Below are 115343 nucleotides of genomic sequence, written 5' to 3'. Positions count from 1 at the left end.
GTTTTGTTTTCTTTTGATGCTTCATTGTAGGACTTTCCTGCAAGTAGTTTGGCGAATACCTCATTCAGTGGTTGCCCTTCCAGGAATTCAGTAACCAGATACGTACCCGTTTTATTCTCAAAATAGTCGACAACCTTTGGGACCGGACATAGCCCCTGTAGTCTTGTAAGCAATTGCCATTGCCATAGCAGCCGATGCCTGATATCCCTGCCGTATTCGTCATCGGCAGCGTAAGCTTTGCCCTGTTTGACAAGGCACCAGGTAAACGAAAGTTTCCGCACGTTTACGGCCTGAATTATATCGCCCTTTGGCCCGGTCTTGATGATCCGGGCTGGAACATAACCTTTTCCGATAAACCGTTTGGGTGCCGGGGGATAAACCACTTCCCCGGAAAACGGATGTTTTTGGGGCAGGGTTATGCGAAATGTACCTTTCTCTTTTTCACTTTGCTTGCTGTAGGCTGCATAAACTTTCCCGCCGAGATATATGGCGTCCGGTACGGCGATTCCTTCCGCGTCACGGGTTAAGGCTATGATGTCTGTGGCAATCATCGATGCTGTTTTCCCGTCAATTGGATATATAACTATTACACGACCTGTGTTTTCTTCTCCGAGCTCTCCGGTGTTGATCTGGTAATGGGAAAGGGTATTTATCGGGATGCGGAAGGCTACTTTCTTTTTGGCAAGCTGTGACAGTATGAGTGGGCCTCTGGAACGGAATTCCAATACCGTTAAACTGATGAAAAGCAGCCAACGATTGTCAAGCATTGCATTGCCATGGAACAGGTATGGGCCGGACTTAAGCGTGGCAATCCCACGGGAATCAAGAAATGTTTTGTATTCACCGCTCACTTCCTTAGCTTTTTTATTGACGCCTGCTGTTTCCATTTTATTTTAGTTATGCTTTTTTAAGCGAAAGCCGATCGTTAGCTATTATTATAAAACAAAGTTAGCCACATATCCAATCCGCAGGTATGACACAATATGTCCCATTTTTCGGTCAAAATTGGAAGGAGTCAGCGTTGATTTTTCCAAAAATGCGGGTCAAGGGATAGGAAGTTGACTGGTATGATCTGCGCGAAGGACATAAGCAACGTTACGACAAAGTCCTTAACGTATAAGTTTTAAGCGTGCTTAGCTATTGTTTTGTACTTGTTGTTTAATTAAATTTTTAAACTGATTACCAATCAATTATCATCTTTCTTTCTGCAACGCTATGATTTTAAGCTAAAATAATTAGTAATTTTGTGGCCCTTTGTTGTTTTGTTATGGCACGCTTTGAAGCAGAGAGAAACATTGTTCATTGTGACCTTGACACGTTTTTCGTGTCGGTGGAGCGGTTGCTCAACAGCGACCTTGTCGGCAAGCCCGTACTTATCGGTGGAAGCAGTGACAGGGGGGTAGTTGCCTCTTGCAGTTATGAGGCCCGCAGATTCGGGGTGCATAGTGCCATGCCGGTGAAGCTTGCGCTCAGGCTCTGTCCGGAAGCCATACTGGTACGCGGGGACCACGACCTGTACAGCAAATATTCAAACCTGGTCACGCAGATCATCGAGGGCAGTGCACCTATGGTGGAGAAAGCTTCCATTGATGAACACTATATTGATATAACCGGCATGGACCGTTTTTTTGGTTGCTGGAAATGGACACGCGAACTCCGGCAACGGATTATAAAGGAATCAGGCTTGCCCGTTTCCTTCGGACTTTCCACGAGCAAGACCGTGAGCAAAATCGCTACAGGTGAAGCCAAACCCTGCGGGGAGCAGAAGGTTGATTCGGGGCAGGAAAAACCCTTTCTGGCACCGCTGAAGGTAAGCAAAATCCCGATGGTTGGAGAAAAAACGGCTATACAGCTTGGCACACTCGGCATCAGCCATATCCATATGATCCAGCAAATGCAAGCGTTTACCATGCGCCGTGTGTTCGGCCAGACCGGGGTAATGATATGGATGAAGGCAAACGGAATGGACGACAGTCCGGTGGTGCCATTCCATGAGCAGAAAAGCATGTCGAAGGAAACGACTTTTCAGGCCGATACGATTGATATGGGTATCCTTAAAAAGACACTTATTAGCATGGTGGATGCATTGGCTTTCGATTTGAGAAAGGATGTCAAATTAACCGGCTGCATCACCCTCAAAATCCGGTACACGAACTTTGATACGCATACCATGCAGTCCCGGATACCTTACACCAATTCTGAACGCACCATCACGGCTAAAATTATGGAACTCTTTGCCAAGCTTTATAGCCGGAGGATGCTGGTAAGGCTTATTGGCGTCAAATTCAGCCACCTCATATCCGGTAGTCTACAGATTGATCTTTTTGATGACGCGATTGAGGAAATCAATTTGATGGCTGCAATGGATCGGATAAGAAACCGGTTCGGCACCGACGCCGTGCAGCGGGCGATATGTTTATAGAAATGATGACGGGGTATGTTACTGAATTTGCATAGTTATTACAGCCTTCGGTTTGGTACATTGGGTCTGGCAGATCTCGTGCAGGGAATGCTTTCTAACGGATACGACACGGCGGTATTAACCGATATCAATAACAGTTCCGGGGTGCTGGATTTTATTCGCATGGGATGGGATGCCGGATTGAATGTTCTGCCGGGCATGGAATACCGGAATGGTGACCGACTGCTATATATCGGGATAGCCAGGAACGGAAACGGATTCAGGGAACTTAACGAGCACATGAGTTCGGCCAACCTTCGGGGCCGGCCTCTACCGGAGGTTGCTCCGGAATTTTCGGATGCTTTCGTCGTCTACCCCTTCGGTGCCCGCCTCGTCACCGATCTGCGGGACAATGAATACATCGGTATTCGTCCTTCAGAAGCTACCCGGCTTGTCCGCGAGCCGAAAGTCAACCTTGAAAGGTATGTCATCCTTGCGCCGGTTACCCATGCCGGTGATGATTATAGATTGCATTGCCAGCTTAGGGCAATTGACAACAATATTCTGCTTTCGCAGTTGGAACAAGCACAAGCTGCCACAAGGGACGAGGGTTTTGTTCCGCGCGCCAAGCTGCTTGAAACCTTCAAGCCTTTTCCCCAGCTTATCAGAAACACGAACCGCCTGCTATCGGAATGCCGATTTGACTTTAACTTTATGGAAGTAAAAAACAAACGGACGTTTACCGGAAATAGGGATGATGACCGGCAGCTTCTTTTTCGCTATACCAAGGATGGGTTTACCAAGCGATATGGTACCGACCGCACGGCTTGGGAACGGGCAGAGCGTGAATTGTCCGTCATTGACAAACTCGACTTCGCAAGCTACTTTTTAATCACGGACGATATATGCAGGTATGCGAGATTAAAGGGATTCCATTATGTGGGCCGGGGAAGTGGGGCAAACTCATTGGTCGCCTATTGCCTTGGGATTACCGATGTATGCCCATTGCAGCTCAACCTTCCGTTTGAGCGCTTTCTGAACCCGAAGCGGAAGACACCCCCGGATTTTGACGTGGATTTCAGCTGGGCCGAACGGGACGAAATGTATGCATACATCTTCCCGCGCTACCGCAATGGTCATGTTGCACTGATGGGTGCAATGTCTACCTTCAAAGACCGAAGCACGATCCGTGAACTCGGCAAAGTTTATGGCTTGCCGAAAGCCGAAATCGACCGGTTAATAAACGAACCCGGTAACCCGCTAAACAGTAACCGCGTAACAAAACTTATTCTGTCTTCGTTCGCCCGCCTATCCGGTGCCGATTTTCCCAATCAGCGTACCATCCATTCCTCCGGTGTGCTCATCAGTGAGTCGCCACTGACTTCATTTTGTGCGCTGGACCTTCCGCCAAAGGGTTTGCCGACCACACAGATGGATATGTATACAGCCGAAGACATCGGCTTTGAAAAATTCGACATATTAAGTCAACGTGGGATCGGTCATATCAAGGACTGCCGTGAAGTTGTCCGCAACAATACAGGAGAGTTTATAGATACTTCGAATCCGAGGCGCTTTTTCTCCGACCCACAAATTGCCGAACGGTTAAAGAAAGGGGATACCATCGGCTGCTTTTACATCGAATCTCCGGCAATGCGCCAACTGCTGATTAAGCTTGTTTGTGATAATTACCTTACGCTCGTTGCAGCATCGTCCATCATCCGTCCGGGCGTCGCTTCATCAGGTATGATGGGAGAATATATCAAGCGTCACCGCGATCCTTCCACGGTTACTTATCCCCATCCGGTTTTCCGCGAACAGCTTGAGGAAACATATGGCGTTATGGTCTATCAGGAAGATGTGATGAAAATTGCAAATGCATACGGAGGGTTGGATATGGCCGATGCGGATGTGTTGCGGCGTATGATGTCAGGAAAATACCGAAGCAAAGAGCACCTTGTGGAAATAAAGGATAAGTATTTTGACAATTGCAGGAAACAGGGTTATCCCGTGGAAGTGTCACAGGAGATTTGGAGGCAGATGGAATCTTTTGCAGGGTATAGTTTCAATAAAGCACACAGTGCATCCTTCGCCGTGGAAAGCTATCAAAGCCTATTCCTGAAAACCTATTATCCGAAGGAATTCATGGTGGCCGTTTTGAACAATTACGGTGGTTTTTACCAACGCAAAGTATATGTGAATGAGGCCCGAAAGGCAGGTGCGGACGTTTGCCTGCCTTGTATAAACCGAAGCGTTTACAATACCACTATTTACGGCAGCGAAATCTTTCTTGGATTTGATTGCCTGCTCAATCTTGAAAAGAAACTGGCTGAGATCATCCCGCGCGAGCGACGGCAGAATGGCGATTATACTTCCTTGGAAAATTTTGCTATGCGCACGGGAACCAGATTGGAACAACTCATCATCCTGATACGGATCGGTGCCTTCCGCTGCATGGGCATAGGCAAAAAAGAATTGCTTTGGGAAGCGCATGTGCTTCTGTCAGGACAAAAATCGCAGCATGCGGATAGGCAACTGCTATTCCATACAGAAAGTGCAAAACCCGTTTTGCCCAAACTTACCGATAGCCTAGTCGAAGACCTGTATGATGAAATGGAATTGATTGGCTTTGGCGTGTCCGGTACGCTCTTCGATCTTGCGGAGTCCGAGTACCGTGCCCTGCCCTTGGCAAAGGATTTGCCGAATTTATCCGGCAAGACGGTCTGGATAGCGGGTGATCTCGTGGCCGAGAAGTTTGTGCGGACCAAAAATGGAGAAATGATGAAGTTTGGGACATTCCTTGATTCGCAGGGTGATTTCTTTGACACCGTGCATTTTCCCAAATTCCTCCAGGCGTACCCGCTTCGGGGAGCAGGCATTTATATTGTGGAAGGGACAGTCACCCTTGAATTCGGTGTGCCGTCAGTCGCCGTCACGAAGTGTCAAAGAATGACCCTAAAACCCGATCCCCGATCCCCGGAATAAATGTCTAAAGCGTCAGACATCGAAATCCAATAGCTGTTTTAGTTTGGCTATGATTGACGGAACCCACTCATCGGGAAAGTCGTTCCGGATAATGGCGAAATCTTCATCAATGATCATTTCGCCGCCGCCACTGGTTATGAAGCAGGCTTGCCCGTATTCAGTCTGTTCCTTATATTCGAAATTAAAGGAATACATATTTCCGTCAATGTTGATGGGTACGTTCGTGAAGTTCATGATTGGCTTCAGAATTTTCCTTTAAGTTATTAACGAATGGCGGCAGATTTTGTTCTGAATATTAGTATCGGCAGCAATCAGTGCTTTTTATTTCCATCGTTTTTGTTTCTTAGCAACGCAAATTGTCAGGTGGATTTTTGCTGATGGATAAGGCTGTGTTAAATTTTTGTCAACTAAGCGCTAAGTGTGGCCGTCCACGGATTGTGTGCTTCGGAAATCACCGTGAACTTCTATGCCCGCTGCACGGTGGCGGAATCGCAGAACCTATGGCCTTTTCCCGCTGTTCTTGATACGGACGAAATGGCGTAGGCTCATTCCGGTTGCGGAAGCTAACACACCATTGGGCACGCTTCCCACGAGATGGTCGTCACGGTCCAATACCTCAGCGACCCTCGATTCGCCACGGGGCAGGCGGCCCAGCGATGCCCAGAATGCCAGTTCGCCGATGAAGCGATCATAGGATTTGAGCAGCAACAATAGGCAGGTAGGCAATATTTCGGGCGACCTAATAATGGCTTCCTGAATATCAAACGTTTCAAGCTCCGCGCGTGTAACGGATTCCAGGAAAATATCCACCGGGAATCTTCCTGAATATTCAAGCGGCGGAAGCGCGATTCCTGGGCCTAGTATACCGAGGGTGTAATCTTCGAAGCTGTGCTGGAAATAGCCGCGGAGATAGCCGGTTGAAATAATGCTCAGGTTATTCCACCTGCCCCGCCGCGCGGATAATTCCAGTCCGCGAGGTAGCCGCTCGTGCCGAAAATACGGCAGGAGCAATGCCCGTTGACGTTCGTCGCAACCGAGGTTGGAAAGTAATTCATCCAGTGTTTTCAAAACTAATAATATCTGTAAAGTACAGTAAAGAAAAGTATTGCGGGTAAGGTTGTCAAGTGGCACATTTTGGAATCAAAAATGTCACCCAAGTGAATAAGGGGTGGAATTTACTCATGGAAGACGGTAAATAGGTGACAACGTTCGGGAAAATAAATTATACTTTTAGGTCAAAATTGCGTTATTTTGTAACAGATAGCAGCACACATATCGTAGTTGGCGTCGTCCGCCTGCGGTTATTTCACACCCAAGAAAGGAGCGTACCGATGTGAGGGGAGAGCTAACCAAACTGACTAAATTTCTTGAGATATATGGCAGATGTGATCCTGCTGATGGCAAAATACAGCCCAACGACGGACAATCCGTGAATGTTTTATTTGATAAGTTACTATCGAAACTAGAACAACGGATCGCTGATTCAGCCAGTAACGAAGCGCTTGCTATTTTCATTCGGCAGACTCAACTGGGATTCACTACCCGTGCCGATGCCTGCCATGCCGCATTGCTTGAATGCAGTAAGCGTGGAAATCAGATTGTAGAAATGTTATCGGAAATCCATCGTAAGATAACCTATGTGTTGCAATACCTGCATGACAACCATGCGGATCATTTTGACCATTCCCTGCCCGTACCAATCGGGTTACGGCAGGATCTGGCTACGGTCGATGGAGCCGCAGAATTACGCAATAGACTGAAAGAGGTTCGTGCAGACAACCGGCTGATTAAGCTGCTTACCGGTTTGTTGTTGGATGACAAAAATGGAGATCCTGAAGGGTCTACCTGGGCATATTTCGATTATCGGACTAAGCTGATCGGCCAGGTGAACTCCACGATCTCCTATCATCGGGAAGGAACGGATGCGACGGTTCCGATCATTGAGGCGTTGGTGAGCTGCAACGTAAATAACATTGGCTTCTATCGGTACATGCTTTCTTATATTGACCAAATTATCGATAGCAACGCTACCTATGAGGAAAAGGAGGAAGAACTGGAGACATTGCTCAGGAAGATGGAGCGGGTGCGTGTATCGCCCAAGATGGCCTACCATTCGAAAACCGGGCACATTCGCGATTCCATAAAGGGATGCATTATGTATGAACTCGACAGGATAAAACGTGCCAAGAAGTCAACCAGCCAACATTGGGGTAATGCTAAAAATAATGGCCGTGAACACTTTTACTTCAATATCGCAGCCACCATACAGGAACTGCTGCTGCTCGCCTGGCTGATGATTGAAGTAGGTTTCATCAAATCGAAGAACCATTCGCGTCTCTATGTGTTTATACGCAACCACATCCGTACGGAAAGAACGGATAACCCGTCCACCGGATACATGAGAAATAAATTCGGTCCGAATAACGTGGCTCCCAAGACCGTGCGCATCATGCGTGCATGGCTCATGCTGATGGTAAAGCGGCTTGATACCCTTGCAGCAGCCCAGAAGATTGAGTAATCCGTGGTTTAATCTTTCTCCAGCATGTCAAGCAACCCATGCCTATCTAGATAACGCACTAATTCATTGAACCATCCATAATCAAAGCCATCCATCCGCATAAGTTCACCCCACCCGCGATCGGTCATCTGGCGGATATTTTTAAACCCGAGGTTTTTACTAATGCGGATAAAATCAGAACTGATGCCGTGGAGTTCGGAGAGAGGAGAATCCAATACGGGGTGGTGATTGAGCGGCGTAGCCATTGAAAAGACATAACCAAATATGATGCCCAAAACGCTTTAAACGAATAAAGAAAAAATTGCAGACGGCAGTTGCCATCTTAAAACGCTGTTGGTATACCTAAAACTCGAGATTCCACGGTCGTTAAAAGAAAGTGCATGTCACCTATGCCACTTGCGCAGATGCTCTAAATTTCCTCACTTTGCCCGACCGGGCATCCGGTAATCATCTATCCGGCGATGTGTTGCACTTAGCCTATGGAAAGGAGGAAGCGATGGAATCAAAGGAATTTGCTAACAATCTATACCAGCAGATGGAAACAGAATTAGAGGCTGTTGAAAACGGAATGGACTCCCTATCGCGTAGCATGATGAAAGCGCTTTCGTGCGCCGGCAGGTATCTGGATATCATCAAAAAACATATCGTGGAAAATCCACCGGCTAACGAAAGTGAGGAAATTGCCTTTTTCAAAGACGTGAAGCCGAAATTTAACCAATGGGGCGTCTACTATTCGGAGCGTCTGGCAATCATAGCCAATGAACCACCTGTCGGCAAGCAATTGGCTAAGTATTATCGGAGTCTGATGGATTATTACTATCGATATTTCAGTCTCCAGGCCTTCCTATACCAATACTTCAAACGCGGTGGGAGTGAGATGGACAGCCTCTATTTCGTGAGGGGGGCGTCCGTGCGGACCGCACTTGTTCCGGAAATGCCCGAAGCGGACCCGCAGTTTTCAACCGTCGGCTCATATCTGTTCGCTAAATTCATGGCGTTCGAACGATTGCAGAAATACCTGGTAGCCGAATTGAAATCAATGAGGGTCATAGATGCTCCGTCGGCACCCGGCTACCAATTCACCTGGACGGCAACGAAAGCGCAATTTATCGAGCTGGCGTACGCGCTTCAGAGCGCCGGCGTGTTCAATAATGGTCAGGTTGACGTAAAACAGGTGTTTGAATACCTGTGTGGATGCTTCAATATCAAGGTATCCAACTATTACGGATATTTCCAGTCCATGCGGATACGGAAAAAAGACAGGACACCTTTTTTGAAGATGCTGATCGATTTTGTGACCCGACGGATGGACGATTCGGATGAGTTTCCTAGGTATAGTTGAGATAGCTGTGAATGTCGCGAACTGTTGGCATGACGGATCCGTTTTTTATCGGAACTTCAGTGACCCTATTTAAGGTTTGGTCAGCTATTCCAAGGGGAATATGGATTCGATACTTAAATCAATCCTTACTTTTCGACATTACGAGAAGCAAACCGATAGGAAGTGCTATCGAACGGCACGCGTCCGCGATATATTAGAACTTAGGATCAAAACGATGTAGCGTTTGGGAATTGTACTCTGTCTACTATAAAATATACTTAAATGCATCATGAAGGATTTAATTGGTACGCTTGCAAAAGGACTATTGTTAGTTATAGGGTTGGGAATATTAGTGGCTTCATGTTCTAAAGAAGAAAAACAACCCTGTCTTGCGGTGATCAACCCCGACACTTTGCGGTTTAATGTTTTAAACAAACAAACTAATTCAGATTTATTTTTCTCGGATTCGCCGCTGTACGATACAACTGAATTGAAGCTGTATCAGAAAGACAATGAAGGGAATTTAAAGGATTTCAATGGTTTGGGTGTTGCAAAGGATTCAGAAGTGGTACATTTCTTTTCATTGGTATATCCCAGCGATACGCTGTTCATAAAAATAGCGGACCAACCTTTGGACACAATCGCTTTTACGGGAAAAGCGGTGAGCAGTCCCTGTCCGCAAACAATTTTGGACGAAGTGGCTTTCAACAGCGAAACCCCGGAAAAACGCACATGGAAGAATAGTGCCTCTATATCGTAAAGAATAAAGCAATATTTATTTTTTTCACAAAAACTACCTATTTATGAAGTCAATTTCAGAATTGGCAAAGAAAGAGCAAAGTGCGTTTTTCTATGCAGACAACGAGCGCGCCCATTGTCCATGACAACCGTAAGGGAATTTAAGCAATTTTTTTTAAATTGCCTCTTTGACAAACATAATTCGAATAATTAAGGCCATGGATTAAATGGATGGCCCCTGCAAATTTAAAGATATGAAACGGTCTGTCTTATGTTTAACTGTCATCGTGTTTTTACTATCGGCATGTGAAAAATCCGGGGTTGAAAAGCCACAGCTATATGCAAAATATAGGGCTGTCGAAGTCAAATCCGACACCCCGATAGACTTGAATTTTGACGGCCAGGCGAATACCGATCTTACAAAGGAAATTGACGGATTGGAAAAAATCGCTTTATACTTTGACAGGACAAATGGATATACCGATATTATTTGGATGGAACCACAATTAAATGATGGCCTGCTTTATGATCCGCTTCCAATCGAATACAACGGAATAGACAATATCAAGTATCAACCCGTAAAAAACCTATTTACGTATGTACTGCAGAGCAACGGAACAGTTTTACTATCTAGGACCAATGTAATCGCGACAAGGCATTATACATTTTCTCACCCTCAAAGAATATCCATCGATCAAAGAACGGGCAATCTGTATTTCGAGGCTTCACAGCAATTTCTCACGGAAAAGGATGGCATTGTCACAGTGGGTATTCAAGCGGAATATCAGCCCGAAAAAGAATATATCCCGGAATACTGACATCGTCGCCTGAAATATGAAACTTATGAGTTAAGTTTCCGATTTGGTATATCCAAGCGATATAGTTTTGAAAATCTATTTTGCGGCCGTCATTCACAGCACAGGCCCTATTTATCGTCGACGAATATAAACCAAAACCATAGGAGGGAACCAACCGACAATCACCGACAAAAAAAGTCTGTTTTCTCAAACAGACTTCACAGGACCGGTAAAAGTGAAAGTATGTCTGCCAACCTAAACCTGAACAAATATATAAAGTTACTTACAACCTTTAAAATGGGCAGCACCTACAAGCTGCAGCAATCAAAATACACAGTTGGCATATGTGTTTTTGTCAACTTATTGCACGAACAGCTTAAAGCCCTAACTAATCCGCGGCCGTGACGATGGAGTTTTCCGAAATTTCCCTAATCCTTGAATCGGTTTCCAACCGCTTGGCCTCTTCCGGTGTAATTACCGAGAAAAAACCAAAAGCGGAACCGCCAAAGTGAAAGATTGAGAGTTCGCTCTCACCTGAAATTTCGTTTTCGATGAAGATATGCCGGGCCAGGGAATCCACCATCGCCTTGCCACGGTCTATGTTAATGGTATCAACCGGAACACTTGCAATGTATCCCTTATCAAACAGCCCAACGTATCCCTCAATCGGATTTTCCTCTAATGGATTTTCAGCCTTGCGGCATGAGTTGGCTAATAATACAATGCAAAAAGCAAAAAACAAAAGCCGTTTCATTGTATAAATATATTAAAATTTGGGTTAGGGTATACGTGCCTGTAATTTTTGCGTACGCGTAAATTCGGGTGCACTTCCATATCGCATGATATTGTATTTGCGTTCAAATATAAACTCAATTATTCCATAGGTGAGATATTATTAACATAAATTAACTTTTATGGTGTTTTTCAACCCTTATCAGTTACTATTCTATAATGGAGATAATAATTTTGATCAAATGATTTGTAACCTGCAGAAATGCTTGGCAATAGACCTTAATACACCCGATGGCCTAAAACGCATTGAGAATGCCGTTAGCTATGTCTTGGATTGCGCTTATTGAGTATAGGCAAAACCATGGGGTGTATAATGAAACATCCATGTCGTCGCGAACTTCGAATATCCCAACCTGACTTAGTTAATATCAGACCGATTCCTTATATAGTAAATTTTTAGTAGCTACTACCAAAGTATCAATTTCAGAATCTCTCTTAAGCCAATTTTGCCTCCGTTATCAGCGGGGAATGTGCCCCGCAAATAAACAGAAAAAATATGCTTGAGGGAATTTCATGGGGAACGTTCATCCATACGGTCGCGGTAATCTCGGCGATATATTACGTAATCGTACTGGCTTTGTATTACCGGGGAGACCTTAACTCCCTTGGCCAAAGGAAAGCCGCAGTGTCAGCCCGGGAACACGGGAAGAATGAAGAAAGCGGCGACCCATCCAATATACCCATCGACGGAGTGCAGACGGTACTCGACAACATAAGGGGCGTTCTGGAACAGGCGGGCAAACAGGCCGGGAAAGAGGGGTTGCTCAACCAGCTGCACCAAACGCTGGCAAGCTTTGACGGGTTGCGTCAGCCCGCCTATCGGAACGCCCTGAAGAATTACATCATCAAACATGCCGAAGAGCTATGCGGGGTTGGTCTGAGTGGAGAGGAACTGGAGTCGGATTGGGCAGACCTTCCCCGCTAACTTTTCGGAATACCATTAACACAGTGAAAGGGATTAGAAGTGGGGATGAAAAAAGTGTTGAAAGCGGCATTGGTGCCGCTGTGCATCGCATTGGCGATGGTGGCCTACGGACAGGGCAGCGGTGAAAGCGGGATAACGAGCGCGACCAACCAGGTGCGAGGTTATTTCTCGGTGGGAGTCAACCTTGTGTATGCGATTGGCGCTATCCTCGGATTGGTCGGCGCGGTCAAGGTGTACAACAAGTGGAGTAACGGTGAGCAGGATACGGCGAAAGTCGCAAGCTCCTGGTTTGGGGCATGTATCTTCCTTGTTGTGGTGGCCACGGTGCTTCGCGGTTTCTTTGGCGTATAAAAACAGAAAATGATATGGACAGGCAGCTAACGACCGTGGATATCCTCGGTACATTGTTCGAGGTGGATGCATACCGGGAGGTGTTAAAGCAGAAAGATGATCCATCCAACAGGATCCCGTTCCATGTTTTTGACCAAAAGGGGGACGGATATACTTTTCTTTATGACACGGAGCGGAAAAACGTGCCGGAAAACAAACAATCGGTGGTGGACAATCCCGACCGGTACCGATGGGTTTCGATAATCGCGCTCATGGAGCTTGACCCCGAGGGCATCGCGCTCCGTTATGAGATTCCCATAGAGATCCTCGTCCCGGAAAACAAAAGTATCATTCCAAAGACCGTAGTTGCCGAAATCAGGCCGCTACGGATCAAAGCCAAAACTGCGTAGCCCCGTGAAAAGAGAATTGCCGATATACGAAATCGATGATCTCCGATTCACGGTGGAAGTGGACAACGGCCTTTTGCGGAATATTGAAAATAGCCGCGAAGTGCTGGGGTTTAGCTTTATGGAAGACAAAGGTACACATTATCTGCTCTACAGGTATCCGGACACCGGTGTTCAAATGCCGCCTTCCTTTGCGTCAAACGTACAGGCGTACACCGAAACGGAAGTCCCGCAGATGGTGAAACTCGATCCGGAAGGTGTCGCGTCGAAATACGGGATTGAAATCGACAAACTGCCGGAGAGGGATCTGGATCTGGTGGGCAATGCGGAGCTCTTTGAACTGCGGGAGCAAGGGGTACTGCCTACCGTCGAGATTCATGGCCATATTTTTCACGTCTATCTCCGGACAGGCTATCTGCAGCCAAAGGATGATTACACGACATTAGGGATTCCGCTCAGCAAGCTCGGGTACGACCCTTCCGGCACGCGGTATATGTTTATCTACGATACCGAAAAGCATACGCTGTTTGAAACGGACTGGGATGAGCTTACCGCGATACCCAAAGAAGCGATCCCGATCGCTTTGCCGTTTGACAAGGTGCTTGATCCCTACTATGTGGCGGAAAAGAACGGGTGGATCAAGTATCCGGATATGAGCCGGAGCTGGTTCAATGAATTTCCGGTCCGCTATAACCTGGTGGCGCAGGTACTACCGTGGGATGAAACGTTCGTGCCTGATTTGATCAAAGAAAACGTGGAACGGAAGAAACAAGAGGGGAAAGCGGTGGGCGAACGAGCAGGGAAAGTGCCGAAAAAACAGGAGAGGACGAAGATACCGTTTTGATCATGGACAAATTACCGATATATGATATCCATGGTATCCCGTTCGAGGTGAACGCGGAATCAGGCGAGTTGATTTATCACCGGAGCGGCACATTGGCCCTTGAGTTCCGAGCGATGAAGGACATGGGAACACACTACCTGGCGTACTTCGACACGAAAAGGCACCAATTGGTCGGTTACAGGGGCATGAGGCCGGAATTCGTTGAGGTAAAAATACCGCAGATGGTCGAACTCGATCCCCGCGGGGTCGCAAAGATGTATACGATCGATGTGTCCCAACTGCCGGGACGAGACAGTGAATTGCGCTGCGAATCGGAGTTGTTCCGGCAGCGTAAATCAGGGAAACAGCCCATCATTGATATATACGGATACACCTATTTCGTGAAGCTTGCGTTCGATATGCTCGAACCCAAGGATTTCACCAAAGCGGGCATCAGCCTTTGGGACATGCTCAGGCCGCGATTTGGCAGCGGGTACCGTTTCATGTTCGATACGGTCGACCAGCGCCTGATACGCAAAAAGGAACGGCAAAACCCGGAGGCGCTGAGAGGCCGTGCAGTGTGGGTAAATATCCCGCATGTATCGGTATTGGATCCGTATATCTTCCAGGGATTCCACCGGCGTGAAGGAACGCCCGATATGCTCAGGTTTCCCATCCGGTACAACCTGAAAGCGAGGATATTCGACCTGGACGGGAAGGAAATTCCCAGTTACAAAATCGGGAAGCGGCGTAGTGCGCCCCCAAAAAAGAAAAAGGGATTGACGGGTTGAGGCAAATGCAGCATATGAGTACGGAAATGCATCTGGAAAGCGAAGTGAATATGACGCGGAAACGTAATGAAAATGACCTGCCGCGCATCGACATCATGGGAATTTATTTCAAGGTGGACTGGCCGCGGAGGGAACTAAGGCCGGAAGACGATAGAACGCCGCCGCTCGATATAAACAGGATGTATTTGGTCCATGAGGGAGGCAGGTATCTCCGGTTCATTTACCACCCCGGAACCCGTACCATTGCCGAATTCCCGCAAGGCCTGACGGAATTTCCAAAGGATCTCGTGCTGCTGGAAATCCCTTATGGCAAGAGGCTTGACCCTGTCGGGGTGGCCATGGAAAAAGCCAAGAACGTCCGAAAATACCTGAAAAACAATCCGAAGCCGGAGTTTCCGATCGCCAAGGTGATCCCATGGGAATCGACCCGCTTCATGCGGCAAATCGAAGAGAACCGCTGGGCAAAGAAACGGAAAGTACAGGCCGGAAAGAACAAAGCAAGGTTAAAACGTTGAAAAAGGAAACCACATATACCATCAACAAAGGCATCAACCGTCCGATCGAGTTCCGCGGATTGAAAGCCCAGTACATCTATATACTGGCAGTAGGCCTTGCGGTTTTGCTCGTCGGCTTTACGGTAATGTACATCGCGGGTGTACCCCTGTACGTATGCCTGCCCATGGTGCTGGCTTTCGGAGGGGGACTTTTCTCAGGGGTGTACCGACTGAGCCACCGGTTCGGTGAACATGGATTGATGAAAGCATTGGCACACCGGCGGTTGCCAACGGCTATCCTCGGCAGTTCGAGGGCGATATTTTTTGATCGATTGATTGACGGAAAGACAAAGGAGGGGAAGGATGATCATAATCATGGTCCTGTCGGGCCTGCTGCTCGCAGCGGTACTGCTGCAGAGTAGACAGATAACATCAGACACCAGGGAATTGGGCGATATGCTGCCCATCTGGAAGGTGGAAAAGGATTGCCTGCTTTCCAAGAAAGGGGACGTGACGGTCGCATTCCGGCTCACGCTCCCGGAGATATTCACGCTGAGCAACGACGAATACGATGCGCTGCACCAGGTATGGCTGAAAGCCATCAAGGTACTTCCAACGGGTACTATCCTCCACAAACAGGACTGGTTCACCAGGGCGGAATACAAGGCCGACTTTTCGGACGACAGGAATTTCCTTGCCCGCGGAAGCGAACTGCATTTCAACGAGCGCCCGTATCTATCCCACGAGTGCTTCCTGATGCTTACCCTGAAGGCCACGGACCGCAAGTCCTCCAGTTCGGCGCTGTCTTCGCTGCTGCGGAAGAATATCGTTCCGCCTGAAAGGATAGACCGACGCCACAATGAGCGGCTGCTCGGTACGATCGGTCAGTTCAGGCGAATCCTGGACGACTCCGGCTTTGTGGGAATGCAGCGGCTGTCGGCGGAAGAACTCGTTGGTACAAAAGAGGAACCCGGCTTATTGGAGCGTTACCTCTTCCTTCCCGGGGAGAACCGCGATGCCGTGCTGAAAGACATCGAATTCAAGCCGGAATGGAAAGTGGGTGAAAACCACTGCGAACTATACAGCATGGCCGACGTGGAGGACCTTCCGGCGATATGCGCACCGACCATGCATTACGATAAATACTCGACCGATAAGACGCAGTTCTCGGTCGGCTTTGCCACGCCCGCAGGGCTTTTGCTGCCCGTGAATCACATCTACAACCAATACATGGTCATAGCCGATACACCAAAAACGCTGAAACGGCTGGAGGCCAAAAGACGGCGCCTGCAGTCACTTTCGATGTACAGCAGGGAGAACGCCATCGGGCGGGATGCCACGCAGGAATTCCTGAACGAGGCGATCTCGGAGGCAAGAACACCCATAAAGGCACATTTCAATCTGCTGTGCTGGACGGATAGCCGTGAGGAACTGAAGGAACTGCGGAACCAGACCGCCTCGGCACTTGCCAAAATGGATGCTGTGCCGCACCAGGAAACCAATGGCGCACCGCAATTGTGGTGGGCCGGCCTGCCCGGAAACGCGGCCGACCTGCCCGAAAACGACTGTTTCGAGACTTTCGCCGAGCAGGCCAGCTGCTTCCTGAACATGGAGACCGCCTACCGCTCATCGAAAAGCCCGTTCGGCATCCGGCTTGGCGACAGGCTGACCGGTATGCCCGTGCACGTCGATCTCAGTGATGAGCCGCTCAAACGGGGGGTGACGACGAATCGGAATAAGCTGGTGGTTGGCGCATCCGGCAGCGGTAAGAGCCTATTCATGAACCATCTGCTCCATAGTTACGTCCAGCAGGGGGCACATTGCGTGGTGGTCGATGTGGGCCATTCCTATTCGGGACTGTGCGAGTTACTGAATGGATATTATTTCACCTACAGCGAAGAAAACCCGATAAAATTCAATCCGTTTTTCCTCTCCGCCGGGGAGGTACTGGACACCGAGAAGAAAGAGAGCATAAAAACGCTTCTGGTGGCGTTGTGGAAGCAGAACGATGAATCTTTCCGCAGAAGCGAGTACGTGGCCATATCGAATGCACTGCAATCCTATTACCAATACCTCTCGGGCCATCCGGACATATTTCCCTGCTTCAATTCTTTCTACGAATTCCTGCAGACGGATTTCATAAAGCAACTGGAGGCGGATCGTGTCAAGGACCGGGACTTTGACATGCACAATTTCCTGTACGTGCTGAGGCCATTTTACAAGGGCGGAGAATTTGATTACCTGCTGAACGCAAAGGAGAACCTGGATGTGCTGAACCAGCCATTTGTCGTCGTAGAACTGGACAATATCAAGGATCATCCCATCCTTTTCCCGATTGTTACGCTGATCACGACCTCCCTGTTCATTTCCAAGATGCGGAAACTTCAGGGAGTCCGCAAGCTGATCGTGATCGAGGAAGCGTGGAAAGCCATCGCCAAGGGCAGTATGGCCGAATTCATGAAATACCTCTACAAAACCGTCAGGAAGCATTTCGGGGAAGCCATAACGGTGACGCAGGAAATCGACGATCTCATCGGCAGCCCGATCGTGAAGGAGACCATCATCAACAATGCCGATTGCAAGATCATCCTGGACATGAAGAAATTCCAGAACAAGTTCGATGCCGTCCAGCAGGTGTTGGGAATGACCGACAAGGGCCGTGATCTGGTACTGTCCATTAACCGGGCGAACGACCCCAACTACCGCTACAGGGAGATTTACACCGAGCTTGGCAACCAACTGATGAAGGTATACCGGTTCGAACCGTCGCCATATGAATATTATGCGTACACCACCGAGCAGAGCGAAAAGGTCAGGGTGCAGGAGTACGCAAAAAAATACGGGAGTATCCAAAAAGGATTGGCCGCTATGGTGGCCGATATGAAGACCAATTAACCAAGCAGTGATGAAGCAGTATATCAGAACCCTATTGATGGCAATGCTTGTCACCCTGATGGTGGCAATTCCGGACAAACCGGCCAACGCGGGTATTTATGAGATCATAAAGGCGGCGGTCGTGAAAGTCATCAAGGCCGTGGATCTCCAGATACAGCGGCTGCAAAACAGGACCATCTGGCTGCAGAATGCACAGAAGCAGCTCGAAAATACGATGTCAAGGCTGAAACTGCGCGAGATATCGGACTGGACCGGAAAGCAGCGCGACCAATACGAGGGATATTTCAATGAATTGTGGCGCGTAAAGAACGCCATTGCCACATACCGGGCGGTGCGGGACATCGTTGAGCGGCAGCTGATGCTGGTCGAGGAATACAGACGGGCGTGGGGGCTTCTGCAGCATGACAGGAACTTCACGCCCCGGGAGCTGGAATATATGTACAATGTGTATTCCGGCATATTGGAGGAAAGCCTTAAAAACCTCGACCGATTGCAGTTAGTCGCAGGTTCGTTCAGGTTGCAGATGAGCGATGGGGAGCGGCTGGAGCTGATAGGCGAAGCGGGTACCCAGATGGAAAATGCGCTGGGCGACCTGAGGCGTTTCAACAACCGGAATTTCCGGATAAGCGTATCGCGGTCGGCAGGTGCCACGGAGGCCCAGCGGCTCAGAAAATTATACGGACTGGACTGAATCGGGATGGAAAACAGGGAAACCGAAGAAGCGGCAATCAGGAAACTGGTATCACTGATGCACGGTAAAGGATACCGCGGCAGGTTTTCAATAGATTTTTCGGGGCGCCGCGGGCAAAAATACCACGGAAACCTGCGGCAATGCCTGGCGCAGTTCTTCGCGGCAGGAAACGGTCAGGATGAATCCCCGGCGAAGATTGAACTGGAAACCACCGCGCCCTATAATCACCGCATCATCTGCAAAATGGGGATGGATTATTCGGAAGAGAGCGGATTCTCCATACGCGAAATGGAAATCCACCATGTCCGGACAAAGGAAAGAAAGCACTTCCGATTGCGGTCGGATCGCGATTTACCGGGGGCCATGACGCTGGAGTCGATGTTTCCCAAGCCGAAGCCCTGGGATTGGATGCTAAAGGGAAAATTCAGACCATAAAATAGAACGGGAAATGAAGATGATTGTAAAAACATGGCTGTGCTTAGTTACGCTGCTTTGCAGCGCCCAACCACTTGCGGCACAGACCTTCAAGGAATGGTTCCGGCAGAAAAAGACGCAGCGGGAGTACCTCATCCAGCAGGTTGCCGCACTGAGGGCATATGCGGGATATCTGCGGAGCGGATATGGCATCATCCGGGACGGCGCAGGTCTGATAGGCGATATAACCGGTGGCGAGTTCGGGCTGCACAGCGATTACTTCGGTAGTCTGGAAAAGGTCAGGCCGGAGCTCCTTGCGGATGGAAAAGTGGCGTCGATACTCACGCTGCACCGTGCCATGGAAAAGGAGCGTTTCACGGCATTGGCTGCGGTTGACCGCAGCGAATACGCTACCGCAGCCGAGAAAGACGGGATACGGAAATCCATGGCCGGGCTGGCCGGGGCCTGCGAGGCGGAATTGCAGGAACTTGAGCTGGTTACCACGGATGGAAAGCTGGAACTGGATGACAGTGACCGGCTGAAACGAATCGACCGGATATACGGTACGACGAGGACACTCTACGCACTGCACCGGAATGTCATTCCGCGAATCATTTCGCTGGTGGAGAACCGCGAACGGAACTCAAAAGACATTGAAATACTAAGGAAAATATTCGGGGTTGCGCAATAAACCGCAGCGCATTTGCAAACGTGGAAATTGGAAAGGGGGGAACGGATGAAGCAGATTATTTCACTGGGGCTGGGCGTGCAAAGCACGGCAATGTACCTGATGTCCAGTCTCAGGGAGTTGCCTGAGGCGGAGGTGGCCATATTCTCCGACACGGGGAAAGAGAGCACGGCAACTTACGATTACCTGGATTACCTGAAAAGATGGCAGAAGCAGAACGGCGGGATAAAGATCGCTGTGGTTAACGAGAAGAACCTATACAGGGATCTGCTGAACAAGTCGAATACGGGCCGCTTTGCTTCCATCCCGGCTTTCACCGCGGGCACGGACGGAAAAGCCGGGATGCTACGCAGGCAATGCACGGGTGAATACAAGATCAGGCCCGTCGACGACTATATCCGGGATTATGTGTATGGGCTTCCAAAGGGGGCGAGGCGTCCGCAGACCAGCGTCTGGATCGGTATCACCACGGATGAGGCCGAACGGATGAGCATCCCCAGGGAACGATGGAAAGTGAACAACTACCCGTTTCTCGGAATGACGGTGGACAGCCACGGCAATGTGGGGCGTGTTCCGTGGGCCGTGCCGCAGAACAGGAGCAACGTTATGTCCTGGTACCGAAGGAAAGGCATTCCCATTCCCCCGAAGTCAAGCTGCGTATTCTGCCCTTACCAATCCGACCATACCTGGGCGATGCGGAAGCGCCATGCACCCGAGGACTTCCAGGCGGCGGTACGCGTGGACCAAGCGATCCGGAACAGCACGAGCCAAGGCGTGAACAACCCGGTCTACCTGCACCGCTCGTGCAAGCCACTGGCCGAAGTTGAATTCGACCTGACACAAAATATCGAATGGGGCGAATGCTCCGGAACCTGCCATGTGTAGTAAGAAAGAGAGGGAAAAAATGAAACGGACGATAACAAGAATCCTCATCGGGCTGGGAATATGCTGCACGCTGCAGCTACACCTTGTTTCCGCCCAATCGGCGGAGATAACCCAGCTGTTGCTCAACGTGGAAAAGCTCTCGCAATTGCGGCAGATCCTTTCCGATATGAAGCGTGGGTATGACATTGTGTTCCGGGGATACAACACCATCAAGGATATCTCGCAGGGGAATTTTTCCCTGCATAAAGTGTTCCTCGACGGATTGATGGAAGTCAATCCCGAATTGACGCGGTACCGGCGTGTAGCCGATATCATCCGTAACCAGGGAGCCATACTTACCGAGTACAGATCGGCATACAGACGGTTCGTGCAAGGCGGTAGGTTCACCCAGCAGGAAATCCGGTATATGGCAGGCGTATACGGCAACCTGTTCGACAGCAGCCTGAGGAATCTTGATGAACTGGCCATGATACTCACCGCAAGCAGCCTCCGGATGAGCGATGCCGAACGCTTACGGGCGATAGACCGGCTGCACGAGAGCATGGAGGGGAAACTGGTTTCGCTGCGCGAATTCAACAGGCATGCATCAGGGCTGGACGCAGCCAGGGAAAGGGCATGGCAGGAAATGGAAACACTGAAAAATATGTATGGACACCGGTAAAAAGGAAACATGAAAGCAAAAAGAATCATAGCAATCGCGGCAATCTTTGCCGTCGGGATGGCCCTGCCATCCTCCGTACGGGCACAGGGGCTGGGTGACTTCATCTACGAATTCAACACGGTACTTGATGATCTGTTCAATAAAATGATACCGCTCAGCGCCCGGCTGATCGACGTGGGCAGGGCAATCGCGGGATTCGCGGCGCTCTGGTATATCGCCGTGCGTGTCTGGAAACACATCGCGAGGGCGGAGGAAATCGATTTTTTTCCATTGCTCAGGCCATTTGCGATCGGTCTGGCAATCACTTTCTTTATGCCGCTGCTCGCGCTGATGAACGGCGTATTGAAGCCGATTGAGATGGGAACCCGTGAGATGTCCCGTGACAGCCACAAAGCCATCCTGTACCATATCCAGCAAAAGGAACGGGAGCTGAAAGAAACACCGCCCGATGCCCCTTACCAGGCCGACGATACACAGGTTGAAAAATATGAGCAGCCAAGCGAGGGCGGCGTATTTTCGGGCCTCCGCAGCGCATTCAGCTGGTTCAATATCAAAAGCGCGGCAAAACAGTTCATGAGCGAAGTCCTGCATGTGCTTTACGCCGCGGCAAGCTTATGTATCAATGTCATCCGTACGTTCTACCTGATTGTGCTGGCCATAGTCGGTCCACTGGTGTTCGGTCTGAGCGTATTCGATGGATTCCAGAATACCCTCGCCAACTGGTTTGCAAGGTATATACACGTGTACCTTTGGCTTCCGGTCGCGAACATTTTTTCCGCTATTAACTCAAAAATACTGGAGAACCTGATGAATCTCGACCAGGGATTCATGAGTTCCACGGCATACCTGATTTTTATGGTTATTTCCATCGTTGGTTACACAACGATACCAAACGTGGCCGGATATATCGTGCAGGCGGGCGGGAACGATACCCTGCTCCACAAGATTAATCAGATGACGCAGCAGGCAGGGAAAGCGGCCGCTGCTCTGATTTGAAATTTTTGAAAAGTGCCAACCAGATGAATAGGAGGGAAGATAAGTGTACAGGCATTTCAATAACATCGAAACGGCATTCCAGCACGTCAGACTGTTCACGTTCGTGATAATCGCGGCGACGATGGTGATATGCTGCTTTACCGTATACCAAAGCTACCGCAAAGTCGGGGAAGTGGAGGACCGGATTTACATTCTCGCCAACGAACGGGCGTTCGAGGCATTTGCTGCAAACCGCAAGGATAATATACCGATAGAAGCCAGGAGCCATATCCGGCTTTTCCACCACTATTTCTTCTCGCTTGACCCTGACGACTGGGTGATCGAGGAAAACATCCGGCACGCACTGTACCTGGCGGATGGCACCGCAAGAAAGCAATATGAGGATCTGAAGGAAAGCAACTACTACGCGAGTATCATCTCGGGGAATATCAGCCAGAAAATAACGACCGACAGCATCTCGGTGAATTTCCAGGAATATCCGTACCGGTTCATGTATTTCGGTAAACAGGAAATCATAAGGCCTACGGCCACCGTCATCCGGAGCCTGGTCACCGAGGGGCAGCTCAGGGACGTAACCCGGTCCGACAACAATGCACACGGGTTCCTGATCGAACGGTGGCGTATTCTCGAAAACAGGGACCTCGAAACAAAAAGACGATAATGCCATGAAAAAGAATGAAAACGTAGAAGAACGGTCTGTCCGGGACGATGTGGCCCGGGCGATAGCCGACAAGATCATCAGCATGCAACTACTTGCCAGCAAGGCACTGAACCGTTGGGAGCGTAACCTGGGGTTGCACCGGAGAAAGCTGGTATTTACGCTTTTTTTCGGACTGGCAGGGGGGTACTGCGCTTACCTGCTGGGGAACGCTTTTCTCGGGGACGACCGTTCCGCGTCCTACCCGGCGATCAAGGGTGATATGCATCGGTCGCCGGAAATACCATTTCCGGTAGACACCGGGACAGCTAACGATACAACGGGAAATAGTTTCAAAGCGGATAATAAATAACAATATGGAAAAGCTATCAGCACAATTAAGGAAAAAAAGAAAGTTCCTGCTCGTACTGCCGATTCTGGTGCTGCCATTCGTCACATTGATTTTTTGGGCGATGGGTGGCGGAAGCATTGGCCGGGAAGAGGGAACCGACGCGCAGCAGGGATTGAATACCGACCTACCCGATGCCCAGCTTGAAGAAGGCACGCTCGATAAGATGAGCCTGTACCGGGACTCCCCACCGGATTCCGGGCGCAACGAACCGGAATGGGCTGGAGCGGATACATCAGCGGCCGATACGGACAGCTACGGTTACCGCTATCCGGCCGACCCTTACCCATACGAGAACTACGGACAGGGCGGTGGATACCCGCCGGGCGATCCCAACGAGGCGAGGATACGCCAGCGGCTGGACGAACTGGAGCGAATCATTGCGGCGCAGGAGATGGCTGCCGGGAACAATGGTTCCGTGTCGACAACAAGTTATAGTCTCGGTTACCGGGAATCCGGGGATTCACTGGAAAGGCTGGAGGAAATGATGGAGCGTATGTCCGGGCATGCAGAGCCGGATCCCGAATTGCAGGTCCTTGATGGTATGCTGGAAAAAATAATCGACATCCAGCACCCCGACAGGTTGCGCGAACGGTCGATTGAAAACCGGGGTTCGGCATTCCCCGTGACTACGGAAGTCAAAGACAACGTCGTGCCCGTCATACGCAGGCCCGGGGCCGCAGGTATTGCGATACATGACACCGTAACTGAAATGGATACACCGGTAACAGCAGTTGTTTCTGCAGGTAACGGATTCCATGGATTAGGCAGTCCGTCCGGGGAGGGTATACAGGATATTCCGGCTATTCCGGCGGTGGTGCATGGAACGCAGACCGTGGTTTCCGGCGCGGAGCTGGAACTGCGGATGCTCTCGGATATTTATGTGAACGGGATACGTGTTCCTGCCGGTCATCTGGTTACCGGCAGGTGCATGCTGGATGGGGAGCGGCTGCAGGTGTCGGTAGGCGGACTGCAATACCGTAATTACCAGTTGCCTGTTTCGCTCGCAGTGTATGACCTCGACGGAAACGAGGGTATCCGGATACCGGGCGCAATTGGCCGGGATGCGGCTAAAGATGGCACGGACAGGGCTGTACAGAGCATCCAGCTCATGAGTATGGATCCCACGCTCTGGGGTCAGGCGGCAGGCGCAGGCGTCGAGGCAGCAAAAGGACTGCTGTCCAAGTCCGCCAAGCTTGTCCGTGTCACGGTCAAGGCCGGGCATCCGGTGGTCCTTTATGATGAACAGGCCAACAGGCAATAAACAAAGAAAAATAGCAATATGAAAAATCTAATCATTCCATTACTTGCATTACTCGTGGCCCCGGCGGCCGTGGCCCAGGAGGTGGTACCGGTGAAGGCAAAGCAGATCGTTTCAGATTACCCACTGGAGATCACCTGGCATAAAACAACCCTGCTGTTGTTCCCGTCACCCATACAGGATGCGGACCGCGGCGACGCTTATGTCCTGGCAGAACGCATTGACGGCGTGGAGAATGTTCTGAAGGTAAAAGCCGGCGAACGGGATTTCCGGCCAAGTAATCTGCATGTGATCACCACGGACGGCAGGGTGTATGCATTCACGGTGACCTATGCCGACCAGCCTCCGGTTTTCACCATTGATATGGGAAAGCAACCACCGCATTCGCCGGTAACTTTCGACGGTATATCGCTGAATAGCAGGGATCTTGAATTTGCGGCGGCTGCCATCAAGGGAAGCCCCCCTTTCATCAGGGGAGTCGGCCAGAAAAGGCATGGGATGGGGATGAGGCTGGATGGTGTCTTTATCAAGGCAGATGTGCTGTTCTTCCGGTACAACCTGAAGAACAATACCCAGATCAGGCACGATGCGGCTGCACCACGCTTTTACATCAGGGATAAAAAGCGGGCAAAGCGTACTGCCGTACAGGATACGGAAATGGAGGCCGTATTTGTCCAGCACAGCGGGGTGCCGGAGAATGCAGAGGGGCAGACGATTATCATAGCATTCCCCAAGTTCACCATCGCCGAAAGTAAATACTTCGTAACCGAAATCACGGAGACGGGTGGTGACCGTAATGTGGAATGCCGGATCGACCAGAAAAAACTCCTCCGGGCGAGGAAGCTGGATTAGGCAATAACAAAAAATAGCAGGACGATGGAATACGGTTTGGAAAAAATGGAACAGGAACCGACGCTGTTCGCGGCACTCACAGAATGGAATCATACGGAGTCGCTCTTCAGGGAGCACTTCGGGGAAGAATCGCTGCGGGACAGGGATTTCCTGAAGATGAAGCTGAAAGAATATGACCGGATGTGGTATTCGTTCAATGGACGGCCGCTTACCCAGGATGAACGGACACTGATGAAGATGCTCCGTTTCCAGAGGCGGAAAATGCGGAAGACCCTGTATCCTGGCCTGCTTCGGAGGTTGTGGAACCGGGCATCGAATTTCCTGACTTTCCTGACAGAGTCCGAACGGATCCCCCGCAATAGCCGGGACGATTCTTACCGTTACGCGTATGGTTCCCCCGATGTAAGCGGATGGAAGCAAAACGAACAGAAGCCCGATGGGACAAGTCAGCGCGAACGCTACCGTCCCCAACACAGGCACGGGCCGGATTTCGGTCCAAGGAAGACCGAAACAAACGGGGAACGGAAATCCCAATCCCTCTAAAGAAATATCATATCAAATCATTAATAACAAATCTTAAAATCAATTAGTCATGAATGTCGAAAATTTTGAAACCCAGAAAAACGCACTCGAATGGCGGGGCTTCCCCGAAGAGGTCTTTGAAGAGCTCAAAAGGAAAATGGAAGCGGGCGAAGAAGAGTTCTCGTTGAAATGCACGAAGCACATGGGCGATGAGCTGCTCCACCTTGAGCCGCAGTTCCGTAAGCACAGTGAGCGCGACATCTATTATTTCAACCGCTACCTGGCCGTGCTTACAGATAAAAACGGCAAGGAACTCGTCAGGGCATCCATTAAGCGATCATGGCAGATACCCATCGACGAGGCCTACAATATGCTGAAGCACGGCAGCAAGGTTGCCGTATACAAGGAGGGTATTTATAATGACGAAGGCCAGCAATTCAACGCATGTATCGCGGTGAACGTGGATCAGGAGCTGAATGAAGACGGCAGCCTGAATATCAACATTTATCACGAAAGTTATTACAAAAAGTACCCTTTCGATCTGGATAATGCACTTTCGAGACTGCCTGTACAGATCAAGGAGTTGGTGCCGGAAAACATCGGCGATATCAAGGCGGCACTGATAAGCGCCACTCCGGTGGAAGTTACCGTTGTGAAAGATGGCGAGGAGGTTCCCGGTTATCTGACCATCAACGCAAAGGTCGGCCGCGTCGATGTGCGTGATGCGAAAATGAAACTTCTGGAAACGCCGAAAAAGCGTCAGGACGTAGACGTTAAGCAGAAGGCAGAGAATGCGGAAACACAGGGCCAGAATGCGTCCCCGGGAGCCGGCGAGACCGAAACCGCGGACGACGAAAAAAAAAAGCCCTGGCAGAACCGCCAGCAAAACGTGAAGTGGAACAGGGATAAACAGGGAAAGGGCATGTCCGTTTAACGGACATGTCCCCCAACCGAATTTTAAGCAAACCGGAAAATGACCGAAGCGCAAATACGCAGGTATGAAAAGGCTGCCGAGAAGGGTATTATCCGGGACGAAGAAAATCCGATTTTCCTTTTCAGCATAACGCCCACCAAACTACTGGTGAAGCTGCTCAGCGGGAAATTCGATCTTAAATCGATGGCGCGGATGGAGCTACGCAACAGGGGGCTTGATGACAAGGGAAAGTGGGTTGGTTTTGACCTCGCTGGCCACAAACCGGCGCGTAAGAAGGCGACTGGCAAGCGGATTCGCCATTAAATGAATATGAAAAGCAGTGAACAAAATCTCGATGGCTTCCTGGAAGTTGTCGGAATATTTGAACTGGATGATCCATTCATCGCACATTATCACGGACTGATGGTGAAGAACAACCTCAGCGAGTACCGATACCATTTAACAAAAACGTTCGGTCCGCAGAACAATCGGATCGATTATGCCGTCGACCTGGGACTCGACGGTGGCGGAAAGCCGTATCTGCATGGGTATCGGGCGACCCTGTTTGATACGCATCCCATAGAACACGGCGTGTTTGGCGGCATCGATACCCGCGAGTTGGAAGAGCGAATGAAGGATAAGGACTGGAACAATAGTTTACCCGAGCTTCCCGGGGTTTTCAGGGATATTGTACAATTGAGTCTTTGTGGCCGCGAAAAGGCAGTTGACATCGCCGAGCGTCTGGAGGCCCGCTACTGGCTCGGTACGCCCGTGGAAATACATCTCAATATCGGTAGGCTTAGGGAGAAATTCGCAAAGGAGCATTATTTCCAGGCTGCGTTTGCGCCGTCCAATATCACTGCGAAAAAGGCTTATAACTTATTGTCAGGACGGTTTATTGTCAGGTATGAAGATACCCGCCCCGGCTACTATAAGGCCACATGGGTGGGACTGAAGCAGGTCGATGGTGCTGCGTCCGCCAAGTCTTTCGAGGAGGCGGTGTATCCCGATTTTGAGTATGGTGTCCAGTTACGGCAGCTCGGAGTCCTGGAAATGGCAACGAGAGAAAAAGGCTATCCGCTGATCGGCTGCCTGATGGATGGGGACCTGGTGCCCGCAAATATAATCACCGGGGAACATGTGAGGCCGGTTTGGCTTTCGGTCGACCCGGGAAAGAGACGGGTTGTGGTCCATGGGGAAGATCTAAGGGAACTGGATATCTCTGCGGCTACTCCGGAGCAGGATAGCACCGAAATCAGGGAAGACAAATTGTCGGAAGCACTGGGCGCTAAGAAAGGCAAAAGGAAAGGTAAATCAATCAATTGATGACAGAAATCCTCGGGGTAAAATCGCCGAGCAGGTGACCTTTTGAGCAATAAATACAGAATTATGATTCAGGGTAAGGAATTGAAGGAGATACAGGGAACGCTGGATAGCATTGGCATCACCGAGCCCGGTGTTTGGAAAGACATCAAGAATATGGAGCATGGTGTTTTCATCATACGGACCATGCGCAGCGATACCGAATCCGTCCGCATCACGGCGGAGCTGGAGCGGAATAAAAATCTTGGAGTTTACAGCTTTGAGGGCTATGAAGCCAGTGTGTTGCCATTTCCATATATCGAACATGGCGTTTATGCAGGGATAGATACCAGAGAGCTTGAAAAAAACATGAATGGAATCAATTGGGGAACGATTATTCCCTCTATCCATTTTCATGAGTCCCCGGTTAGGGATGTGTTGCAAAAGTGTGCAAGGTTGCTGGGAAGCGGGCATCGGAATGGGGCGGAAGCCGGGGAACTACTGATGCTGAAGCATTTGTCCTATACACCGCTTGAGAGTTTTCTCACACCGATCCGGCTAATTGACGAACTGGAAAAAAAGGCATTCATCAACGTAAACAATGACAACCATGACCTTGATATCACCGATGCCGTTTCCGTGCTGTCGGGCCGTTCGGTTGCCAAGCCGCTTGACGCCGTCTCGCCCGGCGTTGATATCTGCTGGGTCGTACTGGAAGGGGAAGAGATCAAAAAAATCCCGGATTTCGACCTTGACGGAAAAGCGATGTATCTTCCGTTCAAAAGACAGCCCGATACGGCGGAACGCGCGGGGATTATTGCCGACCTCAGTAAGGGAAACCGGATAGAGGGACAATTCAATCTGCATGGCTATGATTTCACGGCACTTTACCAGGCGGATCCTGTTAACGAACGGATTGCGATGTTCGATATCCGGAATCGGGGGTTGGAACTCCGCGAGTTGCAGGATGACCCGGCGAAGGTAAAGGAACTGCCGGAAAGGAAATCACCGAAAATGGACCGGGGGATGAAATTGTGAGCGGCATACGTCGCGGATTTGACAGGGATAGAGAAATGTGAGTATGGAAAACAGCAAAAAATTGAGACCCCCTTTGACTTACTACGGTGGAAAGCAGACGCTCGCACCTTTTATTGTTTCGCTGATACCGGAACATATAACGTATGTCGAGCCGTTTTTCGGGGGAGGGGCGGTGTTTTTTATGAAGCCAGCCTCAAAGGTCGAAATCATCAATGATACCAACAATGAGTTAATGAATTTCTACCGTATCGCCAAAACGAGGTTCCACGAACTGCAACAGATGGTACAAACTTCGTTATGGAGCCGTGATCTGCATTATAAAGCGGTTCTCATATACCATAATCCCGATTTATTTGACGAGGTAAAGAGGGCATGGGCCGTATGGGTACTTTGTGCGATGGGTTTTTCTTCCAAGATGGATGGACCGTTCGGTTACGAAAAAAAAGACGGTAGCCTGGCAAAGCGGATCAATTTCAAAAAGGAAGAGTTCACCGAAAATCTAATGCAACGGTTAGAGCCGGTACAGCTGGAATGTACGGATGCACTTTATGTAATCCAGAGCCGCGACCACGGGGGAGCATTTTTTTATTGCGACCCTCCGTACATCGGCTCAGACCTTGGGCATTACAAAGGCTATACGGATAATGATTTCGAAGGATTGTTGAAAATGCTTTCGAAAATCAAAGGAAAATTCCTGCTGTCTTCCTATCCCTCGGAAATGCTGGAGCGGTTTATCGATAGCAATGGCTGGTTTTCCATGAGCAAAACCATGACGGTGACCGTAAATATCAAAGGAGGGAACCCGAAAAGAAAAATGGAGGTTCTGACGGCTAACTATCCGATCGCTGAGGGCTACGGATTCAAAGGAAGATGAGTTGCAATGGGGAAGGGGATCGCTGTGGGCGGAATTGAAACAGACAGGATTTATTCGGGAGACTGCCTCGAAGGTATGCGGGGTTTGCCCGCAGGATGTGTGCAGTGTTGCATCACCAGTCCTCCCTACTTTCGATTAAGGGATTATGGCATTGAAGGCCAGTTGGGTGTCGAAGACACACCGGAACAGTATGTGGAGCGGCTTGTAACCATCTGCTCGGAAATCAGAAGGACGCTGAAAGATGATGGGGTCTTTTGGCTGAACCTCGGCGATTGCTATTGGGGCTCGGGTAAGGCGACATCCAACAGGGAGTACTGGAAAAGGCATACCGAATTCGGAAAAGCAACCAAGCGGCATTTTTCAAGTTTCGGTAAGCCGACGTATGGAAATCATCCAGTAATCAAACCAAAAGATCTGATCGGGATTCCCTGGATGGTGGCGTTTGCACTTAGAAAAGAAGGATGGTACCTCCGGCAGGATATCATCTGGCACAAACCGAATGTCATGCCAGAAAGCTGTACCGACCGTTGCACCAAATCACACGAATATATCTTTCTGCTTTCAAAAAACAGAAGATACTACTTTGATAACGACGCAATAAAAACGGTGATGAAAGGTACCCCGCACGACCTTATTTCGCGCGTCTCCAATAAAGGGTTGGACAATCCCCTTGTCAATACCATGCGAAAACAGCGGGGCCCTTATTTAATGGCCAATCGCAGGTCAGTATGGCGGATAACGAATAAGCCCTTTAAAGGCGCACACTTTGCCACGTTCCCGTCAGAAATCCCGGAACTGTGTATAAAGGCGGGCAGCCGCGAAGGGGATGTCATCCTTGATCCGTTCATGGGATCCGGTACCACGGCGCTGGTAGCAAAGCGACTGAACCGCCACTACATCGGATTCGAACTGAACCCGGATTATGTACGTATGGCCGAGCAGCGGATAGCGCTCGTCAGGCTTGATGGCCGCGAATGATAAAAAGCAGCGATGATGGATAAAATTACGGGAAATGCATCCTGGATTGATTCACCCACTAAATGCGATAAACTATGAAAAGCGAATTACCGATCGTCAGTTTAGCGGGCGACGAGTTTTACCTGGAGAGCAAAGGATTACGGTACGCAGCAGCGCCGCAACGAGAAATACCATTCGACCAGATGGCGCGCTCGTGGCTCAAAGCAATGGATAGCCTCGTCAGGAGGTTTATGTACGATACCGTCGGAAAAAGTATCGCGGATATCAGCAGTTATACAACTCGGGTTCCGGAGACAGTAAAATACCTGGAGATTCCGGAAATATTCATTTTGGGATTGGCCGAAGAGGAACTTGCAGGCATCCTGAAATCCCCTGTCAGGGATGATTGGGCGCTCTACGTTCAGGACCACTGTCTGACTGCGAGAGAATTGCCCCGGGTTAAGCTGATGGGAACCGAATTCATTCTGGACACCTTAAATGGTGAGTTGATGGAGATGCTGAATATGAAAAACAGGATATCTTTTGAAAGTATCAACGTTTTCGAGCACAATAAGGAAATGTTTTTTGACTACAATGTCCAGACCAACAACATCGCACAGCCGGGTGATGATCCGGATGCTGTAACGATTGCGTTCCTAAAGCCGATGCATGAATCGGATCCAAAGGCGTGGGATCTTATAGTTAAGCCCGAAGATAGGGTTTCGGCAGCTCCACAGCACCATGAAGTCAAGCCTGCGTCTTCCAAACAGGTAAAACCGAAGAAGGGGAAAGGATTATGGTAGGCATATGTCATTTGCTCGGGGTTGGAGCAATGCAGGGCAATCAAAAAGCTATCTATCATGGAAACTGAAAACTATTTTTTGAAGAACGAGGAGTCGGAGAAGCTTAACATCTTTACCACTAAGCAATTTTACGATTCCCTGATTCCGGACCAAAAGCGGGTTTTCCGGAAATACTGCCTCTGGAGTCCCAAAATGGAATGTTGGGTTTCCAAGGGAAAAGCGGTGAACAGCGGTTACCTGAAAGGGCTTCTTAAAAACCTGGGATTCGAAGATAGGGGAGCTGTCGGCCAACGGCTCCCATTTGCGGAACAGGTCGCGCGGGAGCAGGAAAGAGCCGCTATGAGGGCAGAAAGAGCGGAAAAGCGCGCAGATAAGGCCGATAGGCAGTCCGATGCGCTGTATAACGCGGCGACCGAGATGTCAAGCGCAATACCGTTCGGTCAACCCATCCTGATCGGTCACCACAGCGAGCAGCGGGATAGGCGCTACCGGGAGCGTATGTTCAATACAATGGGTAAATCGGTGAAGGAACAGGAAAAAGCGGCTTATTACCGGGATAAAGCAGAGACCGCCAAAGCCACGGCCGAGGGGGCCAAACTGAAGAATCCGAAATACCTGAGCAACAGGATCAAGGAGGCTAAAGCAGCCATACGGCTATACAATCGCCGGCTTGAGGGAAAATTGTATCGCGGGTCTCCCGGCAGGGAGATCAGCGACAACGAACGTAAGGTGTATTCACGTGGCCTGGAAGAATATCAGGAGAAACTCGATTTCTATGAGGCGTGTCTTGCATCGCTGGAGCGTGAAGCTCCGGAACATAAGCAATCGGACCTCGCAAAAAAGAGTGGGAAAAAGCATGGTATATAATAGAAAATTCAATTGAATCATGGCGGATTTAAAGAGAAGGGTTTTGTCATTCAGCAATGGCAAACAGGTAAAGTTATATGGGAACAGCGTTGCGATCGGCAAAAGCCTGGAAATAGGTGAGGGATATGCTCCAAATATATTTTCGTTCTTACCTGTACAGGGAGGCGAGAAAGCTTCCCCGGTTGTAGCCAATCCGCATGGGCTGACCAAAGATGAGCTACTTGAATTAGCTGATTTCAATATCCGGCTTTGGATGGATTTTAAAGACAGCGTCCGTAAACACGGTATTACTAATATCAAGGTGTTTAACAGGGAATCCATCTTATTATAATGTTTGAGAATCCGAAAGAATACCGAGGATGGCCGGTCCTGGTGGATCCCGACCGGGTTTTAAGGGATAGATATGCAGGAAGTGTAGGTAGAATACTTCACAGAAATGCAGAGAAAGGTAGTGTCGTCATCGTGTATTTTCAGGATTACAATAAGTACGAGGCCTACTGCTCCGACGAGCTGCTGGTGTTGCTCCCTGGTCGTACGATACTCGACAATCTAATTGCGAATTACCCAGTACTGAAAATGGCAGAGGTGAGGGCGATACTGGATGTTTACAGCTTGTTCGAAGAAAAGTATTACAGCGATGCCTTTCAGTTGGCGCAAAAAAGGGAGAACGTGAAAAAGTTCTGTCTGGTGAGTTGCAAGGAGTTGTCTCAGAAAAAGCAAAGGAATATGAAAGTAAAAAAAGATTTCATGATCGGTAGAGTTGCAAGGGTGCCTTCCGATTTGACAACCGACCCTTTTGAGAGAAGGGGTGAAATAGGCAGGATAGTCAATACGGATCGCGTCAATGACACCATAACCATGAAATTCGATGACGGGCTGACGGCTGACTACGTTTTTAACTGCCTGGAAATACTTCTCCCGACAAAGGCGATACTTTATGGTCTGAACGCCAAATGGAAGGAATTCGACAAGGAAGAACGTTCGATAATCAAAGAGGTGATCCGTCTTGCATCAAAGAAGGACAGCAAGGCCGCGCTCATGTTGGCTTGTACGGAAACAGCTGTTAAGAATTTCTGCGTCACCGATACCGAAGCGTTTTATGCGCTAAAGAAAAATCCACGTAAACATCTCGGGTTGCGATAAGCCAGTTAAGCTAAATATGGAAAAGCGTAAAGTTATTGCTTGCCTACGGATCCAATGCGGGCCAAAGAAAGTGTAAAACGTAAAGTCAAACAGTAAGCCCGGAAGGGCCTTTTTTTATTCAGATAGAACGGCGATATGGATGGGGATTGCAGAGGCAGGATTACACCTGAAAAAGCCCTGGAGATTCTAAGGGCAAACGGATTAGATGTAACATTGGAACAGGCTACGATTATATTGAAATATTTGTATAAATTGGCCAATATGGCTGTTGAGCACTATCTTAACCATGACCAAGACCGCTGATTTATATATTAGGGTAAGCACGGACGAACAGGCGGATAAGGGATATTCGCAGCGGAATCAAGAGGAAATGCTGCTCCGCTATTGCGATTTCAACGGGATTGCTGTGCGTAAGGTCGTATTCGAGGATCATTCGGCCAAGACTTTCGAGCGACCGGAATGGAAACAGATGATTGCGGAATACAAAAAGAAAAGCCATTGTGTGGATCTGCTACTGTTTACGAAGTGGGACAGGTTTAGCCGCAATGCTCCCGAAGCATATAATATGATTAGCCTGTTGCGCCGATTGGACATTGAACCCTGCGCAATTGACCAGCCGTTGGATCTTAGCATTCCCGAAAATAAAATGATGCTGGCGATCTACCTCACCTCCGGGGAGGTAGAAAACGACCGACGCTCACTGAATGTAATTGGTGGTATGCGCAGGGCTATGAAAGAAGGGAGATATATGGGGCTTGCTCCAGTGGGGTATATTAATCGGGTAAAAGAAGATGGAACCAAATATATAGCGCCGAAGCCAAAACAAGCCGAGATTATGAAATGGGCGTTTGATAAATTGGAAGAAGGGCATGTCAATACCGAGCAAATATACTGGGAGGCAAAAAGAAAGGGATTGGAATGCACTAAGAACACGTTTTGGAATGCTATTCGTAATCCAGTCTATTGCGGAAAGATATTCATCCCTGCATACAAAGGGGAGGACAGTATGTTGATTGCGGGCTTGCACGAACCGCTTATTTCCGAAGCTACATTCTACAATATCCAGGAGATACTCGATGGAAGGAAAAGAATTAAAGCTAAAGAATATGCCACAAAAATTTTCGCCGGCGTGGAATTACCGCTCAGGGGATTCATCAAGTGTCCGAAATGCAGCCGTACGTTAACCGGAAGTACATCGAAAGGGCGACACCAATACTATAACTATTACCATTGTACTTCAAAATGCGGCTTTAGGGTAAGGGCAGAGGTAGCGAATGATCTGTTCGAGAAAGAACTGAGAAAGTATATTCCACGTCCTGAAGTTGCAACGCTGTATAAGACAGTCGTAAAAGATGTGAGCGACCGGCAAAATGACAGCGTTCACCTCGAGAAGACGAGGGTGTTGCGGCAAGTGGAGGAACAAACTAACCGTATAAATAAGGCAAGGGAATTATTGTTAAAAGGCGACTTGGACGCACTGGATTACAAGCAAATAAAATCCAGTGGAGAAGAAACGATCAACAAGCTCGAAGCGAAAATTACACAATATTCCTCATCGATAGACCGGATTGAGCCCCTGCTTGATAAAGCCATTAACGCCTTGTCGAGCCTCGGAAAACTATATAGGCATGTCAACGTAAAACGAAAGCGCGAGATTATCGGTTCGATTTTTAAGGAAAAACCGGTTTTTACAGGTGACGGTTATCGAACCGGTAAAACCAACGAAGTGGCGGGTGTTATCTTCTTGGTTAACAAGGAGTTGGATGTAAAAACAAAAAGGACAAGTCTGGAAAATTCCAGCTTGTCCTATCAAGTAGCGGGGACAGGACTCGAACCTGTGGCCTTCGGGTTATGAGCCCGACGAGCTACCAACTGCTCCACCCCGCAATGTATCTTTATAATAAGTTCCTGCAATCGCTGCCGGATTTTAATTCTATTTCCGAATTGGACTGCAAAGATATAATTTGTTTCTTTGCAAAACAAATCAAATTGTAAAAAAAATGTCGCACAAAGCCGGATTCGTGAGCATCATTGGAAAGCCAAACGCGGGTAAGTCTACGTTAATGAATGCGTTAGTGGGTGAAAAGATGTCTATCGTGACCCCTAAAGCCCAAACTACCCGGCATCGGATCATCGGGATTGTGAATGAACCGGATTATCAAATTGTATTTTCGGATACCCCGGGAGTCATCAAACCAGCCTATACACTTCAAGCGTCAATGATGAGTTTTGTAGAGGGTTCACTTATCGATGCCGATGTCATTTTATTGATGGCGGATATCCAGGAACGATATGACGAACGTGACGTCATCGAAAAGTTGCGGAAGACCACTTCACCGGTAGCGGTGCTCATTAATAAGATAGATAAGTCGACTGAGGAAGAAGTTAAAAGCAAAATCGCTTTTTGGGAAGAAACCCTGCATCCACAAGCGGTCTTTGCAATATCCGCATTGCACGGGCATAATCTGGCAGCGGTCATGTCTTTTATTTTGGAACATCTTCCCGAACACCCTCCTTATTATGAAAAAGACGCACTTACGGATAAGAGCGAGCGCTTCTTCGTATCGGAAATCATACGGGAAAAAGTGTTCAAGCTCTATGAAAAAGAAATTCCCTATAGTACGGAGGTGATCATCACGGCATTCAAGGAAGAACCCGCCATTACCCGCATCAGCGCGGAAATCATCGTGGAGCGTGATTCACAGAAAAATATTATTATCGGGAAGGGTGGTAGTATGATTAAGAAAGTGGGTACCTATGCGCGGGAGGATGTTGAAGCGTTCCTGCAAAAGAAGGTGTTTTTAGAACTCTTTGTAAAGGTGATCCCCGATTGGCGGAAGAAAGATAATTACCTGAAACGGTTTGGTTATGAGTAATAGTTTTCCTACCTTTGCAGCCCCGCAGCGCGAAACTCCGGGGACTATGTTGGATACATATTAACAAAAAGGAAATGGCAGTTAAAATTAGATTGCAAAGACACGGTAAAAAAGGTAAGCCTTTTTACTACGTAGTGGTGGCCGATTCACGTGCACCCCGCGATGGAAAATTCATCGAACGTATCGGTTCGTACAACCCCAACACCAACCCGGCGACTATCGATCTGAATTTCGATAAGGCACTGGACTGGTTGGATAAAGGAGCACAGCCAACGGATACGACCCGCGCGATTTTGTCGTACAAGGGCGTGCTTTATAAGAAGCATTTGTTGGGTGGCGTGAAAAAAGGGGCTTTTGATGAAGCTACCGCTGATACCAAGTTTGAAGAATGGTTGAAAGCCAAGGAAGCTAAAATCCAAGGTAAGAAAGAAGGCTTAGCTCAAACTAAAGAAGAGGTGAAGAAAGCAGCGTTGGCTGCTGAAGCGAAAAAGAAAGCGGAAATAGCTGAGGCTATTAAAGCCAAGAATACGCCTCCTGCTGAAGAATCTCCAGCCGAGGAAGAGGCTGCAGCCTCCGATGAGACTGCCGAATAAATCAAATTTCGCCGGAAAAACAAAGCCGCTTCGTGATATATGCACCTGAAGCGGTTTTTTTATGTTTGAGCCGCTCATCATGTATTAAGTAAAAAATGGAATTTCCCGACAACTTTTATATTGGTTATATTAGCAAAACCCGGGGACTTAAGGGGGAGGTACAACTGTTCTTCGAGTTTGAAGACTATGAGATGCTGGAACTCGATGTGCTGTTTTTGGAGGTTGATCGTAAACTGGTGCCCTTTTTCGTGGAAAACCTGAAATTGCAGCCCAATCGTACCGCTTATATTTTCCTTGAAGATGTCGATCATGTGGACAAGGCGCAAGCGCTGGTTCGTAAAAAGGTATATCTTCCCAATAATAAACGGCCTGAACGGCATCCTGGTGACTTCCGGATCACTGACTTAAAGGGCTTTGTCGTATACGATGTGACATACGGCCGATTAGGCCAGATCATCGCTATTCATGAATATCCGCAGCAGCATGTCGCGACAGTGAATTATAAAGGTAATGAACTCATGTTTCCGCTGAATGACAAATTGATTGTGTCCATTGATGCAGTTGACAGCCGACTCAACGTGGATTTGCCGGAAGGTTTGATAGATGTGTATTCCTCTTAAGCGGTCAACGGCGGCAACGCAACAAATTCGCTTTGCATATAAAGGCGAATTTATCTAAGTTTGGCGGCTGCAAAGTCAGGGCTCGCTGGTATGAAAATAACCGAACATATTAAGAACGCTAAAGGAAAGACGCTATTTTCCTTTGAAATATTGCCACCCGTCAAAGGGCAGAGCATACAATCCATCTTTAACGCTATTGATCCGTTGATGGAGTTCAATCCGCCGTTCATCGATGTTACTTACCTGCGCGAAGACTATATCTATAAACAGCATCCCAATGGGTTGCTTGAAAAGGTGGCATACCGCAAGCGGCCCAGTACGGTGGCTACGTGCGCTGCGATTATCAATAAATATAAGGTGGATGCTGTGCCTCACCTGATCTGTGGGGGCTTTACCAAGGAGGAAACCGAGAATGCACTCATTGACCTGCAGTTTTTGGGGATTGACAATGTACTGGTGTTGCGGGGCGATGCCCGCAAAAGTGATAGTTCGTTTATCCCTACGCCGGGCGGGCATGCTTATGCTTCCGACTTGCTGCAGCACGTGGTTAATATGAACAATGGCCGTTATCTGCATGAGGATATGGAAAACTCCGAGCGGACGGACTTCTGCATCGGAGTGGCGGGCTATCCGGAGAAGCATTTTGAGTCGCCAAACCTCGATACAGATTTCAAGTACCTGAAAATGAAAGTGGATTTGGGTGCGGACTTTATAGTCACCCAGATGTTTTTCGACAACAGCAAGTACAAGGCGTTTGTCGATAGGTGCCGGGCCAATGGCATCCATATCCCCATTATTCCCGGGCTGAAGCCGTTGACCGGAAGTAAGCAGTTGGTGAGCCTGCCGAAAACATTCCACTTGGACATCCCCTTGGAATTGAGTGAGGCGGTGCAGGCTTGTCGATCCGAACAGGAAGTTCGGGATGTAGGAATTGAATGGATGATCCATCAATGCAAGGAGCTCATTGCCATGGGAGCCCCTGTCTTGCATTTCTACACCATGGGTAACCCGAATCCGACTAAACGCATTATACAGGCCGTTTTCTGAAACGGCCTTATTCCTTCTGCATTTCCTTGGCCCACGTATCCCGCAATGTTACGGTGCGGTTGAATACCAGCTTGTCAGACGGAGACTTCGTGTCTAGTGTAAAATATCCCTTCCGAATGAATTGGTACCCTTTGCCCGGGTCGGCGTTCAATAGGTCGGGTTCTACGTATGCGCTCTTGATTATCTGGAGGCTATCCGGATTGATGCTGGCTTTGAAATCTTCCTCGGCAGCTGGGTTTTCTACGTTAAACAGCCGGTCATATAGTCGAATCTCCACGGTTTTGGCGTGCGCTACGCTCACCCAGTGGATGGTGCCTTTTACCTTGAGGCCACTGGTGTCTTCGCCGCTTTTGGACTCCTGTATATAAGTGCAGTGAATTTCGATCACGCTCCCTGTGGCATCTTTTACAACGTCATCACATTTGACGATATAAGCATGTTTAAGCCGGACCATCAGTCCAGGTGCGAGCCTGAAAAACTTCTTCGGCGGGTTTTCCATGAAATCTTCGCGTTCTATCCACAGCTCGCGGCCGAATGGGATGTCACGTTCACCTTCGCCGCCTGCTACTTCTGGGTTGTTTTCGCCCGAGAGGATTTCTTCCCGGCCTTCAGGGTAGTTGGTAATGACCAATTTCACGGGATCTAACACAGCCATGCGGCGCCATGCCGTTTTATTGAGATCCTCACGTATGCAAAATTCCAGCAATCCTACATCGATGATGTTTTCGCGTTTGGCTACGCCTATGCGTTCGCAGAAATTGCGGATGCTTGCTGGCGTGTATCCGCGCCGGCGCAGTCCACTGATGGTTGGCATACGGGGATCGTCCCATCCCTCCACATGCCGTTCGTTGACCAGTTGCAGGAGTTTACGCTTGCTCATGACGGTATAGTTAAGGTTTAAACGAGCAAACTCGTATTGTTTCGACGGGAAAATTTCCAACTGTTCAATGAGCCAGTCATAGAGCGGTCGATGGGGTACGAACTCAAGTGTACATACCGAATGGGTGATTTGTTCGATCGAATCGCTTTGCCCGTGTGCGAAATCGTACATCGGATAGATACACCATTTATCGCCAGTGCGATGATGATGTGCATGTTTGATTCGGTACAGCAACGGATCCCGCAGATGCATGTTGGGGTTGGCCAAATCAATTTTGGCCCGTAAAACCTTAGCACCGTCGGGAAATTTACCATCCCGCATAGCTTCGAATAAGCGCAAGTTTTCTTCCACGCTGCGGTCCCGGTATGGGGTAGGCTTGCCCGGTTCGGTGGGGGTGCCCTTGGATGCGGCTATTTCTTCCGGCGTGCTGTCGTCTACGTACGCGAGCCCCTTTTTGATGAGTTTTATGGCGTACCCATATAAAATCTCAAAATAATCAGATGTATAAAGCTCTTCGGTCCATTGGAAGCCGAGCCACCTAATGTCGTTTTTTATGCTGTCCACATATTCGGTTTCTTCAGTCACCGGATTGGTGTCATCAAACCGCAAATTGGTTTTTCCGTTGTATTTTTGCGCAAGACCAAAGTTGAGCACGATGGATTTTGCATGGCCGATATGAAGGTAACCATTGGGCTCGGGTGGGAAACGGGTAAGTACCCTGCCACCATGTTTGCCCTTGCGTATATCTTCTTCGATAATTTCCTCCAGGAAATTGAGTGATTTTTCTTCATTTATCATGTCGCAAAGGTAATTATTAGTTGGCTGATTTTTTATTGGATTTGACCTTTAAGCTGTAGTTGCTACGAACAGCCGATACCTACAGCTTACAGCCTGCAGTCTATAGTTTACGGCTTGCAGCCAAAAAATCAAAAAATAAACCTTGGTGAAGCATTTATGTCTAATTTTACGTTTTCTTTCAAATCGGCTAGTATGAATAAACTGTATATATACTTCCTAATTTTTATTGCACCGCTGTGGAGCATGTCCCAAAGCAAGCATCCGGAGGTGCTGGTATATGGTTATGGTCCGGATGCGTATGCCGCAGCGCTGCAATCCTGCATGTCAAATCTGAATACCGTTTGGGTCATAAACGGGGATAAGGTAATGCCGGAGTTGACTTCAACGGTAGTTTCCGTCGATGCCAACACCGGTCTGGATGCCGGAATATGGGCCAAACTATTGGCAAATACGTTGCGCCATGACAAACCCAGTGATTCCCTATCGGCTCTGGCCAAACGACGGATAAACCCTCGAATTGTACAGAATGTCGTCGACAGTGTATTAAAGGCAAATAAAAACCTGACACTAATTGAAGGAGGGCAATTGCGTTCCGTTAAAAAATCAGGTAAAAGTTGGCAAATCGAGCTGGCCGATCGAAGCCGCTTCAAGGTGCGGGCTGTGATTGATGCATCGGTTGACGCCTATCTTTATCAATTGGCTAAGGGCAATGTGGATAGTATAGCGGCGCGAACAGCATTGGCGGATGACTATTTCCAAGCTGGTGCTTATGAGGGGCTTTCCCGTACTGGAGTGGCCGTCGGAGATTTGGGCGGGCGATCCTTTACATTGCCTTTAGCTTCGCTGGTACCCCCGGACGATAGCAACCTCTTTGTGACTCACAGACTGCCGGTAATCGAACGTTTGTTAAGCGGCACGGTTGACGATATTCCGTTATTAATGCATGTGGGGCAGGCGGTCGGTGCAGCGGCCGCATACACGGCATTTTTCAAAACAACCTCAGATAAATTGGATAGTCGGAACGTGCAGGGTGAAATACTGCAATATGGAGCGCGTCTGATTCCCTTTGGTGATGTAGCCATTGAAGATCCGCATTTCGCGGCTATTCAGCGCATCGGTGCTACGGGTATGCTGTTGGGAAGAGCCGACAGCGATGGCAGACTGTATTTCGATGTCGATCAGCCTGTGACGGCCGACGAAATCAAGCCGGTTTCAAACCAGCTTTTTTCAAGAAGCCAGATTTGGTTTGTCGATCATCCCGATGTCGATACATTAACGCTAACCGACTTGTTTAGCTATATCAAATTTGTGGGGCAGCGCGGAAACGAATTGGAAGGGCAGGTGCAAAAATACTGGAAACGCCGCTTCCAGTTGGATGGTGAATATGACGAAAACATACCGCTGACCCGGAGGCTTACCGCGGTATTGCTGGATGCATATTGTAAACCGTTTGATGTGAAGGTGGGCCTGGATGGGGTCCTCCAGCGGTAGTTGGTCAGCTTTGCTTTCCGAATGGATTTTACATTGCTCCGTCTATGGCTTACGGAGCAATGCTTCCCGATTGATGCTTGGGTTTAGGCTATTGAGTTTTGGCCTATACCAAACTGATCTGCCGTTTGATACTTTCCTCAAGCGAAATGATGGTTTCTGTTCGTTGTATGCCTTTCACTGACTGAATATCTTCGTTTAGTACTTTTCGCAGATGTGTCGTATCCCGGCAAATGATCTTGGCGAACATGCTGTACGTCCCGGTACAGTAATGCAATTCTACAACTTCCTTTACCTGTTTTAGCTGTTCAACGGCATTGTTGTATTGAGAGCCCTTCTCTAAATAGATGCCAAGAAAGGCTGTGATGTCAAATCCAACCTTTTGTGGATTAATAATTAGGCTTGATCCTCTTATGATGCCTAATTCTTCCATTTTTTTCATCCTGACATGTATGGTCCCTCCCGATACAATCAGTTTTTTTGCAATTTCGGTGTAAGGTATGGAGGCATCGTTCATTAAAATAGATAAAATTTGGATATCTAAGTTGTCAAGGTCTAAATTTTCGTGCTTTTTTTCCATAAAAATTGATGTTTTTTTCAAATTATCTCAAATTTAATTATAAAAAACGTAAAAATTGAATTTTTTTGATAAAAAAACTTTAATAAATCAATATTATTATTACTTTTGTATCAATCGATCAGCAAAAAACAATGACGACTGCTGATTTTGGTATTGCCCTCCCTCAATTTAATATAGGTTTATAATTGGTTAGCGTAGAAGCTCCTCTCCCAAAGGAGCTTCTTCCTTTTATATCTGATATTGTTTGTCGGTTCTTTGTTCAATTGATAGATTAAACCCGTATTTATTGCCAATTCTTTAAAAATTTAGGCTAAATTACAGTTATTTATGAAGACTTTTTAATTTTCTGATGTATATATTAAAAAGCGTATTTTTACCTACTAGTTTGGTATGAATGTATGGAAGCTGAAGATGTAAGAATTTCTCGTAAGAAGCCGGTATATCCGGTGGCCCCTGCGCTGCAGAAGTACCTGCGTACCTATCAGCGCGATGCCCGGATGCCCATCAGCTATAAAAATTTGTTGGATTTCTATGAAACTGTACCGGTTATCGACAAAAATGGGAAGGATACCTTATGGGAAACGCCGCTTTATCCACCACATATTCAAGAAAATCTCTACAATGGATTGAAAATTATTTATGCACAGCTTAAAGCTTCCGGTAACACTCGGATTGTGGAGCATAAATACATTGATAGGGTGGAATATTGTGCTTTCGGCAATACACATCCTTTTCGGATACGCATTGTAAACCGATTGAATGATGTATATGATTATTTCTATGTGAAGCAGGCAGATGCATCTCGGATATATGGCTTGGAACTGGAACAGATAATATCTCCTAATCCGGTGAATTACATGGTAGATGGGCAGACACTCGTGGAGGAACATATTGTGGGGATTCCTGGAGATGTATTCGCTAAATCGTTGATGTATAATACCGACTATAATCCAAAACGGATTGCAAAGGAATTTGTAAAATTCAATGAGCGGTGTATTATCACGCTTTTGGGTGATATGCGGGCGTATAATTTTGTTATGCAGATTACGCCCGACTTTGATGATTTCCAATTCCGTATTCGTGCGATTGATTTTGACCAGCAATTTTACGAGGGCAATCCGAAGGTATACATGCCTCAGTTTTTCAAAGACAACTTACCGTATGTCAGGCTTTGCATGGAGCACCTGACCGACCGCACGGTATTGCAATACCAGCAGGAAGAGCGTTCATCCATTGTGCACCGTGTGCGTAGCGAACGTCATCGAATTGCAGCCTTACGTGATGTGTCCAACACCGAAGAATTGTCTACGTCTGCCAACGTCAAGCAGCTTAGGGAGGGGTACGCTCATTATTATCAAAATCATCACTACCTGAAATGCCGAACGATGACCGATATAATCGAATTGAATGTAAAAAATGTAATTCGGCAAGTAAAATTATGATGATTTACTTTAGACGGTCTGCGTTGTTGCGTACAAACGCTTCCCAGCTTGAATAGTTCCCTTTTTTCGAAGTCGATGGCCTGTTTTGGAATGCATGACAGACGGCTACAGCCAATCCATCCGTAGCATCCAAAAACTGCGGGGTTTCTTCAAACCTTAGCAGGGTCTTAAGCATTGCCGCTACTTGCTCTTTCGCCGCGTTGCCGTTGCCGGTGACGGATTGTTTAATTTTGCGAGGGGCGTATTCAAAGATGGGGATGTCCTTATTCAACGCCGCTGCCATGGCCACTCCTTGTGCGCGGCCGAGCTTGAGCATCACTTGAATATTTTTGCCATAGAAAGGCGCTTCAAGAGCTACGCAATCGGGCTGATACTGTTCGATAAGGTTGCTGGTTTTTTGGAAGATCCGTTGTAACTTTAGACCGTGGTCATCCAGATGATCCAGTTTGACTACGCCAAGGCTGACAAGGGAGAGCATCCTGCCGGTTTCTTTGATGATCCCATATCCCAGTACCGTCGTGCCGGGATCAATGCCCAATATGATTCGCTCCTTGTTAGCGGGTTGTTGCATGATGCAATATTACGGCTTTTCGTTCGAATAAACCGGCCATAAATCATCCCGTTAGGTTTGGCTCGTAAATTTTAGTAACATTGCACGCAAATCATCTGGTTTGAGCAATAGAACAAAAAAGATATTAAGTGCAGTCCTTAAAATCGCCATTTTGCTGCTGGTGGTCTGGGTGCTGTATCACAAGCTCAACAATCACAAAAATTTACGGGAGTTCGGACGGCTGATGCGTGAGTTAGGCGCAGGTGGCGTAACTGCCACGCTATCGGTAGTGGCGGCACTGATGTTTGTCAACTGGTTTTTAGAAGCGGTAAAGTGGCGATACCTTTGCCGGTATATCGAACGGATAAGTTTGTGGGCGTCCGTGCAGTCTGTTTTTTGCGGATTAACATGGGCGGTATTTACGCCCAATCGAATAGGTGAATATGGGGGGCGGGTTATGTTCCTTCCGCCGCGTAAACGTATTTTTGGTGTAGTGGCCATGGGGATAGGTGCATTGGCTCAGCTGGTGCTGACGAGTGTCGCGGGTTCGCTAAGTATTGCGTGGTTTGTCAACCGGTTTTTTGATATTAGCTTTATTTATGGGGCTGCCCTTTGGTTATTGGCTGTATTGTACGCAGGTTTTTTTGTCGTACTCTATTTCAATGTCAAATTGATTAACGGCTGGATAAAGCGGATTGGGTTCCTTCGCCGGTTTCATCGTTTCTTTGAAATTTTGACCCGTTACAGTCGTCGTGAATTGGCGTTGGTGTTTCTCAACTCGTTGGCAAGGTTTGTTATTTTTACGTCGCAGTATTGTATCTTGATGCTGGTTATTATCCCGGGTATTGAATTTCTGCCCATGTTGTTGATGATATTCATTCTCTTTTTTGTCCAGTCGGCATTACCGACACTTGACCTTTTTGATTTTGGGATTAGAAGCGTTACCGCAAGCTATTTATATGCGCACATTACTGATCAAGATATTGCGGTAATGGCGATAGCTTCTTGCGTTTGGTTTATAAACCTTATATTGCCCGCCATTTTAGGTTCGGTGTTTGTTCTAAAAATTAATTTCTTTGGCGACACAGCTAATTAACGTCTTTTTAGCGGTATTTACAGGAATATACGCGGTATTGGTATGGTATATGCGCGCTGGCTGGCTGGCGCTCCCCGTTTTCTCAAAAAAAACAAGACCTGTGACCAAGGTCAGTGTGCTTATAGCGGCACGTAACGAAGAAGCCAATATCGGGCGCACGCTTAGTGATATCCTGGCGCAGGATTTTCCAGCGGATCTGTTGGAGGTCATCGTGGTAGACGACCATTCTACGGACAATACGTCGGCTATTGTACAGACGTTTGCCCCTTTAGGGGTTAAGCTGCTGAAGTTAAACGAGTCTGAACCGCTGAACTCTTATAAGAAGAAGGCGATATCTACGGCTATCGCCGTTGCGACCGGCGAACTTATCGTCACCACAGACGCCGATTGCCGGATGGGTAAGAATTGGCTGGCTACAATAGTGAGTTATGTAGAACAACATCATAGCTTTTTAGTCTCTGCCCCGGTGATATATTCGGAGCAGCGAAGTTTTTTTGAAGAATTGCAGACGCTGGAGTTTCTATATCTGATCGGGCTCGGTGCCGCGGGCATAGGGCACCGGCGCCCGTCCACTTGCAATGGGGCGAATCTGGCTTATCGTCGCGATGTGTTTCATGAAATGGGCGGCTTCAACGGAATTGATCACTTGGCATCGGGTGACGATGAGTTATTTTTGCATAAAGTAGCGGCTAAGTATCCCGATAAGGTTGGGTTTTGCAAATCGAGGGACGCCATTGTATATACCGATGCCAAGGCAAACTTACGTGGATTCCTTCATCAGCGAAAGCGATGGGCATCCAAAAGCACGCATTATAAAAATAAAGGGCTCGTCGCGTTGGGTGTAGCCATTTGGTTGTTCAATTGTTTATTGCTGTTTACGGGCATCGCGGTGCTATGTTGCGACACTGTCCTGTGGCCAATGTTCACGTTGGCCCTTGCCATGAAACTGATGGTGGAATGCTGCTTTTTGTATCCCCTGTGCCGGTTTGCTAAGCGAATGGGCCTATTGGCCTATCTGCCGTTGCTCACTGTTTTACACATTGTGTATATGGTGTATATTGGTATGGCGGGCAACATAGGTAAATATCAATGGAAGGGAAGGCGCGTCAATTAACCAAAATCTTTGTCTTGATACGGGCTTCGGCTTGCGCAACAACCTCTTCTGCGCTGAGTCCTTGGGGCTCGATGGAAGGGAGCACTTCCCAGGACATCCGCGTAAATGTATTCAGTGGAAAAAAACCATAGCGCACCATTTCCCAGGAACGATTTATAACCACGGGAACGACCAGCACGTCAGGGACTTTTTTCAGTATCGTTGCAATGCCGCCCACATTAAACGGTTTTACTTTGCCGGTTTTTGAGCGGGTGCCTTCCGGGAAAATAAAGGCCGACCACTTTTTTGTCTTCATATGATTGGCCAGCTTGAGGATTTCGGCTATAGACTGCTTGGGATCTTTGCGATCGATGTTGGCTGCCCCGCCATGGCGGAGGTTAAACGAGATGCTGGGAATACCCTTGGCAAGCTCTATCTTAGAAATGAATTTGCCATGATGTTTGCGCAGGAAAAAAATTAAGGGAGGGATATCATACATGCTTTGATGGTTGGCCACAAAAAGGATCGGCCTGTCTGTAGGCAACGGTTGCTTATTTACGAATTTCACAGTATTGCCTAATACATAATAACAAGCTACCAGGCACCAATTGAGCGTATCAACCGATTTCTTATGTGCCTGATAACCGCCAAGCTTAAGGCACAGCCATTGGACAGGATGAAACACGGTGATGACGATACCAAAAAGCAAATAGAAAACAGGGGAAAGGATATAACCAAAAAACTTTCTCATTAGCAACACGATAGGACCAACCGGTCTCGGTTGCAAAGATATTATTTAAACAGCTATTACCAAATACAGGATGAAATACGACAGGACCGCATTTATCGCATGCTAATATTCCGCGGTACCAGCCTGAGTTGGGCTGCCAACGGAGTTATTTGGGGAGCGCACGGAGCTCTTCAAAGTGCTTTCTGGTATATGTTCCCGGAATGGCATGATCACCCTCTTCAAATCCGAAGTTGACGGCATTAATGCCGGGGAGCTCCGTATATGCGTACGTGGCTTCCAGTAAGTACATCTGCGATCCGGAAGATCCCATCTGCTGGGTAAGGTATTGAGCATCCGGAATCTGTAGGTAAAGCGTGTCGTTAGATACGTTTCGTACCACTATGGTGATCTCGGGATAGTTAGTGATTAGTGCTTGGGTCAGCGCTTCAATGGTTAGTGGCGAACCATCAAAATCGGGATTTTTCTCGGCCCCAAGTTGCTCCGACGCTTCATCAAAAACGGCGATGTAGGGTAGTGACGGCAGCGGTGCTTGATTCTCCTCGGCGATTTCAGCAGCCGCATCGCTGCCTGCATTTTCAGCACTGTCCCTTGATTCATTTCGGCAAGAAAGCGTTACGACGATGGCGCATAGCAATAACGTTAATTGATATAAACCTGACGTTTTCATCTTGTTTTTATTCATGCTTCTGTAATTCATGGTGTGGTAACCGCTACAGGCAATACCTTACCGTTGAACAGCCGGTGACCGGTAAGTGCGAAATGCGCAACATAAGCACCCATCTCCGACGCAGTCACAGGCGACTCATATTGTGGAAACGCTTTTCTAAGCATTTCTGTTTGCGCGGAACCCAAAGCTAAGCAATTTATTTTGATTTCTTTAGCCTCAAATTCCAAAGCAAGGCACTCGGTCAGCGCGTGCAACGCTGCCTTGCTTGCCGAATAAGCAGCTAAGCCGGGAAATTTCACGCTGCCCTGGAATCCGCCCATACTGCCAATGTTGATAATATGGCTACCTGGACGCATCAGAGGTAATAGGTGTTGAATCATGCGCACAGGCCCTATGAAGTTGCTCTGAAGCATGTCAGAAAATGCATCAATTGAAGTCTTTTCGAAGGGCTGGTTGATGAGTGCACCCGCGTTATTGATCAGTATGTCTACATGCCCGAGTTGCGTCGTCACAAACGGCAACAGGGAGTTTTCATAATCACCGTGTATGATGTCAAACGGCAGAATGTGTATGTTGGATTGGACAATGTTTTGAACGGAAGCCTGCTGTAAGTTGCCTAAGCCGCTTTGCGAACGTGCAACGGCTACAATCGAATGCCCGGTCGCCGCTAAGGCTAAGGCGGTTTCAAATCCGATGCCGCTGCTTGCTCCTGTGATTACAATCGTTGCCATGGCTTATTTTGTTAATTATTGTCTTCATCATCATTGCTCATTGCCGCCTCCTCGGAAGTGGGCAGCTTATCTTCACCCAATTTCCGGGGCCGGAAAATAAAATAAGCGCCTGAGGCAGCCAAAGTAGCTGAGGTTAGGTAGAACAGTAAACTGATTAACAGAGCCAGATGCTCATCCAGCTGAAAATATTGCGCTCCATAAACGTTGACCATTTCGCGCGCACCGAGCCCGCCTACCGTAAAAGGGATCACCGCCACTAACGATGAAAGCAAGAACATAAACAAATAAGGCGAAAATTTGCCTTCAAAACCAAGCGCATACAGTAGGAAGATGGCACATACAACCTGCATTGACTGTACGCCTATTGCTTTGATATGGGTAGTCACGAAATGCCGGCTATATACAGTAAAATATCGGCGGAGCACCGCATAATAAGCTACTGTGCCCAGCGCGACAGCTATGATGGGAACTTCATTTGGAATTTGCAGCCGGGGTATGAAGATGATCAACGCTGAAGTTATCAGGCACAGTGCCCAAAGCCCACTGAGACGGTCAAAAAAAACCGCAGACAAGAGATGGCGGCCCTTGACTTTGAATTTGCGCCGCAGGAAGAAAATTTTGTAACCGTCGCCGCCTACGCCGCCAGGCAAAAACAGGTTATAGAATAAGCCTAAAAGATAAAGTTTGAAGTTATACCTTTCGGTTAATTCCAGCCCGATATTGCGGAAAAAGCCGTTCAGGCGTGTGGAAGCAATCATAATTGAACAGGTATAAGCCACAAAAGCCAGCGCCAAAAACAGCGGATTGGAGCCAGCCAAGGCTTCTTTCAAATCCTTTGGCTCCACTTTGTTGAACACCCAATACAGTGCAGCGGCGGTGATCGCAATCTTAAGCACTGTTTTGGTTGCACGCCAAATTTTATTCTGAGCCATACATACGTCGTTGATAAAGATCCCAAAGATAAAAAAAATGGGATGACTATCCGGCCTTATCCGAAGATAAGTGGATAGAGCCTGGCATACAACATAATGACATAGATGATCAACAGAAGGGTATTAAGCGAAAGCATCCAGTTGAGGTCCGTTTTTTGATAACGATGACGAAGCGTGAGAATGAGTAAGGCCAGGAAACAAAGAAAAAGCAACCCAGGGAATATAAAAGCCCATTTATGCTCAATGTATACGAACGTTTGCCCTAACGGTCTTACGGTCTCTTGCTCGAGAATTGCGGGAGCAAAAGCGAATAAAAGCAACAAAATAAATAACCGCACCAGCAGTTTGGCGGCAAATTTACTGATGGTATGGTTTTTGGAAGGAGTCATGTATATTGCTTTCTTAGCCTTAAAAAAAACAAACATACGTGAATATTCAACATCACGCATAAAAAAACGATATTTTATAGAAGAATCTACTATCTTTACAATTTCTTTTAAACACTATGAATAGATTACCATTTCTGTTTGCCGCATTGATAGCTGTTTTTATTGGTGCAACCGCTTGCTCGTCACAGCAAGGCACGACAGGGGGGGCGCCCTCGGCCTCAGCATGGCGTAATGGTGTGAAAGGTCAATGGGTATTGCACTCCATTGATAAAGAAGCCTTTCCGTCCGCTTACGCTGTCAAAACAATTTTTGAAGAAGCTCCGGCAGAATGTTTCATTGGGAGCATATGGAATTTGCCAAACAACGGCAAGGGAAGCATCACTTTTGATGCAGAGGGTAAGCTTTGTGCTCCCGGCGCCGTGCGTAATATCGTTTGGTCAATTTATAATCCGGGAAAGAGTGGGGGAGAGCCCCAATTTCAATTTAAGAAGATTTACCCGGGAGACAAAGCCAGCAATGTAACGGCCGGTTACCGATTGGATTTGGCCTACGCGGATGCCGATCAACTCACCTTGCGGATGCCTGTTGATATGGAAGGCCAGACGGGATATCTGGTGTTTAATTTCGAACGGTTTTAAGAGATGGCTATCCCAGCCGTTTGCTACGATAATATTGTGAAACTATAAAGTTATAACTCATGAAAGCAAGTGTATTGTCGTTGCTGTTTGTAGCAACCCTGTCGGTAAGCTCCTTCGCTCAACAAGACAAAAGCCAGCGGGCTAGTCCGCCGGATAGTGTCAACGTCACCACCGATGACGGCGTCACAATAAAAATCCATTACAGCAAACCATCGCTCAATGGACGGCAACTGGGTTCAGCGGATTTTGTGCCGCTTGGTAAAAGATGGCGCACAGGTGCCAACGAAACCACCACGTTCGAAGTAGACAAAGACGTGTTGATTCAGGGGCAACTGTTGCCTGCGGGCAAATATGGGCTTAGCTCCATTCCGGATCAATATAGCACAACCCTTATCTTCAATAAGGTGTGGGATCAATGGGGCACGCAATATGACGAGTCAGCAGATGTCCTGCGTGTGGCCGCCACCCCGACAAACAGCGATGACTCTAGGGAGCAGTTTACCATCACCGCTGATAAAACTGGGACGGTTGCGTTACTTTGGGGAACTTGGCGTGTGCCGTTTACGGTGAAGGCTGCAAAATAGAGTGTCGGGCTAATTATTAACGGACGAAGTGAAAGGTATTATTTTAGCCGGGGGTTCCGGTACGCGGCTGCACCCCTTAACATTGGCAGTGAGTAAACAGTTGATGCCGGTTTACGACAAGCCAATGATTTATTATCCTTTATCAACATTGCTATTATCGGGAATCCGTGATGTACTGATCATTTCTACACCCCATGATCTGCCTGCTTTCCGCAAATTATTGGGCGATGGTTCGCAGTTGGGGTGTTCATTTACCTATGCGGTGCAGGAAGTTCCCAATGGGCTGGCGCAAGCTTTTGTACTAGGCGAGCAATTTGTAGGGAATGACAAGGTTGCATTGATATTGGGCGACAATATCTTTCATGGCGAGGGACTGTCGCGTTTGCTGCAGCAAAGCGCCGATCCGGATGGTGGCGTTGTGTTCGCGTATCCGGTGTCCGACCCTGAACGATATGGCGTAGTCGAGTTTGACGAACAACGCAATGTGGTTTCCATTGAAGAAAAGCCTGCCCATCCAAAATCTAATTATGCGGTCCCGGGCTTGTATTTTTACGATAATTCGGTGATTGGGATTGCAAAAAGTATCCAGCCCTCGGCACGTGGTGAATATGAAATCACCGATGTCAATAAAGCTTATCTTGAACAGGGACGGTTGAAAGTAGGCGTATTCAGCCGGGGTACGGCCTGGTTGGACACAGGGACATTTACTTCCCTCATGCAGGCAGGCCAATTTGTGCAGGTCATCGAGGAGCGGCAGGGCCTGAAGATTGGCTGCATTGAAGAGGTGGCCTACCGGATGGGCTTCATTGATGCCCAACAGCTTGAGGCTATAGCACAGCCTTTGCTGAAAAGTGGATACGGGCAATATCTCCTGAAATCCGTATTGCGAAAGCGCTAACTTTCGATACGAAGCGGTAAGGATGCCCCTCGGTGTGAGGGCAGACTTACCGCGTACTGAAGCCTGACGTCAGACATTTAATTTATTTCGCGTATTGTAGTTATCGAGCTACATCAATCCTTCTTTCGAAAGGATGTTGGAACAATTTTTGCATACTGGTTACCGTGTGTTAGGATAGCGTTTTGATGTATAGACCATGCAAGAAATACATACGATGCAAGAAACAGGTATGGAGTCCAAACCTGGCGAAATAAGAAAGGACTCCACAAAGATTTACTTCTTTGTAGTAGCTATTTTGGCTCTGCTTGCCACCAATGTATATTTTTATATCAAGTATAAAAATACTGGAGACAGGGTCTACGAGCTAACGGATGAACGGATAAGTATGCAGGCGGAGATCGATCGGATTGAAGCCGAGCTTGATCGGTTAACAGACGAGAATCTGACGCTTAGCACCTCCTTGAAAGCCGCTCAGGATAGTGTCCGCACCACGATTGCAGCATTGCGCAACCAATTAACACAAAACAACCTGACACGCGAACAACTGGTTAGCGCCCAACACGAAATCAACCAATTAAAGCAGCAAGTCTCCAAATACGTAACCGAAGTGGAAAATCTTCGAGTCCAAAACGAGCAGCTCCGATCTGAGCGGGATGAATTGAAACAGGAGATTTCTTCTTCCTCCGACCGAGTAGCTGCACTTGAAGAGGAAAATACCGACCTGACCAATAAGGTCAGGCTGGCTTCAACCCTCAAAGTTTCAAACATCTCGATAAACGGCGTTCGTGAACGCAGCAATAATAAGCAAAGTGTGGAGACACGGGCACGCCGGATAGATAAATTCCAGATTCACTTTACAATAGCAGACAATCCCTTGGCACAAGTGGGTATGCATGACGTCTACCTGCGTGTAATTGACCCGAATGGCAATTTACGGACAACGGATAATGGCCTTTTTGAAGTTGACGGCAACCAAATCCAGTACACCTATAAGACGGCCATCAATTTTGTGAATGATGGCGCAGACTATGTCATTGAGTGGACGGACACAAAGGGTTTTCAGAAAGGTACGTACACCATATTGCTGTATGCGGATAATACGGTCATGGGCCAAAGCAGCGTTGTGTTGAAATAAAATCCCCCGTTTCTCAGATAACCTCTTGCTGCTGTGTTTTCCGGATGCTTATCGATGGAATACGCAGCAAGAAAGTGGTGCCCTTTCCCACAGTTGTTTCGTATTGGATATTTCCGCCCATACCTTCTACTGCTTGTTTCACAAATGCAAGGCCAAGTCCGGTGCCGGAGCTTTTGGTCGTAAAATTGGGTTGGAATAGCTTTTCCCTCGCTTCGGGGCTGATGCCATGGCCGTTGTCCCGTACAGCTATCGAAAGATAATTATCCATGTCATAACTTATCGTAATATGGATATGGCATCTGCGTTTGGTTATGGCGGCTTCTATCGAGTTTTTTATCAGGTTGTTGAATGATCGCAGCAGTTGGTCCCGATCCCCCAGGATGTTTATTGGGCCGTCGCCGCATTGATTGATTACTTGTATTTTTACTCCTACATTATTGCTGAATACCTCTACTGCTTTATTGATAATGTCCAGCACATCCACTTCCTTAAGCTGTGTGTCGGGCATCTTTGCAAACTCTGAAAACTCTGATGCGATGAGCGAAAGGCTATCGATTTGCTCAATAAACGATTCGCTGAACCTCGCGAAGCGTTCGTCAAACCGGGGATCCTTTTCTTTCCAAGATCGCTCCAGCTGTTGGATACCAAGCTTAAGAGGTGTTAACGGGTTTTTGATCTCATGCGCCACTTGCTTAGCCATCTCGCGCCAAGCGGATTCCCGCTCGGATCGCATGATGGTATTGGCACTTTGTTCAAGCGCGGCAATCATAAGGTTGTATTCCTTGATAAGGCTACCGATCTCATCGTGCCTTTTCCAAAAGATAGGCTCATTCTGCTTACCGATGCTGGTTTTGGCAAGGCTGCGTTGTACTAACGCCAGCGGAGCGGTAATTTTGTTTGCGACGAATACCGCAAACAATCCCAATACCAGAATAATCAATGCGTAAATGTTAACGAGCGTATTGAGGAGCAACCCGACGTTTTGGTCAAATTCCTTTTGGTAGCTGTAATGAGGTAAACTTAAAAAGGCTACCGGCTGATATTCATCATCCCGGATGGGCGCATAAGCGGCAATGAAGTTTAAGCCGCCAATATGTTCATGTTGAAGAAATTCCGACCGCTGATATCGGGCCATGTGCAGCCAAGCCTGGGGATTCATGTAACGAGACGTTAATTGGAGGTCGTAGATCCTAGGTTGTGTAGAGTATATTAGCTGGCCATCGGTGCCGTAAAGATTTAAGTCGGACGCTATGGACTCGGCAATGATGTTGAATTGCTCGTCCGTGGATATTCCGCGGTTGGTGTTGGATTCCTTGAGTATCCGCGATTCATACCTTCCGGCAATATCCACGACATATTTCAAAACACCGTTTTCCTGTTGTTTTCTAAATTGACTGCTGATGCTGAAGAAGGTGATGATACCGACAACGATCAACGTGAACACAACCGCTACGACAATAAACGTTTGAATGCGTGTACTGTAAAGTACTTTATTGGTGAGGATCAGGAAGCTCCATCGGAGATTTCGCAAACTGAAGTCATTACTGTTTAACGTCAAGACCAGCCATTGGCAGATGAAGGCAAGTATGGCGAACAACAAAAAAACAAGGAAAATAAACGACAATGCTGCCAGTTGCATCCAACTGCTCTGCTGACGCTGGCTGAGTAATATCAGTGTCCTGCTATTTGGACGGTACATCATATGCTCAAAGCCGCCTTCGACGCCCAGCGGTATGTATTTGCGCTGCTCTGCTGGATAAGTCGCTTCGGACAGCGGATATACATAATCGCCGTATTGGCTTACCAAGTTGCCATCTCGGTAGAAAGCGTATGCATAGCGGGTTGATAATTCTGTTTGTTGCTGGCCTATTCTGCTGTCTGCAAGAATGTCGGGATAGGCGGCCAACTGGCTGAATGATCGGTTCTGCATCTCAATAAGCAAAATGCCTAAAGGATTTCCGCCCTCTTCTACGGGAAGCTGGGCGAAATATTCAAAATTGCCGAACCGACTACTGCCACGGTAAAAATTTTCCGACACTTTAATCGCACCGGATATTACCTTATCCCGGTAAGCTTCCCGTTTGCTTGCCGAGCTGTTACCAATCGGAACCCAGTTGGTGTCAAATTCATTTGCAACAAATTCATATCGGGATAGATAGCCACTTAGGTAGGTTCGTTTCAGATGTTCGTTGAGTAGTTCTTGATTTCCGTCTTTTGGCCGCTTAAAGTAGTCAATAAGGACTGGATCTTTTACTATTTCCTTCTCTAAATCATGAAATAATGCAATGGCATTGGCGTCATCTACGGCTTCCAGTTTAGAAATCTCCATCTTTTGTTCCTCCTCTTTCTTATAGCGTTGGAACTGGCCATGTTTTATCGATGTGATTGCAGCCAGTAGGAGTAAGGTGGAGATAAAGATGGCTAGATCAAACTGGCCCTTACGTTTGACATACCAAGCGCGCAGCCCTATGAGCGTGCTCAGTAAAATGAACGTTACAGGAAAATCCCGGAGCTGAAAATCGCCGAAGTAAATAAGTAGTACTGCCGCACAAAAGATAATTACCGTTCCAATAGTAAGTAGCCTGTGCGGATCAGGGATCAAAGTTTGGGCGAGTTCTACCAGCAAATCGATGAGCAGGAGAAGCGACATGATGCTCAGGCACAGGGCGAATATTCCAACCCAGCTGTATGCGCTAAGATTCAGGATGTTCGTCACGTCAAAGTTGATGCCCGAGTTCGTGACAAGCCCCGCAAATACCACCGATATGCCATGGCTTACAAAATAAATCAGCACGCTGAATAGAAAAATCAACATGCAACTCCCTACTTTGGTATAGCCAAAAGCGGGGATTTTCAGCCGACGCCGGAAAGAATATAAGTAACCGACGAACCAAGTAAAGGCAACGATATTCAGGAAGAAACCACCCAAATGTGGAAAGAGAAAGCTTGAAGCAAAATTTCGTGGGTCAAAAAGCCCCGTGTAAAAGTGAGAAGCCAACAGACCGTAATGCAGATCCAAATAACGTATGCCAACAAGACAGCATGCAAACAACAGCACGGAAGACCATACCCATCCCCGTCTGGCTAGCCACACACAGATGATGTTGAACAAAAGTATGACCGAAAACCCTGCGAGCATCCACATGGCCAACTCCAATTTGGAAAAAAACGTGTCGTGCTGCCCGTCACGTAGTTTGACGGAAAGCAAATATTCGCCGGTCATGCTTCTGATGTTGTAAATCAGTTGGTCATCGTATTCGGCTATCTCCAGGTTGTTGGTTTCGATGAGGTCTCTCGAAAACGTATTCTGCAAGTACTCATTGTTCTTTTGAAAGTCTGACTTGATAGGAATCAAAAATAATGCTGAAAAATTGCCAATATTTTTTTTAATCGACTCATACCAGCCATTTCCGGTTTGTATGATGTCGACACTATTGCGGATGCCAGCATCTGTTTTAGGAACAAATTTATCCGTTCCCCAAATAACCAATTCACTGTTTACATAGACGAAGGGATAAATTTCATGTTTATTGACGAAGTAGTCGAGAATCTCCTCGGTACGTTCGACGTCATTCTCCAAGGTCTTAAGCACATTGAAAAGACTGGAGTCATTAAGGAAATCATAGACAATCTCCTCTTTTTTATGTAGGTTGTTTTGGATGGTACGTGCATCAAGGAGAAGGATTTCTTCATCATTGAACGTAAGATTGATGGTGACGGCCGTACCTATAAAGCATAGGGTCAACACCAGTAATAATAGCCTTATTTTAACAACCGTGCTCACAATCTACAATGATGATTCCACGTAAAATTAAAAAATATCCCTACATAACATAAAAAAACTCCCGCAATAAGGTTGCGGGAGCACAAGGGTATTGGGTTAATCGTAATAATTTTAGTGAGGCTCCTCTTCTTTGAAGAGCTTGGCGGTTAAATATTCGCGGTTCATCCGTGCGATATTGGTCAGCTTGATGCCCACCGGACACTCTGCTTCGCACGCGCCGGTGTTGGTGCAGCTACCAAACCCTTCCGCATCCATTTGGGCAACCATGGCCTGCGCACGGCTGTACCGCTCCGTCTGCCCTTGAGGCAACAAGGCATATTGCGAGATCTTAGCTGAAACGAACAACATGGCTGACGCATTTTTGCACGCCGCAACGCAAGCACCGCAGCTGATGCAAGTTGCTGATTCAAACGCTTCATCTGCTATCACTTTGGGAATCGGAATACTGTTGGCATCCGGTACCCCACCGGTATTTACATTGATATATCCGCCCGCTTGTTGGATCCGATCAAATGCGGAGCGATCTACAGCCAGGTCTTTAATCACCGGGAAGGCCGCCGCTCGCCATGGTTCAATGACGATGGTTTGTCCATCGTGGAAACTGCGCATATGCAATTGGCACGTTGTCGTGCCTTGCTTGGGGCCATGGGGCCTTCCGTTGATATGTAGCGAGCACATGCCGCAGATACCTTCGCGGCAATCGTGATCGAAGTGGATTGGATCTTCCCCCTTACGCACCAATTCTTCGTTGACAACATCCAGCATCTCCAGAAAAGACATATCCGGCGATATATTGTTGGCTTGATAGGTAATAAATTTACCCCTGGTTTTGTCATTCTTTTGACGCCATACTTTCAGCGTCAGATTCATGTTTCCACTCATATTACAGTGCTTTATGCTGTAAGCCTGAGGCTTTATGCTTACGGCTATAGCTTCAGGCTTAGAGCTTATTGCTTATTTTACTTATAGCTTCGTTGTGTCAATTTCACGTTTTCGAATTCCAAGGGTTCTTTATGGAGCACCTCGGGCTGATTTTCGCCTTTGTATTCCCATGCGGCCACATAACGGAAATTCTCATCATCACGCTTTGCCTCGCCTTCCTCTGTTTGGCTTTCTTCGCGGAAATGCCCACCGCAAGATTCCCGTCGGTTAAGTGCATCGTCGACCATCAACTCGCCCAATTCAAGGAAGTCAGCTACACGGCCAGCTTTTTCGAGCGATTGGTTCATTTCCTCGTTTTCTCCAAGAACGGTCACGTCGCTCCAAAATTCTTTTCGCAATTCTTGAATAAGCCCTTTGGCCTTTGTCAATCCAACCTCGTTGCGCGCCATGCCACAGTATTCCCACATGATGTGCCCCAGTTTTTTATGAATATCGTCCACGGTTTTACTCCCTTTAAGCGAGAGCAATTTGCGCACGTTATCTTCCACCTCTTTGCGTGTCTTTTCAAAGTTAGGGTGGTTTTTGTCTACGGGGTCAAAGCCTAAGCCGGCCAAGTAATCTCCCACGGTATAGGGGATGACAAAATACCCATCGGCGAGTCCCTGCATCAATGCGGACGCTCCGAGGCGGTTCGCTCCGTGATCGGAAAAGTTACATTCGCCCAACGCGTACAATCCAGGCACAGTGGTCATCAGGTTATAATCTACCCATAAACCACCCATAGTATAATGCACCGCAGGATAGATGCGCATCGGTTGTTTGTAGGGGTTCTCGTCGGTGATCTGATAATACATATCAAAGAGGTTACCATATTTCGCGCGTACGGTATCCTCACCCAACCGTTTGATGGCGTCTTCGAAATCAAGGAAAACAGCGATACCTGAAGCGCCCACACCGCGGCCTTCGTCTACGACTTCTTTAGCATTTCTTGATGCTACGTCGCGAGGCACGAGGTTACCAAATGAAGGGTATTTGCGTTCCAGGTAATAGTCACGGTCTGCTTCCTTAATATCGGAGATTTTTATTTCCCCTTTGCGCAACTTTTGAGCGAGCTCGACGGTCTTGGGTACCCATACACGCCCATCGTTGCGAAGTGATTCCGACATCAGTGTCAACTTTGACTGATGGTCGCCCGTTACAGGGATGCAGGTAGGGTGGATCTGCGTGTAGCAAGGGTTGCCGAAGAAAGCGCCCCGTTTATGTGCACGCCAGGCGGCTGTCACGTTGCACCCCATAGCGTTGGTGGAGAGGAAAAAGACGTTGCCATAACCGCCCGTGCAGAGTAGCACTGCGTGGCCTTCGTGCGATTCGATGGCACCGGTAACCATATTACGGGTAATGATGCCACGTGCATGGCCGTCGATGGTCACCAGATCCAGCATTTCGTGCCGGTTGTACATCGTTACCTTTCCCTTGTTGATTTGGCGATTCAATGCTGAATACGCGCCCAGAAGCAATTGCTGTCCCGTTTGCCCGCGTGCATAGAATGTACGTGAAACCTGTGCGCCACCAAATGAGCGGTTGTCAAGCAATCCCCCATACTCACGCGCAAAGGGAACTCCTTGCGCAACACATTGATCGATAATGTTTACCGACACTTCGGCCAAACGGTATACATTTGCCTCGCGGGCACGATAATCGCCTCCTTTGATGGTGTCATAGAATAGGCGGTATACACTATCTCCGTCGTTTTGGTAATTCTTCGCAGCGTTGATGCCCCCTTGGGCGGCAATGGAATGCGCCCGTCTCGGACTGTCTTGATAACAAAACGCCTTGACGTTATAGCCCAACTCCGCAAGCGATGCAGCGGCGGACGATCCGGCTAATCCCGTGCCGACCACGATGATGGTGTATTTCCGCTTATTAGCGGGGTTGACCAATTTGAGGTTGAACTTATGTTTCGACCACTTTTCGGCCAACGGCCCTGCTGGTACTTTTGAATCTAACATATGATAAATCTCTCTTATATCAGGATGTGCCGCAACCATGGCGACTACATCGTAAATAGCTTAGTTGAAAAAATAGAAATAAATGGGCATGGCGGCAAATCCGATGGGAATAGCCACGCCAAACAGCCATATGCCAATAAACCGGATGATAGGCGCATACTTTTGATGGTCAAAGCCCAGGGTTTGGAATGCGCTCTTAAATCCATGGATAAGGTGAAATGACAAGGCAGCCATAGCAATCACATAAAATGCTACCAAAACCCAGTTTTGAAAGGTAAACTGCACTTGTTTATAAAGGTCTTTCGCCTTAAGTATCTCAATATCATTATCTACGTATTTCACATAGTCCGTATATTCCTCACCTACTAATTCCGTTGCGGTCGTCTCCTGGGTCGTTAAATCGGTGCGGTATTCAATGTACGGTACGCCGTCGTTATGGTATTTCCACCAGAAGTTGCTCATGTGCGTCACAATGAATACCAACAATACCGTACCTAAAAGGCCCATGTTCCGTGAACTCCAAGCACTGTTTGCCGAGCCTTCGTATGCCGCGTACCGAACAGGCCGAGCCTTTCGGTTGTTTATGGTGAGCACCAAGGCGTAAACGGCATGTATAACGATGGAAGCGTACAACAAATAAGAGACGATTCTAATCGGGGTAAAGTGCGTCATAAAATGGGCGTAATCATTGAATGCCTTGCCCTGGTCATCGTAAAATAACTGCAAATTGCCAATCAGATGGACAATTAAAAACGTACATAAAAATAGACCCGTTAAACTCATTATCAGCTTCTTCCCCAATGATGAAGAAAACAGATGTGTGGACTTGCTCATTCTCCTCGATTATTTTATTTTTGGTAAGCAAATCTACCAATTGATTTAATACCGGTGAAAACAAACAAGGAAAATCGGCAATTTAGAACTGTTCTAATTTTGGTTGCGTAAATAAAAAACGCCATGCTGATCGGCAGCATGGCGTTAATGGAGGACCTTCGTTATGGTTTGTTAGAACAATCGATAGCCAACACCCAGCGACCAAAGATTGATCTTTTGTGACCGATTGCTGTTCTCGCTCAAGTTGCTCAAGCCGTGTTCATAACGCAGGTCAGCCCGGAATTTGCTAATGTCTACTCCGATGCCACCCGTTACTGCCCAAGCCTGGCTTTTATAACTGTTAAAATCGGCGACGTCTTGCAGCGCTTGGCCAATACCTTCGTCAACGACAAATGAAACCACAGGGCCAGCTTGTACCCGTACACCTAATGGCCCTAACCCTATCCGAGTACCTAAAAGTAAAGGCAAATCAAGGCTGGTAAACGTTACGTTTGCCGTTACATTGCCTCCTTCAGGATTGTCAAATTCAGCTTTTGAGCTTTTTCCGGTAAAATAGAGCTCAGGTTGGAAATGTACCCCAGCACCACCTATCCGCGCCCAGATACCAGCCTGGTACCCTGTGCGGGTGCTTCCGTCGAGCCAATTACCATCATCCGTTCTCAAGGTGGAAAAGTTTAAAGCCCCTTTTAAACCTAATTGGAAGGTGGGCAGTAATTGCGCGTTAGCGCCAATAGCAGTAAAGGTAGACAATAATGCAATAATAAAATACTTTTTCATTTGAATAGTGTTTTTAGTAGCAATAGCTTGCATGAATCGCTCTTGTTTGTTTACGAAGGCAATTCATGCGGGTTTCATCAGTTAAATTTTTGTACGTAGCATTAAAATACGGTCCATGATTTGCTAAGCAAAATTCAAGCCGAAAATGATTCGTACCTCACAAACTTGGTCAGGACGGACGGAATCCCTACTTTTGTCGAAAACAACTAAGGAGTATGGCAGCTATCAAAATCACGCAAGCAGAATGGGATGTGCTGAAAAAGAAGTTTCTTCGTAAGTACAACCACCTTTCGGATGAAGACCTTGCTTTCGAAGAGGGTAAGGAAGATGAATTAGTCGATCGACTGGCCCGCCGTGTGCGGCGCACGAGAGATTACGTTTTGTTCACCCTCCAGAAGGGGCTGGCGGACTTGGAAAGCAACCGGTTATAAATAAGGCTATCAAGATATGGAGGAAATTGCTTGGTCTGACTTCGAAAAAGTGGAGCTGCGCGTAGGAACGATCGTCGGTGCCGAAGACTTTCCGAAAGCTAGAAAACCGGCGTACAAACTGCTGATAGATTTCGGCGAGGATATCGGCATTCGCCGGAGCAGCGCCCAGATTACCAAGCACTACCGCAAAGATCAGCTGATAGGTAAGCAAGTAATCGGAGTAGTCAATTTTCCGAAAAAACAGATTGCAGACTTTATGTCGGAATGTTTAATCACCGGTTTTGCTGATGAAAACGGTGATATTGTGCTTAGCGCTGTTGAACGTCCGGTGCCTAATGGGGCGAAGTTAATTTAGCCATGAAATACATCAACTTTGAAGATGCCGGTGATGCTGTCTCCGATGAAATCTATATGAGGGAAGCGTTGAAGGAGGCACAGAAGGCGTTAGAGCAAGACGAAGTGCCTATCGGTGCAGTGATTGTATGCAATGGCAAAATCATCGGACGGGGGCATAACCTGACCGAACGGTTGAATGACGTAACAGCGCATGCTGAAATGCAAGCCTTCACCGCTGCAGCCAATTACCTTGGTGGAAAATACCTGCTGGATTGTACGCTCTACGTGACCATTGAACCTTGTGTGATGTGTGCCGGAGCCGCCTATTGGACGCAGATTACACGCATCGTGTTCGGTGCGATTGATAAAAAACGAGGCTTTTCAGGGTTTGGCCGGGACCTGCTGCATCCGAAAACGACTGTTATAAGCGGTGTCCTGGAAAATGAATGCGCGGCATTGGTAACGTCATTTTTCCGTAATAAACGGAACAAGTAATCAAGCGTTAATATTTCGGTAAACAAAATTGGTTTGATAATCGTTATATTTGTCCAACACATTAACTAATTTTTAATTTAAAACAATATATTATGGCTTTTGAATTACCGGCGTTACCTTACGCCACTGATGCATTGGAACCTCATATTGATAAGGAAACCATGGAAATCCACCATGGAAAACACCATCAAGCTTATGTAGATAACCTGAATAAAGCCATCGCGGGCACAGATGCAGAAAACCTAACCATTGAAGAGATTTGCAAAAACATTTCAAAATATCCCGCTGCGGTGCGCAATAACGGCGGTGGGCATTACAATCACTCCTTGTTTTGGACCATCCTTTCGTCAAATGGCGGTGGAGCTCCTTCAGGTGATTTGGCCGCTGCCATTGATGAAGCGTTTGGCTCCTTTGACGAACTGAAAAAGAAATTACAGGAAGCCGGGGCAACCCGTTTTGGATCGGGATGGTCCTGGTTGGTGGTAGACGGAACGGGTAAACTTCAGGTGACCTCAACGCCCAATCAGGATAACCCATTGTTCGACATTGCCGAGGTTAAGGGCACACCCATCCTGGGGATTGATGTGTGGGAGCATGCATACTACCTGAAATATCAAAATAAACGTCCCGCATATTTGGACGCTGTTTTCAATGTTATCGATTGGGACGCCGTGGCTAAGCGCTATGCGGACGCGAAATAAAAATTGATTACGAAATATTACTGGAATTCGAAGCGGCCTGATGCGATATGCATGGGTCGCTTTTTCTGTCTATTAATGTACTGTTATGGCACAGACGATGAAGGCTATTGTACTTGACGGCATCAAAAAAACCCTCGTATGGATGGAAGTTCCCATCCCTAAGTTGGAGAAGGGAGAGGCGTTGGTGCGTACGAAAGCCGCGGCTTTCAATAGGCGCGACTGGTGGATACAGCAAGGCCAGTATGCAGGCCTGAAATTTCCCATCATATTGGGCTCGGATGGGGCGGGCATTGTAGAGGCCGTCGCCGGGGACGCTGGCCAGGCGTGGATCGGCAAGGAAGTAATTATCAACCCATCCATCGCATGGGGCGATCGCGAAGCTGTCCAACAAAAGGCATTTCATATACTGGGATTGCCCCAGGACGGCACATTTGCACAATACGTACGTGTACCGGTCGAAAATTTACACGAAAAACCGCGTCATCTCACGTTTGAGGAAGCCGCGGCATTACCCCTTGGCGGCCTGACGGCCTACCGTGCACTGTTTAGCCGAGCAGAGCTGAAGGCCGGCGACAAGGTGCTGGTCGTTGGGGTGGGCGGTGGCGTCGCGACATTTGCACTGCAATTGGCGGTGCATGCGGGAGCAGACGCATATGTTACGTCCAGCAAGGTTTCAAAGATAGAGCGGGCGATGGCCTTGGGAGCTAAAGGAGGCGTACGGTATACAGATGACGGCTGGAGTGAAACGTTGAAAGAAAAAGTGGGCGGCTTTGATGTCATTGTAGACAGCGCGCTGGGCGATGGCTTTGCTCATTATCTCGATTTGGCGAATCCAGGCGGCAGGATTGTTTTTTTCGGGGGTACGGCGGGGAATATCCCCGAGCTCAACGGACGCCAGATTTTTTGGAAACAGCTATCCTTACTGGGTACGACGATGGGCTCACCGACAGATTTCCGCAACATGCTGGAATTTGTTGAGCACCATCAAATCAAGCCGGTTATCGATAGCGTCCATCCCATACAAGAAGCTGAGGAGGCGATAAGAAAAATGACCGAGTCATCGCAATTCGGCAAAATTGTATTAAAGCTGGAGTAGTTTTTTCGCGGCGAGGAGCACCTGCTTTGGAATACCTATTTTGGTGTATTTTCGGGATTATTCAAGGAAAAGCAGTGGACCCTTTGTATTTTTGTGTGAAATGGAATCAGATTATGAGGATATTACTCGTTATTAGTGCCGCAATGTTGTGTACAGCCTGTTTGCAGACGGCAAATACCAATACGTCGCAGGCGCAGGTACAGCGGCATGATGGGGACGGTTCCGTGGGGACGGATACGGCCACATTCGCCGGTGGATGTTTCTGGTGCACGGAGGCCCAATTCCAGCAGTTGGCGGGTGTCGATACGGTTATTTCCGGATACACTGGAGGAACGGTGGCGAATCCCAGCTATAAACAGGTGACAACCGGACGCACAGGTCATGCAGAAGCGGTGAATGTGGTATATCGGCCGGATGTGATCAGCTATGATGAATTGCTTGAAGCGTTTTTTATTGCCCATGATCCTACCCAGCTTAATCGGCAAGGTAATGATATCGGTCCGCAATATCGTTCATCCATTTTCTATCACGATGAGGAAGAACGCAAAAAAGCTGAATATTACATCCAGCGGTTGAATGAAGAGCGGGTGTATAATCAGCCAATCGTAACCACTTTGGAGCCGTATACGGTCTTCTACGTGGCTGAGGATTATCACCAGAATTATTTTAACCTGAACCCCAAGCAGGCTTATTGCCAATATGTCATCGTGCCGAAACTGGAAAAGTTTAAGGCGGTATTCAAGGAGCGGCTTAAGCGGTAAACGCTATGCCGCTTACCTTTTACGAAAAATATAATCCGTCTGTAGCGGCTCCATGCCGTTTTGCCTGAATAACAAGGCAATTTGTCCACGGTGATAAGTGGAATGGTTGATAATATGAAACAGGACATCCCCAACCGTATTGGTAAACGGAATCCCTTTGCTGGTCTTATAATTCACTTCATCACCTACGATTGAGGTTTCCAAGATAGTCAACGTCTGGTCATAATTACGCCTATCTAACACAGCCAATATATTGCTGGGGTGCTTTTCCCATACGCTATGCCGGGTTGGCTGGTTTAATATCCGATGATTCCATATGTGATGGGCGTTCAGCATATGGCTGAATAGATCCATGGATTTTGCGTCAACTGCGGCCGCATGATCCATCAGCACCGCTGCCAATTGCTGATTGCAATGAAAATTATAAGCAAATAATTCATTAAAAAGCGCTTTCATTATTTTCCCCCGCTTATATCGATAAATGTTCCTGTTGAATACGATGATTTTTCGGAAATCAGCCACATGATAGCTTCCGCCACTTCCTCGGCAAGTCCGCCCCGGCGCATGGGTATACTTTCTTTTAGGCGATCTACACGATTCGGTTCGCCGCCGTCGGCATGTATCGCTGTATAAATGAACGCGGGGCGTACGGCATTAACGCGGATGCCTTCAGCGGCCACCTCCTTGGAAAGCCCGATAGTGAAGGTGTCCAACGCACCCTTTGATGCGGCATAGTCTATGTATTCATTTGGCGCGCCCGTTCTTGCCGCAAGGGAAGACACATTCACGATTGCACCGCCGTTGCCGCCATTGTTGGCCGACAGGCGCTTGACCGCTTCCCGGGCGCAGAGAAATTGCCCAATAACGTTTGCTGCAAACATGCGATGAAGGCGATCGCTGTCCATGGTTTCCAAGCGCATTTGCGTTTCAAGAATTCCCGCGTTGTTCACCAAGCCATATAGCGACCCAAGTCGCTTATCTGTCTCAGCGAACAATTTTATCACGTCATTTTCCCGCGAAATATCAGCTTGTATCGCGACGGCAGTGCCGCCTTCCTCGATAATTCGGGAGACAATGGTGTCGGCAGCAGCTTTGTCACTGCGATAGTTTACTGCCACTGCATATCCTTCGCTTGCCGCCAATAGTGCTGTGGCGGCTCCGATGCCACGGCTCGCCCCTGTGATGAGGATGGTCTTCATATATGCGATTTGATTTTTTAGTGCGTTTTTAAACTAATCACTTATCCGTACCAATTTGTGCAAAAATATCTTGGCAATACAACAACTGCAAGTTAAATAATTTTGAGGACAACCGTTTAGCTTATGGATGTCATACGTGTTGATGAGGCCTTCATCACTGTTTTTTTCGATGTTGTTCGCTGCGTTCGTTTTACGGCCTCGCGAACTGACGATGACTGGGGCGGCGACTTATGGTTGGTTAATATTCGGTCAAAATCGGTTAAAATATGGAATAGTAGCATAAATTGCGACACTTAACCGTTGTTTTTCAGGCGAAATAAATTGCAGAGCCGTGTGGGTTTTGGTAGTTTTGTACACTCAAGAAAGAAACAACACTATGTCAAAAGGATTTTTCAATGTACCTGTTCCGGTGAACGAGCCGGTTTTATCATACGCCGCCGGGAGCGCGGAGCGGAAATTACTTCAGCAAGCTCTGCAATCCGCACTCTCTACGGAAGCTGATATCCCGATGTACATCGGAGGGAAAGAAATACGTACGGGGAACCGTTTCGCAGTACGCCCGCCCCACAATCACGGCCATGTGCTGGGATACTACCATTACGGGGATAAAAGCCACGTCCAGGCTGCCATAGATGCGGCCCTTGCGGCGAAGTCAGCATGGGAGGACTTGCCGTGGGAGCAACGCGCGGCAATATTTTTGAAGGCGGCGGACCTGATAGCGGGGCCATATCGCTATCGGCTTAATGCAGCGACCATGCTGGGGCAATCGAAAAATGCCTATCAGGCAGAGATTGATTCGGCGTGCGAGATTGTGGACTTCCTTCGTTTCAATGTAAAATATATGGCCGAAATTTACAGTCAACAACCGCCGGTTTCACCGAGGGGCAGCTGGAATCGTGTGGAGCAACGTCCGCTGGAAGGATTTGTGTTTGCTTTGACGCCATTTAATTTTACGGCGATTGCCGGGAACCTCCCGACATCAGCGGCGATGATGGGCAATGTCGTCGTGTGGAAGCCGGCCAATACACAGGTTTATTCGGCTCATGTATTGATGGAAGTCTTCCGCGAAGCCGGGGTTCCGGATGGTGTTATCAATTTGGTTTACGTGGACGGGCCCGAAGCTGGGGACGTTATTTTTAAACACCCGGATTTTGCGGGCATTCATTTCACTGGCTCGACGGCGGTATTCCAGAACATCTGGAAGACAATCGGGGAAAACATTCATCGTTACCGTTCTTACCCACGTATTGTGGGTGAGACGGGAGGCAAAGATTTTATCTTGGTACACGCTTCGGCCGATGTGAAAGCTGCCAGCACGGCTATTGTGCGCGGAGCGTTTGAGTACCAGGGGCAAAAATGCTCCGCGGCATCCAGGGTATATATTCCCCGCTCATTGTGGCCGGAGATTAAAGATCGCATGCTGCAGGATATTGCCTCCTTCAAGGTAGGCCCGGTAGAGGATTTCAGTAATTTCGTCAATGCCGTGATAGACGAAAAATCATTTGATAAATTAGCGAACTACATCGATGGGGCGAAGGCTGATCCCGATGCCGAAATTATCGCTGGCGGCACATACGACAAGAGCAAAGGCTATTTTATTTACCCGACGGTCATTGTAGCTAAGCGCCCGGACTATGTAACGATGTGCGAGGAGCTTTTCGGACCGGTGCTTACGGTGTACGTATACGATGATGAGCAATGGGAAGAAATGTTTGAGGTAATTGATAAGACGTCCATTTACGCACTTACTGGCGCGGTTATCGCACAGGATCGTTACGCAATCAGTCAGGCCACGCACTCCCTACGCCATGCCGCAGGCAATTTCTACATCAACGACAAATGCACAGGCGCGGTGGTGGGCCAACAACCATTCGGAGGAGCTAGGGGATCGGGTACGAATGACAAAGCGGGCTCGATGATCAACCTGTTGCGCTGGGTATCTCCGCGAACGATTAAGGAGACCTTCGACCCACCAACGGATTACAGGTATCCGTTTTTGGAGCAAGAATAAAAGAAAGGCCGTTTCATTATTCGAAACGGCTTTTCTTTTACGCCGCTGGTTTATTACTACAGAAAAAATACGTCAAACATACTGTCGATCTGGAACGTTCGAACACCCGCCGCCAGAAGCGCTTTGGCGGCATCCGCCCCCTTGGTCATGGCGTCTCCTCGCTGTGCCCATGCATTGATGACACCCACTACAGGAATGCCATGCCTTGCAGCCCATTTCACGTCATCGGCAGTAATCTGACCAGAAAACAGGTAATAATGTGATGGGTGGTAATCCGGCCGTAGCATGTTATCCTCCAACTGCTGCCGTGTACAACTTAAGGCGATTTTGCCCCGGTAAAAGTCGGTCGAAGCTTCAGTGCCGATCATCATCCCGTCGGCCAACATCCCATATTGTGCGAGCATGTGTATGAGCTTGGCGTGCAGAAGCGTATCATTGCCGGGTATTTTGAGGTCTACCATCACCTTGATGTGCCCGCGTGCCGCCGAGAGGATCTCCTCCAGGCTATGCACACGATTGCCGAGGTTGCCTTTCAACTTTTGCATCGCTGACCATGTCAGCTGGTCTACGGGCTTGTCGAGGCCATAGTAACGGATAAAATTGCGGTCGTGGTGTACGATGAAGACACTATCCTTGCTCATGCGCACATCGATCTCTACACGGTCATAACCCCGTTCGATGGCTTTTTTCAATGCTTCAAGACTATTTTCGGCCGTGGTATTATCCACCACTCCGCCACGGTGGGCGATGAGGCCGTAACCTTGGGGTTCAATACGTGCTTGCGCTTGCAACCGAAGTGTCCCCAGCAGCAACAGTGCCAGGGACACGTAACGGTTATGTAGCTTTACCATCCTTCCCATACATCCATCCGCCCGTGAGTTGGCAGCGGCTTTCGCGCCGGCAAAAGCTCGCTCGTCATCTTTCTGCATGCGTTTGAGCAACTCCACATCTTCCATATTGCGAAGCTATCTGCGCAATATGAACCGCAGGTTAATCCTTCGTTAAGTTGAAGGAACGCATGGATATGCACCATAAAAGCAAAAAGCCGTTTTCATTTTGAAACGGCTTTTTGCTTTTATGGCTCGTCTGAGAGGTATTCTACGCGAATGCCAAAACTTTCCCTAACCCTTCCGAGTTGGTGAAGGTGATGTCAAGATCGACAATCTTGCCGGTAGCGATATCAATAACAACACCGTGAACAGCCAAATCATCGCGTTCCTTCCATGCATTTTGGATGATCGATGTCGAACAAAGATTAGATACCTGTTCAGCTACGTTGAGTTCAACGAGCCTGTTTACCTTCTTTTCCTCGTCTTGGATCGCGTCGATCTCTTCCGAATGGAAACGGTATACGTCTTTGATGTGGCACAGCCAGTTGTCGATGATCCCAAATTGCTTGCGGCTAAGTGCAGCGGCAACGCCGCCGCAGCCATAATGGCCGGCTACGATGACATGTTTTACCTTTAATACGTTAACGGCGTAGTCTAACACGCTGAGCATATTCATATCTGAATGCACACACATGTTGGCGATGTTGCGGTGTACAAACACTTCGCCTGGCAACGTGTTGGTGATTTGGTTGGCCGGTACGCGGCTATCGGCACAGCCGATCCATAAGATCTCTGGGCTTTGCCCCTTGGCCAACTGCTGGAATCTGCCGGTGGTATCTTCGGCAACCAGTTTCATCCATTGTTTGTTTCCTTCTAGTATTTTTTCGAATCCTGCTTGTAATTCCGGATTTTCAAGATGTTTTTTGTACATATGCTATCTATTTTGCTATTGTTTCAGATGGTTGTTTTACGGGTTTCCGGTTTAATGAATCGTTTTTCAAAATACTTTGTGTAAAACGCTTAATATTCGGCACATTCTTTTTGTTTACGATTCCTACCAATTCAATGGTTTTTCCCTTGCTCACAGCATGCTGCTCGAAATCCTTAATGACTTCGATGACGTCTTTATCAATATATCGGCTATGCGAGCCATCAATAACGATCTCATTGATACGCCTAGGAAGGCTATAGAGCGCTTTCTGTATGGCCGCTTTATTGAGAAACGTTACTTCTTCTGCTAGGGTAAACGTTATTTTGGCTCCCTCCTCATTTTCTTCAATGTCATATTCAAAAGCATTGGAGAGGTTGTTCCTAAGAATGTAGAACATGGCCACTAACAAGCCTACACCCACGCCGGTAAGCAAATCGGTGAAAACCACGGCAATAATAGTAACAATAAAGGGAATAAATTGGTCGAACCCTTTATGCCACATTTGCTTGAAAATTTCACCTTTTGCCAACTTATAGCCGGTGTGAAGCAGGATGGCAGCCAAACAGGACAAGGGAATTAAATTGATAATGTTGGGGATAGTGATGACCGCCAGCAGTAACCATATACCGTGCAAGATAGCACTTTGCCGGGTCCTGCCACCCGAATTGACGTTGGCAGATGAGCGGACAATGACGGAGGTCATCGGGATACCCCCTAAAAGGCCACTGGTCGTATTGCCGATACCCTGGGCCAACAGTTCGCGGTTGGTCGGGGAATTTCGTTTAAATGGGTCTATCTTGTCAACCGCTTCGATGCTCAGCAGGGTTTCCAGGCTGGCAATGATGGCAATGGTAAAGGCAATTATCCAAACGTCTTTGTTAAAAATCTGCGTAAAGTCAGGAAATGTAAATAAGCCCACAAATTCGCCGAACGATTGAACCACCGGGATGGTTACTAAATGATCGCTTCCGAGCGCTAAATCGGAGCCTAAAAACGCCTGGCTTAACGCTACCCCAACGACGACGACCACCAAGGGTGCGGGTATCAGCTTCAATTTTTTGAATTTTGGCCATAGAATGAGGATGGCAAGTGAAACCGCACAGATGATGAACGCCCCATAGTTGATCGCGTTGAACGCATTCTGCAAAGCAGAAAACGTATTTTCATTATCGCGCTGCGTAAAGCTCTCTTCGCCAAAGAATGCCGAGTCATACCCCACTGCATGAGGAAGCTGTTTGAGGATGATGGTAATCCCAATGGCCGCTAACATACCAATGATGACGGACGAAGGAAAATAATTGCCAATCATCCCTGCTTTGATAATTCCGAGCACTAACTGCATCAAACCGGCAATTACGACGGCCAATAAGAAAGTTTCATACGCGCCCAGTTGCTCAATAGCGCCCAGCACGATGACGGTAAGCCCAGCTGCGGGCCCACTTACACTTAATTGCGAGCCACTGAATGAGGCTACGACAATACCACCGATAATTCCTGTCAATAATCCTGCGAATAAGGGGGCTCCCGAAGCCATCGCAATTCCCAAGCATAACGGCAAGGCGACAAGAAAAACCACCACACTTGCCGGTAAATCATATTTCAAATCCCGTTTTGATAACTTCAAAAACGCAGATACTCGTGTACCAAACATGTTATTAATATTAACTGATTATGTTGTTTAATTCATTCGCCACTGTACTATTAACAACTCAACGTGCATCATGTTCACTTGGTGGCTAATAATTAATCAGCAATGGAATGACTACGGCCAATAGATCGTATTGGCATAAGAAGACTCAATCAGCTAACAATTAGGAGGCGGGGTAGGTACTGCTGGGTAAAATGCGCGGATGTGCCGCTCATCGTCTGTAATATAGGTCGTTTTTATCGTAGATTCAGCAGGAGGTTGGAGCATGAAGCAGCTAATTGACTTCGTGTAATCTTTGGCAAAGAAATCTTGATCGCCAAGACCGGATTTGCCGTTGTTATTTTCGATTTCGAGCTGTAGAACCACTTGTAGCAGTGCTTGTCGATCAAACCCATGCATGAAAATTGGCGCAGTAGAAATGACCATCTTTGAAAAAAAGATGGCAAAAAACAATTTTGCGTATATTTCCCTTTTTATCTTGGTCGACATATAGTATCTACTGCTCTGCACAAAAATATGTAAAAATTTGTGTGAAATTGTAAACATTGATTGAAAATGTTACAAAAACGGTATGCGATAAAAGGCTGCGTTAACAAATTGACATTTTGATGATTAAAAGTGCCGGTCGACAGCCGATAAGACAATATGAAGAAATAATGAGACAAAAAGGCGAACCAAACCCGGTTATTATTCAGTTGTTTTGCTCAATGGCTGGAGTGTTCGGCGAAGGCTCTACCATAAAACAGATACAGTTATAAACATTTAAAAAATACCGTATGGATAAGTCAAAAAGAATGAAAAATGCATTGGTTTTATTATGTTTATGTGGGTTGCAAGCTGGACAGCTTGTTGCGCAGGAGGCGACGGCATGGCATCCCGCTGGGGATAAGATCATGTCTCCTTGGGCCGAAGAACTAACCACCGCAAGCCCACTTCCTGAATATCCACGGCCGCAGCTGGTACGTGAGGGCTGGCAAAACCTCAACGGACTTTGGGACTATGCGATTGTGCCCGGTAAGTTAACGGAGGTGCCGACCGCGTACAGCGGAGAGATACTCGTGCCGTTTGCCGTGGAATCAGCGCTTTCAGGTGTTGGAAAGACCGTTGGAAAAGATAGTTCCTTATGGTACCGCAGAACGGTAGCCATTGATAAAAAGATGCGGAATCAGCGTGTGCTTCTCCATTTCGGCGCCGTAGATTGGGAATGCGAAGTGTATGTCAACGGCCAGCGGGCTGGTTCACACGAAGGTGGTTTCGATCCGTTTACTATTGACATTACTCCTTATCTGGCGAAAGGTGCCAATCAGGAGATTGTAGTGGGGGTGTGGGATCCTACAGACGAAGGCCCTCAGCCCAATGGTAAGCAGGTCGTGCGGCCGCATGGTATATGGTATACCCCTGTGACGGGTATATGGCAGACCGTGTGGCTGGAAGGTGTGCCCGAAACCTATATTGCGTCAACCAAACACACGCCTGATATCGACCGGAGTTCGTTGGCTGTCGAGACCACTGTCGAGGGGCTTCAGGAGGGCGATGAAGTACGGATTTCCGCTTGGAATGGTGGCGAAAAAGTCGGGGAAGCGGCGGGCGATGGCAAATCGGCTATCACGCTGCAACTGGATAACCCCGAATTGTGGTCGCCTACCAATCCGTTCCTGTACGATCTAAAAGTCGCGGTAATCCGGAAAGGAAAAACAATAGATGAAGCATCTTCCTATTTCGCCATGCGTAAGATTTCAATGGAAAAAGACAAAAAAGGAATCCAACGGATGCTGCTAAATAATGAATTTGTCTTCCAATATGGACCGCTCGACCAAGGTTGGTGGCCTGACGGGCTTTATACCGCACCGACAGATGAGGCATTGCGCTTCGATGTGGAAAAAACCAAGGACATGGGTTTTAACATGATCCGTAAACACATCAAAGTCGAACCTGCACGCTGGTACTACTATTGCGATAGCATTGGCGTTTTGGTCTGGCAGGATATGCCGAGCGGCGATTTGGGAGGCAACCACTGGGATATGCGGCCGGGAATCACCTCGGGGAAGCAACATGACAAAGATCGCTCTGCCGAGTCGGAAGCCATCTATCGCAAAGAGTGGAAGGCGATTATCGATGCCCTGTATAACTTCCCCAGCATTGTGGTATGGGTGCCGTTCAATGAGGCATGGGGACAGTTCAAAACAAAAGAAATCACCCAATGGACTGTGGATTATGATCAGTCGAGACTGGTCAACAGCGCCAGCGGGGGCAATTTCTTCCCTGTGGGACACATTCTTGATATACATAACTACCCCGATGCGGTAATGCCAAGGCCGGAATTGTTTGGCGAGAAGCAAATCTTGGTGCTTGGGGAGTTTGGTGGATTAGGCTTGCCTATTGAAGGACACACCTGGCAAAATAAGGATAATTGGGGATACCAAAGTTTCAAGAACGTAGACGAACTGAAAGATCGCTACCGGGGGATGGTCAATGATCTCGCACGGTTGATTCCGTTGGGATTGTCTGCGGCAGTATACACGCAAACGACCGATGTAGAAGTGGAAACCAATGGATTGATGACCTACGACAGGAAGGTGGTGAAAATGCCCGAAACCGAATTAAAAGGGTGGCATCAACGTTTATATGACATCCGAATAGATCAATAAATCTTTAAAGAGGGGCTTTTATAGCCCCTTTTTTATTGCTTATGCTGCGCGAGGTACTCGCTTGGTGACATGCCAAACTGCTTCTGGAAATTCCGCCCGAAATGCGTTTGCGAACTATATCCCACCAGATCAGATACCTCGTAGATTTTAAGTTGGCCTTCGCTGAGTAGCTCGGCAGCTTTCTTCAAGCGTGCCACGTTGATGAGGTCGTTGGGCGTCAGATCCGATATCGCCTTAATTTTCCGGTATAATGTCGGGCGACTCATGTTCATCTTCTCGGCCAAATGCTCTACATCAAAGTGTACTTCGGCCATATGCTGTTGGATAATGTCATTCAGGCGCTCAAGAAAACGTTCGTCTGCCCTGGTGTGCGCCATCGTTTTGATGTGCGCCAGGGGTGAGCTGGCAAAATAGGCACGTACCTTATTCCTGTTGGATAATAGGCTGTTGATTTGCGCGTGTAAATGCGCCGGCGAAAACGGCTTCTCGATATAAGCATCGGCACCTTGTTCCAGCCCTTGGATTTTGGACTGTAGCGTGTTTTTGGCCGTCAGCAAAATGACTGGTATATGACTATGCTCTTCATCCGATTTAATACGTTGGCAAAGCTCATATCCGTCTATGTAGGGCATCATGATATCGCTGACGATAAGCTGCACGGGGTTGTTAGCAAGGGCTTCGAGCGCAAGCTGGCCGTTTTCGGCCTTTAAAACCTCATAATCGTCACTCAAATCGTCCGCGATAAACTCGAGAATCTCCGGGTGGTCATCGACCACCAATATCACCGGTCTTTCAGTTCTTGGTAATTCCTGTGCCATAAAAAGATTGTTGGGTTTGTTGTTCGAGGGGCATCGTCAGTACAAATACATTCATCCCGTTTTCGGGAGCAGCCAAATGAAGGTTGCCGTCGTGCAGAAGCGCTAATGTTCGCGCGAGCGCCAGGCCTAGTCCCGTTCCTTGCTGCGTGTCTGTCGCCTTTAGCCGGACAAACGTCTCGAAAACCTTTTCCCGCATCGCTACAGGAATAAGGTAGCCATCGTTTTTGACCGATATCATAAACACACGATCATCGGATGGATGTACCACCAACGACACCGCTATATGCCGCTTGGCATATTTGAGCGCATTGCCTAGTAAGTTGCTGATGATCTGTGTGACGGCCTCCTTATCCACCGTCGCGATGAAAGGTGTATCGGGAAGCGAATAACGGAGCCGGATGTTCTTCTGCGCTGTCAATAATTTAAAGCCAAGTAGGTTTTCGCGTATCAGGGCGTTGATGTCCACTGGCGTGAAGCACAGTTGATAGCCGGTTACCTCCGCTTTCCGGAAATCAAGCAATTGGTTGGTGAGTGCCAGCAAGCGCTCGGTATTACGTTCCATGGTCTGCAGGTGCCTTTTCACGGTCGGCAGTTCTTCCGCTTTTTTCATTACTTTTTCCAACGGTGCCTTGATGAGCGTGAGTGGCGTCCGGATTTCGTGTGTCACGTTGGTAAAAAAGTCAATTTTGGCTCGGTAAAGTTCTTCCTCTTTGCGGTGCCGCATCAATTCCAGTTTTTGCTTATTTTTTTCCTTCATGCGGCGATGGTAACTGTGAATGCCATACCAAGTAACGGCAAGTGCTAACATTATATACACAAGATAGGCAGGGAGGCTTGCCCATAATGGGGGGAGGATGGTGATGCGCAATTGGGTTTCCTTGCCAATGAACCCACCTCGGCTATCTGCCACATTTACCCGGAAAAGGTAATCCCCGGGAGGCAGTTCGGTAAAATACGCTTTACGATTAGTGCGGATGTGTGTCCACGCCTTATCCAGTCCTTCCATCTTATAAGCATACTCCGTCATGCGGGGCGAAACAAAGCTCAGTGCGGCAAAGTCGATGCTGAAAGATGATTGGTTATAGTTGAGCTCAATATGATCCGTAAAAGTAATCGATTGGCGCAGGGGCGACCCTTTTTTATTGATTTCCAGTTCGCGGTTATACACTTGTAACCCGGTGATATAAACTGGTGGCTGGAAGGTACTTTCCCGATAGTTGGCCGGATTGAATCTCACCAATCCCTTTACGCTGCCAAAATAAAGTGTCCCGTCGGGAGCTTTATAAGCCGAGTTGTAATTGAACTGGTCGCTCAGCAACCCATTGGCTTGCGTAAACACCTTGATTTCTTCCGTTGCGATATCAAAGCGTACGAGTCCCCTGGAGGTGGTCACCCAAAGCTTGTTGTCTGTATCTTCGAGCATGGCCAATATCAGGTTGCTCGGCATTCCGTCAGCGGTGCCAAACCGCCTGAAGGTGCCGCTGGTGGGGTTGAGGAGGCATAGCCCGCCCTCGGTAGCTACCCAAATGGTTCCACTGCTGTCCTCGAATATCCGATTTACCCGATTGCTCCCGATAGTGCTTGGGTCGTCAGCCCGATGGGTAAATAGGCCCTTGTCACCTGTCTTTGGATTAAAATAGTACAGGCCGTCACGCCAGGTGCCTGCCCATATCGTCCCCTGGCTATCCTCAAACAATGTGGTATAAAAGATATGTGCCGGAAAACCGGAAACGAGATGGAAACCTTTGTTTACGTCAAGATATTCATATATGCCCCGGCCTGTAGCCAGTAATATCCTCCCTCCGCCGGTTCGGTAGCTGTTGAATATGAAGTTGTTCCCTAAGGTCCCTTCCTTGTTTTCTGCGGTGTAGTGGCAGATAACTTTCCCGGTATTGACGTCCAATAGGTCGAGCCCGTGATCGAATGTGCCTACCCAGAGTGTATCACCGGTGACCAGCAGGCCGTGGATATTTGAATAGGCAAGGCTACCCCGATGGCCGGCGGGTTGATAATTGGTCATTCTGCCGGAGGAAATATCCATCTTATTCAGTCCGGCATCCTCGGTTCCAATCCATAAAAAGCCTTGCTCATCCGCACAAATCTCCCTTACCGCGTTACCCGAAATGGTGTTGGTGCCTTCGCCTTGGGGGAAAAATTTTTCAAAAAACGTATTGTTCAACGCATAGTGGTTCACTCCACCGAAATAGGTGCCCGCCCAGATGTTGTCTTCGGTGTCTTTGCAAAGGGTGTAGACAGCATTGTCAGATAACGCCCAGGGACTGCCCAGCTGCTTCCGGAGGTTTATGCATTCGCCGGTATCGTGGTGGTAAATGAAAATACCGGATTCAGTGGCAAACCAGTACTCATTATGTTCGTTCTCCAGGATGTCCCGCACGAAGATGTTCGTCCCATATTCGTCATGGGTCAATAGATCGCGATACGTGCCCGTGGTTGGATCGAATAGTTTTACACCTTGCTTGGAGGTACCCACCAGAAAAAATCCCTTGTCACTGCAATGTATGGATTCAATCCATTCAGAGACCACGGATGGGGAATGGTCGAATAACGAATATCGGCCTTTTGTGCCCTGGGTGGGGTGGTAATGGAACAGGTCGCCGCCGGCGGTGCCTATCCAAATGTCTCCGTTTGCACCTATTCCAAATGAGCTCACTGAAGATTTTGCTTCGGCGATTTGCGTCAATTGCGCCGTTGTAGCGGAATATCGATATAGTGTCAGGTTATCAATAAACCAGACATTGCCAGCGTCGTCGCCCGCTATATGGAGAATTTCATTAATGATGGTTGGGTGAAACAACGAAAATTTTTCGGATTTCGGGTCGAAGATGTAGATACCTTGATCGGTACCCACCCAAATACGCGCTGTTTCATCCACAAATAGCGCCCGGATGAAATTACTTCCCAAACCGTTTGAGTTGTCAGGGTCGCTGTGGAACACCTTGAATGAATACCCATCAAAGCGGTTAAGTCCATCTTTGGTGCCAAACCAGATAAACCCCATCCTATCTTGTACACTGCACAGTACGGCGTTGTTCGACAAGCCGTTTTCGACCTGATAGTGCGTGAAGTAGTAGGGTTGGCCATAAGCACATTCCAGGGATACCAACACGCATAAAAAATATTTCAGCAGGAGCAATCTCACATCAAAAGGCCTTGTGGTTTAAGTCAAAGATAGGAGTAAAAATTGAATTGGAAGTCAATTATATGTGCTTTGTTTCAGATAACGGGCGCGCTGATTTGCACGGTTATCACCATGAAGCAAGTCGTCGACGGCAGCGGATCCGAACTGATCGGCAAGTAACTGAAAGCCTATGCCGCGTCAATGAGACAAAATAATGAAAAATTGAAACAAAATGATATCGTGAGCTGCGTGCGTAATGCCGTCATTTGTAATGACGAAGGCCAAGCGCCGATTTAATAACCAATAATGAAACCAAACACTATGCGAATTTTTAGCACATCTTCCCTTTTTATTCCGTTATGTGCACTTTTTTTATGGTGTGGCTGCGATAACCATCGAAAAACAGAAACAGGGGATGTTGACCCAAACCGAAAGATCTGGACGGCCGAGGAAGCTAATGCTTGGCAAGCGGGGCAGGGATGGCTGGTCGGGCCCAATTATACCCCGGCGACAGCTATCAATCAGCTTGAGATGTGGCAGGAAGATACGTTTGACCCCGAGACCATCGACAAAGAGCTGGGTTGGGCCGCGGATCTTGGCATGAATACGGCACGTGTTTACCTGCACGATTTGCCGTATGAGCACGACTCGGCAGGGTTTATTGCCCGGATTGACCACTTTCTGCAATTGACTGATAAGCATGGTATCCGGCCGTTGCTCGTTTTTTTTGATTCCTGTTGGGATCCCTTCCCTGTTGCCGGAAAGCAGCGCGATCCCAAGCCCCATGTACACAATTCGGGGTGGGTACAGAGTCCTGGACAGCATGCGCTGAAAGACAGCACCCAGTACCCGCGGCTGGAGCGTTATGTGAAGGGAGTGATTGGCCATTTTGCTGATGACCCCCGGATTTTGGGTTGGGATGTCTGGAATGAGCCGGATAACATGACCGGGCCATCTTACGAAGCGGTTGAAATCAAGGATAAAGTATCGTACGTGTTGCCCCTGTTGAAACAAGCTTTCGAATGGGCGCGGTCAGCCAATCCATCCCAACCACTGACGTCTGGAGTGTGGGCAGGGGATTGGTCATCGGATAGTACCTTGAAGCCAATCGAGCGTTTGCAAATCGAGCAGTCTGATATTATCAGTTTTCACAATTATGATACGCCAGAAGATTTTGAAAAACGCATCCAGCAGCTTCAACGCTATGGCAAGCCGCTTTGGTGCACCGAATACATGGCACGTCCCAACGGCAGTACATTCGAAGGGTTTCTGCCCATCGCCAAAAAATACAATGTAGCCATGTTCAACTGGGGATTTGTCGATGGCAAGACGCAGACTATTTACCCGTGGGACAGTTGGACAAAATCGTACACGGCGGAGCCTCCATTGTGGTTTCATGATATTTTCCGCGGCGATGGCACGCCGTACAAACAAGAAGAAGTGGACGTGATCAAAACGCTCACGAATGCTGAGTAGATTCAAACGTAGCTAAACTTATTTTTATGATACACAGGATTTTTATATGTTTTTTCTTTGTTGTCAGTGTTCATACCATGGCGTTTGCGCAACAGGTATTGAACGGGCAAGTAGTGGACGAGGGTGGGCAACCGCTGCCCAATGCAACCATTGTGGTCAAAGGGACCAGCCGTGGCACAGCGGCGGATGAGCAAGGACGGTTCAAGCTTGATGTAGCCGATGGCAATGCCGTCATTGTGATTACTTACCAGGGATACCTGCCGCTTGAGGCGGTGGTGGGCAATGAGCTGGATCAGGTATTTACGCTTCAGGTAGATGAAGCGCAGGCTACATTGGATGAGGTAGTGGTTATCGGATATCAGGCCGTTCGCCGTAAAGACCTTACCGGCGCCACAGGGATTGTCAATACCGCCGAAGCACAAAGGACCGTAGCGCGGTCGCTGCCCGAATCCTTGCAGGGACTGTCTTCCGGCATCACGGTGCGGAATGGCGGGGCGCCCGGGCAGGAGGCCGTGGTGAATATACGCGGCCTCAGCACTTTTTACGGCAACGCCAATCCATTGTATGTTATCGACGGCATGTTTGCCGATCCCAACACGACCGTAAACCCCGCTGATATTGAAAGCGTGCAGGTGTTGAAAGATGCGTCCGCGGCAGCCATCTATGGCTCCCGTGCGGCGAACGGCGTGGTCATTATCACCACCAAAAAGGGTCGTCCCGGCGAACCGAAATTCGAGGTTTCAGCCCGGCAAAGCGTATCCACCGTACCGCGCCGGTATGACATGATGGACGGCCCGGAATATGCTGCAACCAACAGAAGGGCCTATGAAATGGCTGGTTACGCTATTCAACCGGGCATTGCCAACTACCAGGGGGATGTGAATACCAATTGGGCCGATGAACTGTTGCGTACCGGAGCGGTAAGCGACCTGAACGCGTCTATATCCGGGGGAAGCGAAAACACCAACTACCTGATATCTGCTGGCTATTTCAAGGACAAAGGTACACTTATTGCCCGCGATTTCGAACGGATGTCCCTTCGCGTAAATGGCGAGCTTCGAAAAGGCCGGGTCAAAATAGGTGAAAATATTGCGATTACCAACTCGACGAGGAATACGCCGTTCCAAGGTGGGGCATTCGCTGGTAATCCTTGGTATGATATGTGGACGAGCGTCCCAATTCTCCCCGTGCGGAGCGACGACCTGATCAGCGGCGCCAACCCTGGAGGATGGGGTTACGGGTCGGCATCGTTTATCAATACCTTTTCCCGCAACCAGGTAGCCATCGCTGATATCACTTCGACGAGGAATAACTTTGCAAAAATCATCGGTAACGCCTATGTGGACGTCGATATCATCAATGGTTTGAGCTACCGGTTCAATGCCGGACTGGAAACCAGCTTCGACAAGAGCAGATCGATCCGTAAGGACGGCTCATGGTATCAAAACCAATCACCCGAATTTAGCTCCGTCGGGGAAAACCGGTCCCAGTTTTTGAGTTACCTTTTTGAACATACGGTCAATTACGACTATAACTTTGGCAAACATCACTTGAATGGAGTGGTCGGATTCACGCAGCAGACTGTGCAGACGGACAATGTCAATGCTTCGCGTTTGCAGCTGGCACGGTTTGGCGGTGAGTATTTTACCACGATCAACTCGGCAACAGGCGATATGGCGGCAGCAGGCAGCCTGCAGCGCTATTACATCGATTCCTATCTGGGCCGGATCAACTATACGTATGACGACAGGTACTTGGCTACGTTTACCTTTCGCTCGGACAAAGATTCGCGTTTCTCACCCGATTACCGCGTAGGTAATTTTCCTTCCGTAGCCTTGGGCTGGCGGCTCAGCAATGAGGAATTTTTCGACATACCCTGGGTAAACGACTTTAAAGTACGCGGATCCTACGGGGTACTTGGTGCGGCAAACCTCAGTGCTTATGAATACATCGGATATCTCAACCAAGGCCCCAACGTTGTCCTGGGACCTGGGCAGGAAACGTTCCCCGGCGCCATACAAGCCCGTCTCGTATATGAAGATCTCCGGTGGGAATCAAAAGCTACCACGAACATAGGTTTCGACGCCACCGTGCTGGATAACCAAGTGATGGTCGGATTCGATATTTTCCGGTCGGTTTCAAAAGATGTATTGGTTGGGCAGCCGCTGCCAATGTATTTGGGCAACTTGCAGGGGGATCCGTTGGTCAATATCGGATCGATTGAAAACAAAGGTATTGAGATTGATCTCGGTTATCGGCCCCAGATCGGCGGCGAATTCAAATGGGATGTCATGGCTAACGTCAGCTTTATCCGGAATAAGGTACTCGAACTAGGGAGCTTGGGCGTCGATCCGGAAACGGGGCTTCAACGCAACTACATTACCTCAGGCCATACGCGTACACAAGTAGGCCGCTCGGTAGGTGAGTATTTCCTGATACGCACCGACGGCTTGTTCCAATCCGCCGAAGAGATCGCCGAACACAGGGCGCAGGCAGACATTGCTCAGCCCGGCGACATCCGGTATGTCAACTTGGTTGACGGAGGCACTGGCGATGATATCAATGACAACGATAGGACGTTTGCCGGATCGCCTTGGCCGAAATTCACCGCAGGCATGCAGTTTAACGCGGCGTATAAGAACTTTACGTTGGGAATCCAGCTTCACGGAGTGTTTGGTCATATGCTCTACAACGATGTCCGCCGCGATTTGGATAGCTATGGCAATTCCAACTACCGCCGGGCAATCAACCCATGGACCCCGGAGAATACCAACACCAGTTTCCCGCGCTTGGGCGTGAGTGAACTCCCCGCAGGAGAAATAGCCGACCGGGGTATTATTTCGAATGCCAGAGCAAACTCCGACCGTTGGCTGGAAGACGGATCGTTCCTGAGACTGCGCAACGTTGAATTGGGGTATACCATTCCTGATCGCCTCCTGGGCAGAATAGGTATTACCAATACCCGCGTTTATGTGAGCGGGCAAAACCTGTTCACGCTTACCGGTTATACGGGGCTCGATCCCGATGTGACAGGCGCCAACGCCAACCTCCAACCGGGGGTTGACAACGGAAATTACCCTGCATCCAGGATTATTTCATTCGGATTGGGTTTTGGATTTTGATGTAAATAAGTTAGCTAATTAAGAAACTACGACATGAAAAAATTAGGAACGATAGTATTGTCGGTGCTGTTGATAGCAGGTTCATGTACGCGCGATTTCAACGAGATAAATCCCAATGCGGCTACCATCGCCAGTTTTTGGGCGACCGCTGATGACGCCGAAAGGGGAGTGAACGCAGTATATAGCACGTTCTACCGGACCCCTGCACTGTATTCGAGATGGATTTACTACCACGGTACGCTCAAATCGGACGAGGGTTTTGGCTCCGGCGGTGACGGCGGGCTCAACAACCTGATGAGTTTCAACCAAACGGACTACAACCTGGGATTGACAGCTTCTACATGGCACACGTTGTATGTCGGGGTATTCAGGGCAAACCAAGTATTGGCCAATGTACCTGAGATAACGATGGACGACAACCTGAAAAGAAGGCTGATCGCTGAGGCGAAGTTTCTTAGGGGGTTATTTTATTTCAACCTGACCCTTTACTTCGGGCGTCCGCCGCTTATGCTCGAGCCATCACAAGTGGATGATATGCCACCGAATGCCACTACGGCCGAAGCATATGCGCAGGTTGCGGCCGACCTGACCGAGGCGATTCCCGACCTGCCCATTTCCTATACCGGTAATAATGTCGGGCGGGCTACAAGAGGAGCTGCGTATGCGTTGCTCGGCAAAACCTACCTGCAACAAAACCTGTATGAACAGGCCGCCCAAGCATTTGAGTGGTTGGTCACCGGAGAGGGGCGTAATGTGTATGACTTGACACAAGATTACAGGGATAATTTTTTGGTAACCACTGAAAATAATATCGAATCGGTGTTTGAAATTCAATTTAGCGAAAACTTGGCGGAAACCACGGATGACGACGTGAACGAAAGCCAGATCAATAACACCGGTACGTCGATAGCCCAGTTCTATGCGCCGCCGGGCGTGGGCTTCAGCGATGGTGCTGCCCGTCGATGGGTAGTCGATGAGTTCCTGCAAGAGCAGACGGTAGACGGCGAACGCGATCCGCGGCTAGCGGCTTCATTTATCTTCGACTATACGGATCCGGCCGGGCCAGCGGCTACCATGGTGTACGGACAGACGTTCGCCGAGCGGTATGGATCGGGGCCTCAGGCCAATGGCGTTTGGTTTAGGAAATTTTTGAATGACCATTGGAAAAATCAGGAGGGATTTCGTTCGCCCAACAACTATCGGATGATCCGGTATGCAGATGTCTTGCTTATGTATGCTGAATGCCTTAATGGTATGAATCGTACCGCTGAGGCCTATCCATATGTGGACCGCGTGCGTGTACGTGCTGGGCTGCAGCCGCTGAGCGAGGCTCGGCCGGGGCTGAACCAGCAGGCTTTCCACGAACAGATTAAGCATGAGCGATTGGTGGAACTGGCTGGTGAGGGCTGGCGGTGGGCAGATTTGCTGCGTTGGGGAGATCTTGGCCCCCATCTTGCCGACCGTGATCCCGAATTTACTAACTTTGTGGAGGGACGTCACGAGTATTATCCCATTCCGCAGACCGATATCGATTTGAACCCCAACTTATCGCAGAACCAAAATTACTAGCGTTAATGATGAAGATATCGATGAGAACAACAGCCGTTCGCTCTTCCGTTTTGGTTGTACTTATACTGGTTGCCATCGCTTGCAGCAAGTCAAGTAACAACGATGGGCCGGAGGTGCCTGGGCCTGAGCCGGAGGTGACTCGGTACACCAACCCGGTATTTGAGCCCATCTTGGCGGATCCATCGGTTGTGCGCGATCCACAGACCGGTTTTTTCTACGCCTATGGTACCGAAGATAATTGGGGAGACGGACAAGGCAGTCGCCTGATACCTATTCTGCGATCCGCAGATCTTGTGAACTGGACGGTAATGGGCAATGCGTTCACCGCCAAGCCAACATGGAAGGACAATGGATGGCTATGGGCGCCGGAGGTCGTTCACGTGAATGGCCGGTATTACATGTATTATGCTTATTCCACTTGGGGTGATCCCAACCCGGGGATCGGTGTGGCATTGGCTGATAATCCTACCGGGCCCTTCGTCGATCATGGCAAGCTATTTACCAGCCAGGAGATAGACGTGCCTAATTCAATTGATCCATTCTATTTTGAAGAAGATGGGCAAAAGTATCTGTTTTGGGGTAGTTTCAGCGACGCGCCCACGCAAGGTACTTATGGCGTGCTGTTGGCCGATGATGGTTTATCCATACCGGACTTCAGCCGGAAATTCAAGATCGCCGCAGGGGATTTCGAGGCAGTGATGATTCATAAACGGGAAGGTTTCTACTATTTTTTCGGTTCAAAGGGCAGCTGCTGTGAGGGAGCCAATAGTCAATATCACGTATTGGTTGCGCGATCAACGGATTTGGCCGGACCTTACTTGGATAAAAACGGAGATGATATTTCAGAACGAGGCAAAGGAACGCTGCTCATCGAAGGTAATAATGTGTTCGTAGGGCCCGGGCATAATGCGCGGTTAATCACCGACGACAATGGTACAGATTGGTTTATTTATCATGGTATCGATAGAAGCCGGGGAACCGTGAGCAGCGGCGCCAGCCGTCGGATGCTCATGCTTGATCGCATAACCTGGCGTGACGGCTGGCCGGCGATTGCCGGGGGTACACCTAGTACTTCTCCGCAAGAAGCGCCGGTGTTTCAATAAAAGGGGAGTATAAAAGATAAAAAATGAAAATGCTTATTCGTTATGCCGTCATGCTCATCCATGTCTTGTCATTTTCTGCAATGCGGCTATCAGCCCAGGAAGAGCAAGATTTGTTTTTTGCAGATCCGACGATATATGTAGACAATGGTAAATACTACTTGACCGGAACCGGAGGCAGTGCCGGTGGGGCACCGGGGTTTTCCATGTTGGAATCTGATGACTTGAAAACCTGGGCTCCGCCTACCGGAGCAAATGATGCTGTACACATGATTCTGACCCAAGGAGACCAAACGTATGGTACAGAAGGCTTTTGGGCGCCACAGCTATTCAAGGCAACGGACACGTATTACCTCACGTATACAGCCAATGAACAAACCGTATTGGCACAGTCAACGACTTTGTTTGGGCCATACCGGCAAAAAGAAGTCGTCGCCATTGACAGCTCCGAAAAAAATATCGACTCTTATATTTTCAAGGATGACGACGATAAATACTACCTTTACCATGTGCGGTTTGATGACGGTAATTACCTGTGGGTAGCCGAGTTTGATTTAGCAAAGGGCACGATTAAGCCGGAAACGCTGACAAAATGCTTTGGCCAGACCGAACCCTGGGAAGCCACTCCGGCTTATGGGGCGTCGCCCATCATGGAAGGTCCGACCGTTGTCAAACTGAAGGGCAAATACTACCTGTTCTATTCGGCCAACCATTACAAAAGCGTTGATTATGCTGTCGGATATGCCGTATCGGATTCGCCATACGGCCCTTGGGTCAAGCACCATGATAGTCCCATCCTGCACCGTTCTGTCGTAAGCGAAAACGGAGCTGGGCACGGTGATTTGTTCGAAGGATTAGACGGCCAATTGTATTATGTATATCACGTGCATTTTAATCAACAGCAGGTAAGCCCCCGGAAGACGCGGATAGTCCCTGTCATCAAACAATGGGACGCTGAGGCTGGCCTATACACGTTTAGTATAAATAGCGACGCGGTCATTGAACCCGTGCTGGCCAAAAAAAATTGAACTTTTCAATGGTGCATACATCGATATCCTTCCGAAGTGTTTGCGGTGGATTGAAACACAAAAAATAATAAGCAATGATATTACCTGTATTGTTTTCCCAGCTACTTACAGCAGCTGTTGCCGGATGCGGCACCATGGTCGCCAGTCCGCATCCGGATAGTCAGCATGCTCCTGTCCGTCAAGACAGCACCTATATCAACCCCGTTTTTGAACCTATCCTCGCTGACCCATCGGTTATCCGTGATCCACACTCGGGATACTTTTACGCCTATGGTACCCAAGATAATTGGGGTGATGGCCAAGGCAGCCGGTTGATTCCCGTTTTGCAATCAGCCAATTTGGTCGATTGGCAAGTCGTAGGGCAGGCGTTTTCCAGTAAGCCTACGTGGAAAAGCAATGGCGGCCTTTGGGCGCCAGATGTAAACTATGTAGACGGCATGTATTACCTCTACTATGCATATTCCACATGGGGCGACCCCAATCCGGGAATTGGCGTGGCCGTAGCGGAGAAACCCACCGGACCTTTTGTAGACCATGGCAAGTTGTTCGCGAGCGAAGAAGTGGATGTACCCAACTCCATCGATCCATTTTATTATGAAGAAGCAGGGAAAAAGTACCTGTTTTGGGGCAGTTTCAGTGATGCGCCTACCCAGGGCACCTATGTTGTGGAGTTGGCAGACGACGGCCTGTCCGTACCTGATCTTAGCCGAAAAATCAAGCTGGCAGCAGGCGATTTTGAGGCCGTCCTGATCCATAAGCGGGATGGATACTATTACTTCTTCGGCTCCAAAGGCAGCTGCTGCGATGGTGCCAACAGTCAGTATCACGTATTGGTAGCCCGGTCTGAGCGCCTGATGGGACCTTATCTCGATAAAGCTGGGAATCCGATCACAGCCCGCGGCAATGGGACGTTGTTCCTGAAAGGCAACGACAAGTTCGCCGGCCCTGGACACAATGCGCGGCTCATTACCGATGATGCAGGAACAGATTGGTTCATCTATCATGGTATCGATCGAACGCAAGGCAAGGTTTCAAGTGGGGCAAGCCGGAGGATGCTGATGCTCGATAAGGTCATCTGGCGCAACGGTTGGCCGGAGATCGCCGGTGAGGTGCCCAGCACAACCCCGCAGCGGATGCCTTTCTTTCAGTGATAGTGATGATAAGATTCGATCGCCATTTTTTGGTATTCATTTCGGTATTGGTGTGGCTGCTTCCCGGTAACCATCTTGAATTGCTTATTGAAGTTGGTGAGTGACTGGAAGCCGCACTTATAACCGATACGGTCAATGTTCATTTTGTCTTCTTTGAGGAGTTTGCATGCGTATTCAATGCGGATTTCTTTCAAAAAGTCCGAAAAGGATTGGTTGACACGTGATTTGAAATACCTGCTGAATGATGTGCTGGTCATACTGGCGATGGAGGCGACTTCTTCCAGATGGATTTTGCGGTGGAAATTTTTCATGATAAACGCATAGACCTTATTCATCCGGTCTGTCTCCGCCTCGGTGTTGTAAGCCTTGGAATGGGTGTCCGTGATGAGCTGGCATTCATCGGATAGGGCAATGGTATTCAATATTCGCAATAGTTGGATAATACTGTCCGCACCTTTCAAGTCCAGTAATTCTACCATCAGCTGGCTTACCTGTACTTGTGTATCGCCCTTGATCTCAATACCGCATTGGGAACGCAGAAACAAGTGTTTGATGCTTTCAAATTCTTCCTTATTATGGATGGTCTCGCCTAAAAAATGATCATGGAAATAGATGACGACCACGGTTGTGCTTAATCGACTGTCTTTTTCAAAATAGGCATTATGGTTACGCCAAACATGCGGCAAGTTGGGGCCGATTAATACCAGATCATTTGCTTTGAAGGGCTTGATGCTGTCCCCCACGAACCGGTTCCCTTCACCTTCTACGACATATGACAGCTGGAATTCGGGATGCAAATGAAAAGTGGGATCGAAGTATGGTTCAACCTGTTTTCGCACGACAAACGACTTGTTTTCCGGGATAAGTGCTTTCGGTATGATGTGGCTTTTCTTCATGATTTATCTTTGGTTGTCCATAAATATACGCAATTATGATATAATTTGACTATAAAGGGATAACATAACGCGGTTTTCTTGTGATTTTGCCGCTTACTTTTGTATGACCAACGGTTATAGAGCTATATTTTATGAGAATAATTTCCTACTTGTATATTATCTTTTTCTGCCTGTTTCTTTTCCAATGTACGCACGACAACCGTGATTATCCGCGGAGAGCCGAAGTCTTGTTTCTGGAAAGCGCTAATGCTCCCGATGTATCGGGCAAATACGCGTCTTGGTTGGCCATCGAACTTTTCAAGAGCGGCATTAACCTTACTTATACAACGGATCGTGCAGACTTAAACGATGAAAACCTGCACTTGTATGACGGTGTAATTTTATTTACGCTCCCGGATTCCATTTCTTCCGATCAGGAGCGCGCACTGGAAAAGTTCGTAGATAGTGGCAAGGGGTTGGTTGTGCTTGGTGGGCAGTTTCTTGGTGCCAATCAACCGCGATGGGTCGCCAAGGCACTTGATGGCAGTGCACCGGTTGCCGATACAGGCTCAAGGGAGGCATCCACTGATTCCCTATACCGGTTTAATAAAGGAAAAGGTCGTGTATACTATACAGTCAGCGGCCATGACGAGCCGACCTGGAAAAGCCTGGACTTCCTCCGGTCCGTTAACAAAGGCGTGCAATGGGCGATAGGAGATCGGGTAATGGAATTGGTTGCACAATTGCAGATTCCCAATGTCAGCATCTATGAAGATACAATTGCCGATTTCACTGCTCGGCATTTTGTGCCGAAAATGCAGGAACCGTTGTCGCCTGAAGAATCGAAAAAACTGATACAGGTCCCCGTAGGTTTCGAACTAAAACTATTTGCCGCAGAGCCGGATATTGTAAATCCCATTGCAATGAGCTGGGATGAAAAAGGGCGGTTATGGATCATTGAGACTGTCGATTACCCCAATAATTTCGTCGAGCTCAAAGGGGAAGCAAATGACCGGATCAAAATATGCGAAGATACGGACGGCGATGGCATCGCCGACAAGTTTACGGTGTTTGCTGATGGGTTAAATATTGCCACGAGCCTTACGTTTGCCAACGATGGTGTGATTGTGGCCATGGCCCCACACTTCATCTTCATGAAAGACACGGATGGAGACGATGTGGTTGACTTACGGGACACCATCATGACCGGTTGGAATAAGAATGACACACATGCCGGGCCTTCAAACTTGCAGTATGGGTTTGATAATAAGATTTGGGGTGTCACGGGCTATGCAGGCTTCGATGGCCATATCAATGGTCGGCGGCTTGCCTTCGGCCAAGGCGTGTATCACTTTAGACCGGACGGTACCGATTTCGAATACTTGGCAACCACCAGCAACAATACATGGGGGTTAGGTATGACTGAAGACAACAACATATTTATTTCTACCGCAAACAACACACATAGCGCATATTATTCCATGCCTGAACAACTGGTGCAGCGCCAGCTTACGGACGACGGTAGGAGGGTTACTGTCAATGCGGTGCAGAAAATCGACGGTCATTATGATGTGCATGCTATGCAACCCAATCTTCGGCAGGTGGATGTAGTCGGTGGCTTCACATCTGCTGCGGGGCACCAGCTTTACACGGCGCGCGATTATCCTCAGAAATACTGGAATAAGGTTGCCTTTGTAACAGAGCCGACGGTACGCTTGGTACACAACGCTCTCATTGAGCCTGATGGTGCCGGTTTTAAAGAGCACGATGGGTGGAACTTAGCGGCCAGCTCGGACGAATGGTTTGGCCCTATTCACGCAGAGGTAGGGCCGGACGGTGCAGTTTGGATACTCGATTGGTATAACTTTATCATCCAACATAATGTATTCGTGCCGGCGCAGGCGCCTTCAGACAAGGTGTTGCCGTTTGTCGAGCAGCCGCATGGTCCCGGAAATGCGTTTGAAAGCGACCTGCGCGATAAGAAATACGGCCGTGTTTACCGGTTGGTGCATAAAGACGGCAAACATAAAGCTCCCCATAAGCTTTCGAAAGATGATACGGGCGGCCTGCTGAAGGCACTGAAGAGCGACAACAAATTCTGGCGGACGCATGCCCAGCGGCTATTGGTGGAACGGCAGCGCGACGACGTAACAGGTGAACTGATCCGGATTGTGTCCGACCAAAAAGTAGACCAAATCGGACTGAACGCCCCCGCTATCCATGCGCTTTGGACGTTGCAGGGATTACACCTTATTGATAAGCGGCAAGACGTATTCAATATCGTAGTGGAGGCCTTGAAACACCCTTCGGCGGGGGTACGGAAGGCGGCTGCCCAGGTACTTCCCGTAGCCGATCGATCCCGCGACGCACTACTGAATAGCGGGATCTTAGCAGACACCAACCTGAATACCCGCATGGCAGCGTTTGTAAAACTGGCCGAATATCCTGCTTCGGAGGCCGTTGCCAGGGCCCTGCTTGAAGCGACAGATGATCCCGCCAACGAAGCAGACCGATGGTTATCGCAAGCCCTGTTTGCGGCGATTGCCCGGCACGAAGATGCATTCTTTAAGCTGGCGCCTGCACAAGCCGGCAGCAGTTTCGCCAACCGAATCCTCGAATCGCTGGCCAATGAGCAGTACATGCTGGGGCGCCGTAGTCGTTTCCCGTTCTCGCCGGATGTTTCAAATAAGGAAATCCAGATCCAAGCAGATATCCATAGGCGTGATAACCAAGCCTATAATGGGCTGATTGTCGGACAAGGAGACAAGGCGGCGGGATACGCGCTTTATGTCAAAAACAACCGGCTGTTTTTTGAGGTCTATCAACATGGCCAGACGGCCACCGTTTCTTCACGGGGCCTCCTGCCTGATAAGTTTGTGGCCGAGGCACGGATGGCGGCAGATGCCTCAATTGAGTTATCCGTAAATGGGGCTACCCAAGGCAAGCAGCAAGTTATGCATTTGTTTACCGAGCCGTTGCAGCTCAACCTGCGCTCGGGCGAAGATTTTGATGAAGCTTATGCCTTTGCGGATTACGGCGGTCCATCGGATTTTACAGGTGATATCAATAACATCTCCTTGAGACTGTCAAAAGCGCGACAATCTGCTGTACACGCTCAGCGGGGGATGTCAGCGACTGTAGACCCAGCCACTCATATGCCCTCCGAGCGTGTCGAGCTAAAAGCGGTCAAAGACATCATGCAGTATGATAAGAAATTAATTACGGTTCCCGCGGGTAAGCGAATCACGTTGGTATTTGAAAATCCCGATGGTATGCAGCATAACCTGTTAATCATCCAGCCCGGAACGTTGGACATTGTCGGCAAGGCGGCCGACGACATGCTGCGGTCATCAGAAGCATTTGACAGGCAGTACGTGCCAGCGATTCCTGAAGTATTGCACCATACCCCATTGGTAAATCCCGGCGAGAGCTTCACGCTGGAATTTACCGCACCCAGGGAGCCCGGCGATTACCCGTATGTCTGCACCTTTCCGGGTCACTGGCGGGGGATGAATGGGATTATGCGCGTTATTAAGTAAATCAGGAACACAAAATGTATATCAAGATGAAACACACAATGAAGCTATTCGCAGTCCTCACCTTAATGGCGATGGCTGTCGGCACAGCGCTCGCTCAAACCAAACCGCTCCGGATACTGATGGTGGGCGGCGGCGGATCACATGATTTTAGTCGTTGGTACGGCGAGGAAGATGCAAAAACGATTGAATCGACGGGAGCCTACCAAGTAACATACACCGAGCAGGTGGACGCTATACCGGCCTATCTGAAAAGCACCGATATCCTTATTCTGGCCAACAATCAACCCATCGATGCAACGGGGCAGGCTGCCATTACCAAATTTGTCGAAAAGGGGAAGGGGTTATTGCTGCTCCATGCCGCCGTGTGGTATAACTGGGAGGATTGGCCGGCGTACAACCTGAATTACGTGGGCGGCGGCAGCAAGAGCCACGAAAAATTCCAGGAATTTAAAAACTATGTCGTCAATCCCGCGCATCCCGTTACGCAGGGCGTTGCTCAAAAATTCGAGTTTCAGGACGAACTGTATCGCCACGTTCCCGACCCGGCCGCAAGGGGGATTGAAGTACTGGTTATCGGCCAGTCAAAAGAAACGGATGCGGTCTATCCGGTGGTATATACCGTAAAGCATCCCAAGGCGAAAATCGTAGGAATCACGTTAGGGCATGACGAGCATAGTCATCAGCATGAGGCTTACAAAACCTTGCTAATCAATGCGGTCAATTGGGTTTCTAGCAAATAACAAGTATAACCAGCTAAATAAAAATCAAATATGTCAAAAATCACTGTCGTTATCGTTGGTATGGGTTTTGGAAAAGAGTTCATTCCCATTTATCAGAAGCATCCGAATATTAAAGCTGTCGGAATCTGTACGCGAAATGAAAACACGCTCAACGAGCTGAAAGCGAAGTTTAACTTAGACGAAAACCTTGTTTTCACTGATTTCGAAGAAGTGGTGAAACGGGAAGACGTGGATGCCATCCATATTGTTACGCCTGTGCCCGAACATGCCCGGATGACGCTGGCGTCGTTGAATGCAAATAAACACACGGCCTGTACCATACCGATGGCGATGACCGTGGAAGACTGCAAAGCCATTGTGGAAGCCAAGCGCCGTGCAGGGAAGGTGTACATGATGATGGAAACAGCACTTTACACCCGGGAATTTCTTTACGGATTGAAACTTGCGGAAAGCGGCCAGCTGGGTAAAATCCAATTTGTCCGCGGGTCGCACATCCAAGACATGAGCATGGAAGGGTGGGCTGAATATTGGAAGGGCTATCCCCCGATGCTCAACGGTACCCATGCGATATCCCCGTTACTGCGCATCAATAACACCATTGCGGAATCCGTGGTTTGCCATGGTTCCGGTCGACTTTCCGATGATTTAGCCAGCCGGTATAATGCACCTTATGCCGTGGAAACTGCCACGTTCAAGCTGAAAGGTTCCGATGTAGTGGCAGAGGCAACCCGTTCGTTGTTTGACGTGGTGCGGCAGTATCGGGAGAGTTACGATGTTTACGGTACCAAGATGTCCTTTGAATGGGAACAGCTCCAGGACGAGGGCCACGCGGTCTTTGATGGCGGTGAAAATGCCCAGCGGCTGGATGTGCCCGACACGGATGAACTGCTGATTCCGGAAATTGCGGACTTCACGAAGCGCGAGCGGATTGATGACCCCAACCACGTGTCCTTTTTGCAGGGAGCAGGTCATGGCGGTTCGCATCCGCATCTGGTGCAGGAGTTTGTAGCGGCTATCGTGGAAGGGCGGGATTCTGCCGTGGATGCAGCATTGGCCGCCAACTACACCTGCGCAGGAATATGCGCCCATGAGTCGGCCATGAAGGGCGGTGTCCGTATTGAAGTGCCAAGTTTTGAATAATCTAATGTTGGTTTGTTACGATGAATATAGGAATAAGCACGTTTGTTTGGGTTTCACCGTTTTCAACGGCGTCGTTTGACATCTTGCGCAAAGCCAAAGACATCGGCTATGATGTTATCGAGATTGCTGTGGAAGATCGGGAATTGATCGATTGGGCTGTTTTAAGGAAAACCTGCCGGGAAATGGACCTGAGCGTCACCGTCAGCGGCGCGTTTGGCATGGACCGCGATATTTCCAATGAACTGCCCGAGATCCGGGCCAACGGGCTTTCCTATATCATCGATTGCCTCGAAATCGCCAGCGAATTGGAAAGCCCGCTATTCGGCGGACCATTATACTCAGCCGTGGGCAAGACGCGGTTGGTTCCAGAGAGACAGAAACAGCAAGAACGCCAGTGGTGCCTCGATAACCTGTACCAAGCGGTGCAGCGTGCCGAGGCGCTCGGTGTGACCTTGGCGTTGGAGCCGCTAAATCGATTTGAAACCGATATGGTTAACACGGTTGACCAAGCCATAGCGCTCGTGGATGAGGTGGGGAGTGCCCAGCTGAAGATCCTCCTGGACACCTTCCACAGCAATATCGAAGAAAAAAATATTCCGGCAAGCATTATCAAACTGGGTAGCCGGTTGGCCCATATCCAAGCCAACGAAAACGACCGGGGTACACCCGGCACAGGCCACCTCGACTGGGTCGGTATCTGCGATGCACTCCAGACCATTGGTTACCAGGGTAGCTTGGTTATCGAAACGTTTGGTGCGCCATCCAAAGAATTGGCGAGAGCGGCCAGCATATGGAGACCGTTGGCCGCCAGTGCCGACGAACTGGCCGAAGAAGGATTTGCTTTCCTGAAGAAAACATTTACCGCTTAACCTGATGAGTCCTACAACCATACAAAACGCCCAGCACCCGGAGACACCCAGCAAAACACTTTTCTGGGGATGCTTCATGGTGTTGGTCGCTTCGGCCTTCGGGTTTGTATTCCGCTCATACCTGATGCATGAGTGGGGCATCCGCTTTGACCTGAGCAAGACCCAGCAGGGACAGATTTTTGGGGTCAGTTTCTGGCCATTTGCGTTGAGCATTGTTTTGTTCAGCCTAGTGATTGATCAGATCGGTTATAAAAAGTCCATGATTTTTGCGTTCATCTGCCACGCAGCTTCCGTCTTGCTGACCATTTTCGCCAACGGTTACTGGATGCTTTATTTCGGTACATTCCTGTTTGCGCTGGGCAATGGAGCCGCCGAGGCTGTCATCAATCCGGTGGTGGCCAGTATGTATCCGCGGGAAAAGACCAAATGGCTGAATATCCTGCATGCCGGGTGGCCGATGGGCATCGCCATCGCCGGCCTGTTTGGGATCACGCTGCTCCACCTCGAGGTCGACTGGCGGATCATGATGTTGTTTATTCTGTTGCCTACAATGGCGTACGGTGCATTGATATTCAATGCACATTTCCCGGTCAATGAGCGTGTAAAAGCGGGCGTGAGATATATCGACATGCTTCGGGAAGTGGGCGTGTTGGGGTTTCTCATCATTACGAGCCTATGCGCCTTCGAATTGGGTAATTTGCTGGGTTGGGGTACGGCGCTCAGTTTGCTGGTCATTGTCGTTGTAGTGGCGTTTGTGGGATTTTACCTGAAAGCATTGGGCAGGCCGCTGTTGGTCGTGCTGCTGCTTGTCATGGTGCCCTTGGCTACGATGGAATTGGGTACGGATAGCTGGATCACAGACCTCATGACGCCGGAAATGCAGAAGCTCGGTTTTCAGGGTGGATGGGTATTGGTGTTTACCGCGATCATCATGACCGTGCTCCGCCTCTATACAGGGGTGGTCACCAAGCGTATGTCGCCCTTAGGCATCCTTGCGATCAGCGCGTTGGTATCAGCGGTAGGCTTACAGTGGCTATCTTTTTCGGCAGGAGCCACTATTTTGCTGGCAGCGGGATTTTACGCCGTGGGCAAGACTTACCTGTGGGGCACCATGTTGGGCGTGGTGTCCGAGCAGTTCCCCCGGGGCGGTGCTTTGGCGCTGAACATCACCAGTGCGGTGGGGCAGTTAGGCGTAGGCATTATCGGCGCCGTTTTTTTGGGAGCCGTGCAGGATAGCGAAATCGATTCGACACTACAGGCATACGACCTGGAGCACCATACCACCTATTACAGCGAGTATGTTACGGAGGTTAAGCGGAGCATCTTTGGCGAGTATAAATCCTTAAACCAAGAAAAACTGTCGCAGGCAGACACGGAGACGCTGGACATCATCGCCGGCGTGGAGAACGAAGCAAAAAAATCGGCACTATCTACCGTGTCGATACTGCCGATGTTTATGTTTCTATTTTATCTCGGACTTGTCCTGTACTTCAGGGCGCAGGGAGGATATAAACCCGTCGTCCTTGAAGACCCACCGGAAAGTTTTCATTAAACGGAGTAACGAAAATTAAGTGATAAACCAATTGTTAAAAACGACCCGATTATGATGAACAGAAGAAAATTTATCCATGCACTGAATGCGGGGGCTGCATTGAGCTTGGTAGCAAAGCCATCACTTGCAGCGCTCTTCATGGACGGCCAGTCTGCACGTATGCAGGATGAACTTGCTTATCACACCATTCAATCGATCACGTTTGGCGACGTACGGTTGCAATACCCCCGGCTTGTCGGGAAGAACGCCCGGCTCGATCTACATGGGTATGGCATAAGAAATGAGATCTGCATCATCACGACAGACCGGGGTGCTAAGGGCTGGGCATCACTTCGCGGTGGCCGTGGCGGGGCGCAACGTGTCGTGCCGGAGCTGGTAGGAAAGAAACTCTCGGATGTGTTTCAGGTAGCCATGGGCATTACAGACGAGCGTTATCTCCCATTCGATATGGCGTTGCACGATTTGGCCGGGGTTGTGCTTAATAAGCCCGTATACGCCTTGTTGGGCCGTGAGCAGCCGTTTACCACGAAGTATTACAGCGGCATGATTTACTTCGACGACCTGGAGCCCGCCCACGCGCCGGGGGGAATCGACCAGGTGCTTGCTAACTGCCGCTACGACTACGACTACGGCTACCGGCAGTTCAAACTGAAGATCGGGCGCGGCCACCGGTGGATGTCGTACAAAGACGGACTGGCACGGGATGTTGAGGTGACGAAGGCCGTCGCGGCGGCGTTTCCCGACTGCGATATTTTGGCAGACGGCAACAACGGCTTCACCGTTCACGAGTTTATCGAATACCTCAAGGGAATCGGTAACATTCCACTGTTCTGGATCGAAGAGCCTTTTCACGAAACCGTTGACGACTACCGGAAATTGCGCGACTGGATGAGCCGGGCAAATGTCAAAAGCCTGCTTGCCGATGGTGAAGCCGACCCCGATCCAGCGCTGCTCGACGAATTGATGCAGCAAAAGCTCATGGATGTCCACCTTACCGATATCGAGGGGCTTGGATTCACCAATTGGCGGAAGCTCATGCCGAAGCTGGTTGAATATAAGGTGCAAGCATCGCCCCATGCTTGGGGCTCGTTGTTGAAATCTTACTATACGGCCCATTTGGCTGGAGGCCTTGGGAATACCGTAACAATCGAGGGTGTCACGAGTACATCAGATGACGTGGATCTCAGTGGATATACGATTAAAGACGGCGAGCTGATTCCACCTGCTGCGCCTGGATTTGGCATGGCGTTACTGCGTTGAAGTAGCTAAAAATCTTTTCAGGAACCTGTTTTTGCCACCCGGGAGAAATAGGTTCCATTTTGCGGACTTGAAATAGCGTTTCGAAGTCCGGTTGACCAATACAGTTATAAACAATTAAAACAAAACAATTATGAGTAAAGCTTTACTTGTATCGTTGCTATGGTGCGTTGGACTATCCATAGCAATGGCCCAAACCCGCTCCATCACGGGGACGGTAAGGGATGCGGCGGATCAATCACCGATTGGCGGAGCGACCATTCGGGTGCAGAGTAGCCAGCGAACCACTTCCTCGGGAGCGGACGGGACTTTTTCCATTGAAGTGGCTTCGGGGAGCGACTCCCTGTTGGTCTACTTCCTCGGGTATGAGGAAGCACGGGTTGCTGTGGAAGCCACACAAAACATCGTGTCAATTGCGCTTACGTCGTCGTCCGAGTCGCTGGAAGAAGTGGTGGTGACGGGGTTTGGTATGACGCAGAAGAAGGCATCATTGACAGGTTCGATATCAACGATAAATGCGGAGGACATCAGTCGTTCACTGGCATCAACTACGTCAGGTGCCTTAGTCGGCAAAATCCCTGGTTTGAATTTCCGGCAAACGGATGGACGGCCCGGTGCGACCACCAACATCCAAATTCGTAACATGGGCAGCCCCCTATACGTTATCGACGGCGTGCAGAAGGATGCAGGACAGTTTAACAATTTGGATTTCAACGATATTGAATCCATAGCAGTGCTCAAAGATGCCTCTGCGGCAATATACGGGGTGCGCGCCGCGAATGGCGTTATTGTTGTGACGACTAAACGAGGAAAGCGTAATACCAAGAACACTATCAGCTTAACTTCTAATTTTGGTTTTCAGAATTTGTCTGCGTTCCCACGACCTGCAGATGCCGCGACCTATGTAGAAAATTACATCCAATCCGAAACGGTCCAAGGAGCCACCAATTACCGCTATACCGCAGAGGATCTACAGAAGTGGCGGCAAGGAACAGAGAAGGGGTATGTGCCGTTTGATTGGTATGATTTTATCTGGGAGACTTCTCCGCAAAACTATATTAATGCCAATGTTTCCGGTGGGTCGGATAAGATTAATTATTATTTCAGCGTTGGGCATCTCAATCAGCAAGATGTAATTGTAAACTACGGTGGGTTTAAGCGTACAAATGTACAAATGAACATTACATCACAGATTTCCGACCGGTTCCGTGTAGGCGCAAACTATAACGCCCGATTGGAGCAAAAAGTAAACCCCGGTGTGCCCGGAGGCGATGATTTGTGGCTGCCTCGTTTTGCGACCTTCCGTAATCTGCCGACTGTTCGGCCATTCGCAAACGATAATCCCGATTACCCAACGTTGACATCCAATGATCCAGGTACAAATTTCGGTTGGTTGAATTATGATCTGTCCGGTAAGTTTCAGGATACTTGGCGCGTAAGCCAGCTCAACTTCGATGCTGAATACGACCTTATTGACGGCTTGAAAGCGAGGGCACTTGTTGGATATTATTACGCCAACCGTCGTATGGACAACCATGAGTACACCTACAAATTGTACGGTTATGATGAGACTACGGATACGTATCCGGTGATTTTTGAGAACAACAACCCGTGGCGCGAACGTATGATTGAACATGTTGAAGAGATGACATCTAATGTTCAGCTGAATTGGAATAAAACAATCAATAAACACACATGGGCCGTCCTCGGGGGCGTGGAAACTATTCTTAGAAAGCATCCATCAACGTGGGTACATTCTATTCCGACAGCCAATGCGTTAAGACTCATTGATTTCGAAACAATGGATACCTATAACGATGTGGGTGATAATCCTCAGGCCCGGGTTGGATTTATTGGTAAAATAAATTACGATTTTGCAGGTAAGTATCTGCTTGAATTCATTGGTCGGTATGATGGTTCGTGGAAATTCCCACCCAATGATCGCTGGGGGTTCTTTCCGGGCGTGACCGGAGGTTGGGTTGCTTCTGAAGAAGCATTTTGGAAAGATAGTAAATTGGGGAGTGTGGTCAATTATTTAAAGTTGAGGGGTTCGTATGGCATGGTAGGTGACGATGATACCAATCTGATTGGATATAGTCCGTTTGACTACCTTGCTGGCTACAATTATAAACAAGGTGGTTCGGTGATCGACGGCAAGTATGTGCTGGGTACGCAACCTCGTGGTTTGCCTGTAACCACCTTGTCTTGGTTGCGGGCCAGATTAGCCAATATCGCTATCGACGCGGCTTTTTTGAACAATCGGTTGACAACCACGTTTGAGATCTTTCAACGTAAGCGTACAGGTTTGCCCGCGGCGCGCTATGACGTCTTATTACCTCTTGAGGTTGGATTTGGATTACCCAATGAGAACTTGAATTCCGATATGCATCGGGGATACGAAGCGGTGATCCGTTGGAGCGATCGCGCAGGTGATTTTACCTATTCGCTCGGTGGTAATGTCACGTATTCAAGGTTTTATGATTGGGATCGGTATAAGCCCCGCTTCAGTAATTCGTGGGATGAATATAGGGGTTCTATTGTGCGACGTTATGGCCATCTCAATTGGGGACTTGAGTCAAATGGACAATTTCAAAGCTGGGAGGAAATTGCCAACTGGCCCATTGACAACGACCGTCAGGGTAATCGAACCTTACGTCCAGGCGATGTGAAATATGTGGATCAAAACGGTGACGGCGTGATCAACCATCTGGATGAAAGGCCAATCGGTTATCGGCAAAATGAGACACCAGCGCTTAATTTTGGATTGAACTTCTCTTTCGCTTACAAAGGGTTCGAATTGGCTCTGGACTTTTCCGGTGGTGGTATGTTCACGTTTTATCAGGAATGGGAAATGCGTAACCCATTCCATGACGGTGGAAACAATCCGCAATATTACTTCGATGATGCGTGGAAACTGTCCGATATCTGGGATGCCAACAGTGAGTTGATTCCCGGTAAGTACCCGATGCTCCTGATTGGCAATAGCGCACATAGCAACTATTGGAATAGCGACTTCTGGAAGCAGAACATCCGGTATATCAAGTTACGCAATCTGGATTTCGGTTATTCTCTCCCAACGCGGATTTTGGAGCCACTCTCCCTTACTGGAGTCCGAGTATACTTTTCGGGGCAAAATCTCGTGACATTGACTAACTTGATAGGTATCGACCCTGAAATGGATGCTACTAACGGATTAGGGTATCCTACGTATCGGATCATGAATTTCGGTATAAATGTAAGGTTTTAGTTATTTGGGATAGTGTCAAAAAGAAAGAATGTATTATGAAAACGTCAAACATATTCAAAATATTGGTGTTGGCTGGAGGATTGTGCTGTTTTAACAGCTGTTCGGAATTCCTTGAGCGCGAACCCGACCAAATCCTGACCGATGATCAGGTATTTGGTGATCCGGTGATGATCCAATCGGTCTTAGCTAATTTTTATGGTCGTGTGACCTGGGGCCAACATATCGGTGACTGGTATCAGTACACGATATTAGATGAAGCCGGCAAATCCGACGGCGGGCCAGATAACATTCAAAACTACGGGAATGCCCTATGGCGGGTATATGATTACACGTTAATCCGTAACATTAACCAGTTTCTTCAAAGCCTCCGCGCCACTACGGTAATAACTGATACTGAGAAGCAGGTATACGAAGGAGAAGTCAGGTTTCTTCGGGCATGGACCTATTTCAATATGGCTCGTGGCTTGGGAGGCATGCCGATCGTAGGTGATGAGGTGTTCGACTATCAAGGTGGTATGGACATCACAACGTTGCAATATCCGCGTTCCACTGAGGCGGGGATATATGACTACATCATTGAAGAATGTGACGCAGTATCCGCCATGCTCAATGAGGAAAAGACCATCAATTCTGCAAGGGCAAATAAATGGACTGCTTTGATGTTAAAGGCCCGTGCGGCCATCTATGCGGGATCATTAGCGAATTATAACAATAAGATGAGTAGCCCAATTCGCACAGCTGGTGGCGAAGTGGGGATTTCGGCTGAACGCGCGGAAGGATATTACCAACAAGCATTAGCAGCGGCACAAGAAGTGATTAACAACAGCCCGTATCAGCTTCAACTAAACAAACCCGACGATTTGGAGCGCAATTTTTATGAGGCGACAAGTGTCAAGGATAATAATACGGAAGTGATTTGGGCAAGAGATTACCGTTATCCGGGACAGACCGTTGGCTTTACCACACAGAATATCCCAGGGTCACACGCCGAGGATATCGATCGTGCTGCTGCAGGCCCGATACTCAATCTGGTCGAGGATTTCGAATATGTAAACAATAGGGATGGCTCGATCCAAATCCGGGACAATCAAGGGAACTATATTTTCTATGACGATCCGGCTGATGCGTTCGCAAATAAGGACGCCAGGTTGGGCGGTTCTGTTATCACCCCCAATGCGGTATTTAAAGGAACGCCTGTTGAGTTGCAGGCAGGTCAGAAAGTCTGGAGCAATGGTGCTTGGCAAACCATTGCAGGACAACCTGGAGAACGTGATGGGCAAGGGCGTTTGATTACCTCATCCAATGGCCCCAACCGCTCTAATGAGCAATACATCAACAAAACCGGCTTTTTCTTCCGTAAATTCTTGGACGAGGCGGCCGGGGCGTCCACCCGCGGACGCAACAGCGAGATGTGGTTCCCCCGCTTCCGTTTTGCCGAAGCGTTGCTGATTGCTGCCGAAGCTGCGATGGAATTGGGTCAGCAGCCAGTAGCGGTTGGTTACATCAACCAAGTACGCGAGCGTGCTGGCATACAGCCGTTAACCTCCGTGACGTTGGATGATATCATACAGGAGCGCCGGGTGGAGTTTGCATTCGAGGATCATCGGTATTGGGATTTGAAGCGTTGGCGCCGGGCCCATATTGTATGGAATGGCGTAGTCAATAGCCCAACGGCCCAGCATTGGGCATTGTTTCCCTACCTGGTGGTCGCTCCCGGTACACCGAATGATGGCAAATATGTGTTCGACAGGTTGACGTTTAGCAACTCGTTGCATCCACGATTCTTTGAATTAAGAAATTACTATAACTTCATCGACCTGGCGTGGCAAAACGCAAACCCGAAGATTGTATTAAATCCGTTTCAGTAAATTTTATTTGAAAGACAATGAGAAGATATTTAAATATGTTACTGTTTCCCGCGGTCGTTGCGGTAAGCAGTTGCGGACTGGATAATTATGATGCGCCGGAGTCGACGATATATGGACGTGTGGTCTACAATGGCGAGCCTATCGGGGTACGTGGTACAGGTGAGGCGGTCCAGCTTCAGCTATACCAAGATGGATACGAGTTGCGCAACCCTATTCCGGTTTACGTGGGGCAAGATGGTACCTTTGAGGCAAGAGTATTTGATGGCGAATACAAACTGGTTACCCGGGATAACAACGGCCCGTGGGTGAATGACCGTGATACGACGATAGTGAATTTAAGGGGTACGGCCAACGTGGATGTGCCGGTTACGCCGTTTTATACCTTGTCCAATGTACAGCTGTCGCTGAGTGGTAGTAGCGCGAATGCTTCGTTTCAAATCAACGAAGTAGCAGGTGGCAGGGACATTGAATATGTGATGATTTTGGTGGGCAAAACGTCCTTCGTCGATGATGTGTCGTACACTGCCCGGCTCGATATCAATGACGTGACCGAGGGAAGCACCATCACCGGATCACTTGACCTGACGAATAATGCCGACTTCAATTCGGGCCGGGCCTTGTTCGCCCGAGTAGGATTGCGCCCTGCGGGTAAGGATCAGGCGATTTATTCGCAGGTGGTTCAATTGCGATGATTATTCGTTCTTATGATTTTACCGCTATCGTCAAAAATGGGCGATAGCGGTTACCTTTATATCGGCAGATGGAATATGCACGTACGGCGCAAAAATGCCCACCTGTTGACATACAAAAAATAATGAGCTATGAAAGTAATTTTCATTATCTTGCCGATTATTGCCCTGGTGTTTGGTGACGATTTTTACCGGCCTAGCGAGAGCAACTTCGAAATGGAATTGCTGAAGCTCTTGAATTAGTCGTGGTACAACGTTCATGTTTTGTAGCTTTACAGACAACACGCGTCATGGAGACTTAGCTAAAACAAATTACTATAATGACGATACGTAATCATAAGCCAGGACACGGATACGCCAAATGGATAACGGTATGCGCCATTGTCGGCTTTTGGCTTGGCATTTCCTGTACTGCGGCACATAAAACGGAAAAGCCCAACATCCTGCTAATCCTCGTTGACGACCTGCGCCCTGCGCTCGGAGCCTATGGAGACACCATCGCCTTTACGCCCAACATGGATAAGCTGGCTTCAAAAAGCCTGCTGTTTGAACGGGCGTATGCCAACCAAGCCGTTTGCGGCCCTTCCCGGTACAACCTCTTGCTCGGTAGTCGATCTACCTCATCAGGAATTTATAACTTCGGGAGTGATTTTCGCGATCATTACCCCGATGCGGTGACCTTGCCCCAGTATTTTAAGCAGCACGGCTACCATACCGAATCAATGGGCAAGGTGTTTCATATGGGGCACAATACGTATGACGATACCGCCTCCTGGAGTTTGCCGCATCATAAGGATTTGGTCATCGAGTATGTCGATCCGGCCAGCAAAGCGGCGGGGACTACCCGCGAGGAAGCCTTGTTCTCCAATATGGAATGGGGGTATTCCCGGTCGCTCCCGCGGGGACTGGCCTGGGAATCGCCGGACGTGGCTGATGATGCCTACGCCGATGGCCGTATAGCAAACCGGGCAGCCGAACGGCTCAGGGCGTTGAAATCGCAGTCTGACAGCTCTTTTTTCCTCGCTGTCGGATTCGCGCGCCCACACCTTCCTTTTTCGGTGCCTAAAAAATACTGGGATATGTATGACGAAAATACACTTCCTCTGCCTCAGCACGTTACCCGGCCAGAGGGCGCCCCGCCCTATGCCGTTAAATACGGCGATGAGATCGATCAATATGCGCCTGTCCCCGCAAAGGTGACCGAGGAGCCGTTCCCGGATAGCCTGGCGCGCAAATTAATTCATGGCTACTATGCAGGTGTCAGCTACGTGGATGCCCAGATCGGCAAGGTGCTGAATGAACTGGCGGCGCTCGGCCTCGACGAAAACACGATCGTGGTGCTTTGGGGCGATCACGGCTACCTGCTCGGTGAAATGGGGATGTGGACCAAACATGTCAATTATGAATTGGCTAACCGTATTCCGCTGGTCATATCGGCTCCGGGCGTCACCCGTGCGGGCTCGCATACCGATCAGCTGTCGGAAACGGTCGATATTTACCCGACATTGGTGGAACTCGCCGGACTGCCAGCACCGGATGTCCGGCAGCCGATCGATGGAGTCAGCATGGTGCCCGTGCTCAAAGACCCCGGAAGTCATATCCGCGATCATGCTTACCACAGTTTCCCAAGGGGCGGCCGATTGGGGAGGGCTGTCCGTACCGACCGATACCGCTTGGTGGAGTGGACGAAACTCGATGGCGCCGAGGAGGCCCCGGAGTACGAACTGTATGATTACCACAGCGGATCAATGGAGCTAAAGAACATCGCTGATGAACAACCCGAGGTAAGGGCTACGCTTCAGGCAATGCTCTGGCGGCACCCGGCAGCGATGCCCCCGCGCCCGCAAAGCCCGCGTAGGGAGTAGGTTTCCCATTTTCAGCGGCATTGTGTACCTTAGCGATTTCAATGTCCAAGTTGGAATCAAAATAGCTAAGTATGACTATCAACAAAAAAACATATTACTCAATGGTGATGGGCTGGTGTCTGGTTGCTTTTGTACTGACTGCATATGCGCAACAAGCAGCGGAGCCCACCACCTATCGTCTGGTGCAAAATGTCAACTACCGCCCGGATAGCACGGATGATTACATCCGTGAGCGTTGTGTGCTTGATGTTTATTATCCAGAGCAGACGAAAGATTTTCCAACGGTCGTGTGGTTTCACGGCGGCGGGATCACGGGTGGAGAGAAGTTTATCCCGCAGGAGCTGAAGGAAAAAGGTATAGCGGTAGTGGCGGTCAATTACCGCCTAAGCCCGAAAGTCAAAAATCCGGCGTACATCGATGACGCTGCGGCAGCGATAGCTTGGGTATTTCAGCACATCGGTGAATACGGCGGAACCGCCGACAAAATATTCGCAACCGGCCATTCCGCAGGCGGGTACCTCGCTGCGATGGTGGGCTTGGACAAATCCTGGCTGCGCCAGTACGGCGTGGATGCCGACAAACTTGCGGGGATTATCGACTTCAGCGGCCATGCGATCACGCACATGACCATCCGCGCGGAGCAAGGGATAAAAGAGACCCAGCCCATCGTGGATGAATACGCACCGCTGTTTCATGTGCGCAGCGATGCTCCGCCGCTGGTGCTGGTATCGGGAGACCGTGAGCTGGAGCTATTGGGCAGGTACGAAGAGAGTGCTTATTTCTACCGGATGATGAAGACCGCCGGCCAACAGCACGTATACCTTTACGAGCTGGATGGTTTTGACCATGGTGCCATGGCCGCACCCGGATTCCATATCTTGCTCCACCATGTAAACGAATTGACAAAAAAATCAGTCAAATGAATGTCCGTATAATTATTGCCAGCGTTTTATTCGCGATACCATATGTCGGTAGCGCACAGGAAGCTTTATCTTCATTTCAAAACCCTTTGAATGTCGCTTTCGGCGACCCTTATGTCATTTATGACGACGCAACCGACCGCTATTATATGTATGGGACGGGAGGTGGTGCCAAGCATGGTTTTGCAGTCTATTCGTCTGCCGATCTGTCGGACTGGAAGAACGAAGGCCAGGTTTATGACGCTGGCAATGAAAATGGCTGGAGCGATTCCACCGCTGCCTGGGGTGGGGCATATTGGGCACCCGAAGTATACGCGCATAAGGGCAAATTTTATATGTTTTATAGCGCGCAATGGAAAGATAATCCCGGTAAGGAACTGGAAAACTTCCGTATTGGCGTTGCCGTGGCGGACAAGCCCACAGGGCCTTTTATCGACCTATATAACCACCCCATCTTCGACCCCGGTTATCCGATCATCGATGCCAATGTCTATTTTGGAGAGGATGGACGGGTATATTTGTATTACTCCCGCTGTTGCTACAAGCATCCCGTAAAGAGCGAAGTAGCCGAGTGGGCAAAGCACAAGGGATGGTTTGACGAAATCGAAGAAAGTTGGGTGTATGGCGTGGAGCTCAAGCCGGACTTTTCAGGTGTCATCGGCGAGCCGGTATTGCTCTTGCGCCCACCTGTGAGGATGGACGATGCCCAGGCCGAATGGGAGAGCCGCTCGGTGACTGGCCGCGAAGTCAATCGCCGCTGGACGGAAGGTTCGTTTGCATTTAAACATGGCGATACGTATTACATGATGTACTCAGCGAACCATTTTGCTGGAGAGCATTACGCTGTGGGCTATGCTACTGCGCAACATCCGCTGGGGCCTTACACCAAGGCGGCTAACAATCCGGTGCTGGAGAAAAACACGGCAAAGGGTGGTGATGTAACGGGTACGGGCCACAATAGTGTGGTATTCCTGCCGGATGGCCGGATGCTGTGTGTGTACCACGGTCGTACCAAAAAGACCGGTGACGAACGGATGGTATTCATCGACGAGATGGAAATAGATGAGCATGGGGTATTGACCGTTTTGGGTCCGACGACACGATAAGCGGTAAAAAAACCGCAAATTTAACGGCCCGCTATTTGGATTTACCCAAGGAAGTGCGTAGCTTTCACCCATCATATTCGTCGCTCATTTATGGGAAATCAAGCCGAATTTATCGACAAGATAACAGCCTCATATAATCCAAAGGGGGCTTTTATTTTCCTTGGGGCAGGTCTGCTCGATGGGGAAATAGTAGCCCAGGCGAAGGTAAAACTTCCCTTGAAGATGATGAATCGCCATGGCCTGATTGCGGGCGCTACGGGTACCGGCAAGACACGTACCTTACAACTGATTGCCGAACAACTATCGGATGCGGGAGTACCGGTGTTTTTGCTGGATGTAAAAGGCGACCTTTCCGGCCTGCACCAGCCGGGCGGGCCAAATCCGGCTTTAGTGAAGCGGGGAGACGCGTTGGAGTGGCCCTTCGTGCCGTCCGGCTTTCCAGTGGAGCTATTCTCGTTGTCTGGCAACGTTGGCAATCCCATGCGGCTTACGGTGGAAGATTTCGGCCCAGTAATGCTTGGGCGAATCCTGGAATTGAATGATACCCAAACCGGTGTGCTGGCGGCGTTGTTCAAGTATGCAGAAGATACCCAGCTGCCGTTGGTCGATTTCGCCGATTTAAAGAAACTGCTCAATTACCTCACCGGCGGACCCGGAGCCGAAGAAATCAAAGACAGCTATGGCCGCATTAGCGGAAGTACTGCTGGAACCATACTGCGTAAGCTGGTCGCGCTGGAACAACAGGATGTGTCCGGTATTTTCGGTGAAAAAGAATTTGATATCAATGATCTGTTTGAAAGGGTGGACGGTAAAGGCGTGATTAGCCTGCTGAACATTTCGGATATTCAGCAACAGCCGGTATTGTTTTCGACGTTTTTGCTGAGCCTGCTGGCACAGTTGTTTAAAAAGCTGCCCGAGGTGGGCGATTTGGACAAGCCGAAATTAGTTTTTTTCTTCGACGAGGCCCATTTGCTATTTAAGGACGCGCCAAAAGCATTTCTTGCTCAAGTAGAACAAATCGTTCGGCTCATCCGTTCAAAAGGGGTGGGTGTATTCTTTTGTACGCAGTCGCCGATGGATGTCCCCGAAAGTGTGCTGGGGCAGCTGGGCAACCGCGTGCAACACGCTTTGCGGGCGTTTACCCCCAATGACGCCGAAGCACTAAGGAAAACGGTAAAGACCTACCCAAAGTCAGATTTTTACGAGATAGATCGGGTATTGACATCGCTTGGCACAGGACAAGCGCTGATCACCGTACTCAATGAAAAGGGAATCCCTACCGAAGTAGTGGCTACACACCTTATCCCGCCGCGTGCAACGATGGGCCCTATTGACGCACACACGTACGCTAAGCTGGTAGACACTTCTCCCTTCTATGCCAAATACCACCAGCCCGTGGACAGACGGAGCGCGGCGGAAATATTGGAGGATAAGATGCGTGCGCACACGATTCAGACAGCTAAGGATGGAACCAACCGCGAAACGGCGAAGCGGGGCGGCCGGACGCGTAGCCGGCAAACGCCCCTTGAAGCGGCGCAAAAAGCAGCCACCACAACGTTGGCCAGGGAAGGGGCAAAATTATTGGGCAAGATTGCCAACGGCATCTTGGCTGCTATGTTGCGGAGAAAACGTTAAGATAGTAGGTGAATGATATATTTGGCATCAATTTGGCATCAGTGAATAAGTTTTAATTCAATAACCATAATTTTTCCAACGATGAGTAAACCCACCTTGTTGATTCTTGCGGCCGGAATGGCCAGCCGCTACGGAAGCATGAAACAGATTGACCCGTTCGGGCCTAATGGCGAAACGATTATCGACTATTCCATCTATGACGCGATTAGGGCAGGATTTGGAAAAGTAAGCTTCATCATTCGCGAAGAATTTGCCGATAAATTCAAATCGATTTTTGAACCCAAGTTGGCAGGTAAGATCGAGACAGACTACGTTTTCCAGCGTTATGATCTAACGCCGTTTGGTATCAATAGGGAGATTGAACGTTCCAAGCCCTGGGGTACGGCACACGCTGTGTTATCTGCACGCAATCAAATAAACGAACCGTTCTGTGTGATTAATGCGGATGACTTCTATGGTTATGAGGCTTTTGAGAAAATGGCAAAGTTCCTCAGTGATGAGGTAGCTGACGATAAATTTTCGTTAATGGGTTATCAAATCGACAAGACATTGTCCGAACATGGGTCGGTATCACGAGGTGTGTGCAAGGTTGATGATAATGGGAATATGACCGAGATTAATGAGCGGTTAAAAGTTTATTTTAAGGAGGTTGACGGCGAAAAACGTATCTTCTTCGAGGAAGATGGCGTAGAGACGGAATTGCCGCAGAGCAGCCGCGTTTCGATGAATTTTTGGGGATTCACACCTGCGATTTTCGGAGTCAGCGAAGAATTGTTCAAAGCATTCGTGCCGGCCAATGAAGATAACCCGAAATCGGAGTTTCTGATTCCTAAAGTGGCTGACGAACTCATCAAGCAGGGTAAGGCGCGTTTTAAAGTCATTCCTACCTCACAGAAATGGTTTGGTGTTACTTATCCGGAAGATAAACCCATCGTGCAGGAGAACATTGCACAATTGGTGAAGGATGGTGTATATCCGGAGAAGTTGTTTTAAAACCGGAAGCTGCCGGAGACTGGACGTAAAAAAACCTCGGAGGATAATCCCCCGAGGTTTTTTTGTGTAACTGCTAAAGTGCCGTCCGGCTTGGACTTTTACTTTTTATCGTCCTTGACTTCTTCATATTCTACGTCAGTCACATCGTCGCCGCCGGTGCTGCCAGCAGCCGATTGGCCGGCGTCAGCTTGCGGCCCGGCTCCTTCTTGCGAAGCTTTGTACATGTCTTCCGAAGCGGCGTTCCAAGCTGTTTGCAGTTGGGCCTGTGCGGCGTCGATAGCTGCGAAGTCCTTAGCTGCATAAGCTTCTTTCAACTTCTTCAGGCCATCTTCGATGGGCGACTTTTTCTCAGCGCCGATTTTGTCGCCATATTCTTTCAACTGTTTCTCAGTGGAAAAGATCAAGGCGTCAGCGGCGTTGAGTTTTTCTATTTCCTCTTTCGCTTTTTTATCTGCCTCAGCATTGGCTTCCGCTTCCTGCTTCATCTTCTTGATTTCGTCGTCGGTCAAACCGGAAGAAGCCTCGATACGGATTTTTTGTTCCTTGCCCGTAGCTTTGTCTTTGGCCGACACATGGAGGATACCGTTTGCATCGATATCAAATGTTACCTCGATTTGGGGTACACCGCGCGGTGCGGGCGGGATACCATCCAAGTGAAAGCGTCCGATGGTCCGGTTTTGCGCAGCCATGGGCCGTTCACCTTGTAAGATGTGGATTTCCACAGAAGGTTGGTTGTCTGATGCCGTAGAGAATACTTCCGACTTTTTGGTCGGGATAGTCGTATTGGCCTCGATGAGCTTGGTCATGACACCACCCATGGTTTCAATACCCAATGAAAGTGGGGTAACGTCCAAGAGTAACACGTCTTTTACTTCACCGGTCAATACACCACCTTGTATCGCTGCACCAAGGGCTACTACTTCATCCGGATTCACGCCTTTCGAAGGCTCCTTACCAAAGAATTTTTTTACCGCATCTTGGATAGCAGGGATACGGGTAGAACCACCCACAAGGATGATTTCGTCGATATCCGATGGGGAATAGCCTGCATTTTTCAATGCTGATTTGCAAGGCTCAATGGTGCGTTTAATCAAATCGTCAGCCAACTGCTCGAACTTGGCACGGCTCAATGTGCGGACCAGGTGCTTCGGTCCGGTTTGGTCCGCCGTGATGTATGGCAGATTGATTTCAGTGGATGACGAACTTGAAAGCTCGATTTTGGCTTTTTCAGCAGCTTCTTTCAAGCGTTGCAAAGCCATTGGGTCTTTGCTGAGGTCGAACCCGTTGTTGTCGTTTTTAAATTCATCGGTAAGCCAGTCAATGATGACTTGGTCAAAATCATCACCTCCCAGGTGAGTGTCACCGTCTGTCGATTTTACTTCAAATACACCGTCTCCCAGCTCCAGTACAGATACGTCATGTGTACCACCCCCGCAGTCGAATACGACGATTTTCATGTCCTTGTTGGACTTGTCCAATCCGTATGCCAGTGCTGCTGCGGTCGGTTCGTTTATAATACGTTTTACATTCAAGCCAGCAATTTCACCAGCTTCTTTCGTTGCCTGGCGTTGCGCATCATTGAAGTATGCCGGTACGGTGATAACCGCTTCGTTTACTTCGTGGCCCAAAAAATCTTCCGCAGTCTTTTTCATTTTCTGCAAAATCATTGCAGAAATTTCTTGCGGTGTATATTTGCGGTCGTCGATTTCCACGCGGGGGGTGTTGTTGTCACCTTTCACAACGGAGTACGGTACACGCTCAATTTCTTTACGGGCTTCGTCGTAATTGGTACCCATAAACCGTTTGATGGAGTACACGGTCTTCTTTGGATTGGTAATGGCTTGGCGTTTCGCAGGGTCACCTACTTTGCGTTCGCCATTCTCCACGAAAGCCACAATCGAAGGCGTAGTTCGCTTTCCTTCGTTGTTCGTAATGACTACCGGCTCATTACCCTCCATCACGGCTACGCAAGAGTTGGTAGTTCCTAAGTCGATTCCAATAATTTTTGCCATATCTATGTTCCTTTTCTACGTTGATGATAAATCAATATGTTTCATAATGGTTTAACAAGCCTTGTGCCAATCGTTTTTCTGGCACCAATTAGGCGTAGGATGGTGAGAACCGTCATTATATCTATGACGTCGTCATGACAATGTGTCATTTTGAACCGGGTGATTTTAAATTTCAAGTTTAAGGTGTTAATTTTACAACGCCGGATATCCAGTTCCGTTTTTAACAATGCACATCGAGCAACTACGTGATTATTGCCTCAGCAAACCAGGGGTTACGGAGAGCTGCCCTTTCGGGCCGGAAATACTGGTGTTTAAGGTGGCCGGCAAAATGTTTTTGCTCACGCCATTGGATAGCCAGCCGCTGTCCTTCAGTGCAAAGTGTGATCCCGAATATGCCGTTGAATTGCGGGAACGCCACCCCAATACCATAAAAGGAGCGTACCATATGAATAAGCGCCATTGGAACGAGGTGGTCTGCAATGGCGAATTAAGTGATGGGGTGTTGGAAAACCTTATCAGCCATAGCTATGAACTGGTCGTGGCCGGTTTACGCAAACAAGATCGAGAAGCATTAAAGCGTGCATAGACAACGCAATGGTTATGACATTACGTCGACCATTTTCTTCTACCATTCCATTACCTTTGCCGATAATTTTTTCAATGATGGATTTCGCGCGTTATTTGATCGAATTTGAACGTATTCTGCATGATCCTGCGCCTGCCGGACCTTATGACAATCCGGCTTATATGGAGTATACGAAGTTGAATTGGTCGCGGATGCACCGCTGGCTGAAAAAGGGCGTGTTGGCGGACGAAACGAAGGAAGTGCTGGAAGGTATTGCCCAGCCGCTGCGTTGGGTGATTATCACGGAGCCGTGGTGTGGGGATGCGGCGCATACCGTGCCTTTCATCCAGTTGATGGCCCAGCATAATGCGTTAATTAGCGTTGCGTATGAGCTAAGGGACTCGCCCCCATTCCGCATCGAGCAATACTTAACCAATGGAGGCAAATCGATTCCCAAGTTGATAATCCGCGACGACAAAGGGGACGACTTGGCGGTGTGGGGGCCGAGGCCAACAGATTGCCAGCAATTATACGAACGCCTGAGAGCGGAGGGCGCCGACTTCGAGACCCAAAAAATAGCCCTTCAGAATTGGTATAACAAGGATAAGGGGCATGCCGTACAACAAGAGCTGACGCGCTTGCTTAGCGACATCACATCTTCAGTCCGATCGCTCTAAGCCGCTCGTCCAGGTAGTCCCCAGCCGTTATATCGGTATACGCTTTGGGATTATCTGCTCCTATACAGGACTCCAGCACGGCCAGGCTCATGTCGGCTTTTGGGTGCAGGAAAAAAGGTACGGAATAACGCGATGTTTTCATCTGTTCGCGCGGCGGATTGACCACGCGGTGCGTCGTCGACTTCAACTTATTATTGGTAAGCCGTTGCAGCATGTCACCTACATTGACCACGATGTCTTCGCCATGCGCCTTGACAGGGTACCATGTGCCTTCACGGGTCAGTACTTCCAATCCATCGGCGCTCGCCCCGATAAGGAGGGTAATCAGATTAATATCTTCATGTGCCCCTGCCCGTACCGCATCATCGGGAAGGCTATCGGGCTCATCGATGGGAAAATAATGGATAGCCCTGAGAATGGAGTTGCCTTGGTGCACTTTTCCTTCAAAATAATCTTCCGGCAAGTCCAGGTAAACAGCAATGGCCTTAAGCAGCTCGCGGCCAGCTGATTCCAGGCGGCGGTAGACTTCACCGGTGATCTCATCGAAGCGTGGAAGCTCATTTACCACCGGGTTGTCGTCCTGTCCCCGTTGCCAAAATTCCTTCAGGTCGGGTACTGTGGCGTCCTTAGCCTTTTCCTTGCCCCTCGATGTATAACCGCGTTGTCCCGCCAGCCCCGGGATTTCGTACTTCAATTTGGTGACCTCCGGCAGGGCAAAGAAAGCCTCGACCACAGCATACAATTCGTCAATTAATGCCTTATCCATGCCATGGTTAGCAATGGTAACAAAGCCGGTCTCATTAAAAGCTTTGCCGATTTCCTTGGAGAATTGGTGGCGTTGGTCGGTAGTTCCTTGCGTATAATGGAGTAGATCCAGTCGTGGGATGTTTATTGTAGGTGTCATAAACGTGCTTATTTTTCAGGTAAAGATAACGGTTTTTCAATTTACGACCATGGTATTCCATGCGCTATTTTGTGCTGTTAGTTGTTTTTGGCGGTCGGTTTTCTGATTTTATTTATTAATAACAATAGTTGAAACAATGGGGCCGTTTTGCCTACGGTTGTGCGGTTTTTTTGAATTTTATGCGTGCATTATTTGCCTC

107 protein-coding genes and 1 tRNA gene (1 of these 108 running past the window's edge) are annotated in these 115343 nt (G+C 48.7%); 78 read left to right on the top strand and 30 right to left on the bottom strand.

Annotated elements, in window-relative coordinates; genetic code table 11:
- Nucleotides 1-887: the 5' end (the start) of a MauE/DoxX family redox-associated membrane protein gene (locus JHJ32_RS07485; RefSeq protein WP_200120517.1), read on the bottom strand. It extends 994 nt beyond the left edge of the window; 887 of the gene's 1881 nt are visible here — the first part of the coding sequence; its start codon is at nucleotides 885-887; the stop codon falls past the left edge of the window.
- A 380-nt stretch (nucleotides 888-1267) separates the two neighbouring features.
- Here JHJ32_RS07485 and dinB point away from each other — a divergent pair, with 380 nt between their 5' ends.
- On the top strand, nucleotides 1268-2422 hold the full coding sequence (gene dinB / locus JHJ32_RS07480) for a DNA polymerase IV (RefSeq protein WP_200120516.1): 1155 nt from the start codon (nucleotides 1268-1270) through the stop codon (nucleotides 2420-2422).
- Nucleotides 2423-2437: 15 nt separating this feature from the next.
- Nucleotides 2438-5383 carry a DNA polymerase III subunit alpha gene (locus JHJ32_RS07475; protein WP_200120515.1) on the top strand — a complete coding sequence of 982 codons (2946 nt, stop codon included), beginning with the start codon at nucleotides 2438-2440 and terminating at the stop codon, nucleotides 5381-5383.
- A 12-nt stretch (nucleotides 5384-5395) separates the two neighbouring features.
- On the opposite strand, the gene JHJ32_RS07470 is transcribed toward JHJ32_RS07475, so the two are convergent.
- Together JHJ32_RS07470 and JHJ32_RS07465 are read right to left on the bottom strand one after the other, a co-directional pair.
- On the bottom strand, nucleotides 5396-5617 hold the full coding sequence (locus JHJ32_RS07470; protein WP_200120514.1) for a hypothetical protein: 222 nt from the start codon (nucleotides 5615-5617) through the stop codon (nucleotides 5396-5398).
- Nucleotides 5618-5881: 264 nt separating this feature from the next.
- Nucleotides 5882-6451 (bottom strand): hypothetical protein, encoded by a 570-nt coding sequence (locus JHJ32_RS07465; RefSeq protein ID WP_200120513.1) that lies wholly within the window; start codon nucleotides 6449-6451, stop codon nucleotides 5882-5884.
- A gap of 265 nt (nucleotides 6452-6716) precedes the next feature.
- Here JHJ32_RS07465 and JHJ32_RS07460 point away from each other — a divergent pair, with 265 nt between their 5' ends.
- Nucleotides 6717-7901 carry a hypothetical protein gene (locus JHJ32_RS07460; RefSeq protein WP_200120512.1) on the top strand — a complete coding sequence of 395 codons (1185 nt, stop codon included), beginning with the start codon at nucleotides 6717-6719 and terminating at the stop codon, nucleotides 7899-7901.
- Nucleotides 7902-7909: 8 nt separating this feature from the next.
- Here JHJ32_RS07460 and JHJ32_RS07455 read toward each other — a convergent pair whose 3' ends face one another.
- Nucleotides 7910-8176, bottom strand: coding sequence for a hypothetical protein (locus JHJ32_RS07455; RefSeq protein ID WP_200120511.1), 267 nt, complete (start codon nucleotides 8174-8176; stop codon nucleotides 7910-7912).
- A gap of 260 nt (nucleotides 8177-8436) precedes the next feature.
- Here JHJ32_RS07455 and JHJ32_RS07450 point away from each other — a divergent pair, with 260 nt between their 5' ends.
- The 3 genes from JHJ32_RS07450 (at nucleotide 8437) to JHJ32_RS07440 (ending at nucleotide 10778) form a co-directional block, all read left to right on the top strand.
- Nucleotides 8437-9243 (top strand): RteC domain-containing protein, encoded by an 807-nt coding sequence (locus JHJ32_RS07450; RefSeq protein WP_200120510.1) that lies wholly within the window; start codon nucleotides 8437-8439, stop codon nucleotides 9241-9243.
- A gap of 268 nt (nucleotides 9244-9511) precedes the next feature.
- Nucleotides 9512-9982 (top strand): hypothetical protein, encoded by a 471-nt coding sequence (locus tag JHJ32_RS07445; protein WP_200120509.1) that lies wholly within the window; start codon nucleotides 9512-9514, stop codon nucleotides 9980-9982.
- A gap of 232 nt (nucleotides 9983-10214) precedes the next feature.
- Nucleotides 10215-10778 (top strand): hypothetical protein, encoded by a 564-nt coding sequence (locus JHJ32_RS07440; protein ID WP_200120508.1) that lies wholly within the window; start codon nucleotides 10215-10217, stop codon nucleotides 10776-10778.
- 367 nt (nucleotides 10779-11145) lie between these two features.
- Here the strand turns inward: JHJ32_RS07440 and JHJ32_RS07435 are convergent, their stop codons facing one another.
- Nucleotides 11146-11511, bottom strand: a complete 366-nt coding sequence (locus JHJ32_RS07435; protein ID WP_200120507.1) for a hypothetical protein — start codon at nucleotides 11509-11511, stop codon at nucleotides 11146-11148.
- Nucleotides 11512-12045: 534 nt separating this feature from the next.
- Between JHJ32_RS07435 and JHJ32_RS07430 the strand changes: the two genes are divergently transcribed.
- The 30 genes from JHJ32_RS07430 (at nucleotide 12046) to JHJ32_RS07285 (ending at nucleotide 35982) form a co-directional block, all read left to right on the top strand.
- Nucleotides 12046-12474, top strand: coding sequence for a hypothetical protein (locus JHJ32_RS07430; RefSeq protein ID WP_200120506.1), 429 nt, complete (start codon nucleotides 12046-12048; stop codon nucleotides 12472-12474).
- A 45-nt stretch (nucleotides 12475-12519) separates the two neighbouring features.
- Nucleotides 12520-12825 (top strand): DUF4134 domain-containing protein, encoded by a 306-nt coding sequence (locus tag JHJ32_RS07425; RefSeq protein WP_200120505.1) that lies wholly within the window; start codon nucleotides 12520-12522, stop codon nucleotides 12823-12825.
- A gap of 14 nt (nucleotides 12826-12839) precedes the next feature.
- Nucleotides 12840-13214 (top strand): hypothetical protein, encoded by a 375-nt coding sequence (locus JHJ32_RS07420; protein ID WP_200120504.1) that lies wholly within the window; start codon nucleotides 12840-12842, stop codon nucleotides 13212-13214.
- A 4-nt stretch (nucleotides 13215-13218) separates the two neighbouring features.
- Complete coding sequence (locus JHJ32_RS07415; protein WP_200120503.1) at nucleotides 13219-14055, top strand: hypothetical protein; 837 nt, start codon at nucleotides 13219-13221, stop codon at nucleotides 14053-14055.
- 2 nt (nucleotides 14056-14057) lie between these two features.
- Entirely contained in the window at nucleotides 14058-14825 is a 768-nt protein-coding gene (locus JHJ32_RS07410) for a hypothetical protein (RefSeq protein ID WP_200120502.1), read from the top strand.
- 14 nt (nucleotides 14826-14839) lie between these two features.
- The gene (locus JHJ32_RS07405) at nucleotides 14840-15340 is read left to right on the top strand and encodes a hypothetical protein (RefSeq protein ID WP_200120710.1); all 501 of its coding nucleotides are present in this window, start codon (nucleotides 14840-14842) and stop codon (nucleotides 15338-15340) included.
- Entirely contained in the window at nucleotides 15337-15741 is a 405-nt protein-coding gene (locus tag JHJ32_RS07400) for a DUF4133 domain-containing protein (protein WP_233632539.1), read from the top strand. The genes JHJ32_RS07405 and JHJ32_RS07400 overlap by 4 nt, the downstream gene beginning before the upstream one ends.
- Entirely contained in the window at nucleotides 15683-18214 is a 2532-nt protein-coding gene (locus tag JHJ32_RS07395) for a TraG family conjugative transposon ATPase (protein WP_255539723.1), read from the top strand. Before JHJ32_RS07400 ends, JHJ32_RS07395 begins: the two co-directional genes overlap by 59 nt.
- Nucleotides 18215-18224: 10 nt before the next feature.
- Nucleotides 18225-18905: a conjugal transfer protein TraI gene (locus JHJ32_RS07390; RefSeq protein ID WP_200120500.1), complete on the top strand. Its 681-nt coding sequence runs from the start codon at nucleotides 18225-18227 to the stop codon at nucleotides 18903-18905.
- 6 nt (nucleotides 18906-18911) lie between these two features.
- Nucleotides 18912-19340, top strand: coding sequence for a hypothetical protein (locus JHJ32_RS07385; RefSeq protein WP_200120499.1), 429 nt, complete (start codon nucleotides 18912-18914; stop codon nucleotides 19338-19340).
- A gap of 13 nt (nucleotides 19341-19353) precedes the next feature.
- Complete coding sequence (locus JHJ32_RS07380) at nucleotides 19354-20010, top strand: hypothetical protein (protein ID WP_200120498.1); 657 nt, start codon at nucleotides 19354-19356, stop codon at nucleotides 20008-20010.
- A gap of 45 nt (nucleotides 20011-20055) precedes the next feature.
- Nucleotides 20056-20892, top strand: coding sequence for a hypothetical protein (locus JHJ32_RS07375; protein ID WP_200120497.1), 837 nt, complete (start codon nucleotides 20056-20058; stop codon nucleotides 20890-20892).
- Nucleotides 20893-20911: 19 nt separating this feature from the next.
- The gene (locus JHJ32_RS07370; protein ID WP_200120496.1) at nucleotides 20912-21553 is read left to right on the top strand and encodes a TerB family tellurite resistance protein; all 642 of its coding nucleotides are present in this window, start codon (nucleotides 20912-20914) and stop codon (nucleotides 21551-21553) included.
- A gap of 9 nt (nucleotides 21554-21562) precedes the next feature.
- Nucleotides 21563-22549 (top strand): conjugative transposon protein TraJ, encoded by a 987-nt coding sequence (traJ, locus tag JHJ32_RS07365; RefSeq protein WP_200120495.1) that lies wholly within the window; start codon nucleotides 21563-21565, stop codon nucleotides 22547-22549.
- Nucleotides 22550-22592: 43 nt separating this feature from the next.
- A complete protein-coding gene (gene traK / locus JHJ32_RS07360) occupies nucleotides 22593-23210 on the top strand; it encodes a conjugative transposon protein TraK (RefSeq protein ID WP_200120494.1) in 618 nt (205 codons plus the stop codon).
- Nucleotides 23211-23214: 4 nt separating this feature from the next.
- Nucleotides 23215-23559 carry a hypothetical protein gene (locus JHJ32_RS07355; protein ID WP_200120493.1) on the top strand — a complete coding sequence of 115 codons (345 nt, stop codon included), beginning with the start codon at nucleotides 23215-23217 and terminating at the stop codon, nucleotides 23557-23559.
- A 4-nt stretch (nucleotides 23560-23563) separates the two neighbouring features.
- On the top strand, nucleotides 23564-24859 hold the full coding sequence (gene traM / locus JHJ32_RS07350) for a conjugative transposon protein TraM (RefSeq protein ID WP_200120492.1): 1296 nt from the start codon (nucleotides 23564-23566) through the stop codon (nucleotides 24857-24859).
- An 18-nt stretch (nucleotides 24860-24877) separates the two neighbouring features.
- A complete protein-coding gene (gene traN / locus JHJ32_RS07345; protein WP_200120491.1) occupies nucleotides 24878-25708 on the top strand; it encodes a conjugative transposon protein TraN in 831 nt (276 codons plus the stop codon).
- Between the two features lie 24 nt (nucleotides 25709-25732).
- Nucleotides 25733-26251 (top strand): hypothetical protein, encoded by a 519-nt coding sequence (locus tag JHJ32_RS07340; RefSeq protein ID WP_200120490.1) that lies wholly within the window; start codon nucleotides 25733-25735, stop codon nucleotides 26249-26251.
- Between the two features lie 49 nt (nucleotides 26252-26300).
- A complete protein-coding gene (locus JHJ32_RS07335) occupies nucleotides 26301-27164 on the top strand; it encodes a hypothetical protein (protein ID WP_200120489.1) in 864 nt (287 codons plus the stop codon).
- 39 nt (nucleotides 27165-27203) lie between these two features.
- Nucleotides 27204-27467, top strand: coding sequence for a hypothetical protein (locus tag JHJ32_RS07330; protein ID WP_200120488.1), 264 nt, complete (start codon nucleotides 27204-27206; stop codon nucleotides 27465-27467).
- 6 nt (nucleotides 27468-27473) lie between these two features.
- Nucleotides 27474-28469, top strand: a complete 996-nt coding sequence (locus tag JHJ32_RS07325; protein WP_200120487.1) for a hypothetical protein — start codon at nucleotides 27474-27476, stop codon at nucleotides 28467-28469.
- Between the two features lie 63 nt (nucleotides 28470-28532).
- Nucleotides 28533-29483, top strand: a complete 951-nt coding sequence (locus JHJ32_RS07320; RefSeq protein ID WP_200120486.1) for a hypothetical protein — start codon at nucleotides 28533-28535, stop codon at nucleotides 29481-29483.
- Between the two features lie 61 nt (nucleotides 29484-29544).
- The gene (locus JHJ32_RS07315) at nucleotides 29545-30357 is read left to right on the top strand and encodes a DNA adenine methylase (protein WP_233632538.1); all 813 of its coding nucleotides are present in this window, start codon (nucleotides 29545-29547) and stop codon (nucleotides 30355-30357) included.
- Nucleotides 30358-30363: 6 nt separating this feature from the next.
- Nucleotides 30364-31335 (top strand): site-specific DNA-methyltransferase, encoded by a 972-nt coding sequence (locus JHJ32_RS07310; protein ID WP_200120484.1) that lies wholly within the window; start codon nucleotides 30364-30366, stop codon nucleotides 31333-31335.
- Nucleotides 31336-31409: 74 nt separating this feature from the next.
- Nucleotides 31410-32117, top strand: coding sequence for a hypothetical protein (locus JHJ32_RS07305; RefSeq protein ID WP_200120483.1), 708 nt, complete (start codon nucleotides 31410-31412; stop codon nucleotides 32115-32117).
- 57 nt (nucleotides 32118-32174) lie between these two features.
- A complete protein-coding gene (locus tag JHJ32_RS07300; protein WP_200120482.1) occupies nucleotides 32175-32984 on the top strand; it encodes a DUF3560 domain-containing protein in 810 nt (269 codons plus the stop codon).
- A gap of 19 nt (nucleotides 32985-33003) precedes the next feature.
- Complete coding sequence (locus JHJ32_RS07295) at nucleotides 33004-33315, top strand: hypothetical protein (protein ID WP_200120481.1); 312 nt, start codon at nucleotides 33004-33006, stop codon at nucleotides 33313-33315.
- On the top strand, nucleotides 33315-34127 hold the full coding sequence (locus tag JHJ32_RS07290) for a hypothetical protein (RefSeq protein ID WP_200120480.1): 813 nt from the start codon (nucleotides 33315-33317) through the stop codon (nucleotides 34125-34127). The genes JHJ32_RS07295 and JHJ32_RS07290 overlap by 1 nt, the downstream gene beginning before the upstream one ends.
- Before the next feature lie 286 nt (nucleotides 34128-34413).
- Nucleotides 34414-35982: a recombinase family protein gene (locus JHJ32_RS07285; RefSeq protein ID WP_200120698.1), complete on the top strand. Its 1569-nt coding sequence runs from the start codon at nucleotides 34414-34416 to the stop codon at nucleotides 35980-35982.
- On the opposite strand, the gene JHJ32_RS07280 is transcribed toward JHJ32_RS07285, so the two are convergent.
- A tRNA-Met gene (locus JHJ32_RS07280) sits at nucleotides 35942-36014 on the bottom strand. The two genes, JHJ32_RS07285 and JHJ32_RS07280, sit on opposite strands and share 41 nt — an antisense overlap.
- A 113-nt stretch (nucleotides 36015-36127) precedes the next feature.
- On the opposite strand from JHJ32_RS07280, the gene era reads away from it, so the two are divergent.
- The 4 genes from era to metF all read left to right on the top strand — a co-directional run bounded on the left by era (nucleotide 36128) and on the right by metF (nucleotide 39263).
- Complete coding sequence (era, locus tag JHJ32_RS07275; RefSeq protein WP_079716406.1) at nucleotides 36128-37003, top strand: GTPase Era; 876 nt, start codon at nucleotides 36128-36130, stop codon at nucleotides 37001-37003.
- Between the two features lie 74 nt (nucleotides 37004-37077).
- A complete protein-coding gene (locus tag JHJ32_RS07270; protein ID WP_079716405.1) occupies nucleotides 37078-37596 on the top strand; it encodes a 30S ribosomal protein S16 in 519 nt (172 codons plus the stop codon).
- A gap of 95 nt (nucleotides 37597-37691) precedes the next feature.
- Complete coding sequence (gene rimM / locus JHJ32_RS07265; protein WP_079716404.1) at nucleotides 37692-38216, top strand: ribosome maturation factor RimM; 525 nt, start codon at nucleotides 37692-37694, stop codon at nucleotides 38214-38216.
- A 90-nt stretch (nucleotides 38217-38306) separates the two neighbouring features.
- Nucleotides 38307-39263, top strand: coding sequence for a methylenetetrahydrofolate reductase [NAD(P)H] (gene metF, locus JHJ32_RS07260; protein WP_079716403.1), 957 nt, complete (start codon nucleotides 38307-38309; stop codon nucleotides 39261-39263).
- A 7-nt stretch (nucleotides 39264-39270) separates the two neighbouring features.
- Here the strand turns inward: metF and JHJ32_RS07255 are convergent, their stop codons facing one another.
- The gene (locus JHJ32_RS07255) at nucleotides 39271-40941 is read right to left on the bottom strand and encodes a glutamine--tRNA ligase/YqeY domain fusion protein (protein WP_200120479.1); all 1671 of its coding nucleotides are present in this window, start codon (nucleotides 40939-40941) and stop codon (nucleotides 39271-39273) included.
- Between the two features lie 192 nt (nucleotides 40942-41133).
- Between JHJ32_RS07255 and JHJ32_RS07250 the strand changes: the two genes are divergently transcribed.
- Nucleotides 41134-42432 (top strand): FAD-dependent oxidoreductase, encoded by a 1299-nt coding sequence (locus JHJ32_RS07250; protein ID WP_176146130.1) that lies wholly within the window; start codon nucleotides 41134-41136, stop codon nucleotides 42430-42432.
- Nucleotides 42433-42535: 103 nt separating this feature from the next.
- On the opposite strand, the gene JHJ32_RS07245 is transcribed toward JHJ32_RS07250, so the two are convergent.
- Nucleotides 42536-43009: an Lrp/AsnC ligand binding domain-containing protein gene (locus tag JHJ32_RS07245; RefSeq protein WP_079716553.1), complete on the bottom strand. Its 474-nt coding sequence runs from the start codon at nucleotides 43007-43009 to the stop codon at nucleotides 42536-42538.
- A 398-nt stretch (nucleotides 43010-43407) separates the two neighbouring features.
- On the opposite strand from JHJ32_RS07245, the gene JHJ32_RS07240 reads away from it, so the two are divergent.
- Nucleotides 43408-44451: a hypothetical protein gene (locus tag JHJ32_RS07240; protein ID WP_079716400.1), complete on the top strand. Its 1044-nt coding sequence runs from the start codon at nucleotides 43408-43410 to the stop codon at nucleotides 44449-44451.
- Nucleotides 44452-44455: 4 nt separating this feature from the next.
- Here the strand turns inward: JHJ32_RS07240 and ruvC are convergent, their stop codons facing one another.
- Nucleotides 44456-45022 (bottom strand): crossover junction endodeoxyribonuclease RuvC, encoded by a 567-nt coding sequence (ruvC, locus tag JHJ32_RS07235; RefSeq protein WP_079716399.1) that lies wholly within the window; start codon nucleotides 45020-45022, stop codon nucleotides 44456-44458.
- A gap of 100 nt (nucleotides 45023-45122) precedes the next feature.
- Here ruvC and JHJ32_RS07230 point away from each other — a divergent pair, with 100 nt between their 5' ends.
- Both JHJ32_RS07230 and JHJ32_RS07225 read left to right on the top strand, forming a co-directional pair.
- Nucleotides 45123-46097 carry a lysylphosphatidylglycerol synthase domain-containing protein gene (locus JHJ32_RS07230; protein ID WP_200120478.1) on the top strand — a complete coding sequence of 325 codons (975 nt, stop codon included), beginning with the start codon at nucleotides 45123-45125 and terminating at the stop codon, nucleotides 46095-46097.
- Nucleotides 46078-47211 (top strand): glycosyltransferase, encoded by a 1134-nt coding sequence (locus tag JHJ32_RS07225; protein ID WP_233632537.1) that lies wholly within the window; start codon nucleotides 46078-46080, stop codon nucleotides 47209-47211. The genes JHJ32_RS07230 and JHJ32_RS07225 overlap by 20 nt, the downstream gene beginning before the upstream one ends.
- Here the strand turns inward: JHJ32_RS07225 and JHJ32_RS07220 are convergent.
- The 5 genes from JHJ32_RS07220 to JHJ32_RS07200 form a co-directional block, all read right to left on the bottom strand.
- On the bottom strand, nucleotides 47204-47941 hold the full coding sequence (locus JHJ32_RS07220) for a 1-acyl-sn-glycerol-3-phosphate acyltransferase (protein ID WP_200120477.1): 738 nt from the start codon (nucleotides 47939-47941) through the stop codon (nucleotides 47204-47206). The genes JHJ32_RS07225 and JHJ32_RS07220 overlap by 8 nt on opposite strands.
- 145 nt (nucleotides 47942-48086) lie before the next feature.
- Nucleotides 48087-48608: a hypothetical protein gene (locus JHJ32_RS07215; protein WP_139378600.1), complete on the bottom strand. Its 522-nt coding sequence runs from the start codon at nucleotides 48606-48608 to the stop codon at nucleotides 48087-48089.
- Between the two features lie 26 nt (nucleotides 48609-48634).
- Nucleotides 48635-49339: an SDR family oxidoreductase gene (locus tag JHJ32_RS07210; protein ID WP_200120476.1), complete on the bottom strand. Its 705-nt coding sequence runs from the start codon at nucleotides 49337-49339 to the stop codon at nucleotides 48635-48637.
- Between the two features lie 11 nt (nucleotides 49340-49350).
- Nucleotides 49351-50271, bottom strand: a complete 921-nt coding sequence (locus JHJ32_RS07205) for a lysylphosphatidylglycerol synthase transmembrane domain-containing protein (protein ID WP_079716394.1) — start codon at nucleotides 50269-50271, stop codon at nucleotides 49351-49353.
- Nucleotides 50272-50327: 56 nt separating this feature from the next.
- A complete protein-coding gene (locus tag JHJ32_RS07200; protein ID WP_079716393.1) occupies nucleotides 50328-50660 on the bottom strand; it encodes a hypothetical protein in 333 nt (110 codons plus the stop codon).
- 116 nt (nucleotides 50661-50776) lie between these two features.
- On the opposite strand from JHJ32_RS07200, the gene JHJ32_RS07195 reads away from it, so the two are divergent.
- The 4 genes from JHJ32_RS07195 to JHJ32_RS07180 all read left to right on the top strand — a co-directional run bounded on the left by JHJ32_RS07195 (nucleotide 50777) and on the right by JHJ32_RS07180 (nucleotide 53915).
- Entirely contained in the window at nucleotides 50777-51298 is a 522-nt protein-coding gene (locus tag JHJ32_RS07195) for a hypothetical protein (RefSeq protein ID WP_079716392.1), read from the top strand.
- A 59-nt stretch (nucleotides 51299-51357) separates the two neighbouring features.
- A complete protein-coding gene (locus JHJ32_RS07190; protein WP_200120475.1) occupies nucleotides 51358-51882 on the top strand; it encodes a DUF2911 domain-containing protein in 525 nt (174 codons plus the stop codon).
- Between the two features lie 28 nt (nucleotides 51883-51910).
- Nucleotides 51911-52780, top strand: coding sequence for a glucose-1-phosphate thymidylyltransferase RfbA (gene rfbA / locus JHJ32_RS07185; protein ID WP_079716390.1), 870 nt, complete (start codon nucleotides 51911-51913; stop codon nucleotides 52778-52780).
- Between the two features lie 196 nt (nucleotides 52781-52976).
- Complete coding sequence (locus JHJ32_RS07180) at nucleotides 52977-53915, top strand: hypothetical protein (RefSeq protein WP_200120474.1); 939 nt, start codon at nucleotides 52977-52979, stop codon at nucleotides 53913-53915.
- Nucleotides 53916-53928: 13 nt separating this feature from the next.
- On the opposite strand, the gene JHJ32_RS23140 is transcribed toward JHJ32_RS07180, so the two are convergent.
- The 5 genes from JHJ32_RS23140 to JHJ32_RS07155 form a co-directional block, all read right to left on the bottom strand.
- Nucleotides 53929-57699, bottom strand: a complete 3771-nt coding sequence (locus JHJ32_RS23140) for a HAMP domain-containing sensor histidine kinase (protein WP_200120473.1) — start codon at nucleotides 57697-57699, stop codon at nucleotides 53929-53931.
- Between the two features lie 111 nt (nucleotides 57700-57810).
- Nucleotides 57811-58581 carry a succinate dehydrogenase/fumarate reductase iron-sulfur subunit gene (locus JHJ32_RS07170; protein WP_200120472.1) on the bottom strand — a complete coding sequence of 257 codons (771 nt, stop codon included), beginning with the start codon at nucleotides 58579-58581 and terminating at the stop codon, nucleotides 57811-57813.
- 77 nt (nucleotides 58582-58658) lie between these two features.
- Nucleotides 58659-60590 (bottom strand): fumarate reductase/succinate dehydrogenase flavoprotein subunit, encoded by a 1932-nt coding sequence (locus JHJ32_RS07165; protein WP_200120471.1) that lies wholly within the window; start codon nucleotides 60588-60590, stop codon nucleotides 58659-58661.
- Between the two features lie 60 nt (nucleotides 60591-60650).
- Nucleotides 60651-61424: a succinate dehydrogenase cytochrome b subunit gene (locus JHJ32_RS07160; protein WP_079716386.1), complete on the bottom strand. Its 774-nt coding sequence runs from the start codon at nucleotides 61422-61424 to the stop codon at nucleotides 60651-60653.
- Nucleotides 61425-61595: 171 nt separating this feature from the next.
- A complete protein-coding gene (locus JHJ32_RS07155) occupies nucleotides 61596-62234 on the bottom strand; it encodes a porin family protein (protein ID WP_233632536.1) in 639 nt (212 codons plus the stop codon).
- A gap of 182 nt (nucleotides 62235-62416) precedes the next feature.
- Here JHJ32_RS07155 and JHJ32_RS07150 point away from each other — a divergent pair, with 182 nt between their 5' ends.
- The 6 genes from JHJ32_RS07150 (at nucleotide 62417) to msrA (ending at nucleotide 66021) form a co-directional block, all read left to right on the top strand.
- Nucleotides 62417-62632: a hypothetical protein gene (locus JHJ32_RS07150; RefSeq protein ID WP_079716384.1), complete on the top strand. Its 216-nt coding sequence runs from the start codon at nucleotides 62417-62419 to the stop codon at nucleotides 62630-62632.
- 16 nt (nucleotides 62633-62648) lie between these two features.
- Nucleotides 62649-62987, top strand: a complete 339-nt coding sequence (locus JHJ32_RS07145; RefSeq protein ID WP_200120470.1) for a tRNA-binding protein — start codon at nucleotides 62649-62651, stop codon at nucleotides 62985-62987.
- Nucleotides 62988-62989: 2 nt separating this feature from the next.
- Nucleotides 62990-63463, top strand: a complete 474-nt coding sequence (locus JHJ32_RS07140) for a nucleoside deaminase (RefSeq protein WP_200120469.1) — start codon at nucleotides 62990-62992, stop codon at nucleotides 63461-63463.
- A 92-nt stretch (nucleotides 63464-63555) separates the two neighbouring features.
- Complete coding sequence (locus JHJ32_RS07135; RefSeq protein ID WP_079716381.1) at nucleotides 63556-64164, top strand: superoxide dismutase; 609 nt, start codon at nucleotides 63556-63558, stop codon at nucleotides 64162-64164.
- 85 nt (nucleotides 64165-64249) lie between these two features.
- Nucleotides 64250-65260 carry a zinc-binding dehydrogenase gene (locus tag JHJ32_RS07130; RefSeq protein ID WP_233632535.1) on the top strand — a complete coding sequence of 337 codons (1011 nt, stop codon included), beginning with the start codon at nucleotides 64250-64252 and terminating at the stop codon, nucleotides 65258-65260.
- Between the two features lie 113 nt (nucleotides 65261-65373).
- Nucleotides 65374-66021, top strand: coding sequence for a peptide-methionine (S)-S-oxide reductase MsrA (msrA, locus tag JHJ32_RS07125; RefSeq protein WP_200120468.1), 648 nt, complete (start codon nucleotides 65374-65376; stop codon nucleotides 66019-66021).
- Between the two features lie 12 nt (nucleotides 66022-66033).
- Here the strand turns inward: msrA and JHJ32_RS07120 are convergent, their stop codons facing one another.
- Nucleotides 66034-66477: a DinB family protein gene (locus tag JHJ32_RS07120; RefSeq protein WP_200120467.1), complete on the bottom strand. Its 444-nt coding sequence runs from the start codon at nucleotides 66475-66477 to the stop codon at nucleotides 66034-66036.
- The gene (locus tag JHJ32_RS07115) at nucleotides 66477-67220 is read right to left on the bottom strand and encodes an SDR family oxidoreductase (protein ID WP_200120466.1); all 744 of its coding nucleotides are present in this window, start codon (nucleotides 67218-67220) and stop codon (nucleotides 66477-66479) included. Before JHJ32_RS07115 ends, JHJ32_RS07120 begins: the two co-directional genes overlap by 1 nt.
- A 376-nt stretch (nucleotides 67221-67596) precedes the next feature.
- Here JHJ32_RS07115 and pruA point away from each other — a divergent pair, with 376 nt between their 5' ends.
- Nucleotides 67597-69231, top strand: a complete 1635-nt coding sequence (gene pruA / locus JHJ32_RS07110; RefSeq protein WP_079716377.1) for an L-glutamate gamma-semialdehyde dehydrogenase — start codon at nucleotides 67597-67599, stop codon at nucleotides 69229-69231.
- 56 nt (nucleotides 69232-69287) lie between these two features.
- On the opposite strand, the gene JHJ32_RS07105 is transcribed toward pruA, so the two are convergent.
- From JHJ32_RS07105 to JHJ32_RS07090, 4 genes are all read right to left on the bottom strand, one after another.
- Entirely contained in the window at nucleotides 69288-70187 is a 900-nt protein-coding gene (locus tag JHJ32_RS07105; protein WP_200120465.1) for a glycerophosphodiester phosphodiesterase family protein, read from the bottom strand.
- 142 nt (nucleotides 70188-70329) lie between these two features.
- Nucleotides 70330-70992: a carbonic anhydrase gene (locus JHJ32_RS07100; protein WP_200120464.1), complete on the bottom strand. Its 663-nt coding sequence runs from the start codon at nucleotides 70990-70992 to the stop codon at nucleotides 70330-70332.
- Nucleotides 70993-70999: 7 nt separating this feature from the next.
- The gene (locus JHJ32_RS07095) at nucleotides 71000-72643 is read right to left on the bottom strand and encodes a SulP family inorganic anion transporter (protein WP_200120463.1); all 1644 of its coding nucleotides are present in this window, start codon (nucleotides 72641-72643) and stop codon (nucleotides 71000-71002) included.
- A gap of 153 nt (nucleotides 72644-72796) precedes the next feature.
- Nucleotides 72797-73186 carry a hypothetical protein gene (locus JHJ32_RS07090; RefSeq protein WP_200120462.1) on the bottom strand — a complete coding sequence of 130 codons (390 nt, stop codon included), beginning with the start codon at nucleotides 73184-73186 and terminating at the stop codon, nucleotides 72797-72799.
- Between the two features lie 230 nt (nucleotides 73187-73416).
- Between JHJ32_RS07090 and JHJ32_RS07085 the strand changes: the two genes are divergently transcribed.
- A complete protein-coding gene (locus JHJ32_RS07085; protein WP_233632534.1) occupies nucleotides 73417-75288 on the top strand; it encodes a glycoside hydrolase family 2 protein in 1872 nt (623 codons plus the stop codon).
- A gap of 32 nt (nucleotides 75289-75320) precedes the next feature.
- Here the strand turns inward: JHJ32_RS07085 and JHJ32_RS07080 are convergent, their stop codons facing one another.
- Nucleotides 75321-76106, bottom strand: a complete 786-nt coding sequence (locus tag JHJ32_RS07080; protein ID WP_079716372.1) for a response regulator — start codon at nucleotides 76104-76106, stop codon at nucleotides 75321-75323.
- Entirely contained in the window at nucleotides 76081-79266 is a 3186-nt protein-coding gene (locus JHJ32_RS07075; protein ID WP_200120461.1) for a sensor histidine kinase, read from the bottom strand. Before JHJ32_RS07075 ends, JHJ32_RS07080 begins: the two co-directional genes overlap by 26 nt.
- Before the next feature lie 285 nt (nucleotides 79267-79551).
- Between JHJ32_RS07075 and JHJ32_RS07070 the strand changes: the two genes are divergently transcribed.
- The 6 genes from JHJ32_RS07070 to JHJ32_RS07045 all read left to right on the top strand — a co-directional run bounded on the left by JHJ32_RS07070 (nucleotide 79552) and on the right by JHJ32_RS07045 (nucleotide 88691).
- Nucleotides 79552-80721: a glycosyl hydrolase gene (locus JHJ32_RS07070; RefSeq protein ID WP_233632533.1), complete on the top strand. Its 1170-nt coding sequence runs from the start codon at nucleotides 79552-79554 to the stop codon at nucleotides 80719-80721.
- A gap of 26 nt (nucleotides 80722-80747) precedes the next feature.
- Nucleotides 80748-83843: a TonB-dependent receptor gene (locus JHJ32_RS07065; protein ID WP_200120460.1), complete on the top strand. Its 3096-nt coding sequence runs from the start codon at nucleotides 80748-80750 to the stop codon at nucleotides 83841-83843.
- A 33-nt stretch (nucleotides 83844-83876) separates the two neighbouring features.
- Nucleotides 83877-85412 carry a RagB/SusD family nutrient uptake outer membrane protein gene (locus JHJ32_RS07060; RefSeq protein ID WP_079716368.1) on the top strand — a complete coding sequence of 512 codons (1536 nt, stop codon included), beginning with the start codon at nucleotides 83877-83879 and terminating at the stop codon, nucleotides 85410-85412.
- Nucleotides 85413-85417: 5 nt separating this feature from the next.
- The gene (locus JHJ32_RS07055; protein WP_233632532.1) at nucleotides 85418-86515 is read left to right on the top strand and encodes a family 43 glycosylhydrolase; all 1098 of its coding nucleotides are present in this window, start codon (nucleotides 85418-85420) and stop codon (nucleotides 86513-86515) included.
- 23 nt (nucleotides 86516-86538) lie between these two features.
- The gene (locus tag JHJ32_RS07050; protein WP_079716366.1) at nucleotides 86539-87540 is read left to right on the top strand and encodes a glycoside hydrolase family 43 protein; all 1002 of its coding nucleotides are present in this window, start codon (nucleotides 86539-86541) and stop codon (nucleotides 87538-87540) included.
- Nucleotides 87541-87614: 74 nt separating this feature from the next.
- A complete protein-coding gene (locus tag JHJ32_RS07045) occupies nucleotides 87615-88691 on the top strand; it encodes a family 43 glycosylhydrolase (RefSeq protein WP_233632531.1) in 1077 nt (358 codons plus the stop codon).
- Here JHJ32_RS07045 and JHJ32_RS07040 read toward each other — a convergent pair.
- Nucleotides 88685-89587: an AraC family transcriptional regulator gene (locus tag JHJ32_RS07040; protein ID WP_079716364.1), complete on the bottom strand. Its 903-nt coding sequence runs from the start codon at nucleotides 89585-89587 to the stop codon at nucleotides 88685-88687. The two genes, JHJ32_RS07045 and JHJ32_RS07040, sit on opposite strands and share 7 nt — an antisense overlap.
- Nucleotides 89588-89718: 131 nt before the next feature.
- On the opposite strand from JHJ32_RS07040, the gene JHJ32_RS07035 reads away from it, so the two are divergent.
- The 14 genes from JHJ32_RS07035 to JHJ32_RS06970 all read left to right on the top strand — a co-directional run bounded on the left by JHJ32_RS07035 (nucleotide 89719) and on the right by JHJ32_RS06970 (nucleotide 110986).
- Nucleotides 89719-93105 (top strand): PVC-type heme-binding CxxCH protein, encoded by a 3387-nt coding sequence (locus JHJ32_RS07035; RefSeq protein ID WP_200120459.1) that lies wholly within the window; start codon nucleotides 89719-89721, stop codon nucleotides 93103-93105.
- Nucleotides 93106-93131: 26 nt separating this feature from the next.
- Nucleotides 93132-93845: a ThuA domain-containing protein gene (locus tag JHJ32_RS07030; RefSeq protein WP_200120458.1), complete on the top strand. Its 714-nt coding sequence runs from the start codon at nucleotides 93132-93134 to the stop codon at nucleotides 93843-93845.
- Between the two features lie 30 nt (nucleotides 93846-93875).
- Entirely contained in the window at nucleotides 93876-94985 is a 1110-nt protein-coding gene (locus JHJ32_RS07025; protein WP_079716361.1) for a Gfo/Idh/MocA family protein, read from the top strand.
- Between the two features lie 20 nt (nucleotides 94986-95005).
- The gene (locus tag JHJ32_RS07020) at nucleotides 95006-95854 is read left to right on the top strand and encodes a sugar phosphate isomerase/epimerase (RefSeq protein ID WP_079716360.1); all 849 of its coding nucleotides are present in this window, start codon (nucleotides 95006-95008) and stop codon (nucleotides 95852-95854) included.
- A 4-nt stretch (nucleotides 95855-95858) separates the two neighbouring features.
- Nucleotides 95859-97406 (top strand): sugar MFS transporter, encoded by a 1548-nt coding sequence (locus tag JHJ32_RS07015; protein ID WP_200120457.1) that lies wholly within the window; start codon nucleotides 95859-95861, stop codon nucleotides 97404-97406.
- A gap of 51 nt (nucleotides 97407-97457) precedes the next feature.
- Nucleotides 97458-98666 carry an enolase C-terminal domain-like protein gene (locus JHJ32_RS07010; RefSeq protein ID WP_200120456.1) on the top strand — a complete coding sequence of 403 codons (1209 nt, stop codon included), beginning with the start codon at nucleotides 97458-97460 and terminating at the stop codon, nucleotides 98664-98666.
- 130 nt (nucleotides 98667-98796) lie between these two features.
- A complete protein-coding gene (locus tag JHJ32_RS07005; protein WP_200120455.1) occupies nucleotides 98797-101910 on the top strand; it encodes a SusC/RagA family TonB-linked outer membrane protein in 3114 nt (1037 codons plus the stop codon).
- Between the two features lie 35 nt (nucleotides 101911-101945).
- Nucleotides 101946-103778 carry a RagB/SusD family nutrient uptake outer membrane protein gene (locus JHJ32_RS07000; protein ID WP_200120454.1) on the top strand — a complete coding sequence of 611 codons (1833 nt, stop codon included), beginning with the start codon at nucleotides 101946-101948 and terminating at the stop codon, nucleotides 103776-103778.
- Nucleotides 103779-103795: 17 nt separating this feature from the next.
- Complete coding sequence (locus tag JHJ32_RS06995; RefSeq protein WP_079716356.1) at nucleotides 103796-104470, top strand: DUF3823 domain-containing protein; 675 nt, start codon at nucleotides 103796-103798, stop codon at nucleotides 104468-104470.
- 317 nt (nucleotides 104471-104787) lie between these two features.
- Complete coding sequence (locus tag JHJ32_RS06990) at nucleotides 104788-106332, top strand: sulfatase (RefSeq protein ID WP_200120453.1); 1545 nt, start codon at nucleotides 104788-104790, stop codon at nucleotides 106330-106332.
- A gap of 71 nt (nucleotides 106333-106403) precedes the next feature.
- Nucleotides 106404-107255 (top strand): alpha/beta hydrolase, encoded by an 852-nt coding sequence (locus JHJ32_RS06985; protein ID WP_233632530.1) that lies wholly within the window; start codon nucleotides 106404-106406, stop codon nucleotides 107253-107255.
- The gene (locus JHJ32_RS06980) at nucleotides 107252-108358 is read left to right on the top strand and encodes a glycoside hydrolase family 43 protein (protein WP_200120452.1); all 1107 of its coding nucleotides are present in this window, start codon (nucleotides 107252-107254) and stop codon (nucleotides 108356-108358) included. Before JHJ32_RS06985 ends, JHJ32_RS06980 begins: the two co-directional genes overlap by 4 nt.
- A 90-nt stretch (nucleotides 108359-108448) precedes the next feature.
- Nucleotides 108449-109993, top strand: a complete 1545-nt coding sequence (locus JHJ32_RS06975; RefSeq protein WP_200120451.1) for a helicase HerA-like domain-containing protein — start codon at nucleotides 108449-108451, stop codon at nucleotides 109991-109993.
- A gap of 81 nt (nucleotides 109994-110074) precedes the next feature.
- The gene (locus tag JHJ32_RS06970) at nucleotides 110075-110986 is read left to right on the top strand and encodes a sugar phosphate nucleotidyltransferase (RefSeq protein WP_079716352.1); all 912 of its coding nucleotides are present in this window, start codon (nucleotides 110075-110077) and stop codon (nucleotides 110984-110986) included.
- A gap of 98 nt (nucleotides 110987-111084) precedes the next feature.
- On the opposite strand, the gene dnaK is transcribed toward JHJ32_RS06970, so the two are convergent.
- Entirely contained in the window at nucleotides 111085-112998 is a 1914-nt protein-coding gene (gene dnaK / locus JHJ32_RS06965; RefSeq protein ID WP_079716351.1) for a molecular chaperone DnaK, read from the bottom strand.
- Nucleotides 112999-113224: 226 nt separating this feature from the next.
- Between dnaK and JHJ32_RS06960 the strand changes: the two genes are divergently transcribed.
- Nucleotides 113225-113584 (top strand): MmcQ/YjbR family DNA-binding protein, encoded by a 360-nt coding sequence (locus JHJ32_RS06960; RefSeq protein WP_079716349.1) that lies wholly within the window; start codon nucleotides 113225-113227, stop codon nucleotides 113582-113584.
- 74 nt (nucleotides 113585-113658) lie between these two features.
- Complete coding sequence (locus tag JHJ32_RS06955) at nucleotides 113659-114240, top strand: thioredoxin family protein (RefSeq protein ID WP_233632529.1); 582 nt, start codon at nucleotides 113659-113661, stop codon at nucleotides 114238-114240.
- Here JHJ32_RS06955 and JHJ32_RS06950 read toward each other — a convergent pair.
- Entirely contained in the window at nucleotides 114215-115144 is a 930-nt protein-coding gene (locus tag JHJ32_RS06950; protein ID WP_200120450.1) for an isopenicillin N synthase family oxygenase, read from the bottom strand. The genes JHJ32_RS06955 and JHJ32_RS06950 overlap by 26 nt on opposite strands.
- Nucleotides 115145-115343: the final 199 nt, after the last annotated feature.

It is taken from the genome of Parapedobacter sp. ISTM3 (genome assembly GCF_016533505.1).
Classification (GTDB): Bacteria; Bacteroidota; Bacteroidia; order Sphingobacteriales; family Sphingobacteriaceae; genus Parapedobacter; species Parapedobacter luteus.
Note: the sequence above shows the minus strand (reverse complement) of the source record. Positions and strands in the feature narration are given on the sequence as shown.

What these genes read in the sequence shown, in the direction of transcription:
- JHJ32_RS07100 (WP_200120464.1), bottom strand. Translation starts at nt 70,992, where the DNA reads ATGTACAAAAAACATCTTGAAAATCCGGAATTACAAGCAGGATTCGAA.
- JHJ32_RS07255 (WP_200120479.1), bottom strand. Translation starts at nt 40,941, where the DNA reads ATGATAAATGAAGAAAAATCACTCAATTTCCTGGAGGAAATTATCGAA.
- JHJ32_RS07035 (WP_200120459.1), top strand. Translation starts at nt 89,719, where the DNA reads ATGAGAATAATTTCCTACTTGTATATTATCTTTTTCTGCCTGTTTCTT.
- JHJ32_RS07000 (WP_200120454.1), top strand. Translation starts at nt 101,946, where the DNA reads ATGAAAACGTCAAACATATTCAAAATATTGGTGTTGGCTGGAGGATTG.
- JHJ32_RS07310 (WP_200120484.1), top strand. Translation starts at nt 30,364, where the DNA reads ATGGGGAAGGGGATCGCTGTGGGCGGAATTGAAACAGACAGGATTTAT.
- JHJ32_RS07380 (WP_200120498.1), top strand. Translation starts at nt 19,354, where the DNA reads ATGAAGATGATTGTAAAAACATGGCTGTGCTTAGTTACGCTGCTTTGC.
- dinB (WP_200120516.1), top strand. Translation starts at nt 1,268, where the DNA reads ATGGCACGCTTTGAAGCAGAGAGAAACATTGTTCATTGTGACCTTGAC.
- JHJ32_RS07065 (WP_200120460.1), top strand. Translation starts at nt 80,748, where the DNA reads ATGATACACAGGATTTTTATATGTTTTTTCTTTGTTGTCAGTGTTCAT.
- msrA (WP_200120468.1), top strand. Translation starts at nt 65,374, where the DNA reads ATGAGGATATTACTCGTTATTAGTGCCGCAATGTTGTGTACAGCCTGT.
- JHJ32_RS07375 (WP_200120497.1), top strand. Translation starts at nt 20,056, where the DNA reads ATGAAGCAGATTATTTCACTGGGGCTGGGCGTGCAAAGCACGGCAATG.
- JHJ32_RS07005 (WP_200120455.1), top strand. Translation starts at nt 98,797, where the DNA reads ATGAGTAAAGCTTTACTTGTATCGTTGCTATGGTGCGTTGGACTATCC.
- JHJ32_RS07020 (WP_079716360.1), top strand. Translation starts at nt 95,006, where the DNA reads ATGAATATAGGAATAAGCACGTTTGTTTGGGTTTCACCGTTTTCAACG.
- ruvC (WP_079716399.1), bottom strand. Translation starts at nt 45,022, where the DNA reads ATGCAACAACCCGCTAACAAGGAGCGAATCATATTGGGCATTGATCCC.
- JHJ32_RS07045 (WP_233632531.1), top strand. Translation starts at nt 87,615, where the DNA reads ATGATATTACCTGTATTGTTTTCCCAGCTACTTACAGCAGCTGTTGCC.
- JHJ32_RS07105 (WP_200120465.1), bottom strand. Translation starts at nt 70,187, where the DNA reads ATGGAAGATGTGGAGTTGCTCAAACGCATGCAGAAAGATGACGAGCGA.
- JHJ32_RS07200 (WP_079716393.1), bottom strand. Translation starts at nt 50,660, where the DNA reads ATGACTCCTTCCAAAAACCATACCATCAGTAAATTTGCCGCCAAACTG.
- JHJ32_RS07015 (WP_200120457.1), top strand. Translation starts at nt 95,859, where the DNA reads ATGAGTCCTACAACCATACAAAACGCCCAGCACCCGGAGACACCCAGC.
- JHJ32_RS07440 (WP_200120508.1), top strand. Translation starts at nt 10,215, where the DNA reads ATGAAACGGTCTGTCTTATGTTTAACTGTCATCGTGTTTTTACTATCG.
- JHJ32_RS07010 (WP_200120456.1), top strand. Translation starts at nt 97,458, where the DNA reads ATGATGAACAGAAGAAAATTTATCCATGCACTGAATGCGGGGGCTGCA.
- JHJ32_RS06990 (WP_200120453.1), top strand. Translation starts at nt 104,788, where the DNA reads ATGACGATACGTAATCATAAGCCAGGACACGGATACGCCAAATGGATA.
- JHJ32_RS07395 (WP_255539723.1), top strand. Translation starts at nt 15,683, where the DNA reads ATGATCATAATCATGGTCCTGTCGGGCCTGCTGCTCGCAGCGGTACTG.
- JHJ32_RS07155 (WP_233632536.1), bottom strand. Translation starts at nt 62,234, where the DNA reads ATGCAAGCTATTGCTACTAAAAACACTATTCAAATGAAAAAGTATTTT.
- JHJ32_RS07220 (WP_200120477.1), bottom strand. Translation starts at nt 47,941, where the DNA reads ATGAGAAAGTTTTTTGGTTATATCCTTTCCCCTGTTTTCTATTTGCTT.
- JHJ32_RS07445 (WP_200120509.1), top strand. Translation starts at nt 9,512, where the DNA reads ATGAAGGATTTAATTGGTACGCTTGCAAAAGGACTATTGTTAGTTATA.
- JHJ32_RS07335 (WP_200120489.1), top strand. Translation starts at nt 26,301, where the DNA reads ATGAATGTCGAAAATTTTGAAACCCAGAAAAACGCACTCGAATGGCGG.
- JHJ32_RS07405 (WP_200120710.1), top strand. Translation starts at nt 14,840, where the DNA reads ATGAGTACGGAAATGCATCTGGAAAGCGAAGTGAATATGACGCGGAAA.
- pruA (WP_079716377.1), top strand. Translation starts at nt 67,597, where the DNA reads ATGTCAAAAGGATTTTTCAATGTACCTGTTCCGGTGAACGAGCCGGTT.
- traM (WP_200120492.1), top strand. Translation starts at nt 23,564, where the DNA reads ATGGAAAAGCTATCAGCACAATTAAGGAAAAAAAGAAAGTTCCTGCTC.
- JHJ32_RS07070 (WP_233632533.1), top strand. Translation starts at nt 79,552, where the DNA reads ATGAAACCAAACACTATGCGAATTTTTAGCACATCTTCCCTTTTTATT.
- JHJ32_RS07165 (WP_200120471.1), bottom strand. Translation starts at nt 60,590, where the DNA reads ATGTTAGATTCAAAAGTACCAGCAGGGCCGTTGGCCGAAAAGTGGTCG.
- JHJ32_RS07385 (WP_200120499.1), top strand. Translation starts at nt 18,912, where the DNA reads ATGGAAAACAGGGAAACCGAAGAAGCGGCAATCAGGAAACTGGTATCA.
- JHJ32_RS07025 (WP_079716361.1), top strand. Translation starts at nt 93,876, where the DNA reads ATGTCAAAAATCACTGTCGTTATCGTTGGTATGGGTTTTGGAAAAGAG.
- JHJ32_RS07095 (WP_200120463.1), bottom strand. Translation starts at nt 72,643, where the DNA reads ATGTTTGGTACACGAGTATCTGCGTTTTTGAAGTTATCAAAACGGGAT.
- JHJ32_RS07450 (WP_200120510.1), top strand. Translation starts at nt 8,437, where the DNA reads ATGGAAACAGAATTAGAGGCTGTTGAAAACGGAATGGACTCCCTATCG.
- metF (WP_079716403.1), top strand. Translation starts at nt 38,307, where the DNA reads ATGAAAATAACCGAACATATTAAGAACGCTAAAGGAAAGACGCTATTT.
- JHJ32_RS07085 (WP_233632534.1), top strand. Translation starts at nt 73,417, where the DNA reads ATGGATAAGTCAAAAAGAATGAAAAATGCATTGGTTTTATTATGTTTA.
- JHJ32_RS07435 (WP_200120507.1), bottom strand. Translation starts at nt 11,511, where the DNA reads ATGAAACGGCTTTTGTTTTTTGCTTTTTGCATTGTATTATTAGCCAAC.
- JHJ32_RS07215 (WP_139378600.1), bottom strand. Translation starts at nt 48,608, where the DNA reads ATGAAAACGTCAGGTTTATATCAATTAACGTTATTGCTATGCGCCATC.
- JHJ32_RS07090 (WP_200120462.1), bottom strand. Translation starts at nt 73,186, where the DNA reads ATGTTTACAATTTCACACAAATTTTTACATATTTTTGTGCAGAGCAGT.
- JHJ32_RS07030 (WP_200120458.1), top strand. Translation starts at nt 93,132, where the DNA reads ATGAAACACACAATGAAGCTATTCGCAGTCCTCACCTTAATGGCGATG.
- JHJ32_RS07130 (WP_233632535.1), top strand. Translation starts at nt 64,250, where the DNA reads ATGGCACAGACGATGAAGGCTATTGTACTTGACGGCATCAAAAAAACC.
- JHJ32_RS07420 (WP_200120504.1), top strand. Translation starts at nt 12,840, where the DNA reads ATGGACAGGCAGCTAACGACCGTGGATATCCTCGGTACATTGTTCGAG.
- JHJ32_RS07145 (WP_200120470.1), top strand. Translation starts at nt 62,649, where the DNA reads ATGGAGGAAATTGCTTGGTCTGACTTCGAAAAAGTGGAGCTGCGCGTA.
- JHJ32_RS07270 (WP_079716405.1), top strand. Translation starts at nt 37,078, where the DNA reads ATGGCAGTTAAAATTAGATTGCAAAGACACGGTAAAAAAGGTAAGCCT.
- JHJ32_RS06995 (WP_079716356.1), top strand. Translation starts at nt 103,796, where the DNA reads ATGAGAAGATATTTAAATATGTTACTGTTTCCCGCGGTCGTTGCGGTA.
- era (WP_079716406.1), top strand. Translation starts at nt 36,128, where the DNA reads ATGTCGCACAAAGCCGGATTCGTGAGCATCATTGGAAAGCCAAACGCG.
- JHJ32_RS06985 (WP_233632530.1), top strand. Translation starts at nt 106,404, where the DNA reads ATGACTATCAACAAAAAAACATATTACTCAATGGTGATGGGCTGGTGT.
- JHJ32_RS07160 (WP_079716386.1), bottom strand. Translation starts at nt 61,424, where the DNA reads ATGAGCAAGTCCACACATCTGTTTTCTTCATCATTGGGGAAGAAGCTG.
- traN (WP_200120491.1), top strand. Translation starts at nt 24,878, where the DNA reads ATGAAAAATCTAATCATTCCATTACTTGCATTACTCGTGGCCCCGGCG.
- JHJ32_RS06975 (WP_200120451.1), top strand. Translation starts at nt 108,449, where the DNA reads ATGGGAAATCAAGCCGAATTTATCGACAAGATAACAGCCTCATATAAT.
- JHJ32_RS07055 (WP_233632532.1), top strand. Translation starts at nt 85,418, where the DNA reads ATGATGAAGATATCGATGAGAACAACAGCCGTTCGCTCTTCCGTTTTG.
- JHJ32_RS07285 (WP_200120698.1), top strand. Translation starts at nt 34,414, where the DNA reads ATGACCAAGACCGCTGATTTATATATTAGGGTAAGCACGGACGAACAG.
- JHJ32_RS07140 (WP_200120469.1), top strand. Translation starts at nt 62,990, where the DNA reads ATGAAATACATCAACTTTGAAGATGCCGGTGATGCTGTCTCCGATGAA.
- JHJ32_RS07250 (WP_176146130.1), top strand. Translation starts at nt 41,134, where the DNA reads ATGAATAAACTGTATATATACTTCCTAATTTTTATTGCACCGCTGTGG.
- rimM (WP_079716404.1), top strand. Translation starts at nt 37,692, where the DNA reads ATGGAATTTCCCGACAACTTTTATATTGGTTATATTAGCAAAACCCGG.
- JHJ32_RS07210 (WP_200120476.1), bottom strand. Translation starts at nt 49,339, where the DNA reads ATGGCAACGATTGTAATCACAGGAGCAAGCAGCGGCATCGGATTTGAA.
- JHJ32_RS07355 (WP_200120493.1), top strand. Translation starts at nt 23,215, where the DNA reads ATGAAAAAGAATGAAAACGTAGAAGAACGGTCTGTCCGGGACGATGTG.
- JHJ32_RS07040 (WP_079716364.1), bottom strand. Translation starts at nt 89,587, where the DNA reads ATGAAGAAAAGCCACATCATACCGAAAGCACTTATCCCGGAAAACAAG.
- JHJ32_RS06955 (WP_233632529.1), top strand. Translation starts at nt 113,659, where the DNA reads ATGATGGATTTCGCGCGTTATTTGATCGAATTTGAACGTATTCTGCAT.
- traJ (WP_200120495.1), top strand. Translation starts at nt 21,563, where the DNA reads ATGAAAGCAAAAAGAATCATAGCAATCGCGGCAATCTTTGCCGTCGGG.
- JHJ32_RS07180 (WP_200120474.1), top strand. Translation starts at nt 52,977, where the DNA reads ATGCAAGAAATACATACGATGCAAGAAACAGGTATGGAGTCCAAACCT.
- JHJ32_RS07060 (WP_079716368.1), top strand. Translation starts at nt 83,877, where the DNA reads ATGAAAAAATTAGGAACGATAGTATTGTCGGTGCTGTTGATAGCAGGT.
- JHJ32_RS07390 (WP_200120500.1), top strand. Translation starts at nt 18,225, where the DNA reads ATGAAGCAGTATATCAGAACCCTATTGATGGCAATGCTTGTCACCCTG.
- JHJ32_RS07080 (WP_079716372.1), bottom strand. Translation starts at nt 76,106, where the DNA reads ATGGCACAGGAATTACCAAGAACTGAAAGACCGGTGATATTGGTGGTC.
- JHJ32_RS07170 (WP_200120472.1), bottom strand. Translation starts at nt 58,581, where the DNA reads ATGAGTGGAAACATGAATCTGACGCTGAAAGTATGGCGTCAAAAGAAT.
- dnaK (WP_079716351.1), bottom strand. Translation starts at nt 112,998, where the DNA reads ATGGCAAAAATTATTGGAATCGACTTAGGAACTACCAACTCTTGCGTA.
- JHJ32_RS06950 (WP_200120450.1), bottom strand. Translation starts at nt 115,144, where the DNA reads ATGACACCTACAATAAACATCCCACGACTGGATCTACTCCATTATACG.
- JHJ32_RS06980 (WP_200120452.1), top strand. Translation starts at nt 107,252, where the DNA reads ATGAATGTCCGTATAATTATTGCCAGCGTTTTATTCGCGATACCATAT.
- JHJ32_RS07305 (WP_200120483.1), top strand. Translation starts at nt 31,410, where the DNA reads ATGAAAAGCGAATTACCGATCGTCAGTTTAGCGGGCGACGAGTTTTAC.
- JHJ32_RS07190 (WP_200120475.1), top strand. Translation starts at nt 51,358, where the DNA reads ATGAAAGCAAGTGTATTGTCGTTGCTGTTTGTAGCAACCCTGTCGGTA.
- JHJ32_RS06970 (WP_079716352.1), top strand. Translation starts at nt 110,075, where the DNA reads ATGAGTAAACCCACCTTGTTGATTCTTGCGGCCGGAATGGCCAGCCGC.
- JHJ32_RS07330 (WP_200120488.1), top strand. Translation starts at nt 27,204, where the DNA reads ATGACCGAAGCGCAAATACGCAGGTATGAAAAGGCTGCCGAGAAGGGT.
- JHJ32_RS07475 (WP_200120515.1), top strand. Translation starts at nt 2,438, where the DNA reads ATGTTACTGAATTTGCATAGTTATTACAGCCTTCGGTTTGGTACATTG.
- JHJ32_RS06960 (WP_079716349.1), top strand. Translation starts at nt 113,225, where the DNA reads ATGCACATCGAGCAACTACGTGATTATTGCCTCAGCAAACCAGGGGTT.
- JHJ32_RS07150 (WP_079716384.1), top strand. Translation starts at nt 62,417, where the DNA reads ATGGCAGCTATCAAAATCACGCAAGCAGAATGGGATGTGCTGAAAAAG.
- JHJ32_RS07320 (WP_200120486.1), top strand. Translation starts at nt 28,533, where the DNA reads ATGATTCAGGGTAAGGAATTGAAGGAGATACAGGGAACGCTGGATAGC.
- JHJ32_RS07245 (WP_079716553.1), bottom strand. Translation starts at nt 43,009, where the DNA reads ATGGAAAAAAAGCACGAAAATTTAGACCTTGACAACTTAGATATCCAA.
- JHJ32_RS07325 (WP_200120487.1), top strand. Translation starts at nt 27,474, where the DNA reads ATGAAAAGCAGTGAACAAAATCTCGATGGCTTCCTGGAAGTTGTCGGA.
- JHJ32_RS07295 (WP_200120481.1), top strand. Translation starts at nt 33,004, where the DNA reads ATGGCGGATTTAAAGAGAAGGGTTTTGTCATTCAGCAATGGCAAACAG.
- JHJ32_RS07410 (WP_200120502.1), top strand. Translation starts at nt 14,058, where the DNA reads ATGGACAAATTACCGATATATGATATCCATGGTATCCCGTTCGAGGTG.
- JHJ32_RS07370 (WP_200120496.1), top strand. Translation starts at nt 20,912, where the DNA reads ATGAAACGGACGATAACAAGAATCCTCATCGGGCTGGGAATATGCTGC.
- JHJ32_RS07050 (WP_079716366.1), top strand. Translation starts at nt 86,539, where the DNA reads ATGAAAATGCTTATTCGTTATGCCGTCATGCTCATCCATGTCTTGTCA.
- JHJ32_RS07430 (WP_200120506.1), top strand. Translation starts at nt 12,046, where the DNA reads ATGCTTGAGGGAATTTCATGGGGAACGTTCATCCATACGGTCGCGGTA.
- JHJ32_RS07195 (WP_079716392.1), top strand. Translation starts at nt 50,777, where the DNA reads ATGAATAGATTACCATTTCTGTTTGCCGCATTGATAGCTGTTTTTATT.
- JHJ32_RS07470 (WP_200120514.1), bottom strand. Translation starts at nt 5,617, where the DNA reads ATGAACTTCACGAACGTACCCATCAACATTGACGGAAATATGTATTCC.
- JHJ32_RS07120 (WP_200120467.1), bottom strand. Translation starts at nt 66,477, where the DNA reads ATGAAAGCGCTTTTTAATGAATTATTTGCTTATAATTTTCATTGCAAT.
- JHJ32_RS07205 (WP_079716394.1), bottom strand. Translation starts at nt 50,271, where the DNA reads ATGGCTCAGAATAAAATTTGGCGTGCAACCAAAACAGTGCTTAAGATT.
- JHJ32_RS07290 (WP_200120480.1), top strand. Translation starts at nt 33,315, where the DNA reads ATGTTTGAGAATCCGAAAGAATACCGAGGATGGCCGGTCCTGGTGGAT.
- JHJ32_RS07240 (WP_079716400.1), top strand. Translation starts at nt 43,408, where the DNA reads ATGGAAGCTGAAGATGTAAGAATTTCTCGTAAGAAGCCGGTATATCCG.
- JHJ32_RS07135 (WP_079716381.1), top strand. Translation starts at nt 63,556, where the DNA reads ATGGCTTTTGAATTACCGGCGTTACCTTACGCCACTGATGCATTGGAA.
- JHJ32_RS07300 (WP_200120482.1), top strand. Translation starts at nt 32,175, where the DNA reads ATGGAAACTGAAAACTATTTTTTGAAGAACGAGGAGTCGGAGAAGCTT.
- JHJ32_RS07340 (WP_200120490.1), top strand. Translation starts at nt 25,733, where the DNA reads ATGGAATACGGTTTGGAAAAAATGGAACAGGAACCGACGCTGTTCGCG.
- JHJ32_RS07115 (WP_200120466.1), bottom strand. Translation starts at nt 67,220, where the DNA reads ATGAAGACCATCCTCATCACAGGGGCGAGCCGTGGCATCGGAGCCGCC.
- JHJ32_RS07425 (WP_200120505.1), top strand. Translation starts at nt 12,520, where the DNA reads ATGAAAAAAGTGTTGAAAGCGGCATTGGTGCCGCTGTGCATCGCATTG.